This window comes from Gilliamella sp. wkB72 (assembly GCF_001693745.1).
GTDB classification, from domain to species: Bacteria; Pseudomonadota; Gammaproteobacteria; order Enterobacterales; family Orbaceae; genus Gilliamella; species Gilliamella apicola_E.
This window is the reverse complement of record NZ_LZEI01000006.1, coordinates 57,672-173,014: the sequence shown is the minus strand read 5'-3', so window position 1 is coordinate 173,014 and position 115,343 is coordinate 57,672. Positions and strand designations below refer to the sequence as shown.

The window sequence follows — 115,343 nt, the reverse complement described above, 5'->3', positions numbered from 1 at the left end:
GGCACCAGCACTACAAATAACCAATAGATCACTTTGTTCAACGGACAACTCTCGTTGATAAGCTAACACATCGCTAGATTCGCAGATTGGTCCAACGATATTGTAACATTCTTTTTTATCAGAACTTTTTGGTTCTCTGACTGGTAAAACTCGCATCCAAGCTTTATAAAGAGCTGGTCGAATTAAATCATTCATTCCCGCATCAACAATAGCAAAATGGTTACCATCTTGATGTTTAGTGTATTCAACTTTAGTAATTAATAAACCAGCATTAGCCACAATTGAGCGGCCTGGTTCAAAAATAATTTCAAGATCAGCATAATTGGTTAATTTCGCAAGTAACTCTGAAGCAAGTGTGGATGCAGAAATAGGTGTTTCATTTTCATAACAGACCCCTAATCCACCACCTAAATCAATATGTTCAAGGTGAATATTTTCTGCTTTGAGTTTATCAACCAATATTAAAATCCTATCAGCAGCATCTAAAAATGGCGATAATTCTGTTAATTGAGAACCAATATGGCAATCAATACCAACTATCTTAATATGATTTAAGCTAGCCGCTTTGCGGTATACATCAAGGGCTAATTGATAACTTATGCCGAATTTATTTTCACGCAATCCTGTTGAGATATAGGGATGGGTTTTGGCATCCACATCAGGATTAATTCTTAATGAAATTGTTGCAATTTTACCTAATTGTTGAGCAATTTCGTTGATACGATATAATTCCGCCTCCGACTCAACGTTGAAACATTTAATACCAACTTCAAGCGCACGTTTGATTTCTTCAATAGATTTTGCGACACCAGAAAAAACTATCTTTCTAGGTTCAGCACCTGCTTTTAGCACCCTTTCCAATTCACCCTGCGAGACAATATCAAAACCGGCACCAAGTTTAGCCAACAAATTTAAAACCGATAAATTACTGTTAGCCTTAACTGCATAACAAATTAGATGTTTCTTATCTTGAAGAATTTGCTGATAAGCAAGAAATTGTTTTGTCATATGAGCAGCAGAATAGACATATAACGGAGTTCCATATTGCTTTGCTAGATCAGAGATAGCGACGTCATCTGCCAATAACTGACCATTACAATAATGTAAAAATTTCATTGAATTATTCCTTTAAGCTATGTTACTCACATCATTAGATTGAACAAATGTCCTTGACTGCTCATTGGGATAATATAGTGGGCCTTTTAAACCACAACCAACTAATGTCCAGATGGCTAATAATATGGAGAATAATTTGATCATTGATTTCATATAATATTCGCAATTCTTTCATTTTGTTATAATGGCCATTATATTACACGATAGGCCAATTGGTGGAAAGAATAAATAAAAATCTCTTAATATTAATATGTTGCTATAAAAGAGTTTAATAATGATCTTAAGCTTAAAAATAACATGTCATTCTGATGCGTTCTGATGGCTATTTTTTAATTCGACTGAATAGATAAAGCCCAAATAAGACATTAATTGAGCTTTATATCATTTTTATTACAAATAAATTAGGAGAATAGTGCATATCCTGCTTGGGATGCCATAGCATTTAGGCTTTGTTGAGCAGTAATAATATTTTGCTTCCAATTATCATCTTTAGCCCACATTTCAATCACAAAAGGAGCACAATAATCCATTAATTTTAATGTATTAAAAATGGCCGGAAAATCAACTTCGCCTTCACCAATAACTAAATCTCGAAATTGCCCAGAATAATTAGATTTAACTTTTTTGGTATCTTTAAGATGAATTTGCACAATATGATCACGACTTAATAATAGTTCGGTGCATACATCATAATTCCAACCAGAAATATTACCAACATCCGGATAAGCCATAAAGTATGAAGACGGTATTTCCCTTTTCAGAATCTCGAATTTACTTAGTGAATTAAGATAGTCAGTATCCATTATTTCTACAGCTAACATAATACCTGCTTTTTCTGCTTGTTTGGCACTCCACTTCATACCTTCAATAAAGCGTTGATGGGTTTGATTACTTGCTGGTTCATAATAGACATCATATCCTGCAAGCTGAATGACTCTGACACCTAATTTATAAGCAAGTACTATTGCCTTGTTCATTATGTTTTTTGCTTGTGCACGAATATATTCATCATTGGAACCGAATGGATATTTTCGATGAGCACTTAAACAAATAGAGTGCAAAGCTATGCCCATTTGTTCTGACAAATGACGTAATGAATAAATTTGATCATCAGACCAATCCAGCCTTGCTCGACGTTCGTCTGACTCATCAATGGATAATTCAATAAAATCGAATCCTAATGCTTTTGCTTCATTAAATTTTTGTTGCCACGTTAAATCATTTGGTAATGCTTTTTCATAAATACCAATACGAGGCGTGGTTTTTTTGATATTTATTGCTCTTTTTGTCATAATCTAAACCTAATAAAAATGGAACAATATGCATTGCAGTTGAATTGACAACTGCAACATACCAATTACCAATATTTAGCTATCTGCTCTCTTAAAGCTTGTGCAGTTTGTTGACCATTTTGGTTAGCAAGAGCACGACCAGCAATAAAGGCTTTCGTTTTGATTCCTGCAAAAAGATGAATATCTTCAGGTACAATACCGCCCGTGATAGAGAGCTCAAGGCCTAAGTCGGAAAGTTGACGCATTTTAACTAAGTCTTCTTCACCCCATCCTAATCCAGCTAATTCTGCATCACGAGAACGATGATAAATAGCTTGTTTTATACCTAACTTTCGCCAGGCTTTGGCATCATCTAGAGTCCAATGACCATATAACTCTATTTGAATTTCTCCATTAAATTCATCAGCAACTTTTTTGCAGGCTTCAATAGTTGCAATATGTGCAGCCGCTGAAACAGTTAACCAATTAGCACCTGCTGAAAAAGCCATTTTGGCTAAAATCGCGCCACCGTCGGTAGTTTTTAAATCACAAACCAAGATATGGTTAGGGTATTTTTCTCTTAACGTTTTAACGCCACCAATACCTGCTCCAAAAGCAAGAATTGTTCCCACTTCGATAATATCCACAAAACCAGCAACATTTTTTGCAACTTCTAAAGCTGGTTGTAATTCTGTTTGATCTAATGCGATTTGTAGTTTAGGTTTTGTCATTTTATTTGCCCTCTTGCATTCTATTTTTGACCATAATAAGCATTCGCACCATGTTTACGAAAATAGTGCTTGTCCGATAAAGCTTGTTGAATTTTTATTGTTTGATTAAGTTGACGTGTAGAAATAGCCATCATTGCGACTTCTTCCAATACGACTGCATTATGCACAGCATCTAAAGCATTTTTACCCCAGCAAAATGGAGCATGACCAGAAATAACTGCGCCCGGCATCGCTTTAGGATCGAGCCCACGTCGTTTAAACTCTTCAATAATCACCAGTCCAGTATTTTTTTCATAATCATTTGCTATTTCGCTATCGGTTAATCGACGCGTACATGGCACATCACCATAAAAATAGTCAGCATGGGTTGTTCCTAAGGCAGGTACATCGAGTTCTGCTTGCGCCCAAATAGTCGCATAACGAGAATGCGTATGAACAATACCACCAATATCTTTAAATGCTTTATAAAGCTCAAGATGAGTAGCGGTATCACTTGATGGATTGAGATGACCTTCGATAATGTCACCATTTAGTGCAACCACTACAATATCATCAACTTTCATATTGTGATACTCGACACCTGATGGCTTAATAGCAATAACACCTTTATCACGATCAATCTCGGACACATTGCCCCATGTAAATGTCACCAAATGATATTGAGGCAATGTTAAATTAGCTGCTAATACTCTTTCTTTTAATGCTTGATACATAAATTAGCCTCCATTTAATGCCTTATCGATGACCGCATAAACATCTTCTTTGTTTTTGCAAGCTCTTAACTTATCAAGATTGACTCCGGTTTCACTGGTTTCATCATCTAACACTTGGGTAACCTCCATTAATCCTTCCATGTGTTGATCTGATGTACTTCCTGCTAAAGTAACAAGCACATCAACAGGTTCTTCTTCGCCATCGAAATAAACTGGTTGATTAAGGGTTACTAAAGCAAAAGCAGTACGATTGACTCCATCTTCTGGTCTGGCATGAGGCATGGCAAAATTAGGTGCAATAATAATATAAGGCCCCATTGTTTTAACGCAGTGGATAATTGCGTCATAATAAGAAGGTTTAATTGCATTTGAAGCGACTAACATATCGGTACCTAATTTGACAGCTTCTTGCCAATTAGCAGCATTTGCTTTTAATAATATTGAATTATTTTCAATTAATGATTCTTTCAAAGCCATCGTTGTACTCCTTTCTTCTCTTTATATTTAATCGATTATTGAGCAAGTACTTTTTTAATAATCTCAATAAGCTCATCACCGAATGTGTTTGGATTAAGCATATTTTGTACACCTAAAGCATGTTGTCCTTCATTAACTTCGATTTCGTGAATCAAGTGTTTTGAAGCAACAATAATGTCAACATTGGGTAAACGCGATTTGTAATCAGTTACCGCGCATGAATCCATCACATTTGCAATACCTTTCTTATCTAGATAATTAGCTATTTTCATTTTCATCATCATTGAAGAACCTTGCCCACTTCCGCATACCGCAAGGATACGTATCGGACGACCTTCAGCCACGGCTACTTCATCCATTTTATCTACCACAGCTTCATTAACATCTTGTTGATTATCGTTAAATTCTGGATGATCTTTTTGCATTGCTTCTTCTTGTTTAAGCTGTTTTGCAGCAAAAAACATATAAACTAAAGCTAATGCAATTAATAAATAGATGAATAAATGAGAGAATGATAAGCCTTGTAAAATTGGTGGGAATAAAATTGCCCAATCAGCCATACCCATCCAAGCGTCAATAGGAGTACCATTTTGAGCAAAAATGTGAATTACCCAAGCTGAACCAAATACTTCAATCATGCCCATAACAAAACAGAGTTTCATCACCGCTTTCCAACCACCAAAATGGTTTGCAAAAACACCAATTGTCGCATTAGAGAAGAACATTGGAATAAAACCAGGAATAATCATAATCGGTGATTTGAAAATAAGTAATAAAGCAATCGCTAAAAATTGTCCTAATGCCCCCCAAATAAAACCAAATACCATAGCATTAGGTGAGAATGCATAAATCGCAGCACAATCTATTGCTAATACTGCATTAGGGATCAATTTTTCCGAAATACCTTTAAATGCCTCAGATAATTCAGCTACAAACATTCTTACCCCACCAACGATAACTTGTATGGCAACAGCAAATTTCAATCCTGTTTCAAGAATATAAATAGTCCAATGAGTAGAGCCAGCCATAGTTTGCAAATTATCCAAACCAAATGAGAGCAAAATAATGCCAAAAAAGAATGTCATAACAATTGCTGTAGCAGCGATACTGTCATGAAAGATATGTAACCATTTAGGTAATTTAAGGTTATCAACAGAATTGGCTTTATCGCCTAATTTTGGTGCCAATTTAACAGCAATCCAAGAACCAAGTTGTTGCTGGTGTCCAATTGAAAAACCAGCACCACCAGTCACCGCTTCGGTAGGCTTAAACATCATATTGGAAAATATTCCCCAATATAACGCTGTAATGATTGCTGAATAGATTATTGTTTCCCACATGCCATAACCGAAAAGGAAATAGAATAAAGTAATCAACCCTACTTGTTGGAACATGATATGGCCTGTTAACATTATGGTACGAATACCGGTAATACGACGAAAAATGACTAAAACAATATTAATTGCTAGTGCTAATAAAACCGCATATCCTACCCACGAATACTGATCACCCATACCGTTTTCAACAGCAACCATTGATGCATAAGTGTCAATGATAGATCCTTTAATACCATGATATTCAGCTAATTTGGCAATAACCGGCTTAAAGGTCGAAACCAACACATTTGAACCCACTTGTAACAACATAAACCCAACAATGGTTTTAATTGTTCCTTTTAAAATTGTGGTTATGTCTTTGCGTAAAAGACAATAACCAAGCATTGTCACCAAGCCTAATAACAAAGGTGCTTTCGTCATGACTTGACTATAAAAAATGTAGAAAATGTTATAGATTACTTCCATATGCCCCTCTCATTGGTTATTGGACACTGTTTGCATTACAAATCCTTATTAACTTTTCAATGCAGGATAATTAACGCTATCCAGATGCCACTTATATGGTTGTTTAGTGTGAGGTTAGTTTTTTTCTTAAAACTTAACTCAGTTAATCAATCGTGATTCATTAACTGATATTCATCTTCCATAATCACAATTAATCATTCAATGATTATTTATGATTATTTTGACGTAGATCACTTTTCTATAACAATCAACTGTAAAACTGTGATGGATATCACATTATCGCTAAAAAAAACACCATGCAAATCAAATTATAGCTATATTAATCAATACATTAAATTATTTTATCTTTAATGAGACATGATCAGCGATTGACAATAAATCCAATGATAATTATTATCACAAATAATCAAATTAGCTCATGATGTTATAAGAGGTTATCAATGAATGAAATTGTGCGACACAACGAAATTGTTGCTTTAGTCAATGAAAAAGGTGAGTTAAAAGTCACCGAATTAATTGAAATTTTCTCCATTTCTCCGGCTACAGCTAGAAGAGATATAACTAAACTTGCTTTAGATGGGCGAGTGCGAAAAGTACGTAATGGTATTTTACGGTTAGAAGAACAAAAACCTATATGGGCACCAATAGATATCAATAATACCGATCACTATCATGAAAAAGCACGCATCGCGATACGTGCAGCTAAACTATGCGAAAGTGATGAAAACGTTGTGATTAATTGCGGTTCAACAGCATTTTTATTAGGGCGTGAATTGTGTGGTAAAAATGTCTCAATTATTACCAATTACTTTCCATTAGCCTGTTATTTAATTGAACACGATCATGAAAACGTCATCATTATGGGAGGGTTATATAACAAAACACAAAATATCATACTCAACCCTATTGCCAGCTTTACTGATTCTTATGCAGCAAAATGGATGTTTACTAGTGGCAAAACATTAACACCAACTGGTCTTTATAAAAATGAGATCTTAGGTGCAGTTGCAGAACAACAAATTTTAGAAAAAGCTGAAAAATTAGTTGTGGTGGTAGATAGCTCCAAAATCGATACTAAAGCCAACTCCGGCATGCTTTTTTGTCCTGTAAATAAAATCGATATTTTAATTACAGGTAAACAAGCGAATAAAGAAGTAATCGATTGCATAAAAGAGCAAGGCGTAGAAGTAATATTAGTTTAACTATTAAATGAAGAAAAGGAACATAGTATGAGTAAAGTGAATGAAATTACCCGTGACTCTTGGATTTTAAACACTTTTCCTGAGTGGGGAACTTGGCTTAATGAAGAGATAGAAAATACGGAAGTTAAACCTAATACGTTTACCATGTGGTGGCTTGCTTGTACGGGAATTTGGTTGAAATCAGCTGGTAACACCAATATTTCTGTCGATTTCTGGTGTGGTACAGGTAAAAAAACCCACGCCAATCCTTTAATGAACAAACAACACCAGATGATGCGCATGGGAGGTGTACGTGAATTACAACCTAATTTAAGAACCAGCCCATTTGTTTTAGATCCATTTGCTATTAAACAAATTGATGCCGTCATGGCGACACATGATCATGCGGACCATATTGATGTCAATGTTGCAGCTGCAGTTATTCAAAATTGCTCACCAGAAGTAAAATTTATTGGTCCTAAAGCTTGTGTCGAATTATGGAAAAGTTGGGGTGTACCGGAAGAACGCTGTATTGTTGCAAAAGTAGGTGAAACCTTACATGTTGGTGATATTACGATTCATGTTTTAGATTCATTTGATAGAACATCACTTGTAACTTTACCTAAAGGTGTTTCATCAACAGATAAATCCATTTTAGATGGGATGAATGATCGTGCAGTCAATTATTTATTCGAAACAACCGGTGGTTCACTCTACCATTCAGGGGATTCTCACTATTCAAACTATTACGCAAAACACGGTAATGATTATAAAATTGATGTTGCTCTTTTATCTTATGGCGAAAATCCACGTGGTGTAACCGATAAAATGACTTCGTCAGATATTTTACGCGCAGCAGAATCTCTCAACACTAAAGTGGTCATTCCATTCCACCATGATATTTGGTCTAATTTCCAAAGTGATCCTCGTGAAATAGAAGTATTATGGGATATGAAAAAAGACCGCCTAGAATATCAATTTAGACCATTTTTCTGGCAAGTTGGTGGTAAATATACATATCCTACTGATAAAAATAAAATGCATTATCAGCACTATCGAGGATTCAGAGATATCTTTACCGATGAGCCGGAATTACCATACCGTTCATTCTTATAAATAAAATTAACACTAATATTTATGGACTTATAGATATCGCTATAAGTCCTTTTTTATGAATAACCATCTGCTTTTATTGAATATTATATAAAAAAACTATTGTAGTTCTCAACTACTATCATAATTTAAGCATTAATGTACTTTTCTCGATCAGGTAGCCAACATTCAATTAGCTGATTAGCACTTTCGGGATAATTTTTCTGTAAATAATAAGAGGCTTTTTGTACTTCATTAATTAGATGTTGATCACGGATTAAATCAACTACTTTAAAGTTAGCTACCCCTATTTGCCTTGTACCTAGAATTTCGCCACTACCACGAATCTCTAGATCTTTTTGGGCAATAACAAAACCGTCATTACTTTCTCGCATCACCTTCATACGTGCTTGAGCTATTTTACTTAAAGGTGCTTGATACATAAGAACACAATGAGATATTGCAGTACCTCTCCCCACTCGCCCACGTAATTGGTGCAGTTGTGCTAAGCCTAAACGTTCAGCATTTTCAATAATCATCAAGCTGGCATTAGGCACATCGACACCGACTTCAATAACCGTTGTGGCAACTAATAATTGAATTTTACCGTCTTTAAAATCCTGCATGACAGATTGTTTTTGATCTGATTTCATTTTGCCATGCACTAAAGCAATAATAAGATGCGGTAAGCGTTCTTGTAATTCTGCAACTAACATTTCTGCAGCTTGAGCATCAAGCGTTTCAGATTCTTCAACTAAAGTACAAACCCAATAGACTTGGCGATTATCAATACAAGCTTGATTGACACGTTCAATAATTTCATCACGACGAGAATTTGGTATCACTATCGTCGATATTGGCGTTCGTCCTGGAGGTAATTCATCTATGATTGATACATCTAAATCTGCATAAACTGTCATCGCCAGGGTTCTTGGAATTGGCGTTGCTGTCATTATTAATTGATGAGGATGACACTCATCTTTAATACCTTTTTCCCAAAGACTTAATCGCTGGTTTACACCAAAGCGATGTTGTTCATCAATAATCACCAATCCTAATTGGAAAAACTTAACTTTCTCAACAAATACGGCATGAGTACCAATTAACATTGAAATTTCGCCTAATTCAATATCATCATATCGTCGTTTTTTATTTTTTGCGGTCAATCGCCCAGTTAACAACTCAACCTTTATTCCTAGTGGCTCAAACCATCGACAAAAATTATGAAAATGTTGTTCGGCTAATATTTCGGTCGGCGCCATTAAAACAACTTGCTTATTATTTTCAATAGCATTTAGAGCGGCTAAAGCTGCCACTAACGTTTTACCTGAACCCACATCTCCCTGAACTAATCGCATCATTGGAACTGACTTAGCCATATCTTGATAAATATCCTTTACGACTCTTTTTTGCGCATTTGTCGGTTCAAATGGCAAAGAAGCAAGGAAAGGCTGAGAATAACGCTTATTACTATGCATTGGATAAGAATGTTGTTTTTGATTATCAACCTTAATAAACAACATACTTAAATGATAAGCAAGCAACTCTTCAAAAACAAAACGCTTTATTGCTGGATGTTCTCCATCAATAAGCTGATCTACATTCGTTGTTAATGATGGATTATGAATAATATCTAATGATTCAACAACAGATAAATAACCATTGCTTATTGAAACCGGTAAGATTTCAGCTGGTGGGTTTCGTTTTAACAATATTAATGCCGATTGTATTGCTTTACGGATGACATTCTGAGTTAACCCATAGGTAGTTGAATAAATCGGCGTAAATCGCTCTTCGTTTGGTTCAGAAAAACTAGGCGACTCCTCTTTTTTTGATTGAATATTAAATTGTGGGTGAATCATTTCTGGATAATGGCTCCCCCTCTTTATTTCTCCGTAAGCCCTCACCCATTTACCGGATGCCATGGCTGTCTTCATACCCATGTTGAAATTGAGAAAACGTAAAATAGCGATACCAGAATCATCCTGAATATAGCAGAGCAACATTTTACGTTTAGTTGTAATTATTTCACTTTTGATAATTTGACCTAAAATTGTGGTCGTTTCACCAATAGCAACATCACTAATTGCTGTAGATGTCGAACGATCTTCATAACGTAAAGGGAAATGTAATAAGAGATCTTGAACAGATTTAATACCAAGTGCAAAGAATTTTTTTTCTAAACTAGGCCCAATACCAGCTAATTTTGCAAGCGGTATTCGGTTTAGCAAACGATCAACCATAATAACTAATTAATATTACGTGTCACACTCACTACATCTTGTTGTAGTGATAATTTTCGGATTAAATCATTAAGTTGTTGAGTATTCTTAACTTCAATTTGCAAAATAATTGTATAGATTTGCCTATCTTTTTCTTCCGTGTTTAACCATTGAATATGTGCTTTCTCATCATTAATGATAGAAAGAACATGACCTAAAGAACCCTGATTATTAATAATATCTACCCAAATTTCAGCTACAAAAAACTGCTCAATATCTGGTGCCCATTTAAGCGAAATATATTTATCGGGATTATTCTGATAACCACTAACATTGCGACAAGATTCATGATGCACAGTTAAACCTTTTTCAGGGCTAACATGACCGACAATAGGATCATTAGGAATAGGATGACAACATTTTGAAAAAGTAACTAATACCCCTTCACTTCCTGTTATAACTAATGTTTTATTTTCTTCAGATTGATTAAATAAAAGCGCTTTATGTTCAAGACCTTTGACAATAAAATGGCTCATAATATTGCCTAGCCCTATTTCAGCTAATACATCCTCAAACGAAGTCAACTTAGTCAAACTAACAATACGATCTTTCTGCTTATCAGTTAGCGAGTCGATTCCACCCGATTTAATAAGCGCTAAATTAAGCAATTTACGACCTAATAAAATAGCATCTTCGCACTTCAAGGTTTTCAATGCTTGTCGAATGCGAGATCTTGCTTTAGCACTAACGACAAAATTAAGCCAGCTTGCATTAGGACGACTTTCTGGAGACGTAATAATTTCAACAGTTTGACCATTGCTTAAAGGTTGAGAAAGCGGGTAAGGTTTACGATCAACTAAAGCCCCAATACACTGGAAACCGATATCAGAATGCACAGCATATGCTAAATCAACTGCTGTTGAACCTTCAGGTAATTGAACAATTCGACCTTTGGGTGTAAAAACATAAATTTCTTTTGGAAAAAGGTCAGATTTAACATTTTCAATAAACTCAAATGAATTACCAACACTTTGTTGAAGTTCCAACAAGCTCTGCATCCAACGCTGGGCTTTAATCTGAGTAGTAGTGTTATTTAACTCATCATTTTCATTATAAATCCAATGCGCAGCCACACCCATTTCTGCCATTTGATCCATATCTTCGGTTCGAATTTGCACTTCCACAGGCGTACCATGTGGGCCAATCAATGATGAATGCAACGATTGATAACCATTCGCTTTTGGAATAGCAATATAATCTTTAAAACGATTAAGTCGAGGTTTATATAAGTTATGGACTAAACCAAGTGCACGATAACAAGTATCAACATCATCAACTACAATTCGGAAAACATAAATATCCATAATTGAATGGAAATGCTGTTCACGAAGTTGCATCTTTTGATAAATAGCATAAATGTTCTTTTCAAGCGCTTCCACTTGGGCATTGATATTCGCTTCAGCTAAACGCCCTTTAATTTCTGATAGAATTTGCTGAATAAGCTCTTTTCTGGTGCCACGAGCAATCTTAACAACTTTTTCAAGAACTTTAGCGCGATTAGGATGCATCGCCGTAAAACCAAGTATTTCAAGCTCAGTTTTAATATGATGAATACCTAAACGATGAGCCAAAGGAGCATAAATCTCTAATGTTTCTTTAGCAATACGTCGACGTTTATCCGGTCTTAATGCCCCAAGAGTACGCATATTATGCGTTCTATCAGCTAACTTAATTAGAATCACTCGGACATCTTCGGTCATGGCTAAAACCATTTTGCGAAAATTTTCAGCTTGAGCTTCTTGTCGGTTTCTAAATTTTAACTTATCAAGTTTCGAAACACCTTCAACTAACACGGCAACATGTTTGCCAAATTTTTGTGTTATATCTTGAAAGGTGACTTGGGTATCTTCGATGGTGTCATGCAAAAGTGCAGCGATGATGGTCTCATAATCCAGCCGCATATCGGCTAAAATGGTTGCTACAGCAACCGGATGAGTAATATAGGGTTCACCGCTACAACGGAATTGTCCTTCATGCGCTTGTTTCGCAAAAAAGTAGGCATTTTGAATTAATTCAACTTGTTTAGCTGGAAGATAAAATGCAACAACCTCTTTTAAGCTTTCAAAATATTGCATGGACAATTCTCAGCAATGTTTATTCGTATGAGGGAGTATTTTCTAAAAGTACCGTTTCATGAAGAGCATTACGCACTTCTGATTCTTCATCTTGACGAGCTTGGAATTCAGCAGTATCAAGAATTTGTTTATTTACAAGCCCATCTTCAATTTCGCGTAAAGCAACTACAGTTTCTTTATCGTTTTCTTCTGGAATTAGTGGCGTTTTGTTTTCAACTTGTAATTGACGAGCACGTCTTGCTGCAACTAAAACGAGATCAAAGCGATTACCAATTTTTTCTACTGCATCTTGGACAGTTACACGAGCCATTTTTACCTCTAATATATTAACTTATATGCTTCAATTGAAAGATCCGCTATTCTACTTAATTTTGTAGGGAATTGTCCATAACTAATATTACTAACAAATGAAAAACCCCTGTAAAATCGTTCTAAAAGCGGAAGCAATATTATAAAACTATTTGTTAAAACTATACGATAAAACTATACCAATAACTCTAACCAAACGTTAGGCCCAATGATAGGCAGATTTAAAAGATAACGACGCAAACCATCTAAAGCAATCGCAGATAAAATTTGTTGTTGGATCTTATTATTTTGAACTCTACCAGTATACTTCAATTTAAAATGCAATTCTTGATTTTTAGTGACAATAACTAAAGTAAATTCCGTATTCTTTTCTTGAAAATTGACTACCCCTAGCGCAATATCGGCTTTTTGATTTTGCAATACTTGTGAAAAGTAATTAAGTGGTTCTTCCATCACAAAAGGTACCACTTCTGATTTCACCACGGGGGCATTGGCTTTTAATAGGTGATAACCAATTACTCCAGCTGATTGTTGTTCAATGACCACAATAGATTGATTCGTTTCATTTAACAATCTTGATACAACCTGAGCTAAACCTGATACACCTTGATTAACACCTTCACAAAGTAAATTATCTGCAACAATAGACTTTATTTTGTGCCATGCGCTATCCATTTCACTTTTTTTACTTTCTGGCCCAGTTAATTTCAATTCAATAATAGGCATTGCTGCACGATAACCAACTGTAATAAAATCAGGAATATCTAATGAAGTCTCGATCTCCATTCCTAAATCACTTTCTGTTCGTCCCATGGTGGTTAATCGATAACAGAGTTTACGTTCGGTTATAGGATAGATCATCTTAATGTCAGGCAAAATTGAAGTTCTAATCATTTCTTTAAATTCAGAAGGAACGCCTGGCGTAAAGAATAATAGACAATTATTTATCACCATCTTAAAGCCACATGCCGTTCCGATTGGATTATCAATTAACGTTGCACTTTGAGGTAACATTGCTTGTTTGATATTGCTTGATGGCATTTTTCTACCGCGATTCAGGAAGTAGCGTTCAAGTACTTTAAGCCACTCATCGTGTAAAACCAAAGACTCATTATTAGCCTGTGCAGCTGCTTGTGCACTTAGATCATCACTTGTTGGTCCTAACCCTCCATTCACAATTAAAATATCATTGTGCAAGCTACGCTCTTGCAGAGTATCAACCAATGTCAACAAATCATCCCCTACTGTATGGCGCGAAGTGATAGAAATGCCTTCTTCAAATAAAAAATCAGATAACCAAGCTGCATTAGTATCAACAATTTGACCATATAAAACCTCATCACCAGTACTAAGCATCTCAATTTTGAGTGGATCTTTTATCTGATTCATAATTATCCCTAGCTAATTAAAAAATGATTAAAAATTTAATTATTTATATCCTCGTCGTTTTTGCTTTCCATATGTTCTTTACTCTGAACTGACCTAACAGCAAAATAAAGATCATAAGCAAACTCAATATAATCAGTATCTAATTTAATATTCATCTGCTTAAACCAATTCTTCAATGTTTTACGTCGGCCAGATAAAATCAGTACCACATTTCTAACCTTCAACGATTTAACCAACTCGTCAATACCGGTCAAAACACTAACATCTTTATAGGTAAAGCAAGGAATAGCATCAACAATCACATAATTAATTGCCTCAGGAGATTCATCTATATAATTAATAATCCTACGTTTAAAGTATGCAATATTGAAATAAGTTAATGGAGAATTAAAGCGATAAATCATAGTATTACTTAATGGACTAACATCCGAACCAATTGAATGAATTCGTCCACTTTCATCAACACCTAATAATTGATCATTCGGCCTAAACACACGACGTAAAAATAAAAACAGCCCTAATAAAACGGCCAACGCCATACCGGGAATAATACCAATAACTAACACCGAAATTAACGTAGTTAAGCTTAAATAAAACGCATCACGATCGAATTTAAAAAATCGGATAATAGTTTGGAAATTGATAAGAGATAAAGAAGAATATATTAAAATCACCGCCAACACACAAGTTGGAATATATTGTAGTGGTGACAAAAAGAACAATACGACAAAGCCAATCAAAACAGCCGCAATAATTGATACTAATTGCGTTTTACCACCATTGGCATCATTAACCGCGGTACGTGATGAGGTACCGCTGACTACAAAGCCTTGCGATAAACCTGCAACAATATTAGCCATACCTAATGCTTTAAATTCAACATCGGCATTAGTCTCATAATTATTTTTAGAGGCAAAGCTTCGTACCGTAATCATCATACTTACAAAACAAATAACGGCGATATTGAGCGAAGGAACGACTAAATTACGCATCAAGCCCTTATCAAAATCAATCCATGACTCAGCAGGAATAAAATCACTCGTTACTCCACCAATGATTCGAACATTATAATGTTCAAAATTAAACAGCCAAGAGAGAAACGTCATAATAATTACAGCAAACAAAGGGGCTGGATAACGTGGCTTAAATTTTTTCAATACAACCAAAATCGCAAGTGTACAAAAAGATATAAATGCCGTTAACACATGAATTTCAGATATTTTAAAAGGTAGATAAGCAATGCGTTCAATCAAATAAGAATAATCATACTTAAAGCCAAACATCTTAGCTAACTGATCGACCATAATAGTAATTGAAATCCCATTAAGTAGGCCAATCAAAATTGGCTGACTTAATAAATCCGCCAAAGCACCTAAATGGAGTTTACCGGCAATCAAGCACCAAATACCGATCATAATGGTCAACAGCACCACCAATTGCCAACGTAAAACAGGATCATTAGCTGCTAAAGGAAATACCACAGCAGCAACCACAGCACAGGTAGCTGTATCGGGACCGACAATCAATTGCCTGGATGAACCAAAAAGCGCATAGACAATAAGCGGCAAGATAGTTGAATATAATCCCGCAATCGCACCAACGCCTGTAAGCTCTGCATAAGCGATAGAAACAGGCAAAGAAACTGCTGCCACTGATAATCCCGCTTTAATATCAAAACTAAGATATTCGCGCTTATATCGCAATAAACTCATCAGGCCTGGCATCCAAAAAATAATTTTTTGGAATAATGCGCTACTGGTAAACTTTCCCATGTTTGATTATTTCCCTGCTACACTCATATTTTCTACTAATATTGATCCTGTTTGAATATTACTTCTTGTCTCAATATCACTGCCTATTGCCACAATATTTTGGTAAATATCCTTAAGGTTCCCCGCGACGGTAATTTCATTGATTGGATACTGTATTTTACCATTTTCCACCCAAAAACCAGAGGCGCCACGCGAATAATCACCCGTAACATTATTAACACCTTGTCCCATTAATGACGTAATAACAACACCTTTATCTAATTTTCTTAGCATTGTATCAAAATCAGCATCAGTTTGACTTGGTGAAACTAACCAATTATGTATACCACCAGCATGTCCTGTCGATTTTAGCCCTAATTTTCTAGCTGAATAGTTACTTAACAAATAAGTTTGTAGAATACCGTCTTCAATAATATTGCGCTTAAATGTTTTGGTTCCTTCACTATCAAAAGGTGATGACCCAACTCCTTTTAAAATATAAGGATCTTCTAAAATTGTCAGCCAAGATGGAAAAATCGCATTACCCACACTATCTAATAAAAAAGAGGATTTTCGGTAAATAGCACCACCACTAATGGCTCCAACTAAATGGCGAATCAACCCAACAGCAACTTCTGCACAAAAAAGAACTGGAACTTGCATGGTTTTAATTTGTTTAGCACCTAAATGAGCAACCGCCTTTTCAGCAGCATGATTACCAACCCAATCAGGTGATTTTAATTGGTTAGCAACACGGGATGACGTATAATCATAATTACGCTCCATTTGCCCATTTTGTTCAGCAATAACAGAGCAAGAAAGTGAATGCGAACTTGCACAGTAACCTTGTAACATCCCTAAACTATTACCATAAACATAAACACCATAACGACTATTAAAATAACCACCGTCACAGCTTATCAAAGAAGACCTTGCCAACGCACTTAGTTCAGCCTGTTTTGCCTGTTCAATTGCATTATCAACATTCAAATCACTTGGATAAAACAGATCTAAATCTGGCGCATCAAAAGCCATTAAATCGGGATCGCCAAGACCAGAACAAGGATCTGCTGACGTATATTGCATAATATTAATAGCCATATCCACAGTTTGACTGATTGCCTGTGGCGACAAATCACTGGTTGACGCACTACCCTTACGCTGATTTTGATAAACAGTAATACCTAACGCACCATCACTATTAAACTCAACATTCTCAGCCTCACCATCTCGTGTACTAACACTAATACCTGTTGATTGATTAATCGATACCTCAACCGCATCAACTCGAGCTTTTGCCTGGTTAATAGCATCGGCAACAATTGCTGACAAATGTTGCTTTTGGCTTAACGCGTCTTTTTTAATTTGTTCAATACTCATTTTATTATTTTCTACAATTCTGCTAGTGATACGTTATAATATGCCAGAATTCAATTTTAGTTAACAAAAGAAATAGCATGAATAACAATCAAGAGCCAAATTTAGAACCTGACTTCAACATTGATCCTCAAGACGATGACATTATTTACGTCAGTAAAAGTGAAATCAAACGTGATGCTGAAGCACTTAAAAAGTTAGGTGTCGAACTTGTCAACTTAAGCAAAAATGAAATTGCTAAAATTCCCCTTGATGAAGATCTACTTTATGCGATTGAATTAGCGCAAAAAATAAAAAAAGAAGGCTATCGTAGGCAAATCCAATACATTGGTAAACTACTTCGAAGTCGTGATATTGAACCTATAACATTAGCTTTGGATAAACTTAAAAATCGCCATAACCAACAAGTCGCCCTATTTCATCGATTAGAAAAATTGCGTGACGAACTTATAGAAACGGGTGATGCAGAATCAATAATGGGGCTTTTCCCTTCCGCAGATAGACAGCAACTACGCACACTAGCGCGTTTAGCCAAAAAAGAACTCTCTGCAAACAAAACCCCAAAAACAGCCAGACAAATTTTTCAATATTTAAAAGATTTGAGCGAAACAGAGTAAATTTTTATAATGTTCGCTTTATATTTATCATTAAACACTATTAACAAATAAAAGATAGAGGACACAAAAATGGGACTATTAAATGTACCAGCAGGTAAAGAATTACCAGACGACATCTATGTTGTAATCGAAATCCCAGCGAATGCTGACCCAATTAAATATGAAGTTGATAAAGACACTGGTGCAGTATTTGTCGATCGTTTTATGGCTACAGCCATGTTCTATCCATGTAACTATGGTTATATCAACCACACTTTATCACTAGATGGCGATCCTGTTGACGTATTAGTCCCAACACCATACCCATTACAACCAGGTTCAGTAATTCGTTGCCGTCCAGTTGGTGTATTAAAAATGACTGATGAGGCGGGTTCTGATGCTAAATTAGTTGCAGTACCACACACTAAACTATCAAAAGAATACGATCATATTAAAGATGTAGATGACTTACCTGAGTTATTAAAATCTCAAATCAAACACTTCTTTGAACAATACAAAGCCCTTGAAAAAGGTAAATGGGTAAAAGTTGAAGGTTGGGATAACGCAGAAGCAGCTCGAAAAGAAATTATCGAATCATTTGAACGTGCAAAATAACCCCTTCTTTACAAAAAAGTAATCGCTTTACCGAGTCATAAAGAAAAATTTTTATGACTCGCATTTTTAGACTTTTTTTGACTTTCGAAATAACTTCAAATAGTTATAATATCAGTAATTTGCTATAGATCAAAAAACGATCAATTACCAAAAAATCATATAAAAAACTTCATCCTAAGATGAAAAAAATGTCATGAAACTCTTGCTTTCGATTATGATTTATGAGGTAATAGTCGTGGGTGAACAAAAGAAGCATTTTTATGGAAACGATTAACTTTTTAATTTAGTGGTAAACTGGTTAGATTAGTTTTTGAGTTGATGTAAACAATGTTTTGTTAAGCCTAAACAGCCGATAAGGCAAATTATTAATTATTGTTAGGATGTCTAGTAAATGAATAAAAAAACAGGCCAAGTAAAATGGTTCAATGAAAGTAAAGGTTTTGGTTTTATTACCCCAGCCGATGGAAGCAAAGATGTATTTGTTCACTTCTCTGCAATCTCAGGCGACGGCTTTAAAACCTTAGCTGAAGGACAACAAGTCGAATTTGCGATCCAAGATAGCCCACGTGGACCAGCAGCGGCTGAAGTTGTTGTTATCTAATTAAATTTTAATTAAATAATAAAAGTAAAACGCCTATTTGAAAAAATAGGCGTTTTTTATGCTTACGAATAATCATTCTTAGCAGAAATAAAAAAAGCGACTCAAGGTCGCTTTTTTTATCAATGACAATGCTTCTTATTTTTTAGAAACAACTGCGATTAAGTCTAATACTTTGTTTGAATAACCAACTTCATTATCGTACCAAGATACTAATTTAACAAAGTTATCGCTTAATTGGATACCTGCTTTAGCATCAAATACAGAAGTACAAACTTCACCTAAGAAATCTGTAGACACAACGTCATCTTCAGTATAACCAAGAACGCCTTTCATAGGACCTTCAGCCGCTGCTTTGATAACTTTACAGATATCTTCGTATTTAGCTGGTTTAGCTAAACGTGCAGTTAAGTCAACAACAGAAACGTCTGGAGTTGGAACGCGGAAAGCCATACCAGTTAATTTACCATTTAATTCAGGGATAACTTTACCTACAGCTTTAGCAGCACCAGTTGATGAAGGGATGATGTTTTGAGCAGCACCACGACCACCACGCCAGTCTTTATGAGAAGGACCATCAACAGTTTTTTGAGTTGCTGTAGTTGCGTGAACTGTAGTCATTAACGCTTCAACGATACCAAAGTTATCATTAACTACTTTAGCTAAAGGCGCTAAACAGTTAGTAGTACAAGATGCGTTAGAAACGATATCTTGACCAGCATAATCTTTATCATTAACACCCATTACAAACATTGGTGTGCTATCTTTTGAAGGACCAGTTAAAACAACTTTTTTAGCACCAGCTTGGATATGTTTACGAGCAGTTTCATCAGTTAAGAATAAACCAGTTGCTTCAGCTACAACATCAACACCTACTTCATTCCATTTTAAGTTCGCAGGATCTCTTTCAGCAGTAACGCGGATTGTTTTACCATTAACGATTAATTTACCGTCTTTAACTTCAACAGTACCGTCAAAACGACCGTGAGTTGAATCATATTTAAGCATATAAGCCATATAATCAACGTCTAATAAATCGTTGATTGCAACAATTTCGATGTCAGAACGTTTTTGTGCAGCACGGAAAACAATACGACCGATACGGCCAAAACCATTAATACCTACTTTGATTGTCATAACAATTACCTTCTTTATTTGTGTTAAATGATAAAATAATTGGCAATAAACTACCAAATTTTTGTGGTTTATTCAAGCTGAATTAAAATAATTGGTAAGAATAAATTTAACAGAAAACCACCTTAATTATCATCCGATGATAGCCAGCCTAAATAGGCATATTATAAATCAAAAAACTAATTTTATTTTCAATATAAACTTATTTTAAATCAAGGATAATAAAGCACTAACACTTATTTTATTGACAATGACTTAAACTCACTTAAACCTCAAAAGCTATAATATCGATTAACTTAAAAAAGTTGATAGAAGAAATATAATCATCCCTTTAAACCCTAAATTATTCATCGTTTTTTATTATTTACAACCAATCAGCTCATTTTCATTACATCATATAAAATGATACAATCACCCAAAAATATACAATATCGAATAGAATAATAAGTTGAACCAATTTTTAGCATTTTAAAAACAGGGTTACTTAAAGAGCAAAATCGAAGATTGTACAAAATACAAGCAAGGTTAGAGATAATAATCGCCAGAGTTTTAGATAAAAAAGAATTAATAATATGACCGAATACGACAACCTCACCGACCACACACCAATGATGCGACAATACCTAAAATTGAAAGCTGAAAATCCGGATATTTTACTGTTTTATCGAATGGGTGATTTTTATGAGATGTTTTATGATGATGCCAAACGTGGTTCGCAACTCTTAGATATATCGCTGACTAAACGAGGCTCATCAAATGGACAGCCAATTCCTATGGCTGGCGTGCCTTATCATGCAGTTGAAAGCTACTTAGCTAAACTTATATCGCTTGGCGAATCAGTAGCAATTTGTGAGCAAATAGGTGATCCTGCAACCAGCAAAGGCCCCGTTGAACGTAAAATTGTTCGAATTGTTACACCAGGCACAGTGAGTGATGAATCACTATTAGAAGATCGTAAAGACAACTTACTCGCGTGCATATGGCAACAAAAAGAGCACTTTGGTTACGCCACTTTAGACATAAGTTCAGGCCGTTTTTTTGTATTTGAATGCGATAATCCAGAAGCTATCCAAGCAGAATTACAGCGAACTAACCCAGTTGAGTTACTCTACCCAGAAGATTTTCAATCAATGAACCTAATTGAAAACCGTCATGGATTAAGACGGCGACCAATTTGGGACTTCGATCTCGAAACCGCCAAACAACAACTCAATTTACAATTTGGAACGAATGATTTAATTGGATATGGGGTAGAAGAGTGCCATTATGCATTATGTGCAGCAGGCTGTTTATTACAATACGTAAAAGATACCCAACGCACAGCCATGCCACATATTCGCTCAATAGTTAAAGAATCGCCAGTTGATTTTGTCGTACTCGATGCATCCACTCGCAGAAACTTAGAAATTACCGAAAACCTATCAGGTGGAACAGAACATACTGTAGCTGATATCTTAGATAAAACCCAAACTGCAATGGGTAGCCGAATGCTTAAACGGTGGCTGCATTCGCCAATCCGTAATCTAGCAATATTACAAAACCGACAGCTAGCAATTCAAGAACTGCAAAACCATATCACCGACCTACAACCGCTATTAAAGCAGATTGGTGATCTTGAACGAATTTTAGCAAGATTAGCATTGAGAAGTGCTCGCCCGCGAGATTTCGCTCGCCTACGCGATGCCTATAACCTATTGCCAACGCTTCAACAACAGCTATCCGAATTCAACGCGCCATCACTAATTGCATTACGCGCTAAAATTAACCAGTTTGATCAAATTGCTGATATCTTAAATCGAGCAATAGTCGAAGCCCCACCCGTTATTATTCGAGACGGAGGCGTAATTGCTGCTGGTTATCATCAAGAATTAGATGAACTACGCAATTTAGCAGATGGTGCAACTAACTACTTAGAACAACTTGAAATTCGAGAACGTGAAACCTTAGGAATTGACACCTTAAAAGTAGGCTTTAATGCGGTACATGGTTACTACATCCAAATTAGCCGAGGTCAAAGCCACCTAGCGCCAATACACTACACACGAAGACAAACACTTAAAAATGTTGAACGCTACATCATTCCTGAGTTAAAAGAGTACGAAGACAAAGTCTTAACGTCTAAAGGTCGTGCATTAGCACTAGAGAAACAGCTTTATGAACAGCTGTTCGACCTACTTATGCCAGAATTAGCTAACATGCAAACCAGCGCTGATGCGATTGCCGAGCTTGATGTACTGACGAATCTTGCTGAACGAGCCCTAACGCTCAACTACCAATGCCCAACATTAACCAACAAAACCGGGATTGAAATCAAAGATGGACGGCACGTTGTGATCGAGCAAGTATTACAAAAGCCATTTATCGCCAACTCACTCTCACTATCATCAGATAGAAGAATGCTAATTATCACTGGTCCTAATATGGGCGGAAAAAGCACCTACATGCGCCAAGCAGCGTTGATCGTCTTACTTGCTTACATTGGTAGCTTTGTCCCAGCTTCGAAAGCAATAATAGGCCCTGTTGATCGTATCTTTACCCGTATTGGCGCATCTGACGATTTAGCATCTGGGCGTTCGACATTTATGGTTGAAATGACCGAAACCGCCAACATTATGCATAACGCTACACCAAATAGCTTAGTTTTAATGGACGAAATTGGCCGAGGAACATCAACCTATGATGGTCTCTCATTAGCTTGGGCGTGTGCTGAAAATTTGGCTAACGAAATCAAAGCAATGACACTATTTGCAACCCACTATTTTGAACTAACCCAACTACCTCAACAGATACAAGGTGTCTACAACATCCATTTTGACGCGATTGAACACGACAATACTGTCGCTTTCATTCATGAAGTATCCGAAGGTGCAGCGAGCAAAAGTTTTGGTATAGCTGTGGCAGGATTAGCCGGTGTGCCTAAAACGATATTAAAACGAGCCAAACAGAAGCTAAAAGAGCTAGAAGTTCTCTCAACAGCTGACAGCCATATTGAAAGCTCACAACTGACCTTGATCAGTGATACTGAACCATCAGAAGTCGAGCTAGCTCTACAACAGCTCGATCCAGATGCATTAACGCCAAAACAAGCGTTAGAAGCAATCTATCAACTAAAAAAATTACTCTAAATAAAAAAACCGCCATTAATTCAATAATGGCGGTTTTAATGTTCAGTTTAGTTTCTAAATCATTTCCAAAATTTCTTTTTAGATGTTTTACCAATACCCGGATTAAAGCTATTAGTTGGATCTAACTCGTGATAGAAATTTTTCAAATCAGAATTAGCATGATACAAATGACCAACATTATGTTCGGCCGGATATTGTGCTCCACGCTGATCGAGTATCGCCAACATCTCCTCTTTCATCTTAGTACAGTCAGTCCCTTTTTTAGCCAAATAGTCTTGATGGAACACTGAACAGAAAAAGTGGCCATAATAAAGCTTATGAATAAAATGCTGACTAATACTTTCTGGTAACGTTTCGAACCACTCCTTATCATTACGACGCAAAGCAATATCTAGAGCGACCAAATCCTCAACAGTCTTAGTATGAACATTACGATAAACCGTAGCAGCACCCGCTGTTGCAAAGCGGTGTAACATAGCGGCCTCAGCTTCCTTATCATCACAACGGAAATAACTACCACTACGTTTCTCACTATCTGCAAAATACTCCTTCAAAAATGCCTCAGCTTCGGCAATGCCGTCATCAGACATTTTCAAAATGAGATGATGCTCATAGCGATCACGATAATCACGCATCGATTTTGGCAAATGCTTAGGTAACAACTTACACACATTCACCGCAAACCAATCAGAAAAACTGTTAGGGAAGAAAGGAATTTTTCTCACAATACGATCGACAACATTCTTAAATGCATACAAACGAGGGATCGTATCGGTACCCAATTTCTGAATAGCTAAAAATAGATGTTTGCCATATACCGCTGCAATATCAAACGCATCACGATGAATATATTCACCTGAAATTGGCAGATGCTTAAAAGTTCCTAAAATATGACGACGAATATCATCCAGTTCGTTGGTATCATTAGTTCCAATATAAAATACCGCGGTCTTTTCTTCTAAAGGAAAAGTATCTAACCGCACCGCAAAAACCATCAATCGACCAGCACTACCTGACGCTTCATAATGACGACTTGGATCGGCATTATATCGAGCAGGTGTATCAGCATCGATTTGTCGAACATGATCACAATAATGGTGATCATGGCCTAAACCTGCATTAGGGTTAACATCGTTATCGGTATAAGCACGTTTTTGTAAATTTTCTAAAATTGCTTCTGGCGTATCACCTAATTCAATCCCTAAATGGTTGACTAAATGTAGCTGACCTTGCTCATCTAACTGGGCAAATACCGCCATTTGCGTATAAGCAGGACCACGTTGAATCAAAGCACCGCCGGAATTGTTGCAAACACCACCTAAAACCGAAGCACCTATACAAGACGAGCCAATCACAGAATGAGGACCACGGTGATATTTTTTTAACTCTTTTTCTAAATGGAATAACGTACTACCCGGTAAACAGACCACCTGATCACCATTTTCAATCACTTGAATCCCATCTAATCGACGAGTACTAACAATGACTATTGGCCGGTCATAATCATTACCATCAGGAGTAGAACCACCAGTTAACCCCGTATTGGCAGACTGTGTAATGACAATCACATCCGCCTCAACACAAGCTTTTAAAACTTCCCACTGTTCTAAAAGTGTGCCGGGAATAACGACAGCTAATGCATCCCCCACCCCAAAACGTGCACCTTGGCGATAAGGTAAAGTCCGATTTGGATCAGTTAAGGTATATTTATCACCAACAATATTTTTTAATTTTGCAACCAGATCTGATGTACTATTTGCAACCATTTTATGTTCCCTTCCTTGAATTATTATAAGTAAACTCAACCAATTTTGGATATATTATAACCAATATAATCTATTGAAAAGAGGGGAGTAAACTTTATAGCGCTAAATATCAAAACTGACACAAAAAGCTAAAAATAATCAAAAAAAAGCAAAAAATAGTTAACCTATTTTGCTGACGAAGAAGTTACTGTTTTTATATTAAAATTTAACAAAACGCTTAGGAAAATACGATGAATAGGCAGTTAAAATAAACTTGTTTAGTATAAAAAATTATATCAAATAACCACAGATTGATATTAGAAAAGATATAAAAATGAGCGATGTTAATATTCCAAAAACCCCACTCCTCAACTTTTTTTTCTAAAAAAATCCTTTATCCGATAAAAACAATTCCACATAAAACTAAATTTGCGACATTTACTCTTTTTTAATTTTTTAAATTCTTGTACAGACTTAATTAATGGAACATCGGTTTTGAATATTTTTTTCGGCGTCTTTCGCTTTTGGCTTTCTCTTTTTTTTAAATAGGCATCAAAAGTATTGAGTATATTAATCATTATAAAAAACAATACGAAGATTAATTCCACAATCCTTAAATAAATAAATTGCTCAAAAGTGACTTTAAACATTCCTTTGCCGTTACTAAGTAAAAAAACCGATCCAGTATAAAATATAATTTTATATTAAACAATTTTAGCCAATAGTGAGTAAAACGTTGGGCGCTTGATAGCTTTAGCCCCCTTTCCTCAACTTTTATAAACGAATTTTAAGCGATGGAAAAAGTTAACTAATCCAATTTAGGATGTTGATCGACAAGTTCTTGTCGCTTATTTTGTAGCTCCTCGAGCTGCTCATCAATATCTTCAACTTCCTCTTCAATGGAATCAAAGTGTTCAGATAGAAGTGATTGCGCTTCGTCTCGATTGGCTGCGGTTGGATTAGTGCCGTGTAAAGGTTTATTTGCAGTTTCATGCATAGCAAGCCCAGTAATCACACCAATGAATCCTGCTAACATTAAATTGTAAGCGGGCATATATAAATTACCAGTTGATTCAACAAGCCATGCCACAAATGTTGGTGTTACCCCGGCAATAATAATGGCAACATTGAAAATGCTTGCAATAGCGCTATAGCGAATATTAGTTGGAAACATTGCTGGTAATATTGAGGTAATGATCCCAGTAAAACAGTTGATAAACAGGGCCAAAATGAATACGCCCAAAAAAACCAAAGGTATTTGCTGGCTATTAATTAACATAAATGCAGGATAAGATAATAGCAATAAACCAATACTTCCGATCAAAATAAAAGGTCTACGACCCACCTTATCACTTAATAACCCAATAATAGGTTGTATAATTAACATGCCAACCATAATCGCAATTATAATAAGCAAACCTTGTTCAGTATTATAATTCAAATTATGCGCTAAATAGCTAGGCATATACGTTAGCAATAGATAAAACGAGACATTTGTTACAATAACCAACCCTGCACAAATTAAAATATGCTGCCAATATTTACCGACCACTTTTTTTAGTGTTGATTCAGCCTTCTCTTGCGATTCTCTGGCTTCAAGGTGTTGTTGGAAAGTTGGCGTCTCTTCTGAAATATGATGTAGGATAAAGCTAATGATCCCAAGCGGTAAAGCAATTAAAAACGGAATTCGCCAGCCCCAACTAAATAGCGCCGATTGACTGAGTAACATTGATAAAAACACCACTAGCCCTGCACCAATTATAAAACCCACCATTGAACCAAAATCAAGCCAACCACCAATAAAACCACGTTTACGATCGGGCGAATATTCGGCAACTACCGTTGCTGAGCCAGAGTATTCCCCACCGATTGAAAACCCTTGGGCTAATTTAACAATCAACAGCAATACAGGCGAAGTAATACCAATCGTTTCATAAGTTGGAATCAACCCAATGCAAAATGTGCTTAACGACATTATCACTAAAGTGATAGATAGCACTTTTTGGCGACCAATATTGTCACCAATTAAACCAAAAATAATCCCACCTAAAGGGCGAACAAAAAAAGGAATAGAAAAAGTCGATAATGCAGCAATAATCTGCACGCTAGGCGAAACATGAGGAAAAAACACCTGCCCAATAATATACGCCAAAAAACTGTACACCCCAAAATCATACCATTCAATAGCATTACTAAACGCCGATGCCCAAGTGGCTTTTTTTAACTGATTGTCATTAATGATAGGGATATCATCAATCTCCAAAGGTTTTTTATTCGATTGCGCCATGAAGTACCGCCTTTAAAATTCATTAATATAAAAATAAATAACCGGGCTACCATGCCAAAGATAAACTAAATCAAATTATGCGAGTCAGATGAGGTTTTAAATTTAATCACACCAATTTTACTGATTCAATTGATGCAATATTAGGTAAGAATTATATACCTAAAAAAAGCAAAAATAACCCATTTATCACATCCTCTTGTTATGATAACTAGTGCTAGTAACCTCATCTATTATCCTTTAGAATGATGTTACCAAAACTGATGAGGTATTCCCTATGAGATGGAGAGACCAAAGAGAGAGTGATAACATTGAAGATCACCGCTCACAATCAGGAAGTGATATTGGGACACGCATCCCAATTGGTGGTAAAGGTAAAATTGTTTTATTTGTTGTTGTCTTAGTGGCAGGCTACTATGGCGTTGATTTAACTGGTTTGCTCGACAGCAATGTGATTGATTTGGATGATTCCACATCAACAAGCCAGATTGACAACACCCTACCTAACGACGCAGATAAATTTACTTCAGTAATATTAGCAAGTACCGAAGATTTCTGGCGCGAACAATTCCAAAAATTAGGCAAAACCTATATTCCCCCTAAACTTGTACTCTATAACGGAGCAACCCAAACCATGTGTGGCACCGGGCAAGCTATGATGGGACCATTCTATTGCAATCTCGATAAAACGGTTTATCTGGACTTATCATTTTATCAAGAGATGAAAAGACGCCTAGGTGGCGGAGGTGACTTTGCACAAGGTTATGTGATTGCACACGAAGTTGGGCACCATGTACAAAATTTACTTGGCACATTTAATAAAGTTGAACAATTATCGCAAAATCAATCTGCACTAATCCGTAACCAACTCTCGGTCAAACTTGAATTACAAGCTGACTGTTATGCGGGATTATGGGGCAATGGCGTGAAAAATATTTTAGACAGGGGCGATATTGAGCAAGCCCTAAATACTGTGCAAGCAATTGGCGATGATCGCCTACAACAAGAAAATAATGGTTATATTGTTCCTGATAGCTTTACTCATGGTACATCAAAACAACGCTATACATGGTTTAAACGTGGTTATGACAGTGGGTCGATGGATCAGTGCAATACATTTATTCAATAAGGAAATATAAAAAAGGAACCAACATGTCAAAAAAATTAGTCAACCGAGTACTTTTAGTCAATGATGATGGCATTGATGCGCCTGGAATTCAGATTTTAAAAAGCGTGGCTGAAAACATAGCCAACGAAGTTTGGGTTGTCGCACCTGTTGTTGATCAAAGTGGGGTTTCTTGTTCAGTTAGTTTAAAGTCGCCATTTCGCGTTCAAAAGCGGAGCAATACAGAATACGCAGTCTACGGCACCCCTGCTGACTGCTCACTATTTGCTATAAAATCGGTAATGGCCAATCAACTCCCCGATCTCGTTCTGTCAGGGATTAATAATGGATCTAATTTGGGATTTGAAACAATATTATCGGGCACAGTGGGGGCAGCAATGATGGCAATGACGCTAGGCGTGCCGGCCATGGCGCTAAGTCAAGTCAGCAGTGAAGATAACATACCAACCAATTGGCACTGTTCAACTCATCTTGCTGAATCGATAATCAGACAACTCTATCCCCTTTCAGATAAGACTTGCTTCAATATCAACTTCCCTAATTGCCAAGCCGATCAAATAAAAGGGATAAAAATCACAAAACAGGGCGAGCCTGATATAAGCCAATTTGTTTTAGCAGAAACTCAAGATCCAGAAGGTCATGACTACTTTTGGTTTAGAGCTAAACGTAACCAAAGTGTAAGGGATGATATCGACAAAGAGCTTGATGCGGCTAATGATGGTTATATTGCTATTACACCGTTAAATTATGAACGTACTAATTACGCGTTATATCAACAAATAAAAGCAACGTTTAAAGTATAAAACTTAGATATTGTCTATACGTCTTCCTAAATCACTGAGGAAGACGTAAATAAATTATTTCTTCACTAAAGCACAGAATAAAAACGAAATCGTCACCATCACTAAACCAATCCAATAAATCACTTCATGCCCATAAGCTTGTGAAACAAAACCTTGAATAATGCCAGCTAAAATGACACTACAAATAATACCATTATTAAATAAAGTTGAAGCCACGCCCATACGAGTTGGTAACAAATCTTGGAAATAGATAATACCAATATTAGCAACAATCCCAATAAACAGCCCGTTAAAAAGTTGCAACACATATAACATGGTTGAATCTTTAAACAGAATCATCCCAATATAAAATAAAATTCCGCAAATTATAGCGATAAAAAATAGATTGCGCTTACCAAACACAGGGACCAAATAACCCGCAATAATCATAATAGGAATTTCAATCCCTGCCGCTAACCCCATCAAACCACCAGGTAATGAATCAGATAAGTGCAGAACCGTTTCTACATAGATTGGCATATCAATGATATACATCATATTAGCAGTCCACATAAAAATGGTAGAAATTAGCAAACACATGACATTACGATTAGTAAAAATCGATTGGTTTGCCACCGCTAACTCATTAGCAGTAAACGAACTGATAACCTTTTTTTCAATGGGTGGTAAATAGATTGCTACCACAATCATCGAAATAATAAACATCGACATAGCACACAAATACATGATGGTAAAACCGTATTTGATCGCCAACGCAAAAGATAATGGTGGTCCAATCACCCACGCTAATGATAACTGTGCACGAATAAGGGAATTAAAGGCAACCGCATTACGTCCACTCTTTTCTGCATACTCACGCGCCATAGCAAAAATCTGTGGCATCGCGGCGGACGCTAACGCAGCAAAAAATACGCCTAACGTAATTAAGACATAATAGTTGCGTGAAAAAGCAAAAGTCAGACTATTTGCCAGCCCCATCAAACAACAAAAAATAACAATCTTACGCCTATCACCCTTATTGTCTGAATACTTAGCTAACAGATAACTACCAATAATACTGGCTAACGCATTAATCGAATAAAACGCCCCTACTAAGCGAGGGTCAGCACCAACTTCAAACGATAAAAAACGACTTAAAGTAGGTGATTGCAAAGCACCAGCTACCCCAATAATAAAGGTCGCCACTAAAAAAGCACCAAAAACAACACCCGATTTTCGAAGGAATGAAGAAGTCATAAAAGCCGATTTACCATGAAATTAAGTGCATCAATTATACCCCTAAAATTAGTGGGAATATAGGCGTATTTAAATAAAGGCTTTTTAAACAATCCACCAACATTAATACTAAAAATGTAATAATAAATGGTAGATTTAAGGCTTAAAAAACCCCGCTCCTCAACTTTTTTTGCGAAAAAACCTCAAAAATAAACCCGCCTAGGCGGGTGTAATTCAAACGTCGCTAAGTCACAAAATCGCTTTCTATCACTTAGCAACGTTGACTCGTAGCTTACTGTTAGTAACTTAATATTATCTTTCCCCTTGCGACCCTAAGAATTAAGGACGTAGAATATATGCTAAGGATAGACGCAAACCACGTCGTTGTAGCTGTTGTAGGGGCTCCAATTTATACCACCGGAGTCCGACAAAATAGTGAAATGGCTACTATATTTTAGGTCACTAGTCCAGTACCAATAGCTATGAAAGTTAACGCCTGAATACTGATCGATACGACCCCACTCCGTGAAAAAGCCCGCACCTATATGACGCATGTAATAACGACCAGGTGAAGAAGGAGTAGCGCCGACTGAACCGCTACAGTCTTCATAGTTTACGCTGCTTGTCGGACAAGATGTATTAGTCAAATCCTTTACCTTAACAAGACGATAACCAATATTATTACACCAAGATAAGGCTGGAGAATAATTGTCCTGCCTAGAACCACGGTGTACGAACCACTTCTTTAAAGTAAAACCATATTTAACAACAATATTACCTCGACTATCCCGACCGACCAACTCGAAGGTCTGAGGCAAAGAAGGAGTGGAAACACGACTAGGATAGGATGAATCCCGTTGGTTGTAATCAGCGTAAGGGCCAGTTAAAGTAACACGTACGCTTGTAGCGGTAGAATTAGACATTGTAGCTGTAATACCACCGCGAGATACCGGAGACCAAAACAATGGCTGATTATTATCAGAAATGAGTAAATCAAAGTACAATCTATGAAGACCGGTAGTAGGAAAGTTCGAACCATAACGTGATGGGGAAGTTGACTGAGGGATAAAACCATTATCCGGGTCCCACATTGAAGCCGGGCCAGCATGTAGACCTGTACCGTAAGTCAAATTAGGTCTGGCAAATTTAACTCTAGCACAAACTGAAGTACCAGGCTTAGGATTAACGTAATAAGTCACATGGCTTGCACTGAAATTACTACTATTAGGAACCCCGTAACGAGTAGTTAATGTGCCGTTAGTACTGGATAATGTAACACGATAAGGTGCAGAATCATTACATGTCGTTAACACTGTATCACGTGACACTGGTTGATTGTTATTATCAACGATAGATAAACTTAAACTACCTGTAGCAGTAACACCAGAATCACCATCATCATCTCCCCAATAATTATTAGGAGGACCGATAAGAGAACTTAAAGCGACTGAATTAGTATCAGTAGGAACCAACATGCCTATATCTGCAAAACTCTGACCTGTAACAGGCAAGACGATAGGTCTTGAATAAGATGAAGTATTGGTTGAAGGCGTGTATTTAGTCCCGTTAGATAAAGTAATCCCAAGCAGACCGTTAGCATCAACTGCACGAGTACGACCACCGTCGAAAGTCAGATAAGGTGCACTACCTTGTATCGCATTCCTAGTTGTCTTTGATGTCAATGCGTGACACGAAAAAGCAAGAAAAAATGCCACAAAAAAAACAACCTGCCGGGATAATTGGGGAAAGGATCGAAAATAGGATCTGAAAAAGGATCGCGGAAGCGATCGCGCGAAAATTCGCAGAATTTCACTTGATTGCGTGGAAAAATAAGTTTCAGTGAAAAATTTAAGCTGGTAGCTGGACTTAGACGAATTTAAAAGATAGGTTTGGCAGGTTGGCTGTTGGCTGTTGGCTGTTGAAAATTATATTGCATTTTAGACTATCCTGTCAAGTAATTTTTTGATTAATTTACAATTTTATGCTTTTATGTCAAATTTTAGCCTATTAGCTAAAACCGTGTAAAAAGTATAGTGATTGGAAAAACACGATGCAACACTTTTTTTCACTCAATTATGTAAACCTACGTAAAGATGATCTAAAAAGGATCTAAGCGCCAAATTATTACGTATTGTTTTAATTAAATATATTTAAATTACAAATCTTTAAAAATGTAATTAATGATCCTATTAATTTATTCTGGTTTTTAAAATTAGCGATTTGGATCATTTAATAAAGTTTAAACGTAATTTATAACCTCAAAAACCCCGCTCCTCAACTTTTTTTAGAAAAGTGGGTTAAAAATATTTCTTTTTGTTTTTTTGAGCGTACAATAAAAATCATCCACAAATAGAGGTAACGTTATGTTATATAATAACAAATCTACGCAATCCCATCACGATAATCACGACCATTGTCATGGAGATTGTCATAATATTGCACATAATCATATGCATGATTCTCATAACGAAAGTCCAACAGTATCTTGTGATGGACATAATCATGGACATGGACATGAGATTGAAGATCCTCCCGAAGAGCCTGAGCGGAGTTGTCAAGGCGTTAAATTAACTTGGAAAATTCAAGGTATGGATTGCGCACATTGCGCAAGTAAAATCGAAAACGGTGTTAAGACACTGCCCAATATTAATCAAACCAAAATTATTTTTTCAACCGAAAAGTTAATCGTTTTTGTTCCAAAGCATGATGATGCGGTAATAAAGATGATTGAAGATAAAGTCGTAGAATTAGGTTATACCCCGATTTTTGAGGCTTCACCTAACCACTCTCATCACCACGAACATTCACATAAATTTGATAAAAAAGCATTTATTCCCTTAGCCGTTTTAGGTACTTTAATTGTAGTAAGTTATCTTATTTTGTTGGTGAATCAGACTGCTGGCGAATATGCCTTTATTGTGACTGCTATTGTTGGAATTATCCCCATTTTGAAGGAGGCGATTGTTTTAACCCGTAGTGGCACTCCATTTGCAATTGAGTCGTTAATGAGTATATCCGCTCTTGGTGCGCTGTTTATTGGAGCAGCTGAAGAAGCTACCATGGTGATCTTTTTATTTATGATCGGTGAGATGCTCGAGGGCTTTGCAACGAGTAAGGCGAAAAAGGGAATTTCGTCATTAGTAGAGTTGATGCCTGATGAAACGGTAATTATTATTGATGGTAAAAGAAAAACAGTTGCCAGCCATACGTTAAAACCTAATGATATTATCGAAATTTCATCTGGTGGACGTTTACCTGCTGATGTTATTTTGGTTAGCGAACAAGCCAGCATTGATGAAAGCGCATTAACCGGGGAGTCGATTCCAGTTAATTATTTAAGTGGCGACAAAATTTTAGCTGGGTCATTAGTGGTGGATAATACCATTCAACTCAAGGTGATTTCGGAATCAGGACAAAATGCCGTTGATCGTATTTTGCAATTGATTGAAGATGCCGAAGATCGTAAAGCACCTATTGAGCGTTTTATTGATAAGTTTAGTCGTTATTATACGCCTGCAATTACGCTATTTGCGTTTTTGGTGGTGGTAATTCCACCATTGTTGACGGGTGCCGATTGGTATACTTGGATTTATCGAGGATTGACGTTGTTGTTAATTGGTTGTCCTTGTGCATTAGTGATATCTACCCCCGCTGTAATTACGTCGGCTTTGTCAACCGCAGCCAAACATGGTGTGTTGATTAAGGGCGGAGCGGCACTTGAACATATTGGTTCAATTAAGATGGTGGCGTTTGATAAGACAGGCACATTAACTGAAGGTAAGCCACAGGTAACTGATGTCATTAATCTTCATTGTTCTTGCGAGGAGTTGTTAGCGATTGTTGCCTCGATTGAAAGTGGATCACACCATCCTTTAGCTAAGGCTTTAGTTGATTATGTTAAGCAAAAACAGATCCATTTTGAGGAAGCCCAAAATCGTAAGGCGATTGCTGGCGTTGGGATTCAAGGTGAATTAGCTCAACAAATTTACTTTATTGTATCTCCTAATAAGATTGAAACCGTATCAACGGCTATAAGTGCTAAAGATGCTGAAACTATCACTCAACTTGAAAATGGTGGTAAGACCGTTGTGGTGGTTACAACTAGCCAGCAGTTGTTGGGGATTATTGCTTTGCAAGATGTGCTACGAAGTGATGCTTTAGCTGCTATAACTGAGCTTAAGCAACTTGGTTTGCAAACATTGATGTTAACCGGCGACAATCAACGTGCAGCAAAAGCAATTGCAGGACAATTAGGTATAGATTATCGTGCTGAGTTGTTGCCAGCAGATAAACTAGCAGAAATCGAAAAAATAGGTCAACATACATCTATTGCGATGATTGGTGATGGAATTAATGATTCCCCTGCTATGAAGGCTGCAACTGTCGGTATTGCTATGGGTAGTGGAACGGATGTTGCACTTGAAACAGCCGATGCCGCTTTAACCAAAAATAGTTTATTAAGTTTACCTAAACTAATACGGTTAACTCGCTTTGCTAATCGTAATATCAAACAAAATATTACAATTGCTTTAGGGATTAAGTTGGTATTTTTAATTACTAGTTTATTTGGTATTACGGGGCTTTGGCTTGCAGTACTAGCTGATTCGGGTACCACAGCGATTGTTACAGCCAATGCTTTAAGATTGCTTAAGGTTAAAAAATAAGGGGGAACAGCTAATTTTAACTGTTTTTTAAAGGATAAGTTATCGAACTTTTTATAATCGCGTAATCTATCTTTTATTCTTAAACCTATCAAAGAAGGGATGCTGTACGCAATCCCTTCTGGTAAATCCTTATTTTAATGGAACGCTTTGAAGTTAACCACAGCGATTCATATACAAACCGTTTATCAATGTATTGGTAGATTTTCACGATTACCAAAATAGTAAAAAAGCTAACTCACCCGCTTTTTATTTTTCTATCTCAATTTCCTTCTATCCTCATCCTTTTTTGTTTATATGCAAAACGTTTATCGCTACTTATAGAGAATACTCGTCTAGTTTTTTGCTTGCTAGCTCGATCGATGCATTGCACCTCAATTTTTAGTTTTAGCGATGTAATTTCTTCCGCCATAATTTTTCAAGATATCAAATTTTCTTGAATGAGAGAAATGAAAAAATAAATCTTATATTTTAATTAAAAATACTTATAAGTCTTATATTATGCTTATATTAAAATTGATTAGAAAAGCAAAATGAATAAAATTGCTTTTCAAATCAAGGCATTGAAGCAGTTACGGAAAATACCTAACAACAATCTAATTCATAATAAGATTAATGATTTAGCTGATATGCCAAATTGTATTAATGTAAAAGCATTGACTGGCCATGAATATCAATACAGGTTAAGAGTTGGTAATTATCGAGTGTTTTTAATTTTAATGGCTAGATTTATATTGTTTCTATTGAAGAGGTGAAAAAACGAGATGACCGAACTTACTAATATACAATTTATTAATAACGAACAAGGGCAACCGCAATTTGTGGTTTTACCATACAATCAATATTTAGAGTTATCTAAATCCAAGACAATTGACATTGAATCTGGTGTACCAAGCGATGTTGTGAACATGGTTTTTGATAATAACTATTCGCCAGCTCAGGCGTGGCGTGAATATTTGAATTTATCTCAAGTTGAAGTGGCAAATAGAATCGGTATTAGCCAGTCAGCATATTCTCAATATGAAAAAAGCCAAAAGTTAAGAAAAACAACGCGGATTAAAATTGCTGAAGCACTACATATTAAGCCTGAACTACTAGATTTATAATAAAAACCCTCTATGAGGGTTTGATTAAATTGCTTTGGTAGTCAATAAGTATGTAATTTTTATAGTTTCACTCGTTCGCAAACATATTCGGTCTTTGTTTTATTATTTTCACTGCTATCGCTATCATTAGTATAAATATCCTCCATGACATCAATAACTTTATATTTATCAGGAGAAATGTATGTTATAGATTTTTTCGATTTTATCTTATGGTTATCTAGTTGATTAATAATTTCTGATTGGTCATAATAGGAATTTAGCTTAAATGGATAAGACGTCGGAAGCCCAAAATTAAAATACAGAACATTATCTTTCATAAAATATTTTATTGGACCTTTATCTCTTTCTATCTCACCGTACTCCTGAAAAGCGCCATCTTTCCACTTAGCAACTTGCTGTGCAAAATCGCACTCCCAATCCCCAATAAGCATCTCCTCAGTTACTTTTTTTTCTTCGCACCCAAATAAAGCTATACTAACTAGACTCATTAATATTAACTTTTTCATACTATTCTCCTTAATTTTTAGACAATGGTATGTTATTTAAAAGGTTGAGGCAATAAAAAACCCGCATAAGCGGGTTTTGTAATTTTATATAATAACTATTCACTAATAATCGAAAAGTTGTTTTTGTCGAACAAATAAGTTAACTTTTCCCAAAAACTAAATTTATTTAACTCGGGTGGGTTGATTGATTTTGGGAACAATATAAGCAAATCAGCGCCAACATGTCTTTCATGACCAATAGTTAAAGCATCTAATCTAGGTGAATAAAAACCATAATTCTTTGCATGAATCACGGAAAATTCACATAAAGCATAATTTTCCAATTTAACGTCAAAAGAGTTTTTCGCACTGTATTTTATAAGCGTATAAAAATTATATAAACTCAATTTACCCTGCTCATAATCCAATTTAAACAAATTATAATTTTTCTTTGGTATTCTTTCCTTTAATTCATCATCCGACCCTTTTTTATATATCACATTAATTTCTTGTACTTGATAAGATGCGGGTGATTTCATGTCTTGCTGAATTAACGATGAACAAAATTGAGATGATTTATAAAATAGAACTTCATTGTCACTGATTCTAATAGAAACATGATTATAAACTATAATCGCTATGATAATTGCTATTATTGAAATCAAAATAGAGCCAACCAGTAAAATCTTTTTCATACCATCTCCTATAAATAATTTGGTCTCATAGTATGAAATTTATGAAATTTTCACAATAAAAACCACCCTTAGGTGGTTATTTTGATTTATTCATTAATTTCAGCGCTTCCCCTTCCATGACTTGCAGATCATTAAAAACTCGCTCATTTTCATAGATATTACAGATAATCAAAAAGCGAATGATGAAAATAAATATGAAGAATTAGAATATATTGAAAAAAATAAACGAGCAAAGTTGCATTTAAAAATAATATCTGATTTACTTCGTTTAGCTGTAAATGAATTTTTAGTAAAACTACTATAAAAAATTAATCTAATATTAACCAATTATTGCAAGGATTTTATATGAAAAAGATATTAATATTAATTACTGCTTTGTTTTTATTTGGATGTAATGAAAAGACCTATACTGTAGAAGATTTTAAAAATGATAAAGAACTACTAGATAAATATCGTAAAAAATGTGAGAACGGTGAAATTGATGGTGATAGCTTAAATTGTCAAAACTCTCACAAAGCAGTGGTCTCAAAAAATAGAGTTGGTAACGCAAGCTGGAATTAATAGCTTTATAAGCTACTCATGTTGGCTTTAAATTTCAATCCATGATAAGCTTATAGCATTAATTTTATTATTAATCACAAGCTTACCATCTTGCTTTATAATCTTAACTTCTTTTTCGGCTTTATTTTAATTTAAACAATTGATTAATCTACTTCGAACAAATCTCTTTTTGCTATCCTTGTTATCAATTAATTTAGCAAATGCTGTTTGCTTACCGTTTATTTGAAATTGATAATTGGGTTCTTTCACAATATCACTTTGTTTCTCTGTTGCAATTGAGAATGTAGCTTAAATAACTGTAAATATTAGATTAATTGCAAACTGCGACTTAACTTTTTAGCAATCTGAAATCTACCAATACGCTGGTTTATCCCTATGCATATAGGGAACACTATCTTTTAGCGGTTTAGCTACACCTGTAAATCGGTTTATCCCTATACATATAGGGAACACCCTAATTATAACCTATTGTTTATTAATTAAAATACCAAAATGAAAAATTCCACCAATTTTTTTTGGTGCTTTTTTAAACAACTGGTTTAAGGTGAGATTATCAATATAATTTGAAATTTATTAAATGGTTAAGTCAAGATAAAAAGGGATTTAGAGCTGCATTATTTTTTGCCGCTTACCTATTGTACCGATTTATTCCCGATCACAAGATGTACTTTTCGGTAATTCATGTTAATCAATTACCGATAGATATTTCACTCATCACTTCGTAATGAGATTTCGCCACCAATAAATGCGTTCGTTTTGCCATTTTGTTCTAAGAGTAATGCACCCTGTTCATTGATACCTTTGGCTACGCCACGGATCACATCGTCACCAATTAATAATTTAACAGGACGCCCTACAAAATTGTCGAGCCGTTGCCAATCGTTAAGAAACGGTGTTAGTCCATGTTGTTCGAAGTCTCGAAGTTTTACTTTTAGATTTTTCGCGACTTTTGCTACTAATAAATTGCGATCAACTTTACCTAAATTAGCCCACTTTTGGTTGACGATAGTTGTATCGGGATTATTCATCATTAGGTTGACTCCAACACCAATAACAACATGTGCACAGTCTCCCGTTTTGCCTGCAAGTTCAACTAATATGCCTGCAAGTTTTTGGTCATTAAGATAGAGGTCATTTGGCCATTTTACTTTAATATCTTGCCCCGAGATTTCTCGTAAAGTATCGGCTATCACAACACCAACCACTAAGCTTAGCCCCATGGCTGCTGCGATGCCCTGTTCAAGTCGCCAATACATTGAGAAATAGAGATTACTGCCAAATGGTGCAAACCATTGTCGCCCACGCCTGCCTCGTGCTTTTGATTGAAACTCGGCAACACAGCTGTCACCAGTTTGTAATTTCTCAATATTATCTAATAAATATTGGTTGGTTGATTCAATGATAGGCAGTACGTCCACATGACTATCAGCGCCATAGTCATTGTCGATTTTGACTTTATCAAGTAGATCTATTGGTGATGCTAAGCAGTAACCTTTACCTTGTACAGACGATAAGGTGATCCCCCATTCCCGTAGCACTTTGATATATTTGTTGATGCCAGCTCGCGTTATTCCAAATTGGTTGGCAAGTTCTTCACCAGAGTGAAACTGTCCATCAGCTAATATATTGATTAATTTCAATGGATTTTGGTTACTGCGCATTAAACCCTCACTTTTTGAGTGATAATAAAACAATAAAGTAAAGCGAAATTATAGCAAAACTAATAAATAAATAGGTATTGTTAAATGTGTCCATTATAAAGGCAATTACCGCTGGCGCAACTAGGCTACCAAGTGTATTGGTTAATAACATAGCTTGATTCATTGATACAATTTCTTGTTTGCGAACACACGAGCAAGCCCACGCCATTGAGATAGGGTAGATAGTGTAAATGGTCGCACCAAGTAAAATGATGGCTAATACGCCATAGAGGTTAAATATCAGTAAACAACAAGCTATCATCATTAAGATTGATTCAACCAACAAAACAATACGACGACCAAACCTATCTGCGCACCAGTTGGCAGGCATTTGCGCGATTACCCCAGAAAGTATTAGTAAAACCATCCAATTTGCGACTTGGTTATCTGTATAACCTAGATGTGAGTAGTATGCTGGCATTAGAGAGTATAGCGATCCAATTAACATACCAGCAATCGCACAACCAATTAAACCAACTCGAGAAGGTTTATACAATATCATGGGGATGATGTTAAAACTGCTTTTTTTCTTTTTAGGTAATTTGTAATGGGTTAGTAATATAAATAAGATGGCTAACCCCATTAGCACTGCTATTACTAGGCCAAAATAGAGTACGTTTTGCGGAAAATATTGGAGCAATGCTTGCCCTAAAACAGTACCTAAGTAGTAGGTGGTTAGATAAACCGCCAGCATTTTTCCGCGAGTACGAACAGTACCCGTAACTAAGATACAGCTTTCAATGACCACCCAAGTAACCGCACAGGCTATTCCAATAAAAAATCGCCATATCGCCCAACTATAGAAATCCATTGAAAAGCTTAATCCTATAGTTGCAATCGCAAAGATAATACAACTATAGGTGTAAGTGAATCTGGCGTTAAATCGGCTAATAAACCAATTTGCCATAATCGTTCCCACTAAGTTACCTGTAAAGTAGCTTGAGCCGACTAAACCTATTTGTCCTAGTGAAAAATGTTCACGCACTAGCCAAAGTGGCACTTGGGTATTAAGTGCCGATAAGGCGATGGTTACAAATAATAAACTTGTTAATAAAATAGGAAATGAATACGAATGTTTCATAATTTTGTTGTATATAAGCTGTTTTATTGTCTAATAAACGTTATTTACGTTATAGAAATTTATCCACGTCAATCTCACCAGTTGCGCCCATAAATCGAATTTCAGGCGAGAGGTGCACCGAGAACTTTTGTAATACTGCATTTATGATATAACGCGCTAACGCAACGACATCTTGCGCTGTCGCATTATCTTTATTGACTAATACAAGAGCTTGTTGTTGATGCACTGCTGCACCACCAATTTGATAGCCTTTTAGACCACACTGATCAATTAACCAGCCAGCAGCTAATTTTATTTGATCATTTGTTTGTGGATATATTGGCATTGTTGGATATTTTTCAAGTAGTTTATCAGCAAATTTTTTGTCTACTACTGGGTTTTTAAAAAAGCTTCCACCATTTCCTAATACATTAGGATCAGGCAGTTTGCTACGACGGATTTCGCACACTTTGTCGAAGATCATTTTTGGGGTGACACGTTCTGTATCAAAATTCCTTAATTCACCATAAGTTAACACAGGGCTCCATTGTTTTGGTAATGTGATGCCAACATATACAACCGCATAACCATTAGCATATTTTTGTTTGAAGATGCTTTCACGATAGCCATATTGACCATCAGTTATGCGAATAATTTTACCCGTTGCAAATTCAAGTAATTCGACATAATCGGCCACTTTTTGAAATTCAATGCCATAAGCGCCAATATTTTGAATTGGTGCAGATCCCACACATCCTGGTATTAGACCTAAGTTTTCAAGGCCGGGAATGTTTTGATTAATGGTGTTAGCAACTAGATCATGCCAATATTCACCCGCACCCACTTTTAAATGCCAGTGTGTTGGGGTTTCGGTTATAGTTAATCCTTTAATTCGATTAACAATGATTGTACCAGCAAAATTTTCAGTAAATAGTGTATTACTACCTTGTCCAATAATCATAATTGGTTGACTATCGGTATTAGTTTTCCAAACTTGCATTAGCTGTTCCACAGTTTCGACTGTTTCTACTTGGTTGGCATAGACATCTAAAGCAAATGTGTTAGGAATTTTTTGGTTCATTAATAACTACCTTTTATTAGAAATACTTTTAAATTCAATTAAATTAGTTTTATTCGGCATTTTTTATGCCTTTTATTATTTAAAAGTATTAAATCAATGCCTTTATCTATTTTGATAAAGCAATTTATTCTATTGTGTCGATTGTTTATTTATTTGCTATATTATCACAACGCAAAACGATCTTTTATGCATTAAAATTTTTTTTAATGATCTTAACTACTTTTAGGTTGATATATGTGTCAAAAGATTAGACAAATAGTCTACAAATTGGACACTTTCCCTTTTTTGTTTTTTTTTATCATGTATTATAGCTACCCAAACGATCTTTTTTATAAATTTAGTTAAAATCTATTTTACTCAACCTTGTGGTAGACGTTATTATTAATGAAATTTAAAAAATAAGTTATCGATCACGGTTTTATATAACTTTATGTTTTAAGATTGTTGCAATATTTAGTGGTAGTTGTGATTTAGAGGAAATTATGAAAAGAGTTTTTATTATGATCCTCGATTCCTTTGGGATCGGCGGTGCTGAAGATGCAAAAAAATATGGTGATGAAGGTTCTGATACCTTAGGCCATATTGCCGAAGCTTGTGCTTCAGGTAATGCAGATCATGGTCGTCAAGGCCCATTAAAATTACCTAATTTAGGAAAGTTAGGTTTGATAGAAGCCGCTTATGAATCAACTGGTTCATACCCTAAAGGAATGGCTACCGAAGGTGAAGTTATTGGTGCTTATGGCTTTGCCAGTGAGATTTCGTCGGGTAAAGATACGCCTTCAGGTCACTGGGAAATCGCGGGTGTTCCCGTTCTGTTTGATTGGGGCTATTTTACCAATACTACCAATAGTTTTCCTAAAGAATTATTAGATAATATTGTTAAACGTGCTAACTTGCCTGGTTATCTTGGTGATTGTCATTCATCAGGTACAGTGATTCTTGATGAGCTTGGGCTTGAGCATATGGCTTCTGGTAAACCTATTTTTTATACCTCTGCTGATTCTGTTTTTCAAATTGCCTGCCATGAAGAGACTTTCGGTCTTGATAAACTTTATGAGGTTTGTGAGATAGCTCGTGATGAGCTTAATAAAGGCGATTATAATATCGGCCGCGTTATTGCTCGTCCATTTTTAGGTAATAAGCCTGGTGAATTTGTGCGTACTGGTAATCGTCATGATTTAGCCGTTGAACCACCAGCTCCGACAATGATTAAAAAGCTAGTTGAAGAAAAACAAGGTACTGTTGTATCAATTGGTAAAATTGCCGATATTTATGCCGAAGTAGGTATCACTAAGAAAGTTAAAGCTACAGGTATTGAGGCTTTATTCAATGCTACGCTAGAAGAAATCAAACAAGCGAAAGATAACACGATTGTGTTTACCAATTTCGTTGATTTTGACTCATCTTATGGTCATCGACGTGATGTTGCAGGCTACGCTGCGGCTTTAGAATATTTTGACCGCCGTTTACCTGAGATGTTAGCCCTTATTGAACCAGGCGATCTTTTAATTATTAGTGCCGATCATGGTTGTGATCCAACGTGGCCTGGTACGGATCATACTCGTGAGCATATTCCAGTTTTAGTTTATGGTGATAGTGTTCCAGCTGGATCATTAGGTCATCGTGAAACATTTGCTGACATTGGTCAAAGTGTTGCTGATTATTTTGATTTGTCACCAATGGATTATGGCAAGTCATTTATTCGTAAATAGCAATTGTTTAGGACGTTTTTTAGTAATAAATCAGGAGAGTTAAATGCCTACCCCTCATATCAACGCCGCCGATGGTGCTTTTGCTCAAACGGTATTAATGCCCGGCGATCCATTACGAGCTAAGTTTATTGCCGAAACTTTTTTAGATAATGCTAAAGAAGTAACGAATGTAAGAGGAATGCTCGGTTTTACTGGTCAGTATAAAGGTAAACAAGTTTCTGTTATGGGGCATGGAATGGGTATCCCATCTTGTTCTATTTATACAACCGAATTGATTAAGTTTTATGGTGTCAAAAACATTATTCGTATCGGTTCATGCGGTGCAATTAGCCCAAATGTTAATCTTGGTGATGTTGTTATTGGTATGGGCGCTTGTACGGATTCTAAAGTGAATCGTTTGCGTTTTAAAGATCATGATTTTGCTGCCATCGCTGACTTTGATCTTGTTTGTAATGCAGTTAATGCAGCTAAAGATTTAAATGTTAATGTGAAGGTTGGTAATATTTTCTCAGCTGATCTGTTTTATAGCGTTGAGCCTGATCTTTTCGATATCATGGAAAAATACAATATTTTAGGGGTCGAAATGGAAGCTGCTGGTATTTATGGTGTGGCGGCTGAATATGGCGCAAAAGCGTTGGCGATTTGTACGGTATCAGATCATATTCGAAAAGGCGAAGCGATGTCTTCTGAAGAACGCCAGCTAGGCTTCAAAGAGATGATTACTGTTGCGTTAGAGTCGGTATTACTCAATTCAGATTAAATTAATGGCAGAATTTCTGCCATTTTTTTTGTTTAAGAAATAAAAGTTTTACATTGACTGTCATTAATCAATTTTATCAGTAAATGTGTTTAACGTTATAACTAACGCATCGATAGTAATAACAATTTTTATTTATTCATTAATTTTATCTAATAGGTTAGAAGAGAACTCATTTAATAAGGAAACGAAATGAATATTAAGTTCAAACTTAAAGTTATATTTTTCTTGCAATTTTTTATCTGGGGTAGCTGGCTTATAACTTTAGGCTCTTACATGATGGAGACCTTGCATTTTACTGGAACAACAGTAGGTACAGTTTATGGTACTATGGGCATAGCATCCTTATTTATGCCAGGTCTGCTTGGTGTTGTGGCAGATAGATGGATTCCTGCTAATCGTTTATTCATGCTTTGTCACTTATTTGGGGCAATAACCCTTTTTATTGCCGCTTCAGTCACAACACCATTTATGATGGTCGTGGTAATTTTAATTCATTGTTTAGCATTTATGCCAACTATCGCGATTTCTAACTCAATTTCTTATTCTTGTTTAGAATCAGAAGGTCTTGATGTTATATCGCAATTCCCTAGTATACGAATTTTTGGTACTATCGGCTTCATTGTTGCTATGTGGCTTGTTAGTTTCTTAAAAGTTGGATTAAGCAATGTACAGCTCTATATTGCAGCTGGCGGTTCGATTTTACTCAGCCTATATTCATTAACATTGCCATTAATTGTCATTGCTAAAGATGAGTCAAAAAGAAAGTCGCTTGTAAGTTCTTTAGGTTTAGACGCATTTGTATTATTTAAACAACCTAGAATTGCTATCTTTTTTGTCTTTGCAGTCTTCCTTGGTGGTATTTTACAAATTACCAATACTTTTGGTAATCCGTTCTTACTTTCATTTAAAAGTATTCCGGAATATGCTGATAGTTTAGTTGTGCAATATCCGTCAGTATTGCTATCTATTTCACAAATGTCAGAAGTTGTATTTATTTTATTTGTACCATTTTTTATGAAAAGATTTGGTATCAAGTATGTCATGTTAATCAGTATGTTGGCATGGGTTGCTCGGTTTGGATTATTTGCTTTTGGCGATCCATCACCTGTAGGTTTCACGTTACTTCTTCTGTCAATGATTGTTTATGGTTGTGCATTTGATTTCTATAATATTTCAGGTTCTATGTACGTTGATAAAACAGTTTCACCAGATATCCGTAATAGTGCACAAGGTTTATTTATGATTATGACCAATGGTATTGGGGCTTATTTAGGTTCAACTATCAGTGGTGTTGTTGTGGATCTTTACACTGTAAATGGTGTCATTGACTGGCGTACAATTTGGTTAATTTTTGCAGGATATTCTTTATTACTTGCTATTATTTTTGTCTTTATTTTCAAGAATGATACTCTTGAGAACAGAAATTAATACCAAACTCATGGCAAGGTTAATATTAAATAGATAGACTAAATTAACCAATTTGGCCACATCAATAGACAGGCATCTAATTTGTTGCCTGTCTATTGTTGCCACTTGATTTCAAAGAAATTGATAAGTCACACAAAATGTATGGAAAATAATTGTTTTATCAAGGTAGAATAAAATGCTTGTAAAAGTTGTATCACTTTAGTCTGATGAATAATTTACAAGTGCCCTATAAGCATATACTTAAACAGATTAGAACTAGATGAATAAGCAAATAATCCCAAAAGTTATACTTCATGAGCATGTGGAAGGTAGTATTACACCATTTATGGCAAAAAAACTAGCCGATAAGAATCATCTGACTTTTCCTGATTCATTGTGCTATCAACCCGGTGAATATGATGCAACCGATTATAAAAATGGTCGATATAATTATGATGAATCCGATTTTGTTTCATTTATCCAAACTTATGATACTGTCTCTAATTTTGTTAAACATCCCGACGATTATTACCTAATTACTTACGATTTTTTAAGCAGAAATGCCAAGCAGGGGTTAATCTATTGCGAGCTATTTTTATCTCCCTATCATATTTGTGCCATGGAAAGCGAAGGTAAAATAGTTTGGGATCAAGAAAGATTTAAACAAACGCTTAATCAAATGGATAAAGCAATTATTGATGTTCAAAAAGAACATAATATTACTGTAAGATACCATGTGATTGGCGTGCGCCATCTGGGTGCCGATGTGGTATACGATACACTGCAATTTATTGAGAATAACCCCCACCCATTTATTACCGGATTTAATATCGCAGGTAATGAGAAAGCAGGTCATTTTGATGATTTTGAAAAAGCCCATCAACTTGCTTCTAAATTGAATTTAAAAAAATCTTATCATGCTGGTGAAATTGATTCTGCTGAAAGTATTATCCAAGCGCTTAAACATGGCGCGAATCGTATTGGACATGGTATCGCCGCCATTGAAGATGATAAGTTGATTGAGAATTTAATTGATAACAAGATCACTTTAGAAATAGCGCTTACTAGTAATCGTATTTTAGTCAATAAGTTAAATGGTGATATTCTTAATCACCCAATTCGACAACTTTATGATAGAGGGGTCAGAATAACGCTTAATACCGATGACGCAGGCATATTTGGCACCGATATAGAGAAAGAATATCAGCTCGCTGAGCATTTTTTTCATTTTTCTCGATTGGAACTGTTTGATATTACACTTTGTGGAATTGATGCTGCTTTTATTGAACCAACCGAAAAATCACGTTTGTTTAATGACGTTTTAGCCTTTTTTACGATTAATGATAAGCAATGTCTACAACAGGCAATCAACGATCAGCTGTATCACCCTGCTATTATTGAACGATTTAAGAATTATCTCGTTTTATTATATGTTAATGATTAACAACATCAGAGAAATAGGAGATTGATATGAATAAAACCCGATTAAGCCTACTAACCCTATTAATATCTGGTTCACTTCAAGCAGCAACAGTAGATTTAAGAATTATCGAAACTACCGATTTGCACGGTAATATGATGAATTATGACTATTTCAAAGATCAGTACATTGATACTTTTGGTTTAGCTAAAACAGCCAATTTAATTCATCAAGCACGAAAAGAGGTAAAAAACAGTGTTTTAGTTGATAACGGCGATTTGATTCAAGGCAGTCCAATGGCTGATTATGCTTTGAATAAAGGTCTAAACAAAGGTGAGACTCATCCTGTTTATAAAGCACTTAATACGCTAGATTATGTAGTTGGTAACATCGGTAATCATGAGTTTAATTTTGGTTTAGATTTTTTACAAAAAAGTCTAGCTGGTGCTAATTTTCCTTATGTTAATGCTAATGTTTTTGATGCGAAAACAAATAAACCTTACTTTAGGCAATATATTATTTTAGATAAACCGGTCGTTGATAGAGAAGGTAAACAACACACTATTAAAATCGGTTATATTGGTTTTGTGCCACCACAAATTATGCAGTGGGATAAACTTAATTTGGAAGGTAAGGTAATTGTTAAAGATATCACTGAAACCGCGAAACAATTAGTGCCTGAAATGAAAAAGCAAGGTGCAAATATCATTGTTGCAATTCCGCATTCAGGTGTTTCTGCCGAACCATATAAGGCTTTAGCTGAAAATTCAGTCTATTATTTAAGCCAAGTTGAAGGTATTAATGCTATTATGTTTGGTCATTCTCATGGGGTCTTTCCTAGCGAGGATTTTAAATCATTGCCTAATACCGATATTAGTACCGGAAATATCAATCATGTGCCCGCGGTAATGCCTGGACAATGGGGAAGTCATTTAGGTGTAGTTGATTTAGTTATTGAAGGTGATAAAGCTAATTGGAAAGTCATTTCTGGTAAATCAGAAGCTCGCCCGATCTTTGATATTAAAAATAAAAAAGCATTAGTTGAATCAGATAAAAATATTACGAATGCGTTAAGAGACGACCACGAAGGTACCCGTGAATTTGTTGGTAAACCAATTGGCAAGGTTTCAACCGATATCAATAGTTATTTAGCATTAGTCGAAGATACTTCTGCTTTGCAAATTATTAGTGATGCGCAAATTGATTATGTGAAACAGTTTGTTCAAGGTGATCCAGATCTGGATGGATTACCCATTTTATCGGCAATTGCACCGTTTAAAGCTGGTGGTCGTAAAAACGATCCTTCAGCTTATGTTGATGTCAAAAAAGGTGATTTAACTTTTAGAAATGCAGCTGATATCTATCTTTATCCTAATATTTTATCTGCGGTAAAAATAACGGGTAAAGATGTTAAAGAGTGGTTGGAATGCTCAGCAGGTGTTTATAATCAAATTGATATCAATTCGCCACAACCACAATATTTGATTAATTGGGATAAATTTAGAACTTATAATTTTGATACCATTGATGGTGTGAGTTATCAAATTGATATCACTAAACCTGCACGTTATGATGGTAATTGTCAGTTAATTAATCCTGATTCAGAACGTATCGTAAACTTAACTTATCAACAAAAACCTATTGCTTCCAATCAAGCATTTTTAATTGCCACCAATAACTATCGTGCTTATACCGGAACATTCCCTGGTACTGGTGGTAAAAATGTTAAATTTAATTCTCCGGATGATTTAAGGGTCATTCTTTCAGCCTATATTACTAATCACACTAAAAAACAAGGTGAAGTGAATGTAAAGGTTGATAATAACTGGCGAATTGCGCCAATTACCAGCAAAATTAATTTGGATATTCGCTTTGAATCTTCTCCAACTGAAGAAGCCAAAGCATATATTGAAAAACATTCATTGTACCCAATTAAGTTTATTGAAAAAGATAATTTAGGCTTTGGTGTATATCAACTTAATTTACAAGCACCAACAAAATCGCAAAATTAACAATCTATTGATGATAACAAGGATTATGAATATGAAGATTGAAAAACTAATTGAACTGGCTAAAACAGCACGCTCAAAAGCTTATGTACCCTATTCTAAATTTCAAGTAGGTGCAGTATTAATTACCGAAGATGACGAAGCTATTTTAGGATGCAATATTGAAAATGCCTCATATGGCCTAGCCAACTGTGCTGAACGAACTGCGATTTTTAAGGCGGTATCCGAAGGTAAAACAAAATTTAAGAAATTAGTTGTGATTGGGGATACTGATGGACCAATTTCACCTTGTGGAGCTTGTCGCCAAGTCATTAGTGAGTTTTGCGCCAAAGATATGCCCGTTATTTTGACAAATATGCATGGTAAAATCCAAGAAACCACTGTCGGTGAATTGTTGCCTTGGTCTTTTTCACCTAGTGATTTAGATTAGTATTATTTCTGAATAAGAAAATTTTAACTATCAAAAAAATTGATAGAAAATAATAAAAGAGAGTGATGAAGCTAAGATCAGAATTATCATCAATCCATATAATGGATGAAAAAATATAATCCTAATTTGATTTATTGATATTAAGAGAGAAGTGTAATGAGATTTGTAGATATTATTGAAAAAAAACGTGATGGACATGCCTTAACTACCGAAGAAATTCAATTTTTTATTACCAATTATACCAATGGTACGATTCCTGACTACCAAGTAAGTGCTTTACTAATGGCAATTTATTATCAAGGTATGACTTCAAAAGAATGCGCTGATTTGACTAGTGCCATGATGTATTCTGGTGAAACGATTGATCTATCATCAATTAAAGGTATCAAAGTCGATAAACATTCAACTGGTGGTGTGGGTGATACAACCACTTTAGTATTAGCACCATTAGTTGCTGCTTTAGATATTCCTGTTGCCAAGATGTCAGGTCGAGGATTAGGCCATACTGGTGGAACAACCGATAAATTTGAAACTATTCCCGGCTTTAAAATCGAATTAGGTAAGCAAGAGTTTATCGATCAGGTTAACCAAAAAGGTGTTGCGGTTATTGGTCAATCAGGTAACTTAACCCCAGCTGATAAAAAACTTTATTCATTACGTGATGTAACCGGTACGGTTAACTCTATTCCGCTGATTGCCAGTTCAATCATGAGTAAAAAACTGGCTGCGGGTGCTGATGCTATTGTGTTGGATGTCAAAACCGGTGACGGTGCTTTAATGAAAACGATGGAAGACTCTGAGAAATTAGCACATGAAATGGTTAATATTGGTAATCAAATTGGCCGTAGAACCATGGCGATTATCTCAGATATGTCTCAACCTTTAGGTTATGCTATTGGTAATGCCTTAGAAGTTAAAGAAGCCATTGATACATTAAATGGTCATGGTCCTGCTGATTTAACTGAGTTAGTTTTAACGCTTGGTAGTCAAATGGTTGTATTAGCCAATAAAGCTAAGACATTAGAGGAAGCAAGAGAAAAACTACAAGAAGTCATTAAAAATGGTAAAGCGATAGAGAAATTTAAAACGTTAATTGAAGCTCAAGGTGGTGATAGCTCTGTTGTTGATCATCCTGAAAAATTAGCCAACGCCCCTTACCAAATCGATTTACCTGCACAAAAATCAGGTTATGTATCACGCATTATTGCCGACCAAATTGGTATTGCGGCAATGCAATTAGGTGCTGGACGAGCAACTAAAGAAGACGTTATTGATCCAGCAGTTGGTATTGTTTTACATAAAAAAGTGGGTGATAAAGTTGAAGTGGGTGAACCATTATTAACTATTCATTCAAGTAGCGATAAGATTGATGCAATTAAACAAAAATTGTATGACAATATTACTATCAGTGATAGTGCTAAACAACCACAATTGATTTTCAAAGTAATTACGGAATAGCTCTAATAAGGATTTGGGAGATGCCATGTATTGTTTTAAATTTAAACTGTCACTAGTTATTATTTTAGGTCTGTTCTCAGTTAATTCATTCGCAGCAGTTGCAACCAAGCAATCTACTGCTCCTACTTGGGAAAAAGATAAGCCCTATTCTTTTACTATTTTGCATACTAATGACCATCATGGCCATTTTTGGCAAAATGACATTGGTGAATATGGTTTAGCTGCTCAAAAAACTGTAGTTGACCAAATTAGAAAAGAAGTATCCGAAAAAGGTGGGAAATTACTTCTGCTATCTGGCGGTGACATTAATACAGGCGTTCCTGAATCCGATGTTTTACAAGCTAAACCCGATTTTATGGGTATGAACAGTATTGGTTATGATGCAATGGCTGTTGGTAACCATGAGTTTGATCATCCTTTAGCAGTTATTCGTGAACAACAAAAATGGGCTCACTTTCCATTTTTATCAGCAAATACTTACTTCAAAAATACTGATAATCGCGTTTTCGATGCTTATAAAATGTTTGATTTAAATGGCATTAGAGTTGCGGTATTTGGTTTAACTACTGATGATACAATTTTCCTTGCTTCACCTAAAAATACTGACGGTGTTGAGTTTCGCAAAACCTTGCCTGAAGCAGAGAAAGTGATAAGTCAAATTAAAAATAATGAGCGCCCAGATATGATTATTGCAGTTACTCATATGGGACATTATGAAAATGGTGAACATGGTTCAATGGCACCGGGTGATGTTGAGTTAGCACGGGGATTGAAACCAGGTGATTTAAATATGATTGTAGGCGGTCACTCTCAAAACCCTGTATGTATGGCTAGCCCTAACAAACGTATTACTGAGTATGTTCCTGGCACACCATGTGCACCCGATCAACAAAATGGAACTTGGATTGTTCAAGCTCATGAATGGGGTAAATATGTTGGTCGTGCCGACTTTGTCTTTTTAAACGGTAAAATAACACTGGAAAATTATCAGTTAATTCCTATCAACTTGAAAAAAGAAGTCGACAATGGCAACGATACTAAACGTCTTGAATACTACACTAGTGAAATTGAACAAGATAAAAAATTGTTAGAAACACTTAAACCTTATCAAGATCAAGGTAAACAGCAATTACTCACTAAAACAGGTGAATTAATCGGTCGTTTAGAAGGTGATCGTAGTGTAGTAAGATATCAACAAAGCAATATGGGACAGCTGTTACTCAGTGCCTTTATTGAAAAAACGAATGCTGATGTTGGCATTATGGCTGGCGGTATGATTCGTGATTCACTTATTGAAGGAAATATTACTTATCGTGATATTTTGAAAGTTGAGCCTTTTGGTAATACAGTTGTTTACTTTGAGTTAACCGGACGTGAATTGGTGGAATATCTTAAAGTTGCATTAAGTAAAAAACAAGGTTCTGGTGGTTATACTCACTTAAAAAATATCACGCTAGCTGGCAATACGATTAGCGATATTAAAATTAATAATGAGCCAATTGATTTGCAAAAATCTTATCGTATTACCACGTTAGATTATTTAGCGGCTGGTGGAGATGGTTATCCTGTTACCAACACTTCACCAACTTATGTCGATACAGGTTACCGAGACGCGGATGTGATAAGAGAATATATTGAAGCGCACTCACCAATTAATGCGGCAGATTATGAACCTTTGAATTTTATTATAGAACAGTAGCAGGTTTGAATAAAAAAAAGAATATAACTATCAATGATAATGGTAATTTTCAGTGATATTAATTAGTCATTAAAATTTAATTTTGCACCCAACATATAGGTAATATAGAGGTATTTATGAACATGACAGAATTTCAAAAAAATTGTTACGATATTGTGACCGATCCCAACCTGTCACCTAAACAAAAAGCGAACCTTCTCGCTTTAGCTGCGGAAAATAATTTACCTTATGTTGATTTGGATAGTGAAACTAAACAAGCCTTAGATGAGCGTGTAATTTGTGACATGTACGAAGGTCATGCACCGTATAAACCTCGTTATGTGTTACCAGATTATGCAAAATTCCTTAAACAAGGATCTGAGTATTTAGAGCTTGAGCCTGCAAAAAATTTTGATGATGCCATAAATATGCTGACAATTGCTTATCATCATGTTCCTTCGGTCACTGGTATGCCCGTTTATTTAGGTTGTTTGGATAAAGTGTTACTACCTTATGTTGGCAATTTAACAGAAGAAGAGCTTTATCAGCGATTAAAACGTTTTTGGATTATGCTTGATCGCAATCTTCCTGATGCATTTATGCACGCCAATATTGGTCCAACTGACAATGTGATCTGTCGAGTAATTTTACGTGTTGATCGTGAACTCAAACAAGTTGCGCCTAATTTAACGTTTATTTATGATGAAGATATCACCCCAGAATCTTTACTAAATACAGCAATTGAGAATATCTGCCAAACAGCAAAACCACATATCGCTAATAATATGATGATCAAAAAAGATTTTGATGATCAAGGCTATGGTGTTGTGAGTTGTTATAACTCTCTCCCTGTTGCGGGTGGTGGTAGCACTTTATCAAGAATCAATTTAAAAGAAGTCGCATTAAAAAGTAACAGTATTACCGACTTTTTACAAAATACCCTGCCTTATTATTGCCAATTGCAATTGAACTTAATCAAAGCGAGATCGGAATTTCTTTATGAAAAATCGAATTTCTTTCAAAATAGTTTTTTAGTCAAAGAAGGACTAATTGACGCAACTCGATTTGCACCAATGTTTGGTATTTATGCTATGGCTGAAGCGGTTAATATTCTACAAGAAAAATCTAACTTATCTGGTCGCTATGGTGTTGATGAAGATGCTAATGAACTAGCTACCACAATTTCTAAGCAATTAGCCGACTTTATTGATAATCATAAAATTAAACATGCATGGCAAGGTAAAGCGATGTTACATGCGCAGTCAGGTATCAGTACAGACCGCGGTGCAACACCTGGTTTACGTATCCCTTATGGACATGAACCAGATCCTGTTACCCATATAATGGCATTATTTAAACACCATAAATATTATACATCTGGCATTAGTGATATTTTAACTATTGATGAAACGATTAAAAATAATCCATTAGCCTTAGTACAAATTTGTAAAGCAGCATTTAAATTTGGTTTCCGTGAATTTACGGCTAATATCAGTGGTAATGATCTGGTACGTGTAACTGGTTATATGGTGAGATTATCAGATATCAAAAAATATAAAGAAGAAGGTTCGCGGATTAATACCACATTTTTAGGTAGTGAAGCAGCCGAAGATACAGTGAACAATAGTTACTTATGCAGGACCCCTAGGGTAATAAGCCATGAACAAGTCATGGGCAATCGTTAATAAAATTTTACCCTTTTCTTGTGTTGATGGACCGGGAAACCGGTTAGTCATCTTTTTACAAGGCTGCAATTTTAAATGTTTAAATTGCCACAATCCTTATACTATTTCACGGTGTAAGGAGTGTGGTGAATGTGTTGCTACCTGCCCCCATCAATCATTATCATTTATCAACAACAAAGTCATTTGGCAAAGTTCAACTTGCCAGCAGTGCGATACTTGTATAAACACTTGTAACTATCAGTCAACACCGATGACTTATCGATACAGTATCGAAGATATTTTAAAACTTATCCGAAAGTATCTCCCTTTTTTGAATGGAATAACCCTAAGCGGTGGAGAGGCAACACTGCAACTGGCGTTTATTGAACAGCTTTTTAGTGCGATTAAACAAGCTCAGGATTTAAAACACCTAAGCTGTTTTGTTGACAGTAATGGATATTTACCTCAATTGGGTTGGCAAAAAATAGTCAACGTAATGGATGGGGCAATGATTGATCTTAAAGCATGGGATAATCAAGTATATGAAGCATTAACCAGCAAGGGAAATTTAAGAGTTAAAAAGTCAATTGAATATCTTGCAAAAATGAATAAATTATATGAAGTCAGATTTCTAATTATTCCTAAGCATACCGATTTACAACAAAACGCTGAACAGTTAGCTAATTTTTTAAAGCAATTTGATGCAAATATAAAAATTAGAATCAATGCATTTCATAATCATGGTGTGAGAGGTGAAGCCAAAACATGGCAGAGCGCCTCAAAACAACATATCGAAAATTTTGCTATGGAATTAAAACAATTTGGTCTGAAAAATATTGTTTTACCAACTGTTTATTTATCATAATAGCGTTTTTTTAATAAGTGTGTGCCTAATTAGCCATTAACAGGCTTATTATAAAAATTCCAAAATAATGGCTTAAATTTTTTACCCCATGAGATTATTGAAATAAAAATGAGCAGGTTGAAAACCTGCTCATTTGATTAACAGCAAAATCAAAGATTAATATAAATCATTAATATCTGTTAAGATTTTTTAAAAAATAGCTAATTGTATATCAACGTTAATATTTAACACATAAGGTATATGCTATATCTGGTTCAACAATAATATTACCTTCTACCATCCCTACACTGTAATATCGATAATTACCTAATCCATCTTTTACCGATGATGGTTCACTGGTAAAATAGAAATCATAATTGATTAAACTTCTTAAATTTGGCGCACCAGACATCATATCTCGCCCAATATAATCAAGTGGCGAATAAAAGTAGACTTTACCCCATTCTGGCAATAATCCTTCACCGATTGCTCTTCTATATCCATTATTTTTTACATAATAGAAATCATTATTTGTTGAAACGGTAGCAAAAGGAGAATTGGATAACTCAGCTCGTATTGGTAATCTATCATTATTATTTTGACAATATGTATTTGCGCTTTGCCAATTGCCAGCCAAGTTATTTGTAAAATATAACCAATGTTTTATAGAGAAAGTGTAATAAAACTGTGCTAACGTTCGATTATTGGTAACTAATATTACAAATTTATCATCTTTAGCTGGTACATTTTCGGTAAATTTAAATTCACTTTTAGAATCAGCGCTTGAATCACGAGAAGCACTAATTAGTGAATTATTCGGATTTTTAACCAAGGTATAACTATAATCTGAAATTGGATTTACCGGCACAATTCTAAAACGTGCATCCGGGAAACCATATGTTGGGAAGTAATTGCCGTTTTGATCTTTAACAGAGGCCTTAAAACCTTTATGCATAGTAAATTGGTCTACGTTATAAGGAACATCAAGATCTATCGTATCAGCACCATAAGGAGCATAGTTATCCCCTTCATCCCATCCATTGTGCATAATCAGAGCCAATACACCAGGCCTAATATAACAGATACCATCATCAGCACTGACTTGAAATGTTTTAGAGACTTCTCTTGGTTCTGACTGATCAGGAGCACCGTACTGGGTTTTAGCAACAAATTGAATCGTTACTTTTACTGATGATTTTGCATTAGCCGTCGATGAATTACACACATCACTACCAAGTTGGGAAGTAGAATCAGAAGGAATTATGTTATTGTTTGAGTCCCGCCATTCAGTATTAATAGACTGAATGATAAAACTGCCGGTAGTAGCCACTTTGTCACCATCTACATCATTTATATCACTATCATTCAAACTTGAAGTATCTACCCCAAATGAATAAATACTTGGTGAAGTGTTGTAAGCAACAGAAATCTTATTATCAGTACCAGGCAAAACAATCACAGGATCAATACCATCAATATTTAATTTAAATTGAATTCCATTTAAGATTTTTGTATCAGCAGATTCTAGAATTTCAGGCGGATTACCGTGAATATATTGCGTAGTGGTTGCAGCAAATGATAATGCGGCTAGAGATGTATGGCAAAAAAGGCAAAAAAAAGAAATAGCTGTAATATTAAATATTAATTGCATCAAATGAAATTTTGGGGAAACAAACATTTTACTATTCATGCTAATTCCTCTACTCATAAACTTTCCTGCAAATTAGAATAAAGTTATTGATTTAAAGTTTTAATAAACTACAGAATTATCAAATGATTGATAAAAATTGTTACCTATTTCAAATTTTAAAAACGCGTATAAGCAATAGAAACCATTAGAAAGTTATTAAATTGCATCCATGTAACGGTATATTTTTATTTAATATCTAGAGCAAAAACGACTATGTCGCTATCGAAAAAGTGTAATATTCAAATGTTGTTAATAAACTAATTTAAGAATATCAAAATAAGAAATGCTATTAAAAAGATCAGCGCAAAGTAGTTTAACTTTACTAACAGGCTGATTAAATAAGATAATTAATTGTATATGTTAAAAATAATCTACACAATTGTGCATAGTATATAATAATATATACAATATGGAATAGCTAAATATCAATTTATTGATATTTAATGGTTCTCAAATGAATATTTATTAAAATAATAATTCTAAATAAAGTGATTGAGCTCCTGATTTGATTTTTAATCACTGGATTTATCATCAATAATTTTATTAAAATATTTTGAAATTAGCGTTAAATAAAAAAGGAGGCATTAACCTCCCTTTACAAATAAAATATAACTGAATTTATTTTCCTTTTTTAAAAGCTGCAGCAAAAGCATTACCCATTGCACTATTTGTAATAGGCGCTGACTGTCCACTTTTAGAAGTACCGGTTGATTTATTCGTTCGAGCTTTGGCCCCTTCTACTTTTGGCGTTGTTGGATCATCAAGTCGCATCGATAAAGCAATACGTTTGCGGGCAATATCCACTTCAATCACTTTAACTTTAACAATATCACCAGCTTTAACTACCGTTCGTGGATCTTCAACAAATTTATCAGATAATGCTGATATATGAACTAAACCATCTTGATGTACACCAATATCAACAAAAGCACCAAAATTGGTAACATTGGTTACCGCACCTTCCATAATCATGCCTATTTTTAAATCTTCCATTGTTTCGATGTTATCAGCAAACTGGGCCGTTTTAAATTCGGGCCTTGGATCTCGTCCGGGTTTATCAAGTTCTTTAATAATATCAGTGACAGTTGGAACACCAAAATGGTCATCAACGTAATCAACCGCTTTTAATGATTTCAGATAATGAGTATCACCTAAAATTTCTTTTAAAGATTTATGATTTTTCTCTAAAATTCGTTCGACAACCGGATAGGCTTCAGGGTGAACAGCCGATGCATCAAGTGGATTTTTACCCTCCATTATGCGTAAAAAACCAGCACATTGTTCAAACGCTTTAGGGCCTAAACGACTAACTTTTAACAACTGTTTGCGATCGGTAAATTGACCATTTTCATTACGCCAATCTACAATATTTTGGGCAATAACTTTATTCAATCCAGCAATACGGGCAAGTAACATCATTGATGCAGTGTTTAAATTTACCCCTACCGCATTTACTCCATCTTCAACCACCGCATCAAGTTTTTTAGCTAATTGGGTCTGACTAACATCATGCTGATATTGCCCCACCCCAATGGATTTTGGATCGATTTTTACTAGCTCAGCTAAAGGATCTTGTAAACGACGAGCAATGGATACCGCACCACGAATTGATACATCCAGATCAGGGAACTCTTGAGCAGCAAGCTCTGATGCAGAATAAACAGAAGCCCCAGCTTCGCTGACAATAACTTTTTGCCCTTTTACTTCCGGATACTTTTTCTGAACATCAAGATAAAAACGTTCAGTTTCACGAGATGCCGTGCCATTACCAATTGCAACTAATTCCACTTGATGTTTGATACAAAGTGCAGCAACAATCATTGCTGCTTTATCAGCTTGTCCTGTATGAGGATAAATCGTTTCGGTCGCAATAAGTTTACCTGTAGAATCCACAACAGCAATTTTTACACCTGTTCGTAAGCCTGGGTCCATTCCCATAGTGACTTTCATACCTGCAGGTGCAGCCATCAACATATCGTGTAAATTTGCTGCAAATACGTTAATTGCTTCCTCTTCAGCACGTTCACGCAAAGTGGTCATAAGCTCGGTTTCCATGTGCATTAAAATCTTAATTCGCCATGTCCAATTAATAACTGCTTTACGCCATTTATCTGCAGGTTGATCATTAAAATGAATCCCTAAATGCTCTGTAATAATTTGCTCGCAATAGCTCTCTTTTGGCGTTTCTTCAAATTGTGGATCGGCATTGAGTGAAAGTTGTAAAAATCCTTCATTTCGCCCTCTAAACATCGCTAAAGCACGATGAGAAGGCACTTTTGAAATAAGTTCACTTTGTGCAAAGTAGTCTCTAAATTTAGCACCTTCTTCCTCTTTACCAGTAATAACTTGAGATACAAGATGCGCGTTATTCCAAAGATAATGACGAACTTTAGCAAGTAAAGCGGCATCTTCAGCAAAACGCTCCATTAAAATATAACGGGCACCATCTAAGGCAGATTTAGTATCAGCAATGCCTTTATCTGCATTGATATATTTTTCAGCTTCAGTTTCTGGATTGAGATCGGGATTTTGCCATAAATCGTCAGCGAGAGATTCAAGCCCTGCCTCGATTGCTATTTGACCGCGGGTACGGCGTTTTGGTTTATAAGGAAGATAAAGATCTTCTAATTCCGTTTTACTAAGCGTATCAGTAATTTTTTGGCTTAATTCTGGGGTTAATTTACCCTGTTCCTCAATTGATTTTAAAATTGTTTGTTTACGATCTTCTAGTTCTCGCAAATAACTTAAACGGCTATCTAAGGTACGTAATTGGGTATCATCCAGACCTCCGGTCACCTCTTTACGATATCGAGCAATAAAGGGAACGGTACTACCATCATCTAATAACTGAATGGCAGCTAAAACTTGTTCTGGTTTTACGGTTAATTCACCCGCTATAATATGGCTAATTTGATTATTTATCATGATATCTCTGTATATCTCGTCGATTAACGGAATTTATATTCATTATGCAAAAAGCTAATTATATAACAAGAGAGGGCTACTTGGCACTCGATCGTGAATTGAAATATTTATGGAAAGAAGAAAGGCCTCGTGTTACTCAAGCTGTTTCTGATGCTGCAGCCCTTGGCGACCGTAGTGAAAATGCGGAATATATTTATGGAAAAAGACGTCTTCGCGAGATTGACAGACGTGTTCGCTTTTTAACCAAACGTTTAGAAATATTAACGATTGTCGATCCTGATCCAAGACAGGAAGGAAAAGTATTTTTTGGGGCTTGGGTCAAATTGGAAGATGATTCAGGAAAATTACATATCTACCGTATTGTTGGCAGTGATGAATTCGATCCCAAAAGAAATTGGATATCGATTAATAGCCCTGTTGCCAGAGCTTTAATTGGTCATAAAATTGATGATGAAATAGCAGTCATCACACCAAACGGTAAAACGTTTTATTATATTATTGATATCAGTTACCAAGAATTTGTTTAGATATTATTTTAATAATTACCTAAATAATAGGTTCTCAAATTCAATTTTATTATCAACATTGATTAAATTATCGAGCCGATTGTCTTCTTCTAACCATTCTATGAGTTCTGACATCGCATCAATATGCTTATTATTGTCTGACGCAGCTAACATAATAAGCAAGGATATTTTTTCACCGTCAGGAAAAATAACAGGATGAGTGCATTTCAGTAAAGAAAATTTTGTTTCTTCACATATTACACCATTTTCTGAGCGAGAATGCGGTAAGGCAAAACCATCTGCTATAATAAAGTACGCACCAATTTGATTAACATTATCAATTATAGATGTTATATATCTTTGTTCGATAATATTATTTTCGATTAATGAATTTCCAACTAATTGAATCGCACTTTTCCAATCCAAATTTTCTTCATTAAACTGCCAATATCTTTCAAAAATAGGATGTATGGACATATTTATTACTCTTTTATTACTCATTATTAATTTTTTATATCGATGATTAATATGGTTACAAGCTACCACTTGCAACCATCATCTATTTTAAGATACAACTTTCAAAAATTGGTCACAAATATTTTGACCACTAATTCCGTATTTATCTTTTAGTTGACCACTTTTTCCTGATTCAGTAAATGTATCAGATACACCTATCCTTATCAGTGGTTTTAAAATACCATTTTGCATACTTTGTTCAGCAATTAATCCACCAATACCACCATTGATACTGTGATTTTCAACGGTTATAAGAACATTGACATGTTGGCATAAAGATTTAAATTTTTCTTGATTGAATGGTTTGATACAAGCTAAATGTATAAGCTTTCCTTTATGACCAAGTGAGGTTAATTTTTGATAACCGTCATTAGCTTGTTCATAACTTGCTCCTTCGAAAATAATAGCAAAATCATTTCCTTCATTGATCACAGCATCAATGTCATTAACTCGAGGAACCTTGTTTTTATCACGGATTGGCATTGGCTCACGAGCCACTCTAATATAAACAGGGCCTTTAATTTTGGCTGCTTGTTCAAATGCTTCGTAAACTTCATCTGCATCAGCTGGTGATAAAACGGTTAAATTTGGCAAGACTCTCGTTAATGCAATATCTTCTAACGCATGATGAGAGGCACCATCAAATCCACCATCCACACCTGGATGAGTACCAACTATTTTAATGTTTGCATTTGCATAACAAGATTGTCTGAGCTGCGTCCATACCGTTCCTGTTGCAAAAATAGCAAAATCGATAAAAAATGGAATTAATCCTTCAAATGATTGTCCAGCTGCAAAGCTTAATGCTGATGCTTCAGCTATGCCCATCTCAAAAAAACGTTGTGGGTAAGCTTGTGCGAACTGATCAGCACGAGTTGAACTAGCTAAATCACAATCAATAACAGTGATCGGGAAGTTATTTTCTGCTAATTGAATTAATGCTTTACCAATTGCATCCCGAGGTGCTTTCATTTCTATCATTGTAAATCCTCCATAGCTTGTTTGTACTCGGCATCAGTTGGTGTTTTAGAATGCCAATCACCATTATTTTCCATAAAACTAACCCCTTTTCCTTTGATGGTATGAGCTAAGATAGCAATTGGTTTACCTTTATAATGGCGAGCTAATGCAAAGCCATCCACTATTTGTTCCATATCATTACCATCGGTTAATTCAATTACGTTCCATCCAAAAACTCGTAATTTGTCAGCCAATGGTTCTAATCTACATACTGAATTAACCTCATCATGAGAAGACAATTTGTTATAATCTATAACCGCAACTAAATTATCCATTTTCATGTGAGCGGCTTGCTGAAGTGCTTCCCAAATTTGTCCTTCATGCATTTCACCATCACCAATAATTGCATAGACTTTATTTGGATCATTATTGAGTTTTTTGGCAGCGGCCATTCCTAATGCAATTGATAAACCTTGTCCTAATAACCCTGTATTAGCATCAAGTTGTGGAACTGTTTTAATATTAGGATGTCCCTGTAAACGAGAATTTAAATTACGAAAAGTAATCATTTCTTCATCTTTAATAAAACCTAATTGGTTAAGTAGTGCGTACTGAATTGCAACCGCATGCCCTTTACTCATGACAAGACGAGCTCTAGGACTTTGATTAAAATTAATTTCGTTTTGATAAATATAGGTCATGATATCAGCTATTGATAATGCCCCACCTGGGTGACCAGCTCCAGAACGATATATCATTGAGACAATATCACGTCTTGCTTGTTTAGCTGATTTTTTTAACTGTTCAATATTCATTATTTCCTCACTTATTCTAATCCTTTATTAAACTCAACATTTAATAAGCACTTTGAGTTTGCCATCGAGGTTTCCTGATATAGCTTGTTGAAAGGCTTTATCTGCATCTTCTAATGGAAAGACTTTTTCATAGATTATTTTTGATAAGTCAGTTTGAACTTCCTTTCGACTTAACAATTTTGCCGTATTAATAAGATCTTCTGGTGTATACATATGGCTAGAAATAACAGTTATTTCCGATGATTGTAATTCATGAAGATTAACGCTATTTCCTTTAGCATATTGCGCAATAAGCACTAAATATTCTGGCTTTCTTTGTGAGTCAATAATTTCATCAAGTACATTTCGCACTCCTGAGCATTCAAAAATAATCGGTCTGATTTTTGAATCTAAAATATGAACTTCACAGATACTATTATTTACTGTAAATCCAAGTTCATTAAGTAATTTAACTCTAATTTGATTTGTTTCAATAATAATTGGCTTTAAGTTATAAAGATGCTTTAAAACCAATCCGGTCACAACGCCTATAGTGCCACCACCAGTAATAATGATCGGATAATTATTTATATTTATATTCTCTAGAAGTTTAACAGCATGATAACCAACCGCTAAAGGCTCAAATGTGGCAGCTATTTTAAGATCAATGTTGTTATCTAACTTAACCAAATGATCGAGATCTACAGTTATGTATTGAGCTAAAGTTCCATCTAATCTAAATCCCATTACACGACGATTTACTCGGCAGATATTGGGATAGCCATTAATACAATTAACACATTCTCCACACCCAACAAGTGGATTTATTGCAACATGATCACCGATTGAAAATCCTTTATTATTAGAGTTTACTTTAGTGATCACCCCAACCGCTTCATGGCCTTGAATAAAGTTTGTTGGTGGCTTCAATGAAGGGTGCATTCCCAGGTAAAAATGGGTATCTGAACCACAGATACCACCATATTCAATTTTAACAACAGCATTTCCTTCCTTGAGTAACGGTTCAGGAAGTTCAACAATGTCTGTTTTTTTTATATCAGTTATTTTCACTGCTTTCATATTTTGTCTCTGTTAAAAAAATTATAAAAATTCTTACTTCAATAAGACCGTACAATATTAAGATAAGGCTTCTTTTATCTTGTTGATTAATTCATCTAATTTAGGATCACCAATATAGTTTTTAATACTTACTATTGGCTGTTTTACCTTATGGCTAGCTCTTTCAACTAATCGTTCTTGAATAACAACAAGATCAGCTTCTTGCGGTACATTTTCGATGGAAAAATGTTTTACAATAATGTCTTTATCAACACCGTTTTCCTTTAGTTGTTTTTTGAATCTTGATGCACCTAGTGCACTTGAACCAGCTCCAGCGTCACAAGCAAAAGCAATGAATTGAATATTTTTTAGATCAATTTCTTGATCATCTTGTTGAGATTGATTTGATAACTGAATGTCAGCTTTGGCTTTCAAATAAGCTTTATTGCTTCCTTCTAATTTTGTATCAAGGACTTCTTGTTTTGAATTAGAGAAATCTTCATCTTTTTCAGTAATTGGACTGATTTTAAGTAAAAAACTACAACCAATAAATGAAACTATCGCAGCGGCGCCTATACCACATATTGTTGCAAGATGTTTTCCAGGAGGTGTAAGAGCTAAAAAGGCAAAAATTGATCCTGGAGTAGCACCTGCAACCAATCCGGCATTCATTAGTGAAAAGACAATAATCCCAGCTGCCGAGCCTAACATGAGAGGAAAAATCATTAGTGGTCGCATATAAACATATGGAAAATACATTTCATGAATACCGCCAAAGAAATGAATAATAGTTGCTGCCGGTGCAGATTTTTTACTCATACCTTTACCGAAGAAACAGAATGCTAATAGTAGACCTAATCCTGGACCAGGACTGGCAAATACCATGAAGTAAACCGATGATCCATTAACTAAAGCATCTTTCATTCCTAACTGATAAAATATTGCCTGATCAATAGCATTATTGAGGAAAAGTACCCTAGTAGGCTCAATTAATAAGGCGAGAGAAGCTAGATAACCCGTTTGTAATAATCCATCTATTGCTGCAGCGATAATATTAGTGATGGATAGCATAAATGGGCCAATAAAATAATAGCCTAAAATTGCTAATCCCATTCCTAAGAAACCTAATGCAAAATTTTGAATAATATTTTCAAAACCATTAGGTAAACGATTTTCTAATAATTTATCAAGCTGTTTACTACAATAACCACCCAATGGGCCCATAGCCATTGCACCTAATAACATAGGTATGTCTGAACCAACTACAATCCCCATTGTACCTACTGTGCCAATTATTGCTCCGCGTTTACCTCCAATCATGTCACCGCCGGTATATCCAACAAGCATTGGTAACATATAAGTAATCATAGGGCTAACTAGACTGCCTAGTTGTTCATTCGGCAACCATCCTGCTGGAATAAAAAGAGCGGTAATAAATCCCCAAGCCATAAAAGCACCAATATTTGGTATGACCATTGCTGTGAGGAATCCACCAAAACTTTGAATTTTAGCTCTAATTGATATTTTTTTATCCATAGTAAAATTCCTTAAAATTTAAAATACATACGCATATTTAATATGACTAGTCATTATAAATAGCAAGCAAATAATATTTTATAGAAAAATAATGTATATATAATTTTATTCAAAATGTTAAGTTAATCACATTTTAATTTTTAAGTTATTATGAATATACATATTTTAATTTGTTTACTATGATTTAGGTTTATTTAAGGCTGATATAAATAAAATTGAGTATGAATTAACTTAAGAAGGAATAAGGTTGAATGGCGTTGAACCTATTTAATATATAGTCAAAATATTGCTATCTGAGGTTATTTGAATGAAAATGATAACTAATAGAAAAATTGAGGAATCAAAATGAGTGGTAACATAACAACAAAACAATTAAAAGTTATCAATTACATTACTAATCTAATAGAAGAAAAAAACTTATCTACTGGTGAGAAAATTGATACTGAAGTTAATATTGCAAAGATTTTGGATGTAACTCGTACCACTGTTAGAGAAGCCACCAGACATTTATTAGAAGAAGGACTAATTTACCGTGTCAGAAAGTCAGGATTACATGTAGGTTCATTTGAGCGAAATATTAATCTAACTGGTAAATTTAATGTAATCTCTCATTTCGATTATCAGGCTAAAAAACAAGGTTATAGGGGAGCTAGAAAAGTTCTTTCTGCAAGTATAATTCCTGTTCCAAGTGAAGAATTGGCCAATTTACTTAAATTAAAGCGAAATGATTTTGTTTATAAAATTGTTAGATTAATGTTTTTTGATAATATTCCTGTATCAATAGAGTTTACGTTAATACCTGCAAATTTATTTCATCAGTTCGAATTTAGTCAATTAGAGATATCAAAATTTGGTTATATTGAAGAGATCACAGGAAAAAAAGTAAAAAAACGAATTCAAAACATTATGGCTGTAAATGTCGATGATGAAAAAATTGAGAATTCATTAAATATAGCTAAAAATACCGCCCTACTAAAACTTGAGGAAGTCACATATCTTGAAGATGATACCCCATGCGAACATAATACTTCTTTTATAAAAGCAGAATATCATCCTATACAAAATATCATTGAACGACGATTGTAAGATAGCTTAGGAATGAATTTATGGCACTTAAATATATAAATCCCTAATAATTAAATATATAATTTGATCAAACTAATTAAATATTTGCCGATATGATTGCCGTTAAACAACTCTTTATCTATCCGATTAAATCAATGCAAGGTATTGCATTGACGCGTGCCAAGAGTATTGATGGTGGCTTTGAATATGACCGTATCTTAATGATAAGTGAACCAGATGGAACATTTATAACTGCCAGACAATATCCAGAGCTGTTAAAACTTAAAACGGTAATAATTGACAACCAAGTGCAGGTGTCATTACCAACTAACGAATCAATCGTGATTAATTTCGATGAGTTTTCACTAAGTAATGAAGCAACCGAAGTTTGGGGAAATCACTTTACATCACATATTGCGCCAATTAAAGTTAATCAATTTTTTAGCCAATTTCTTCAAAAAGATGTGCAATTGCGTTGGATCGGCAAAAAATTGAGTCGAAGAACTAAACGTTATCCAGATGTGCCAGTTAGTTTTGCTGATGGTTATCCTTATTTGTTGTTAAATCTTGCATCATTTAACTATCTTGAACAACAGTGCCCTGAAAAATTAGATATTCGCCAATTTCGTGGCAATATTATTATTAATGGCGCACTCCCTTTTGCAGAGGATGGATGGAAAACCATTAAAATTGGTGAGTTAATATTTGATATCATCAAACCTTGTACTCGTTGTGTATTAACCACGTTCAATGTCAATTCAGCCAAAGCTTTACCTAATAATGAACCTTTAAAAACTTTAAGTTATTTTAGAACTAATTTGGATGGTAAAATTGATTTTGGTATGAATATGATTGCTCGAAATCATGGTACTGTATCGATTGGTGATAAAATTGAGGTACTTGAACGCCAACCAGCTAAAAGCTATATTAAAAACTTTCCTACAGAATCAATAAAAGACTATCAACCTTGTACAATTACTTTCCAAGATAAAAAAATTAAAGGTAATAATCAGCAAACAATTTTAGAACAACTTGAACAACATCATATTTCAATTCCTAACTCTTGTCGGGCTGGTGTATGTGGTCGTTGCTCAGTATTATTAACAAAAGGGGATGTAAAACCTTTAACTCAATCAGCGATTAAACAAAATAAACATATTCTAGCCTGTAGTTGTGTTCCAAAAGGTGATATCACTATAGAATAGAAAAATAATAATTTTTATTATAAGACAAAGAATTTAATTTATTAAAATAATGGAATAAATATTAGGCTACAGTGGATGTTAAAAAAATTATTTTTATTTACGCTTCTCGGTTCCCTTTCTACACCTGTATTTTCTTTAGATCATTATAAAATGGTTTTCGACAATATAAAGGAAAAAAAAGAAGAGAAAGTCCTTAAAGAATTAGAAGAAGACAATACAACAAATCTAACTTATCTTACTCAGCTAGGGATGAGTTATATTGAATTGGCTAATACACTTCACAACAAAAGTTGCAATAAAATTCATAACATTCATGATTTAGTATCAACTTGGAAAGACCAATTTATTTTGACTAATGATATCTATTATGGTGTGTATGGTGAAGAAGATGATCGTAATAATTACTTGTCTTATAGATGTAAAAACCTAGAAATTGACATAATAAACGTTTTCATAAAACCTAAATTAATAGATAAAGGATTATCATTAATTCGAATTGCAATAATGAATGGTGATTTAAACACCATTAAATTAGTAATGACTTTAGAAGATAGTAGAAAAAATCCTAATTACTATTATTTTCATGATTTTATTGAATATATGAAAAAAGAAAATAATCAAAAAGTAAATGGTTATGTATCTTTTTTAATTGGTCAAGCATATCTTACTGGTAAATCTATTGATAGAGCTCCTGGTAGAGCACTTTGGAGATTTTCTGAAGCTAGAGATATTGGTGAACCATCTTTACCCTACTTTATTGCTTTTGCTAAAATTGAAGCTCAAATTGATACTTTATTGAATTCTAAATATCTGTTTGATGAAAAAATTTATAAAGATGAAAACACAGAGGTTGATAAAAGTATCTTGGATGGTATGCAAGATAACGCATTTCGAGGGGATATTCCTTCCTTACTTTATTTGAGTGGCTACTATTTAAATGAAGTTAAAATGAACAAAGCTTTAATGTATTTTAAAAAGGCTTGCGCATTGTCTTCTTCTCCAGCATGTGAAATGTATAAGAATAATCTCAAATATTCATACCATAAAGAACTCTATCCGTTATTGGAAAAATTCGACAAGGATAAACCTGATCCTAAAATCGCCATAAAAATAGCTAAATGGTGTGAAAAAAATTACAAATATTTACCCGCTATTTATTTTTACTCTTATGCTGCGGATAATGATCCTAAGTTGTTTCTTCACATAATTGACTTATATTCTAAAACTAGTCTTCATGAAGATGACCAAGATAAAAAAATTATGGAAAATTATATTAAGTATTCCAATTATGTTAAAAATCCTCACATTTTAGGATACATTGCTTCGAGGTTCAGTTTTATTACAGAGATAGATAAAAAAATTTATTGGTTAAAAGAAGCAGCTAAGGCAGGGGATTGGAAAGCTAACAGTTCTTTATCTAAGCTATATATGGAAGGTTACTATGTTCCTCAAGATTTTCCTAAAGCAATTTACTGGTTCAAAAAATATTGCTTTCAAGGTGGCTATAGTACTCCAGGTTGTAGACCTTTATATGAATTACGTAAAGATCCTGAATTACAACTTGCGTTAAAAAATAATGATATGGATGCTCAATACAAAGTAGGTTTAATGTTTTTTGATGAAGAACCATTGTGGGAAGCTGGACTGGATTATATAAAAAAAGCAGCTGAACAAGGGCATGAATTCGCAAAAGAGAAGTTATTGGATCATGGTAATCGTACTAAAATGGATTACTTTATAATATATTACATGCCAGGTTGATAAGTTTTAAAAGAATCAATGAGTAGTATCATACTACTCATTTTTAATTAAGATAATTAGGAAATAGCTTTTAATTCCAACTGCTCATTAACCAACGTCATAGAGCTTTCTGTTTTTACAAACTGATTAGCTAATGCTAGTCTATCATTCATCACTTTAATCGCTTCTGAAAAACAGAAGGTTTTGTTCATAGCCACAAACGTCGGTTGAGCAACAATGCAAAGCGATGCGTTTTCACCAGCTTCAACGACCAATAAACATACCCTTTGACCGGATTCTTGTAGGTTTACTTCCACAATATCAGCAACTTTGGGATTATAAAGCATAGGTTGCTGAGAAAAATACCAGCTCTTAGGCATTTGTGGTTTCAAAAAATTTGAAGCAACAATTGCATTAATTGATAATTCAATTTTTTGAGCGTCACTCAAAATCAAAGATTGACAACTATCATAAAATAGATAATAAGCTGTTGCGTCATCGACAGAAAACGAAAACTCACTAAATACATCAGGTATTAGTGTTTTACTTGCATAATTACAACGAAATAACATTTCTGATGAAATTTCAAGCATTAAGCTGTCGTATTCATTATCAAAATACCAACGCCAGCTATCAGTTGGTCGAAAAGCCATTTTCATTGATATTTTATCCTTACAAATTGAACTAAATTTGAACAAAATATACCATAACTAATATAAAAAATAAATAAAAAGTTAAAATAAAAAATTTTTAATTATTTAATTTTTAAAAGTTTTATGAAAATTTTAGAAGGATCCGAATGATCTAAGTTGGATCCTTTTTTTGATCCTTGATCCTTTGTGATCAAATCGTAATTTTACAAAATATTAAATGCGGTTAAAGCTTGATGTTAAGATACTTTAGACATAAAAAAAGGTGCTTATTAGCACCTTTTTCATAACTGATTAAGATCAATTAACTTGCTACATTGATCCTTTTCATATCTGTCATATAGCTACGAAGTTTACGCCCAACGATCTCAATTGGATGGTGACGAATAGCTTCATTAACATCACGTAATTGTGCATTATCAACACTGCCTTCAGGTATAGCTTTACCTAAGTCACCTGCTTGTAACATTGGCATGAATTTCTCTTTTAATAATGGAACAGCTGCATTAGCAAATAGATAGTTACCATATTCAGCGGTATCAGAAATAACGACATTCATTTCATACAAACGTTTACGAGCAATTGTATTTGCAATAAGTGGTAACTCATGTAGTGATTCATAATAAGCTGATTCAGGTAAAATACCCGATTCAAGCATTGTTTCAAATGCAAGTTCAACCCCTGCTTTAACCATTGCTACCATAACAACACCTTGATCAAAATAAGCTTGTTCGTCAATCTTACCTTGATATTCGGCAGCTTTTTCGAATGCAGTTTCACCCGTTTCTTTACGCCATTTCAATAAGTTAACATCATCGTTAGCCCAATCTTTCATCATCGTTGATGAGAATTCGCCTGAAATAATATCATCCATATGTTTACGGTAAAGATCAGTCATGATCACTTTTAATTCTTTAGCTAATGCATTCGCACGTAATTTAGCAGGATTAGATAAACGATCCATCATTAACGTAATGCCACCTTGTTTTAATGCTTCAGTGATCGTTTCCCAACCAAATTGTAATAATTTACAAGCATATGCAGGATCAACGCCATCTGCGACAAGTTTATCAAAGCAAAGTAATGATCCAGTTTGCAACATACCACATAAGATCGTTTGTTCACCCATAAGATCAGATTTAACTTCAGCAACAAAAGAAGACTGTAAAACACCCGCTCTATGACCGCCTGTTGCAGCAGCCCATGCTTTAGCAATTGCTAAACCTTCACCTTTAGGATCATTTTCAGGATGGACAGCGATCAGAGTTGGTACACCAAATCCACGTTTATACTCTTCACGAACTTCTGTTCCTGGACATTTTGGCGCAACCATCACTACTGTGATATCTGGACGAATTTTTTCGCCAACTTCAACGATGTTAAAACCGTGTGAATAACCTAATGCTGCACCCTTTTTCATCAATGGTTGAACAGCTTGTACTACAGCTGAATGTTGCTTATCTGGAGTTAAGTTGATAACTAAATCAGCGGTAGGAATTAATTCCTCATAAGTTCCAACTTTAAAGCCATTTTCTGTTGCTTTTTTCCATGATGCTCTTTTTTCTGCAATAGCTTCTTTACGTAAAGCGTAAGAAATATCTAAACCAGAATCGCGCATATTTAGCCCTTGGTTAAGACCTTGAGCACCACAACCAACGATCACAATCTTTTTGCCTTTTAAAAAATTAGCTTCTGATGCAAATTCATCACGAGCCATAAAACGGCACTGACCTAGTTGTTCTAATTTTTCGCGTAAATTTAATGTATTAAAATAGTTAGACATTATTCTCTCCATGAGTTGAATTATTTTTAATCAGAGCACTATAGCGTAAAATCATAATTGCGAAAATTGATATATTTAGAACATTATATTGCATAAATTGCAATAAACTTGCCAAGTTAAACACTTTCTTTTACTCTAAGTCCCCCAAATTAATTAACCATTTATTTAATATGGATACTCGTTACAAGCAGGCTAATAAAGAAGCAAAGCTTTCATTGTTACTTACTCTTATCTATTTCGCTGCATGGGTAATTAGCGCTTATAGTTTAAAAGATCAAAAAGGTTTCATAGGTTTACCATTATGGTTTGAGCTGTCATGTATAATGGTACCATTCGGTTTTATCTTGTTATGTTATATTGTGGTAAAAAAACAATTCAAAAATATTCCATTAGAATAGGCCATTAAGCGTGCAATTAGATATTATTCTTCCTCTTATTATTTACCTTATATTTGTATTTGCGTTATCAATTTACGCTTATATAAAAAGAAAGAAAGTAAACCAATTTACTGACTATTTTATTGGTAATCGCACCATGGGCGGTTTTTTACTGGCGATGACCTTGGCTGCAACTTATATTAGTGCTAGTTCATTCATCGGTGGGCCAGGGGCTGCTTATAAATATGGACTTGGCTGGGTGCTTTTATCAATGATCCAAGTCCCTACTGTATTACTTTCACTGGGCATTTTAGGTAAAAAGTTTGCTATTTTAGCCCGTAAATACAATGCAATAACGCTTAGTGATATGCTCTATTCTCATTATAAAAGCAAAATGATTGTATGGTTTGCAAGTATCGCTTTAATTACTGCTTTTGTTGGTGCAATGACAGTACAATTTGTAGGGGGAGCCCGTTTATTAGAATCATCTGTCGGTATTCCTTATGACAATGGATTGATTATTTTTGGATTCGGCACAGTAATATATACGGCTTTTGGTGGTTTTAGAGCCAGCATTTTAAATGATGCTTTCCAAGGCTTAGTTATGATAATCGGTGCCATTTTACTTTTAGTCGCAATTATTTACGCTGGTGGTGGGATTACAAATATTATTGACCGTTTATATACAATCGATCCGGCTTTATTAACACCACAAGGACCAAATAATTTTATGGACTTCCCTTTTATGGCTTCTTTTTGGGTTTTAGTCTGCTTTGGTGTTGTTGGTTTGCCACATACTGCTGTTCGTTGCATGGCCTATAAAGATAGTAAAGCAGTTCACCAAGGTATTATTATTGGTACTATAGTTGTAACAATCATCATGTTAACTATGCATTTATCTGGAGCACTCGGTCGTGCGATAGTGAGTGATTTAACGATTCCGGATCAAATTGTACCTACATTAATTATAAAAGTTATGCCTCCTTTGGCTGCAGGAATCTTTTTGGCTGCGCCACTTTCAGCTATAATGTCCACAATTAATGCCCAATTACTACAAGTATCATCAGTAATTATTAAAGATCTATTCCTAACGATAAGACCAAATACCAAATTTAGTGATAAAATGTTAACTCGATTATCAGTTACCATTACCTATTTCTTTGGTGGATTATTGATATTAGCCGCATGGAAACCACCCGAAATGATCATCTGGCTTAATTTACTAGCATTTGGTGGGCTTGAAGCAGTATTTTTATGGCCATTAGTACTCGGATTATACTGGAAAAAAGCGAATGCAACAGGGGCACTTTGCTCAATGTTAGCTGGTGCAATAAGCTATACTCTTCTCGCTGTTTATAACATTAAGATTTATGCTTTCCATCCAATCATACCATCGTTACTGATCGGATTAGTTGTATTTATTATTGCCAACCTATTTGGCCAAACAGGAAAAAACTATGCCTTGGATTCAACTCAGAATTAACACTACTAATGAATTAGCTGAACAAATCAGCGAGCAACTAGAAGAATCGGGTGCTGTATCAGTCACTTTTCAAGACACTTATGATAACCCTGTTTTTGAACCGTTACCTGGTGAAACGAAACTTTGGGGAAACACCGACGTAGTTGGACTTTATGATGCTCAAATAGATATTGATGAATTAAAAGCGATACTAAATCTAGACCAATATTCTTATAAAATAGAACAGCTAGAAGATAAAGATTGGGAAAGAGAGTGGATGGATAACTTTCATCCAATGAAGTTTGGTAAAAGATTATGGATATGCCCTAGCTGGCGAGACATTCCTGATCCTAATGCAGTCAACGTAATGTTAGATCCTGGTCTAGCATTTGGAACGGGGACTCACCCGACAACAGCATTATGTTTAACTTGGTTAGATAGTCTAGATCTAAACAACAAGATTGTGATTGATTATGGTTGCGGTTCAGGCATTTTAGCCATTGCTGCATTAAAATTAGGGGCTAAGCGAGTCATTGGAGTAGATATTGATCCTCAAGCGATCCAAGCAAGCCGTGACAATGCTGAGCGAAATAATGTTAGTGAAAACATTGAGCTATATTTAGCAAAAGATCTTCCTAATAATTTACAAGCAGATGTTGTTGTCGCAAACATATTAGCTGGTCCTTTAAAAGAACTTGAACCACAGATCAATAACCTTGTAAAAACTAATGGAAAACTAGGATTATCAGGTATTTTAGCCACTCAATCTCAAAGTGTTTATGAAGCATATCAGACTCATTTTGAACTTGATCCTATTATTGAGCAAGAAGAGTGGTGCCGAATTACTGGTAAAAAAAAGTAAAAATGTGACATTACCCCCTTTTAACTTAGAGGAAAAATGCGTAATATAGCCGACCTTAATTTGCTTAGCATTGGCAAGGTCACATTAAAAAACAATTTAATTGCGGCCCCTATGGCAGGAATAAGCGATAAACCATTTAGAAATTTATGTCATCGCTTTGGTGCAGGAATGACTATTTCTGAAATGTTTTTAGCTAATTCAGATGTATGGCATACTGATAAATCAGCATTAAGAATGATTTCAACTGATGATGTTGGTATACGTGCAGTCCAAATTGTTGGCTCAGATCCAGATGAAATGGCTAGAGCTGCTGAATTTAATGTCAAACATGGTGCTCAATTAATTGATATTAATATGGGATGCCCTGCTAAAAAAGTAAATAAAAAATTAGCTGGTTCTGCATTAATGCAGCATCCAGATTTAGTAAAAAATATTTTGCAAAAAGTTGTTGGCTCAGTTGATGTGCCAGTAACACTAAAAACTCGGACTGGATGGGATAAAAATAATAGAAATTGCATTGAAATCGCACAAATTGCGCAGGATTGTGGCATAAAGGCTATTACTATTCATGGGCGAACTCGTGCATGCTTATTCAATGGAAAAGTCGAATATGACTCAATTAAAGCAGTGAAAGAAAAGGTAACGATTCCGGTAATTGCAAATGGTGATATTTGTACACCAGAACAAGCAAAAGATGTTTTCAAATATACGCAAGCTGATGGTATAATGATCGGCCGAGCGGCACAAGGGCGACCTTGGATATTTGAAGAAATTGCATTCTATTTAGCACACGGACAGTTAAAAAAAAATAAAACAATTGATGAAGTTGAACAAATTGTGTTAACACATCTTGAAGATCTTTATCAATTTTATGGAGAATACAAAGGATTAAGGATTGCCAGAAAGCATGTAAATTGGTATACCAAGAGTTATGCTGATAGTGATCAATTCAGGCGCTTATTTAGTGTACTTAGCAATACAAGTGAGCAAGTAAAAACACTAAAAGCATTTTTTAGTCAAATTAGAAACAAATAAAAGAGTTAAAAATACTATGTCAGAACAACGCGTTACAGCTGCAGCACTTAAATTTACAACTGTAAACTCTCAAGACCAAATAACACAAAAGCCTTTACGAGATTCAGTAAAACAGGCTTTAAAAAACTATTTATCACAATTAAATGGTGAAGATCCTACTGATCTATACGAATTAGTGTTAGCTGAAGTTGAACACCCATTCCTTGATATGGTTATGCAATATACTCGTGGCAATCAAACTCGAGCAGCAAATATGCTTGGTATCAACCGTGGTACTTTACGCAAAAAATTAAAACAATATGGAATGAGTTAGTAAAAATTTTAAACCATATTATTTAACAAATTAAAAGCGCTGCTTGATAGGGCGCTTTTTTTATTTTTTACTAACTAAAAATTTATTCAAGCCTAAGAGCACTAAACAAGTGTTGCACAAAGCTTATATAGCGATTTTTTAATTATCAATACAATTTAACGTTATATACCTATAAAAACTATTCTTTTCAAACTTTCAGCAATAAATAAGAGCAATGTTGTATATTCACATACTCAACTTTTATTGAAATGACTCTAATAAAAACTTTATTATTAACAGCATAAAAGGAATAAAGAGATTGATAATGAACTTTAGCTAAAAGTTTGTTAAAATAGCTCGATTTTTAAATTATTTAATCTGGAGAATTTTATGGCAGGTCATAGTAAATGGGCCAATACCAAACATCGCAAAGCAGCTCAAGATGCTAAGCGCGGTAAAATCTTTACCAAAATTATTCGCGAACTTGTAACAGCAGCAAAACTTGGTGGTGGCGATCCAGCGTCTAACCCTCGTCTACGAGCTGCTATGGACAAAGCATTATCTAACAACATGACTCGAGACACTATGAACAGAGCTATTGCTCGTGGTGTTGGTGGTGAAGATGATACGAATATGGAAACAATCATCTATGAAGGTTATGGACCAGCAGGTACTGCAGTAATGGTAGAATGCTTAAGTGATAATCGTAACCGCACGGTATCAGAAGTTCGTCATGCTTTTACTAAAACGGGTGGAAACCTAGGTACTGATGGTTCTGTATCTTACTTATTCACCAAAAAAGGCGTTATCTCATATCCAACTGGAACTGACGAAGATCAAGTCATGGATGCAGCGCTTGAAGCTGGTGCTGACGATGTTGTGACATATGACGATGGTGCTATTGATGTATTTACAACACCTGAATCATTCGGTGAAGTCAAAGATGCACTAGATGCAGCAGGCTTAGTCGCTGAATCCGCTGAAGTTTCAATGATTCCAGCCACTAAAGTTGATTTGGATATTGATTCTGCACCGAAACTACTGCGTCTTATTGACATGCTTGAAGATTGTGATGATGTTCAAGAAGTTTATCATAATGGAGAAGTTTCAGACGAAGTTGCAGCAGCACTCTAATGACTATCATTCTGGGGATTGACCCAGGTTCTCGTTTGACGGGTTACGGTGTAATTCGCCAAACGGGACGACAACTAACCTATCTTGGCAGTGGTTGTATCCGTACTGCAGTTGATGACTTACCAACGCGTTTAAAACGTGTCTATGCCGGAGTAAGCGAAATCATCCTCCAATTTCAACCTGACATGTTTGCTATTGAACAAGTGTTTATGGCTCATAATGCCGATTCTGCGCTAAAATTAGGTCAAGCACGAGGTTCTGCCATTGTTGCAGCGGTTAATAATGATTTACCCGTTTTTGAATATGCCGCACGATTAGTTAAGCAAAGCGTAGTTGGAACAGGAGCAGCGGATAAAAAGCAAGTACAGCACATGGTTAAGTTATTACTTAAATTACCGGCAAGCCCTCAAGCAGATGCCGCTGATGCGCTCGCAATCGCGATTACCCATGCGCATATGACCCAACACTTAGTTAAATCACATCGATAAAGTCCAATCTTTAAAAAAATCACCTCAATATCTGGTTTATATCACTCAAAAACCCCGTTCCTCAACGCAAAATTTAACTGAATACAAACTCAATTATCGTTTAAAAGATTAATCCAAAAAGCACATAAAAAAAGCACCAAGATTATTGGTGCTTTTTAACTCTAACCTATTGGTTATTTATTTTCAGAGTTGCCTGTAAAGTTAGTTGGCAATACGACTTTATTCTTATGTTTAGTAAATACTTTAGTTACAAATAAGAAGAATAGCGGAACATAGAATATCGCCAAGAATGTTGCTGTCAACATACCGCCGATTACCCCTGTACCTACCGCATTCTGGCTTACAGAACCAGCACCACTACTTGTTGCTAATGGATACACACCAAGAATGAAAGCAAACGAAGTCATTAAGATTGGACGTAAACGTAGACGACAAGCTTCTAACGTTGCATCGATTAATGATTTACCTTCTTTTTCAAGTGCATCTTTAGCAAATTCCACAATCAAAATAGCATTCTTAGCCGATAAGCCCATCGTAGTTAAAAGACCAACAATAAAGTAAATATCGTTATCAAGACCTCTAAACATCGTCGCATATACGGTACCGATAATACCTAGTGGGATCACAAATAGGATCGAAATAGGTACTGTCCAGCTTTCATATAGAGCTGCTAACGACAAGAACACCACAATGATTGAAATATAATAAAGTGTTGTAGTTTGAGAACCTGTTTGACGTTCTTGATAAGAAATATCTGTCCAGTCAAACGAGAAGCCCTTAGGCAAGTTTTTAGATAGTTCTTCCATAGTCGCCATAGCTTGACCAGAACTCAACCCAGGGGCAGCCGAACCACTAATACCCATTGCCGCTACACCATCATAACGCACAAGTGATGGTGAACCATAACTTTTCGTTGTGGTTGCAAATGCATCATAAGGAACCATTTCACCTTTTTGATTTTTCACATGCCAGAAACTAAAATCATCAGGAAGCATTCGATAAGCTGCATCAGATTGTAAATAAACCTTTTTAACACGGTTGTTATAAACAAAGTCATCAATATAAGCTGAACCTAATGCAGTTGAAAGCACGGTATTAACACTACTTACCGCAACACCAAGCGCTTGAGCCGTTTCGAAATCCACATTAATTTTATACTGTGGAACATCTAACATACTACCAGGACGAACTTGTTGTAAGTTAGGATTTTGAGAAGCTTGTCTCAATAGTTGGAAAAATGCGCCCATCAATGCATCATGTCCAAGGCCAGAGGTATCTTTTAACATATATGAGAAACCATTAGCCATACCAAGTGACGGTACTGCTGGTACATTGGTAATAATGACACGACCTTCAGTTATTGTTGAAGCAAACCCCCAACCACTACCAACTAAGGCATCAACTTTTTGGTCTGGGCGAGTACGCTCATCCCAATCTTTTAATCGAATAAAGCCAAGCCCCATATTTTGACCACGACCAACCATACTAAAACCAGCAACGGTAAATATTTCCTTCACTGAGTCAGCCTTTTTCTCCATATAGAAATTAGAGGTTTTATTCAACACCCCCATGGTTTGTTCTAATGTAGAACCGGGTGGTAATTCAACCATGACAATTAATACCCCCTGATCTTCATTTGGTAAGAAGCCAGTTGGTAAGCGATTAAATCCAAATATTAAAGCAACAACAATCAACCCATAGCAAATAAATGAAACGAGAGGATATCGAATAAATTTAATTACACCTTTTTCATAGGCATGTAAACTTTTGTTATATACATTATTAAATTTATTAAAGAACCATTTAGTACCAATTGAAAACCAGATAAATGGCGGCACACTTCCTAATTTTTCACCAATCGTAGCTTTCTTAATTTTGCTTTTTGACGGCGCTTTTAAAATTTGAGCACAAAGTGCTGGTGTTAACACAATTGCCATCACCACTGATAATGACATTGACGTTACAATAGTGATTGAAAATTGACGATAAATCCCCCCTGCTGCACCACCATAAAATGCCATTGGTACAAATACTGCTGAAAGTACCACAGCAATACCAACTAAAGCAGAAGTAATTTGTTCCATCGATTTAACGGTTGCATCATAAGGCGAAAGCCCTTCATCATGCATAATACGTTCAACGTTCTCAATAACCACAATGGCATCATCGACCAGAAGACCGATGGCAAGAACCATAGCAAACATAGATAACGTATTAATGGTAAATCCACAGATATATAGAACCGCAAACGTACCTAACAATACTACCGGTACGGTGATGGTTGGAATAAGTGTAGAACGCAGATTTTGTAAAAACACATACATAACGATAACAACCAAAATGATTGCTTCGATTAAGGTATGTACTACGTTGTTGATCGATAATTTAACAAATGGTGTTGTATCATAAGGATACGCAAATTTAATATCCTCAGGAAAAATATGAGATAACTCTTCAATTTTTTTGTCAACTTTTTCAGATGTATCAAGTTGGTTAGCACCTGTTGCTAAATAAATACCTAAACCGGCTGATGGTTTACCATCATAACGAGAAAGGAAATTATAATCAGCTGCACCAATTTCAACTTTAGCTACATCTTTTAATAAAACATTTGAACCATCTGTATTAACACGAAGTAAAATATTTTGAAATTGCTCTGGTGTTTTTAAACGTGATTGAGCAGTAATGGTGGCATTAAGTTCTTGCCCTTCAGTGGCTGGTAAAGCACCTAATTGCCCTGCAGTAACCTGTGCATTTTGCGCTTGGATAGCACTAATAATTTCTTCAATCGACAGATTAAAATAATTAAGTTTATTTGGATCTAACCAAATACGCATTGCATATTCAGAACCAAATAACTGCGTATCACCTACCCCTTGTACACGACGAATCTGATCTTGTACAGTTGAATAAATAAAGTCAGCTATATCTGCTTGTGTTTTTTGAGGATTGGTTGAGTAGAAGCCGATAACTTTTAAGAAGTTGGTGTTATTTTTAGCAACCGAAACCCCATTTTTTTGAACACTTTCTGGTAAACGAGATTTAATACTTTCTACTTTATTTAATACCTGTACCTGCGCAAAATCAGGGCTAGTACCTGGTGCAAAAGTTAACGTAGTTTGTACCACACCTTGAGCACTACTGGTTGATTTCATATAAATCAAATTATCCAAACCAGTTAAGTTTTGCTCAATTAACTGCGTAACTGTATTTTCAATTGTTTGTGCATCAGCACCTGGATAAACCGCAGAAACCGTAACAGCAGGTGGTGCAATATCAGGATACTGTTCAACAGCAAGTAACTTAATACACAAAGCACCGCCCAGCATCATCATGATAGCAATTACCCATGCAAAAACAGGTCTATCAATAAAAAACTTAGCCATAATTAAATCTACCTTATTTCACGCTGTTTTTGATGAGACTATCTAACTGCTCTTGAGTCAATTCAGCAGGCTTACCAACTGCAACCGCATTCATCGCTGTTCCTGTTTCAACCCCAGTTAAATTAAGTAGGCCTGTTGTAATAATTTCTTCACCGATATTAATTCCACTAGTTACCACCCAATAGCCACCTATACCAGTATAAATTTTAATATCTTGGCGATACTCAACCGCACCATCTGGTTTTAAAATCTTAGCTGTATATTGGCCTTTTTGGTTACTAGTAATACCTTGTTGAGGCACTAACACTGCATTTTTAATTGTACCTAATGTCATTTGTGGTTTAACAAACATACCTGGTAAAATTTTACCTTCACTATTTGAAAATTGTGAACGTAACGTAACAGTACCTGTAGTCTCATTAACTGTCATATCTGAAAATTTAATGCTACCTGATAATGCGTATTTAGAACCATCATTAAAGAACAGATCAACGTTATTGCCTTTAGCGGGTTCATAAACAATATTTTCATCTTGAAGATATTTATTATAGCGAGTCGCCGCTTCAGTCATATCAACATAAATTGGATCAAGTTGTTGAACTAGTGCAAGTGGAGCAGCTTGTCCAGCAGAAACTAGCGCACCTTCAGTCACACTTGATTTACCAATATAACCATCAATTGGCGAATAAACTTTAGTATAATCTAAATTAACTTTAGCAGCGTGTTCTGCTGCTTGAGCAACTAAAACACTTGCCTCAGCTTGTTTAGCATCCGCAGCAGCTTTATCATATTCTTGTTGGCTGATGGATTTAGTATTTAATAGCCCTGCATAACGTTTTAAAGTAAGTTGCGCAATATTAGCATTAGCTTTTGCACTTTCTACACTTGCCACCGCACTATCATAATTAGCTTGATAAATAGCGGGATCGATTTGATAAAGTGATTGCCCAGCTTTAACATTCGAACTTTCTTCAAATTCACGATTTAACACAATTCCACTAACTTGTGGGCGAATTTCAGCTATTTGCGATGCAACAACTCGTCCAGGTAAACTAATTTTAAGGGTATAATCTAAAGGTTGGACTTTAAAAACAGTTACCTTGGGTAATTGGCCATTAGCTGATTGGGATTGATTATTATCACAACCAGTTAATAACAATAGACCAGATAATGCCAGCGTAAGTAATAGCTTATTAAATCTCATATAAAAAAGACCTCGGTAACTTAATAATTATTTTTTAATAAAAAACAATGAAATCATTCAAAAGTGATCGGTGATTTTACAAAAAATATGCATTGATTGTAAGTATCTTAACACCTTAATAGCACAGAGTTCTAAAAATTTACTAAATTTAACCATATCAAAACAATAATAATAAAAAAATTATGATTGATATTATGATTATTTGGAGAAATAAAGTAATATATGCGAATTGATTTTTAGTGCTGTAATAAGTGAGTATGGATTTAGCTTACGAATAAAAAGTAAAAAAATTTAATTGTGGTATTTTTTAATCCTTTTTTTTCAATTATATTATTGAATAATTTAAATCTATATTTAATTTAATTCTGAGATGGGTATTATGGATAATTTACGTACTGTTCTAATTGTTATTGCGTCCTTAGTCATTATTGCATTATTGATTCATGGGCTCTGGATCAATAAAAAAGAACGTTCTTCTTTATTTAAGTCAGGCAAAAAAGATAAATTCACACCAAATACTCAACAATTTGAAGACATCTACGGCGAAGAAGACGATGTAATATTACTCACGCCTAAAAATAAACAGGATGAAAGTAATAACCCAGTTGAGTCGGTAGTAGTTGAAGAAGAGAACGTTAAAGAAAACGTGAAAGAAGAAGAGGAAGAACATTTACCTCTTCAAGAAGATCTATTTTCAAATAATGATGACGAAGAAATTGACGATAAGGCTGATAACGAGCCTACAATCAACTTTCAACAAGAAATTTTTGCTGAAGAACCTGAAACACCAAAGGTTAAAGAAGTCCAAAAAACGGCTCAATCAGTATCTGAAGAACAAAGCAATCAAAAACTAGATGTGGGTGAAGACAACCAAACTGAAATTATTGTCTTAAACGTAACCGGTATAAATGGCAAATCATTACAAGGTGATGTACTGTTAGCTAGCATAATGCAATCAGGATTCCAATTTGGTGATATGCAAATTTTCCATCGCCATGTTGACCCGGCCGGCAATGGCCCAATTTTATTTAGTTTAGCTAACATGATTAGCCCAGGTTATTTAGATCCTGAAACCATGCACGAATTTACCACACCGGGTGTATCAATATTTATGGTTGCGCCAACTCATGGTAACAATCAACAAAACTTCAAACTTATGTTACAAACTGCGCAACGTATCGCTGACGATGTCAATGGTGTAGTACTTGATGATGAACATCACATGATGACACCACAAAAGATTGATAGTTATAAAGAACGCATTAAAAAAGCTTGTAACGAAATTTAATCATCAGAACTCTTTTTTTAAAACTATTCCACTAATGAAAATTGGTGGAATAGTTAGTTTATGTTGGTTTACAAACTATATTTATCAACACCTATTGTACTAAATTTAGTTACGTACTATTTTATTGCTAATTCTAAAACTTTTATTTTAATTTAAGAGTTAAAAATCATGCCAAATATAACTGAAAATTCAGTAAATCATTCTGAATCTCTACAAGAGGTAACAGAACAGATAACTGCTTTACGCAATCTGATAAGACATCATGAATATTGTTATTATGTGCTTGATGCACCAGAAATTCCCGACGTAGAATATGATAAATTAATAAAACAACTCCAAAATCTAGAACACAATCACCCAGAACTCATCACATCCGACTCACCAACACAACGTGTTGGAGGGGCACCACTGTCAGAATTTGCATCGGTAAAACATGAATTACCGATGCTATCACTTGATAATGTATTTGATGAATTAAGTTTTAACGCCTTTAATAAAAGGGTAAAAGATCGCTTACATCTCACTAGTAGCCAATCAGTTGAATACTGCTGTGAGTTAAAACTTGATGGATTAGCGGTAAGTTTATTATACGAAAATGGACGATTCATTCGAGCAGCAACGCGTGGCGATGGCACCACAGGTGAAGATATAACTACGAATGTAAAAACCATAAGAACTATTCCACTGGTATTAAAAGGCGAAAACATACCTACTCGATTAGAAGTCCGTGGAGAAGTCTTTATGACACACAAAGGATTTGCCAAGCTAAATGCAGATGCGGAAAAACGCAACGAAAGAACATTCGCAAATCCTCGGAATGCCGCCGCTGGTTCATTAAGGCAATTAGATCCTAAAATCACCGCCAGAAGACCACTCTCTTTTTTCTGTTATGGAGTTGGCATTAATGAGGGCGCAACTCTACCTGATAACCACTATGACCGTCTAATGCAATTTAAAGCTTGGGGTTTACCAGTGAGCGACAAAGTCCAGATTCGCCAAGGTGTCCAAGAAGCACTTGCCTACTTTCATGAAATTGGTGAGGAAAGAATGTCACTTGATTTTGATATTGACGGTGTAGTTATCAAAGTCAACAGTATTGCACAACAACAAGAGCTTGGTTTTGTTGCCCGTGCACCTCGTTGGGCCACAGCATTCAAATTTCCTGCGCAAGAAGAAGTAACACAGCTTAAAAAAGTTGATTTCCAAGTTGGTCGTACCGGTGCCATAACACCAGTAGCAAGACTAGAGCCGGTATCGGTAGCAGGAGTTATCGTTAGTAACGCAACACTCCACAACAGTGATGAAATGGAACGTTTAGGTATTCGTGAAGGTGATTATGTCACTGTACGCCGTGCAGGTGATGTGATTCCACAAATTGTTTCAGTCATTCAAGATCGGCGCCCAGCAGACACCAAAGAAATCATCTTCCCAACCCACTGCCCTATTTGTGGCTCCCTTATTGTTCGCGATGAAGGTGAGGCGATCTCTCGTTGTGCAGGTGGATTGATTTGCCCAGCACAGCGCAAAGAAGCCCTAAAACACTTCGTATCTCGCCGAGCAATGAACGTTGATGGACTCGGCGATAGAATAATCGAACAATTAGTAGACAAAGATTATGTCAAAACACCGGCTGACCTTTACAAGCTAACCTTACCAATTCTTTGTTCATTAGACAAAGTCGGACAAAAATTAGCCAACAACCTAATTAACGCATTAAATCAATCTAAAGACACCACTTTAAATCGATTTATATTCGCCCTAGGCATACCAAATGTTGGTGAAGTCACAGCTGAAAATTTAGTTAACCAATTAGGTAACTTACCAGCGATTGAAAACGCATCATTAGAGCAATTACAAACTATAAGTGATGTTGGTGAAGTAATCGCTGAAAGTATTATCGACTTTTTTCAAGAACCTCATAATCGTGATGTCATTGACCAACTAACCAGTCCGGAAATCGGTATACATTGGCCTGATGTTGAAGTACAACCATTAACAATTGACTCACCATTCTCGGGCAAAACCATTGTATTAACCGGAACATTATCACAATTAACCCGTGACGAAGCAAAAGACAAACTAAAAAAACTCGGTGCTAAAGTTACTGGTAGTGTTTCTAAAAAAACCGACTTAGTGATTGCGGGTGAATCAGCAGGTTCAAAGCTTACTAAAGCAGAAGAGCTCGGAATAAAAGTCATTGATGAACAAGAAATGTTAGATTTATTAAATCAATGAATAAAAAAGGTGGAATAAATCGAGCTAATTAATCAAAATAGCTTGATTATAAACTAAGGAGAACATTATGCCTTTATTAGACAGTTTTAAAGTCGATCATACTAAAATGAAAGCACCTTTTGTGCGAATAGCTAAAACCATGGCAACCCCTAAAGGTGATGACATTACCGTGTTTGATCTTCGCTTTACCATTCCTAATAAAGCACTATTACCTGAAAAAGGGATTCATACATTAGAACATCTATTTGCTGGCTTTATGCGCGACCATTTAAACAGTGATAATGTCGAAATTATTGATATATCCCCAATGGGATGCCGTACTGGTTTTTATATGAGCTTAATTGGTAAACCAAACGAATCGTTGGTAGTTGATGCTTGGTTAAAATCCATGCATGATGTGCTAAATGTAAAATCACAATCAGAAATTCCAGAATTAAACGAATATCAATGTGGAACCTACACAATGCACTCATTAGATGAAGCAAAAGCGATTGCTGAAAAAATCATACAATCCGGTATTGGTATTTGCCATAATCAAGACATCGTATTAACTGATGCACAACTTGCTACCATTAATCATTAGGAGATATTTATGCCGAATGTCGTTATCGACTTCTTAGAAGGACGCACCATCGAACAAAAACGTGAAATGGCTAAACGAGTAACAGATGCAATTGTCGAAACACTTAATTGCAAACCTGAAGCAGTACAAATTATCATGCACGAAATCGCTAAAGATCAAATTGCCAACGGTGGAGTGCTTCGTTGCGATAAAGATTAATTAAACGATTAATCGCCCCAAAAAATCAACCTCAATATTAAATATTGAGGTTAAACAATTTAAAATATTAAAAAACTAATGACGATGTAAATGCAACAAATGCCCTAACTTATTGGCTTTGGTTGCTAAATAATGCTCATTATTCGGGTTTTCCCCTACTTCTAAAGGAACGCGCTCGGTAACCTTAATTCCTGCTTGTTCAAGCACTTTAATCTTTTCAGGATTATTGGTTAACAGACGAATTTTTGACACCCCTAACAGCGTCAACATATCGGCACATAAAGTAAAATCACGCTCATCTGCCGCAAACCCTAATTGCTCATTTGCTTCAACCGTGTCTAAACCTTGATCTTGAAGGGCATAGGCTCTGATCTTATTTAATAACCCAATATTACGTCCTTCTTGGCGATGATAAATTAAAATGCCTTTACCTTCTTTAGCGATTTGTTTTAACGCGGCTTCTAACTGAAAACCACAATCACAACGCAAACTAAATAACGCATCACCGGTTAAACACTCTGAATGAACTCGCGTCAAAATTGACGTTTCATCATTGATATCACCAAACACTAATGCCACATGATCCTTACCTGTTGCAATCTCTTCAAAACCAACAATGGTAAAACATCCCCATGGTGTTGGCAGTTTGGCTTGTGCAACATGTTTTAATTGCATTATTATCTCCAAATTTAGTAAACACATAGATAAGATTTTTTAAAAACAAATCGTGCTTCCATGTTAAAATAAATCAAATTTTATGCTTAATTGAGTTTTTAAATGGGGTTAGTAATAAAAAAAACAATAGCGGCATTAGTCTTATTTCTAATTATACCGTTATCTGTAATAGTCGTAAATTGGCATTGGCAACCGTCAGCACTTAATAATTCATCTGAATATTTTTTTTGGGTGACCGAAACAGCAAGTTATCCTTGGGCAATAATCACATCGGGACTATTTTTTCTTCTGTTCTGTCTGCTATTGGCCAATAAAAAAAATATCTCAGTAATATTATTAATTTTAATCAGCGCAATGTTAGGTGGACAAATCATTAAAAGTTTAATCAAACAACAAACAGCTGAATCAAGACCCTATGTTCTATGGTTAGCTAAAGAGTATCATTTTACTGACAAACAATTTTATTCCCAAACAAGAGCTGAACGAAAAGCCAACATAGAACAACTACTGACTAATTCAACTACAATACCACCTTGGTTGTCTAAACATTGGCAACAAGAAACAGGCTATGCTTTTCCATCTGGACATACATTATTTGCAACAACATGGGCTTTTTTAGCAATAACATTACTTAGTTTTAGGCGACATTTTTTAATTGTGACAGCTATTGTGATCTGGTCAACACTGATTGAAACAAGTCGGCTATTATTGGGTATGCATTCGGCTTATGACCTTATATTAGGTGTTGTTCTTGCTTGGTTAATTGCATTAATAAGCTGTTTTTATGCTAGAAAATGGAATATAGTAGTCAGATGATTTTATAAACAAATTTAAAATTTCAAATATTTAGAAATTTTTAATAAAATAAAAAGGTTAAAATTATGAAATTAGTGATATCAATTTTATTGATAATTCTTATTTTCGCCATATCGATAACAATAGGTTCAGCTAATAATCAATTAGTCACCTTCAACTATTTAATTGCTAAAACAGAAGTTAGGTTATCGGTATTACTTGCTATTTTATTTGGTTCAGGCTTTTTAGTTGGTTGGATATTAACTGGGATTTACTTCCTAAAATCAAAATTCCAACACTCATCAACAAAACGTAAACTAAATAAATTACAGAAAAAATATGATGAAAATACGCATCAAAATTTAACCAAATTAGAAAAATAGGTAATTATGTTTGAATTGTTATTTCTATTACTACCCATAGCAGCCGGATACGGCTGGTACATGGGAGATAGAAATGCCAAACAAAAATATTTAAATGAATCTAACCGACTATCTCGAGAATATGTAGATGGTCTAAACTTTCTTTTGTCAAACCAAAAAGATAAGGCTGTTGACCTCTTCCTTGACATGTTAAAAGAAGATGAAGGCACACTTGAAGCCCATCTTACCTTAGGTAACTTATTCCGTTCACGAGGCGAAGTAGACCGCGCAATACGTATTCACCAAGCATTAATGGAAAGCGCCTCATTAACCTTTGAACAAAGACTATTAGCTATTCAACAGCTTGGTCGAGATTACATGGTGGCAGGTTTTTACGATCGTGCAGAAGAGATGTTTTTACAGCTAATCGACGAAGAAGACTTTCAGCAACATGCCCTACAACAACTGCTAGTCATATATCAATCAACTAGCGAATGGAATAACGCAATTAACGCTGCCACCAGACTGGTCAAACTTGGTAATGTAAAATACAAAATCGAAATAGCCCAATTTTATTGTGAGCTTGCTGCCATCGCTATTGCTAATAATGATTTGGATCAAGCTTACACTTTACTAAAAAAATCAGCGGCTGCGGACGCTAATTGTGCACGAACATCATTAATGCTTGGGCGAGTATTTATGGCGCAAGATAAAGCTGAACAAGCAATCGAGTCTTTCCAACAAATATTAAATCAAGATAAAGCATTAATCGGTGAAGCGTTACCATTATTAAAAGCATGTTACGCAAAACTTAATCAACCTCAGTTATTTAAACAATTCCTCGAAATTTGTGTCAAACAAGATACTGGCAATGTTGCCGAATTGATGCTAGCCGACATTGTTGAAAAAGACAATGGACTCGATGCAGCGCAATATTACCTTTATCGTGAATTATTAAAACACCCAAATCTAAAAGGATTCTATCGCTTAATGGATTACCATGTTGCCGATGCTGAACAAGGAAAAGCTAAAGAGAGCTTATTACTACTTCGCAACATGGTTGGTGAACAAATAAAATCAGTTCCCAATTACCGTTGCCAAAAATGTGGATTTACGGTTAACACCCTCTATTGGCTATGTCCGAGCTGTCGCTCATGGTCAACCATAAAACCAGTTCGAGATTTCGAACATCATTCAGATAATTAAAAAGAGTAAAATATGTTTCTAATTGATTCGCACTGTCATCTAGACAGTTTGGACTATACAAACAAATCGATTGATAGCGTATTGCAAGAAGCACAAAACAACGAGGTAAAACATTGCCTAAGCGTGGCAACCACACTTTCAGGCTATGAATCGATGAAAACAATGCTCATGCCATACCAAAAACAGTGCTCATTTTCATGTGGAATTCACCCACTCAATTTGGATGATGAGCCCTACGATGCCGAACGTTTTGCTCGCCTTGCTCAAGAAGACAATGTTATCGCTTTAGGTGAAACAGGTTTGGATTATTACTACCAACAAGATAATATTGAATTGCAACAAGCCAACTTTATTGAACATATAAAATTAGGCAAGCAACTAAAAAAACCGATCATTGTTCACACTCGGAATGCCAAGCAAGACACACTAAAACTCCTAAAAGAAGAGCAAGCTTATTCCGGTGTACTACATTGCTTTACTGAAGATATTGATACGGCCAAAGCCTTATTAGATATTGGCTTTTATATCTCATTTTCTGGCATCATTACCTTTAAAAATGCCGAACCGTTACGAGAAGTAGCAAGATATGTTCCATTAGATCGCATATTGATTGAAACTGATTCGCCTTATTTAGCCCCCGTTCCTTATCGCGGGAAAGAAAACCAACCCGCTTATGTTCGGGAAGTGGCTAATTACTTGGCGGCATTAAAAGGCGTATCTCTAGAAACAATTGCAAAACAAACAACCACTAACTTTTGTCAATTATTTAATTTACAAGGGGCATTCAATGAGTAACAAATTAACTATCGATTGGGATGATTTTTTAACCAATTATTGGCAAAAAAAGCCGGTCATCTTGCGTGATGCTTTTAGCAACTTTATCGACCCAATCACCCCAGAAGAACTAGCTGGCCTTGCCATGGAAGAAGAAATTGAAAGCCGAATCGTTACCAACAAAAACGGCATATGGGACGCCGCCTACGGTCCATTTATCGATTATAGTCACCTAGGTCAAGACCATTGGAGCCTCCTTGTACAAGCAGTTGACCATTGGCATGAACAAGCAGCCACATTAGTTGAACCATTCAAATGTATTCCTCAATGGCAATTTGAAGACCTAATGATCTCCTATGCCACACAAGGTGCAGGCGTTGGACCTCATATTGATAATTATGATGTCTTTATTATCCAAGGCAAAGGTTGCCGTCGTTGGCAGGTTGGTGATCGTAATCCTAATTACAAACAGTTCAGTGCTCACAAAGCGCTACTGCATGTAGAAGATTATGAGCCAATTATTGATGAAGAAATCACTGCGGGTGATATTTTATATATTCCAATTGGCTTTCCACATAATGGTGTATCAATTGGAGAATCGCTCAGTTACTCCGTAGGATTTAGAACTCAAACGTCACAAGAACTACTCAGTGGTTTTGCTGATTATGTGATTGATAACTTACCCAATGGCATCTTCTATCAAGACCCAGACTTAAAATTACCAAATGATCCTTATCGAATCCAACCATATGAATTAGAAAAACTGCAAGGACAAATGATCGACCTGATTAAAAACCCTGACTTATTCAACGACTGGTTTGGTAAACACATCACTATTCCTATGCATGATCTCAACATCATTCCGGTTGATCCCTCATATGAGCTAGATGAATTTGAAGAAATCCTAAAATCTGGTGCTGAACTCTATCGTGTACCAAGTATACGTATTGTAAAAATAGAGGATACGGCTTATATCAACGGTAAAAAAATACCATTACCAATGGAAACCATCGATCTATTATGTGAAACCGATGTTCTTTACTACGAACAATTACAAGATGAACAAACCCTAAATGTCATGTTGAAATTTGTTAATCTTGGTTACTGGTATTTTGACGAAGAATAAATTTCACTCAAAAGCTATTGACTAAAAAAGTCATCGTAAAGACTAAAAAGTGGTGAAATTATCGACTCATTTGTCTAAAAAATTAGATATTTATAAGAATGAGTCGAATAATTTCACCAAAATAAAAATAAACAAAATAAAACCCACGAATTTCGGCTTTTCATTTGGATTTTTATCATTTTTAAGTATATACTTGCCCCCGTTTTAAATTCCCGCCTTCATTTAATAATAAATGCTTATCCACTATAAATAACTTGAGGTAAACATGAACACTAACGTAAACCAGACCGAGCAAGCTGAAAGTGAACAAACTACCCCCTATCAAAAACGTACCCTATTTGCATCTACAGTAGGTTATGCACTCGATGGCTTAGATATGATGATTTTAGGTGTCTGTTTTAGCCTAATTGCCGTCACCTTCAACCTAACTAAAGCTGACCTTGGCACCTTGACGTCAGGCACATTATTAGGGGCCGTATTAGGCGGAATCTTTTTTGGTATCCTTGCTGATAAATATGGACGAGTCAGAGTATTTTCATGGACAATCCTAATCTTCTCATTATTCACCGGTCTTTGTGCTATCTCACCTAATTATGAATGCTTCCTCATTTTTCGTTTTCTAAGTGGACTGGGGCTTGGTGGTGAATTTGGTATCGGCATGACGCTAGTTTCGGAAAGCTGGCCAAAGCACAAGCGCTCAAGGGCAACCTCAATTGTCGCACTAGGCTTCCAAGCCGGTATCATCCTTGCAACACTAACTGTCAATTTTATTGGTGAAGCACACGGATGGCGCTGGGCATTTGCGATGGGAGTATTACCAGCGCTATTTGTTGCTTGGACGCGTAAAGGCCTTAAAGAGCCTGAAATCTGGCAAAATCTAAAAGACCAAAATAAAAACAAAATTGCCATAGGCAAACTATTTAAAAACCCGAGAATCACTGCAACAACTATCGGATTAACCATTGCCTGTGCAGTACAAAATTTTGGCTTTTATGGCATAATGGTTTGGATGCCAAACATGATCGCTTCTGAATATCACTTACCTTTCAAAAATACCATGTTTTGGACTATCTCAACCACGATTGGCATGTCATTAGGGATCTTAATTTTTGGTTGGTTATGTGACAAATTTGGGCGCCGACCTTCATACATCGTATTCTTATTGGTTTCAGCCGTATCAATCTGGTTCTACTTCCAACAAAAAGAGGTTGCCATTTTAATTCTCTTTGGCTCAGTGATTGGCTTTTTCGTAAACGGTATGATGGGTGGATATGGTGCATTACTAGCTGAACACTACACAACTGATGCGCGATCGAGTGCTGAAAACATTATATTTAATGTCGGTCGAGGAATTGCTGGCGTATCGCAAGTATTGATCGCTTACTTAGCAACCATCTACTCAATCAGCTATGCATTAGCATTACTGTCAGGCGCTTACCTATTATCTGCAGCAGCCTTTATATTCTTAATTCCAGAAACCAAAGGCAAAGTATTAGAATAGCGAGATAAAAAAAGGGCTTAAAAAGCCCTTTCTAAATCATGTTTACCTCAAATTAATTAATATGCATACCGCCAGTAACACCATAAACTTCACCAGTGGTATAGCTTGACTCTTCCGATGCCAAATGCACATAAACACCCGCAAGTTCAACCGGTTGTCCTGCACGTTGTAATGGTGTCTGTTTACCAAATTCAGGAATCGCCTCACTTGGCTGACCACCACAAATTTGTAATGGCGTCCAAACCGGACCAGGTGCCACACTATTTACCCGAATGCCTTTACTACCTAATTGAGCAGATAAGCCACGAGTAAATGCAATAATCGCCGTCTTGGTTGAAGCATAATCCAACAAATTACCACTTGGTTGATAAGCTTGTACAGAAGAAGTAGTAATAATCGTTGAGCCAGATTTTAAATAACCTAATGCTGCTTTGGTTACCCAAAATAGTGAAAAGACATTAATTTCAAACGTTTTTTTGATTTGCTCAGTAGACAAATGCATAATATCTTCTACCGCAGTTTGCTTACCAGCCACCAAGGTTAAATTATCAAGTCCACCTAATTTTTTATGTGCTTCTTCAACTAATTTTTTACAAAATGACTCATCGCTTAAATCACCAGGAATAAGCACAGCCTTTCGACCCGCAGATTCAATGATTTTAGCCACATCTTCCGCATCTTTTTGTTCTGCTGGTAAATAATTAATTGCAACATCCGCACCTTCTCGTGCATACGCAATAGCTGCAGCACGTCCAATACCTGAATCACCACCGGTCACCAACATTTTTAGGCCTTCTAAACGTTGATGACCTTGATAACTCTCCTCACCACAATCGGGCACTGGTTTCATCTCACATTGTAAACCAGGGGGATTTTGTTTTTGTTTAGGAAATTTTTCATGATAATATTTATGCTTACTCATATAATATTCTCCTAAGTTAAACATGCATTTAAATTCAAATTTAACATAATAGAATCAATTAATAATCACAAAATCCTATTGTCGAGTATATTTTATATCTTTAAAATACTTAATTAATTCAATTAATTATACTGTGAAAAATAAAAATCATTGATAACGAGAAAAATAACTTACTTGGATGGTTTAGCGAGGACAAAAACAACAAATGCTAAAACCATTATGGGTGAAAAATTAAACACCAAACACAGTGTAACAAATAAATATACATTAAGCTAGTAATGCAGAATTAATGATAGCTATTTTTTGAAAGAACAATCAGTCGTAACATCCACAATAAGAATCCTTTTACCATCAATGTAATACGTATATTTAGCCCCCTCATTAAAATATTTCTTCATTTTACGTATTTGAGGTGAATCGGAACAATAAGATTCAACAATTGCCTTTTTAACCAATTCCCTATTATCGGGTAAAAGAAATTCGTCTGGAGTGATCCCATTAATTTCATATTGATAAACGACAACATTACCTTCAGCGTTAACATCGGATAAAGTTGTGTATTCATCTAAAGTGATGGGTAAGATTTTTTTAACTACGCTGATGGCTGCCTCTCTATAATAATCGGACTCATCAGTCTTATTATCGAAATCTAGGTCCTTTTTATCAGGATATTCATCGATGAGTTGTATTAATCTTTGGGTTTTTTCAGTACCAATAGTGTCCACAAGCTTATCAATCCCATCATTGCTATACTGTGAATACTCAAAACATAATTGCAGCAATAAAAAAATAATTTTTATCATTCTTTACTCATCCATAACCAATAGAAGCTATTGCCGACTACCTTTTGTCTGACAATCGGCTGGCGTTAATTCAACCACAACAATCTCTTTATTATCAATAAAATAATGATAGTATGCCCCATCCGGGAACGCCGTTTTCAATTGTTGCATATCCTCCGTATTTTCACAATAAGCAGTAAAAAGTGCTTGGCGAATCGTATCAAGCGTACTGGGTAACAACATCGTATGCTCTGGCGTATTTTTAACATCATATTGATAATTGATGATATTACGATCCTTATCCTTCTCAACGCCAACCAAAGTCGTTAACTCATCAACCTCAATAGGTAAGGCTTTTTTCATCGGCTCAATCATCGAATTTTGTATTGCTGCAAGGGAATCATTTTCAACTGGGGTATTTTTTTTAGCATTATCACAACTTAACAGCAAAAAACTCACTACAAAAAACGCTAGCAATTTAAATATTTTCATAATGATATCTCACATAACGTAATAAATAGTAATTATGAATAAAGAGTTAAAAAATGCTCAAAGCAATTTAGGGAAGATGAAGAATAGTTATACACCAACCTTCATTAAAAAGCCAAAACAATCCTATCTAAATCATCAAAAACCCCACTCCTCAACTTTTTTTAACGAACATATAAATGAATTGATGATGCTTTTAAAAAAAACAACAAAAAAATTGTTGCACTTTTTTTTAAAACGAGTATTTTGGATAAATATTTTTAAAAAATTAACGAAATAATTACAAATGAACTTTTCACTCATCGTCGTCCTCATTAACATTAGCGTGGTCATTATTCCAACGCGGGGGCGTCTTTTGAGTTAAATATATGGTCATCATATTTCAAAACCCCCGCCACAAAAAAGCGGGGGTTTTTTTTTGAACAAATGGCTAAGCAAAAAGTGAGGAATGAATGTTAGGAACACAGTGGATTGTAAAAACCTTAAAAGAAAAAGGCATTACTACCGTTTTTGGATATCCTGGTGGTCAAATTATGCCTCTATACGATGCGCTTTATGATGGCGGAATTGAACACGTACTTTGCCGTCACGAACAAGGCGCAGCCATGGCAGCCATTGGTTATGCCCGTGCCACCGGCAAAATTGGCGTTTGCATTGCCACATCAGGCCCCGGTGCAACCAATATAATTACCGGCCTTGCCGATGCATTAATTGATTCTGTACCAATTATCGCACTAACCGGCCAAGTTCCAACGACACTTATAGGCACTGATGCCTTCCAAGAAGTTGACGTTTTAGGATTATCTTTAGCGTGCACCAAACATAGTTATTTAATAGATGATGCCACCCAATTGCCAAATACCTTACAAGAGGCCTTCAACTTAGCCAATTCGGGCAGGCCGGGACCAATATTAATTGACATCCCGAAAGATATCCAGCTTGCCGACCATGATTACCAAACCTATTTAACGCCAACATCCATAAAAACGCCTTCTGATAATGCTCAACTCTACCCAATCTCACCTGATGAGATAAAACAAGCCAAACAAATGATTAGCCAAGCCAAAAAACCGATGCTCTATATTGGTGGCGGTGTTGGGCTTTCTGGTGCTATCAATGAACTACGCGAATTTATGACGCTAACCCAAATCCCTAGCGTATCGACCTTAAAAGGGCTTGGCGTTGCTGACCTTAACAACCCTTATTACTTAGGACTTATCGGGATGCACGGCGCCAAAGCGGCTAACTTAGCCGTACAAGAGTGTGACTTACTGATCGCTTTAGGGGTTAGATTTGACGACCGCGTTACTGGCAAACTTAACGAATTTGCTAAACATGCAAAAGTGATCCATGTCGATATTGATCAGTCCGAAATCAACAAACTACGCCAAACCCATTTAGGTTTACAAGGTGATATTAAACACGTATTACCGATGCTTAACCAAACGGTCTCAATTGATGACTGGCATAACAAAATAAAACAACTGAAAGCCCAGCATCCAACACGTTATGATCATCCGGGTGACGCCATTTATGCACCAGCACTGCTCAAACGCATTTCTGAGCGCAAACCAGCTAACACCGTCATCACCACCGACGTAGGTCAGCACCAAATGTGGACAGCGCAACACATGTCCTTTACCCACCCACAAAACTTTATTACCTCAAGTGGGCTTGGCACTATGGGCTTTGGATTACCAGCGGCAGTTGGCGCACAAATGTCTAGACCAAACGACATGGTAATTTGCGTATCGGGTGACGGCTCATTCATGATGAATGTACAAGAATTAACAACGATTAAACGCAAAAAATTACCCGTTAAAATCGTTCTTATTGATAACCAACGCCTAGGCATGGTAAGGCAATGGCAAGAGCTATTTTTTAATGAAAGATATAGCGAAACCAACTTATCAGATAACCCCGACTTTTTAATGCTAACCAAAGCCTTTGATATACCAGGGCAAACCATCAGCAAAAAATCGGAAATCGAAGGCGCACTCGATAACCTATTCAATTCGAAAGGTGCTTATCTACTGCACGTATGTATCGATGAGCTAGAAAACGTATGGCCACTGGTACCACCGGGCGCGGCAAACGAAAACATGTTAGATAAAAGTAACAAGGAGTAAGTGATGAATCAAAAAGCGACACATCAATTTACCATAACTGCCAATGATAAATTGGGTTCACTTGAACGCATATTACGCGTTGTTCGCCACCGTGGAGGCCATATCGAACAGATGCAAATGCAATCAATTGACAATCAATTATTCACCTTGACACTGACATTAACAACCGAACGAACGCTATCGTCACTGCAAAACCAAATTACCAAATTGGAGGATGTGATAACGGTAGCGTAGTAAAGAACAAATAGATTCTTTTGTAAAAAAGACAAATTAAATTAATAAACTATAGCAGTTAAACAAAGTTATGTATAATGCACAAATTAATAAAAGCAAAATACATGCTTAATAAAAGTAAATTTAAGAGGAAAACAAAAAATGGGTACTACAGCAAAATCTGATTATATTTGGCTAAATGGCGAAATGGTTCCATGGGCTGATGCAAAAATACACGTAATGTCACACGCCCTACACTATGGAACTTCAGTATTTGAAGGTGTTCGTTGTTATGAAACTCACAACGGCCCAGCAATTTTTCGCCATAAAGAACACGCACAACGCTTACTAAACTCAGCCAAAATTTATCGTTTTCCTGTCCCTTATTCTCTTGAAGAGATCATGGAAGCAACTCGCCAAGTCATCAAAAAAAATAACCTAAAAAGTGCATACATTCGCCCATTAGTCTTTATTGGTGATGTGGGTATGGGCGTCATTCCTCCTGCTGGTTACAAAACTGATGTTATGATTGCAGCATTCCCATGGGGAGCCTACCTTGGTGAAGATGCGTTAGAACAAGGTATTGACGCAATGGTATCATCATGGAACCGTTTTGCACCAAACACTATCCCAGCAGCAGCTAAAGCGGGTGGTAACTACTTATCATCACTTCTTATCGGATCAGAAGCGCGAGCTAATGGCTTCCAAGAAGGCATCGCATTAGACGTAAACGGTCAGCTTTCTGAAGGTTCTGGCGAAAACTTATTTATCGTCAAAGATGGCATATTATTTACCCCATTACTATCATCATCAGCACTACCAGGCATCACACGTGATGCAATCATCAAGCTTGCACATGATCTAGGCATTGAAGTACGTGAACAAACTCTATCACGTGAATCACTCTATCTAGCTGATGAAGTATTTATGACTGGTACCGCTGCCGAAATCACACCAGTACGTAGTGTTGACCGAATCCAAGTTGGTATTGGTCGTTGTGGCCCAATCACGAAGAAAATCCAACAAACATTCTTCGGATTATTCAATGGCAAAACTGAAGACAAATACGGTTGGTTAGATCCAATTAAATAAAATAAATACACCGCAGCAAAAACTGCGGTGTCGTCATTATTTAACGATTTATTAATCATAGAAATACGTACCGAAAGAAATCGGTCGCTTGCATAAAAAAAATTGGGAGCAACAAATGCCTAGATATCGTTCAGCAACCTCGGTTGAAGGTCGCAACATGGCGGGCGCCCGCGCTTTATGGCGTGCAACAGGCGTAAAAAATGAAGACTTTGGTAAACCCATTATCGCGGTGGTTAACTCATTCACACAATTTGTACCGGGTCATGTTCACTTAAAAGATATTGGCCAACTGGTAGCAAAAGAAATTGAAGCATGTGGTGGCATTGCCAAAGAATTTAACACAATTGCTGTCGATGACGGTATCGCCATGGGGCATGGCGGTATGCTTTACTCACTACCCTCACGAGAACTAATTGCCGATTCCGTTGAATACATGGTTAACGCTCATTGCGCCGATGCCATGATCTGCATATCAAACTGTGACAAAATCACCCCCGGCATGTTAATGGCGTCACTACGTCTAAACATCCCAACTATATTTGTATCAGGCGGACCGATGGAAGCGGGTAAAACCAAACTATCTGACAAAATCATCAAACTCGACTTGGTTGATGCCATGATCCAAAGTGCCAATCCAAATGTTAGTGATGCTGATAGTGAAGCAATTGAACAATCGGCTTGTCCAACTTGCGGATCATGCTCAGGCATGTTTACTGCGAACTCAATGAACTGCTTAACCGAAGCATTAGGTTTATCATTGCCGGGGAATGGTTCACTGGTTGCGACACACAAACAACGTGAAAAACTCTTCTTAAATGCCGCTAAACGCATTGTTGAAATCACCAAAAGTTATTACGAACAGGATGATGATTCGTACTTACCGAGATCAATAGCCACCAAAGCGGCCTACGAAAATGCCATGTCGCTCGATATTGCCATGGGGGGGTCAACCAATACCGTATTACACTTACTTGCCACTGCACAAGAAGGTGAAATCGACTTCACCATGTCAGACATTGACCGACTATCACGCAAAGTCCCTCACCTATGTAAAGTAGCGCCGAGTACTGCTATTTATCATATGGAAGATGTGCATCGCGCTGGTGGGGTTGTCTCAATATTATCAGAGCTGGACAAAGCCGGATTACTTAACCGCAATGTCCACAACGTGCTTGGTCTAAACTTACAAGAAACGTTTGCAAAATACGACATCACCCAAACCACTGACGAAGAAGTCAAAAAAATGTATCGCAGTGGTCCGGCAGGTATTCGCACTACCAAAGCTTTCTCACAAGATTGTTACTGGGATACGCTTGATGACGATCGCCAAAATGGCTGTATCCGCGACAAAGCACATGCCTATAGCCAAGATGGCGGACTAGCAACCCTATACGGTAACGTAGCCGAAGACGGCGCAATCGTAAAAACGGCAAGTGTTGCTGCTGAAAACTTAGTCTTCCGTGGCCCAGCTAAAGTCTATGAAAGCCAAGAAGATGCGGTTGATGCAATCTTAGGTGGACGAGTCGTTGAAGGTGATGTAGTCGTCATCATCTATGAAGGACCAAAAGGTGGACCAGGGATGCAAGAGATGCTCTACCCAACCAGCTACCTAAAATCAATGGGTCTTGGCAAAGCTTGTGCATTAATTACCGATGGTCGATTCTCTGGTGGTTCATCAGGCTTATCCATTGGTCACATATCGCCAGAAGCCGCCAACGGTGGCGTGATTGGTTTAGTTCGAGATGGTGATATTGTTGATATTGATATCCCAAATCGAAAATTAAACATCCTCGTACCTGAAGATGAATTAGAACGTCGTCGCGTAGCTGAACTTACTCGCGGTGATAAAGCCTTTACACCTCATAATCGTAACCGTTATGTCTCATACGCACTAAAAGCTTATGCAAGCTTAGCAACCAGTGCTGACAAAGGTGCGGTGCGTGATAAAAGTAAATTAGGTGGTTAACGTGAATAATAACAAACTAACCGGCGCTGATTATCTAAAAGCCACGCTATGTAGTGCGGTATACGATGTCGCTCAAGTGACACCACTAGAACATATGGAAAAACTCTCCTCTCGCCTAAAAAACCAAGTGTTTGTTAAGCGAGAAGATCGCCAACTCGTTCACAGCTTCAAAATACGGGGCGCGCAAGCCATGATTGCCAGCCTAACGCCGGAAGAACGTAAATGTGGCGTAATTGCTGCATCAGCCGGCAACCATGCGCAAGGTGTCGCGTTTTCAGCTACAAAATTAGGCATCAATTCCCTCATTGTCATGCCATTAACAACAGCAGATATCAAAGTCGAAGCGGTAAAAGGATTTGGTGGAGAAGTGCTACTTTATGGAGCCAACTTTGATGAAGCCAAAGCCAAAGCGATGGAATTAGCCAAAGAACAAAACCGTATATTTATTCCCCCTTTCGACCATCCCCTTGTCATAGCAGGGCAAGGCAGTATCGCCATGGAACTACTGCAACAAAATGCCAAACTTGACCGCATCTTTGTCCCAGTTGGGGGTGGAGGGCTTGCAGCCGGTATTGCCGTATTAATCAAACAAATCATGCCATCAATTAAAGTCATTGCGGTTGAACCTGAAGACGATGCTTGCCTAAAAGCAGCACTCATTGCTGGTCATCCCGTTGACCTTGATCGCGTGGGCTTATTTGCTGAAGGCGTCGCAGTTAAACGAATTGGTGACGAAACATTTAGACTTTGTCAGCAATATATCGACGACATAATCACTGTCGATAGTGACGAAATTTGTGCCGCCGTTAAAGATCTATTTGACGATGTGCGCGCTATTGCTGAACCGTCTGGCGCGGTGGCGTTAGCGGGAATGAAAAAATATGTTGAACAAAACAACATCTGTGGCGAAAACTTAGCCCATATTCTATCCGGCGCTAACTTAAACTTCCACAACCTACGCTACGTATCAGAACGTTGCGAGCTAGGCGAAAAACGCGAAGTCCTGTTAGCGGTCACGATTCCAGAACAAAAAGGCAGCTTCCTCAAATTCTGCCAACTGCTCGGTGGTCGTGCTGTGACCGAATTCAACTACCGCTATCATGACGACCAATCAGCTTGCGTGTTTGTTGGCGTTAAAATTGCCAAAAGCAACGAAAAAGACGAAATCATGCAAGAACTGACCGCAGCCGGTTATCAAGTTGTTGATCTAACCGATGACGAAATGGCAAAACTGCATATCCGTTACATGATTGGAGGCAAACCGTGCCAACCGATTAATGAACAAGTCTACAGCTTTGAATTCCCTGAATCACAAGGCGCACTACTCAAATTCTTACAAACCTTGGGTACCAATTGGAATATCTCAATGTTCCATTACCGTAGCCACGGCACCGATTATGGTCGCGTGCTAGCCGCCTTTGAAATCGACAACGCCAGCCATAGCACCTTTACCAAACATTTAACTGAATTGGATTACGGTTTTAATAACGAAACAGAAAATCCTTCACTTAAACTATTCTTAACCGGTAAATAATTCAACCGCCCCCAATCAGGGGCGGATTTTGTCTCAACACATTATTGATTAACGATTAACTAATTATTAACCATGCTATTTTAGTATTGATAAAAAGATTAGATTAATTTTAGCCATATCAATAAAAACCCCGCTCCTCAACTTTTTTCTTTAATACGTCTAGAAATTAATCCTCATATCAAGTAGTTCAAACATCTCGACAAAATCGCATTTCATCATTAACTCTACAAGTAAACTACACTTTTAACGCTAGAGTTCCTCCCCCTATTTCCTCTTTCAAGAAATAAAAAAGGCTAAGGCGAGACACAGAGCGTGGGATTAGAATACTCAATGGGAAAAAGATTTATCGAACCATTTCTCGGATTAACGACATATTTACGGTTATGAGTAGGAGTTATTGATGATTTACGGCCTATTAAAGAAGGCATTGTTCCATCACTAGTCCAGTAGTCACTAAGGTAAAAACCGGTGTCATATTGGTGCATTGAGCCCCACTCACTAAAGAATCCTGCGCCAATTACACGCTGAAAGTAATTATTAGGTGATGAGGGTATTGCGCCAACTGCACCTTGACACTTACTATGAGAATTTATCCCATTACAAGAAGCATTAGTTAAATCTTTAACCGCAGCTAAACGTAAACGCTGGTCACTACAGATAGATGATGCTTTATCATAAGTAGTAGCTTGTTTAGAAAGATAAAACCACTGCTTTAATACAAAACCATATTTAATGATAGCTTTACCACTATTATCGCGACCGACTAACTCGAATGTTTGTGGCAAAGTAGGCGGCTTATTAGGACCCACAACAGCAAAATTGCTAGAATTCGGTCCGAATTTAGTTAAAACCGGCCCAGTTAAAGTGACGCGTACGCCTGTCGCTGTAGAACTAGTCATAGTAGCAGTGATGCCATCATGCGAAACAGGAGCCCAAAATAAAGCCTGATTACTACCAGCAATGTCTAAGTCAAAATACAAATTGTGAGCACCAGTAGTCGGAAAATTTAAACCATAGGATGACGGCGTAATTGATTGAAGTAAAAAGCCCTTAGCAGGGTTCCAAATAGAAGCAGGACCAGATACGTGATTAAAATAATGATATTCATTCTCAATCATTAAATACCTTAAATTAGGCCTAGCAAAACAAACCACAGCCCTTGCTTGTGGATTGATATAATAAGTAACATTACTTGCACTGAAACTACGACTACTTGGAACGCCATAACGAGTACTCAATGTACCGTCAGTGCTGGTTAATTTAACCTGATAAGGCGCCTTACAAATATCTGGAACAGTATGACGTGTGACAGGCTGATTATATTTATCAACGATAGATAAACTTAAACTACCTGTAGCGGTAACGTCAGTATCGCCATCATCATCTCCCCAATAATTATAAGGTGGACCGATAAGCGAACTTAAAGCGACTGAATTAGTATAAGTAGGAACCAACATACCAATATCAGCAAAACTTTGCCCCGCAACCGGCAAGACGATTGGTGCTGAAGAAGATGAAGGATTGGTCGAAGGCATAAATTGTGTACCATCAGATAGTGTAATCCCAAGCAGACCGTTAGTATCAACAACACGAGTACGACCACCGTCGAAAGTCAAATAAGGTGCAGTACCCTGTATCGCATTCCTAGTTGTCTGTGATGTCAATGCGTGACCCGAAAAAGGAAGAAAAAAAGCCACAAAAAAAATAATCTGCCGAGATAATTTGAGAAAATGAAAGGATCGAAAACAGGATCCGAAAAAGGATCGCGAAAGCGATCGCGCGAAAATTCGCAGAATTTCACGCGTAGAAAAATAAGTCTTGGTGTAAAATAAACGTTGGAAGCTGAACTTAGACGAATTTAAATTATAGGTTGGCCATGTTGCCTGTTGCCTGTTGCCTGTTGGAAATTATAAAACATTTGCGACAATCCTGTCAAGTAATTTTATGATTTATTTGTAATTTTATACTTTTCTATTAAATTTTAGCCTCGTAGCTAAAACCGTGTAAAAAGTATAGTGATTGGAAAAACACGATGCAACACTTTTTTTCGCTCAATTTCGTTAACTTTCGTAAATAGGATCTAAAAAGGATCTAAATTTTAATTGATTAACTAATGTTTTAATTAAATATATTGTCATTACACATCGTTAAAAATATGATTAATGATCCTGAAAGTTTTATCTTTATGCTTAAAATTAGTGATTTTGTTAATTTAATAGCTTTTAAGCAGAATTTAGAACCCCAAAAACCCCGCTCCTCAATTTTTTTTCGATAAAAAACTAAAAAACCACCCTAGTTGGGGCGGATGATTTATCTTCGACATCAAGCTCTGCGTGAAAAATGCTGACCTTATTTATAGCCTTTTTTCTATCAGCGGATTTGATAAATCCTATCCGATAGCGCCATCAGGCACAGTGTGCGCTGCTATTAATGCAATTCACTAAAATAATTCTTTAATTCCTGAATAAACGCACTATCTACCATAGCAGGATATTTATTTGCCTGCCATGATTGTAAAAATAATAGATGCTGAACCGTTAAGGATTTATTCATATCGTGGAATTCGTTTAACTGTTCGTTTACCTCTTGAGATGTTGTGAGAAGGGATTGTGGTGTTTTTTGCTTCGGTATTTGGCAATGCTTTTGATACCATAGCTCATAGCCACTTAAATCATAATCACCCAATAACTCATACCCCGTTAAATTAGGGCTGGCATTAGGGTAGCGTTTAGTAATAGAACGGGTAGGAAATCCACCGCAAATAATAATTTCATCAATTTTTTTTATATACTTTGCCGTTACCTTTAAGTTAAAACCCAATAATTGCTCAACCACATATAATGATTGATTATAAAGCTTTAAAAAATTACCTTCAGCAATAAACTGAACCGGCCTTTTACTTAACGCTATTTTGTCTTCAATATTCATTTTATATTACTCCTTTAATATCAATATTTTTAACCACCACCTCGGTGCCCAGCATTTTTGCCGCTTAGCCGCAAAATCGCTTTTTTTATGGCTAAACGACGTTGACTCCTTGAGTCAGCTTACTTTTAATCACCTAATACTATTTTTTATCACCCCCGCCCCCGCCCTAAGGATTAAGGACGAAGGAATAAAAACTAAGGATGGGAGCAAAGGCCGTAGTTGTTGTAAGAGTAGTCCCAATTCACGTAACCGTAGTGTGTGTTCACGAGAAACTGGTAACTACCATTCGGGTCACTAGTCCAGCACCAATTGTAGTCGAAGCCAACGCCTGAGTAATCATACATACGACCCCACTCAGTGAAAAAGCCAGAACCAATTCTACGTTGGTAATGATTACTAGGTGAGGGAGGGGTGGCGCCGATGGATATAGGGTTACCATTCCAATCACGAGATGCATTAGTTAAATCCTTTACGCGAGGCATTCGATAACCAATACTATTACACCAAGATAAGGTATTAGGATAATCTTTATACCCAGAACCTCGGTTGACGAACCACTGCTTCAAAGTAAAACCATATTTAACGACTGGATTACCTTGAGCGTCACGACCAACCAACTCGAATGTCTGAGGTAAAGAAGGCTTAGCAATAAAACCAGGATTGCTAGAATTCCATTGGGATGTGGTAGCGTAAGGACCAGCTAAAGTAACGCGTACGCTTGTAGCAGTAGGATTAGACATTGTGACTGTGATACCTCCCTGAGAAACAGGAGACCAAGACAATGGTTGACTACTACCACTAATGAGTAAATCAAAGTACAGTTTGTTAGCACCAGTTGTAGGAAAGTTTCTACCGTAAGATGATGGGCCAGTTGACTGAGGGATAAAACCCTTAGCAGGGTCCCACATTGAAGCGGGGCCAGCATATATACCTGTACCCAAAGTCAAATTAGGCCTTGCAAAACAAACCACAGGCCCAGCCTTAGGATTGACGTAATAAGTCTCACTACGAGCACTGAAAGTACTACGATTAGGAAATCCGTAACGAGTTGATAATGTACCGTTAGTACTAGATAACGTAACCTTATAAGGTGCCTTACAAATCTCTAGCTCTGTACTACGTGATACCGATTGACCTCTGTTATCGACGATAGATAAACTCAAAGAACCTGTAGCAGTAACGCCAGAATCACCATCATCATCTCCCCAATAATTATTAGGAGGACCGATAAGAGAACTTAAAGCGACTGAATTAGTATCAGTAGGAACGAACATACGAATATCAGCAAAACTCTGACCCGCAACCGGCAAGACGATTGGGGTTGTAGATGATGAATTGTTAGAAGGCGTGTAATTAGCTCCGTTAGATAGTGTAATCCCAAGCAGACCATTAGTATCAACTGCACGAGTACGACCACCGTCGAAAGTCAGATAAGGTGCACTACCCTGTATCGCATTCCTAGTTGTCTGTGATGTCAATGCGTGACCCGAAAAAGGAAGGAAAAAGACCACGAAAAAAACAATCTGCCGGGATAATTTGGAAAAGGATCGAAAACCGGATCTGAAAGAGGATCCGGAAAACGATCGGAAAAAGGATCGGAAAAAAGATCGAGAAGAGGATCGCGGAAGCGATCGCGCGAAAATTCGCAGAATTTCACTTGATTGAGTAGAAAAATAAGCTTTAGTGAAAAATTTAAACTGGGTGCTGGACTTAGACGAATTTAAATTATAGGTTGGCCAAGTTGCCTGTTGCCTGTTGCCTGTTGAAAATTATAATGCATATGTGACAATCCTGTCAAGTAATTTTTTGATTAATTTACAATTTTATTCTTTTTCTGTCAAATTTCAGCCTATTAGCTAAAACCGTGTAAAAAGTATAGTGATTGGAAAAACACGATGCAACACTTTTTTTCGCTCATTTACGTTAACTTTTGTAAATAGGATCTGAAAAGGATTTAAATTATAATTATTTAACTATTGTTTTAATTGAATATATTGTAGTTACAAATCTTTAAAATTAGAACGATTGATCCTCAAAAATTTTATTTTAAGGCTTTGAATTAGAAATTTAGTGATTTGGATCATTTAGTAATTTTTAAGTGACATTTAAAACCTCAAAAACCCCGCTCCTCAACTTTTTTGATGGAAAAATAGAACTACTAAAAAGCGCCACAGTTAAAGCGGAATTATTTACTTGAGGCAACATTGCAAAACAGGATTTTGAACCCCAAAAACCCGGTTCCTCAACTTTTTTTGAGATAAAATACAAAAAAAATAAACCCGCCTAGGCGGGTAATTGAAGCGTCGCTAAGCCACAAAATCGCTTTTTTTATGGCTAAACGACGTTGACTAGTAGCTTACTTTTAATCACTTAATACTATTTTTATCACTCCCACCCCCGCCCTAAGGATTAAGGACGAAGAAATAAAAACTAAGGATGGGAGCAAAGTACGTAGATCTCGTAGTAGAACCAACCCACATCACCGTCGTTAGTGTCCACGACATACTGGTCACTACCATTCGGGTCACTAGTCCAGACCCAACCGTAGCCGAAGCCAACGCCTGAATAATCATCCATTTTGCCCCACTCCGTGAAAAAACCTGAACCTATATGACGCATGTAATACTTACTAGGTGAGGAAGGGGTGGTGCCTAAATTATTATAATTTGAATTTGTTAAATCCCTTACGCGAGGCATTCGATAACCAATACTATTACACCAAGATAAAGCACGAGAATAATTGGACTCAGTCACATTACCACTGTTGACGAACCACTGCTTCAAAGTAAAACCATATTTAATAACTGGATTACCATTATTGTCTCGACCGACCAACTCGAAGGTCTGAGGCAAAGTAGGTTTAGAAATAGGATTAGGACTGGATGAACTTTGCTGGGATGTGGTAGCGTAAGGACCCGTTAAAGTAACACGAACACTTGTAGCAGTAGGATTAGACATAGTAGCAGTGATACCTCCCTGAGAAACAGGAGACCAAGACAATGGCTGACTACTACCACTAATATCTAAATCAAAGTACAATCCATTAGCGCCAGTTGTAGGAAAGTTTTGACCGTAATAGAGAGGGTCTGTTTTTTGAGTGAGAAAACCCTTAGCAGGGTCCCACATCGAAGACGGACCAGCATAATTACCTGTACCGTAATCCAAATTAGGTCTGACAAAACAAACCACAGGCGCCCCCTTAGGATTGACGTAATAAGTCACATTACTAGCACGGAAATCACTACGATTAGGAATACCGTAACGAGTCGATAATGTACCGTCAGTACTGGATAACATAACACGATAAGGTGCGTTACAAATCTCTGGCACTGTACTACGTGATACCGTTTGACCGCTTTTATCGACGATAGATAAACTCAAAGAACCTGTGGCAGTAACATCACTATCACCATCATCATCTCCCCAATAATTATTAGGAGGACCAATAAGAGAATTTAAATCGACTGAATTAGTATTAGTTGGGACGAACATACTTATATCAGCAAAACTCTGACCCGCAACAGGCAAGGAGATTGGGGTTGTAGATGAAGAATTGGTAGAAGGCGTATAATGTGTACCATCAGATAGTGTAATCCCAAGCAAACCTTCATTATTAACCGCACGAGTACGGCCGCCATCGTAAGTTAAATATGGCTCACTTCCGTGAATAGAATTCGAGGTATTAACGGTTAATGCATGGCTAAAAGAAGGAAGTAATAGTACGACAAAGATCAGCCGAAATAATTTGGATCGATGAAAAGATCGCGCCAAAATTCGTAGAATTTTGCTTGAACAGATGAAAAAATGAAGTTCTCGGAAAAATGAAAATTGGGAGCTTAACTTAGACGAATTTAAAGTATAGGTTGACCAAGGTGCATGGTGCATGGTGCATGGTGAAAATTATAATGCATAACGACAATCCTGTCAAGTAAATTTTGAATTTAATTAATGCTTTGCAGTTAAATTCTCAAAGCTAGAACAGTTAAAGATTATAGTGACAGCAAAAATACGTTGCAATAGATCTCATTAGACTTAATTGCTAACATTCGTAAAGAGAATCACGAAATATCTAAAAAATGATCGGTTAACTATTGTGCTAATTAAAAATATCGACTTTACATACCTTTAAAAATTGGTCATTTTATCGCCATAGAAATTTGTAATTTTTTTTAATTTTAGACTCTCCCCAAAAAACGCCCTTCAAATTTCTATGAAGCACCTAAAAAATAAATGTGTTAAGGGATGTATGCAGAGTTGTAAAAACGTGATTTTACCCCCCCTAAAAACCCCGCTCCTCAACTTTTTTTTGCTTTAAAAAAACTCAAATTAAACTACCTCAGTCGAGGTGTGCGAATCTATGCTATAAAATCGCTTTTTATAGGACACCCCCGTTGACTCTTTGAATCAGCTACCCTTTTTGACGCTATTTTTACTATCCCAAAAGCTCCAGTCATAAGGATTTAGAAGTAAGGACTAAGGGTAGGTACAAATTCCATAGATGCTATGGGTAGTGTCGATCCTATCGATACTACCACTACCTGAGGCCACGTAAAACTGACCAAGAGTATTGAGGATATCTAAGTCAGTCGTCAAGTCATTAGCCCAGTACCCATAAAGGTAAAACCCAGCTCCCGAGTAGTAATCCATTGCGCCCCACTCCGTAAAAAGACCAGCACCGATTTGACGCTGGTATAAATTATTAGGTGACGACGGTGTAGCGCCGACTGAATCTTTACACCAAGAACCGTGATTAGTCCCACGGCAAGATGCATTTGTTAGATCACTAATTTTAGTAGGTCGATAACCAATACTCTTACACCAAGATAATGTATCTAAATAAGTGCTAATACCTTGATGGATAAACCACTGCTTTAACTCAAATCCATACTTGACGACAGGGTTACCACTACTATCGCGACCGATTAACTCAAATGTTTGGGGCAAAGTAGGCTTAGAAATAAGACCAGGGTTGCTAGAATTCGATTGTGATTCAGTTGCAACAGGACCGGTTAAGGTTACGCGTACACTTGTAGCTGTAGAATTGGTCATGGTAGCGGTTATACCACCATGAGAAACCGGTGACCAAGACAACGGCTTATTACTACCTTCAATGAGTAAATCAAAGTACAAACCATGAGCACCAGTAGTAGGGAAGTTTAAGTTGTAAGATGATTGAGTGAGAAAACCTTTATCAGGATTCCACACTGAAGCCGGACCACGGTAGTCGTGAGAAAGACCTTTCTCATTAAGTTTACCTAATCTTAAATTAGGCCTAGCGAAACATACTGCTGATGATTCGTTAGGAGTAATATAATATGTCACATTACTGGCACTGAAATTACAACTAGTAGACTCGCCATTATTGAACGAACCAGCTGTACTGCTTAATTTAACCTGATAAGGTGCCTTACAAATATCTAACACGGTATTGCGTGATACTGCTTGGTTATTTTTATCGACGATAGATACATTTAAAGTGGTGTTCACATCATCCCCCGAATGAGTATACTTCGAACCGATAAAGGTACTTAATGCGACTGAGTTGATATTAGTTGGGACTAACATACTAATATCGGCAAAACTCCGACCAGGCAGCTTGATTGGGTTGTTAATTGATGAGTTATTGGTTGAAGGCGTGTATCGTGTTCCATCTGATAAAGATATTTCGAGCAGGTTGTCGATATTAACGGTACAGGTACGATTACCATTGAAGGTTAAATACGGCTTGCTATCGTTAATAACATTTGTCTGTTTAGGTTTTAGTGCGTGGCTGTAAAAAGAGAGAGAAAATAAAAGCGCAAAAAAAATCTGCTGGAATAAATTGGATCGACAAAAGAAGTACGCAAAAGTTAGCTGAATGGTGCTTAAGTATGAGAAAAAATAAGCTTTCTTGAAAAATAAATATTTTGAGCTTTGCTTTGACGAATTTAAGTTATCGGTTACCGGTTGAAAATTATCACACATGTTCGACCACCCTATCAATTGTCCTTTAAATTTATTGATATTATTTATTGATTTAATTTTAGTCATCTAAATAAAACAATGTAAAAAGTATAGTGACTAAAAAAATTAAGGACAATATATTTTTTTAACAACCAGTCATCGTAAAGAAAAGCGTTTACAAAAAATAACACGCGATTGATATTAGTTTTTTTGTGAATTTAAGGAACGGAATCTTCGGACTTCAAAAAACCGTTCCTCAAATTTTGGAGGGGAAAACTGCCTACTCGGCATAAATCTTAGAGAGCGAAAACAGTACATTAGATTTAATTTTCTAAACTACCTACTCGGCATAAATCTAGAACACTGCATACTATAAACATTATTTGCACAAAGGCAAAAGACATTTTGGAAATTAAAAACCCTTTTTTAATAGATTTACAATCATATGATTTTTAATGATTTTATTTTTTAATAGAAAAAAGGGTTATTAAGCTATTTATTTTGGAATTAAAAAACCCCGCTCCTCAACTTTTTTTGGTTATAAAAAACGCAAGAAATCCTTTCAGTTTGTTTAAATTGGCGAAACATTCAATCAGACTAATATGCTTTACGTGATAAAGTATGCGTTAACTTTATACTAATAATTTGATTTTTAACCATAAAATTTATTATTTTGGGATATTAAAATACGTGAATTTTAGTCGCAAAAAAGTCAAAAAAATTTTTCATGCCCCTATTGTTTTTCTCAATTATTGAGAGCATATTAATTGCATATTTATCAGACAAGTTTTTGCCTTGTTGATGGATGATGATAAATAATTAAGGAGTTCATCTTTTACCCCCGTCGTTTTCTACCATTACTCATTAAACAACGTCAAGTTAAACTGAGAAATTTAATCAATAGTAAGATTAATATTAAGTATAAGGATTATTCATGATAAAGATAAATGGTGCTAAAAAATTTTATTTATGGCTTGTTGCCACAATTTTATTAATCAGCGGGCTGTTTTTGACCATTAACGGTGTGCGACTTGTTGCCGTTGGTGGTAGTTGGTATTTTTTATTAATGGGGTTGGTGCAAATCGTTTCCTCATTTCTTTTATTTAAGCAAAACACTAAAGGTGCATGGCTTTATGCTTTAGCTTATGCCTTAACAATTGTTTGGGCATTATATGAAGTTGGTTTGCAGTTCTGGCCGTTATTTTCTCGTTTAATGGTATTTGGTGGTTTTGCAATGCTTATTGCATTTGCTTATCCAACATTAAAGAAAACAGGCGATAATAAAGCTGGCAAAGGTGGGTATGCTGTCGGTATTTTTATTTTTGTTGCGCTTTGTGTTTCGCTCGGATTTATGTTCCAGGAACATAATGTGATTAAAAATGCAGTACCTTTAGCCAATAATCAATTGAAACCTACAGACAATCTGCTTGATTGGAAGCAATATGCGAATACTACTAAAGGGACGCGTTTTTCAGGTGCGGATCAAATTAACAAAGAGAATGTAAAAGATCTTCAAGTCGCATGGACTTATCGTACCGGTTATGTGCCTTATAACAGCGGTTCAGGTCCGGAAGATCAAAATACGCCATTACAAATTGGCCAAAATGTTTATCTCTGCACCCCAACAAATATTGTGATTGCTTTAGATGCAGATTCAGGTCAACAAAAATGGCGTTATGATCCTAAAGCTTCAACCCCAAACTGGGAGCGTTGTCGAGGCTTAGCTTATTATGAAGATAGTTTAGATAATGTTAGCAATAGTAATGCGACTTGTTCAGCTAGAATCATTATGAACACTATTGATGCCCGTTTAATGGCAATCGATGCCAATACCGGTAAATTATGTGAAGATTTTGGTGATAAAGGCGTTGTGGATCTTAAGAAAAATATGGGTGATATTCCGCCTGGCTATTATGAACCAACTGCTGCACCATTAGTAGCCAAAGATGTTATTGTTGTTGGTGGACGGGTTGCTGATAACTTTTCAATCAATGAACCTGGCGGGGTAGTTCGAGCTTTTGATGTTCATTCCGGTAATTTGGTTTGGGCGTGGGATCCGGGTAATCCAAATATTACCGATGTACCACCTGCAAATGAAACCTATACTCGCGGTACCGTTAACGTTTGGGCAACAACAGCTTACGATCCAGAGCTCGATCTTGTTTATGCTCCAACCGGTAATGCAACCCCAGACTTTTTTGGTGGTGGTCGAACTCATTATGATGATGATTTTAATTCGTCTATTGTGGCTTTAGAACGTAAAACAGGACAAATTCGTTGGACATTTAGAACGGCTCATCATGATTTATGGGATTATGATTTACCTTCACAACCATTACTTTATGATATTCCAAATGAAAATGGTGGCGTGACAAAAGTCATTGTGCAAACCACAAAATCCGGTCAAATTTTTATGCTTGATCGCGTAACGGGTAAACCTGTTGCAGAAGTCCAAGAAAAACCTGTTCCGCAAGGTAATGTTCCGGGTGAATATTATTCTCCGACTCAACCATTCTCAGTGGGGATGCCTTCAATTGGTAATGAAACCTTAACTGAGTTCGATATGTGGGGAGCAACACCATATGATCAGCTTCTTTGTCGTATTGACTTTGTTGGTTCTGAATATCATGGTCTGTTCACTCCGCCGGGTATGACTAAAACGTTACAATATCCAGGATCGTTGGGTGGTATGAACTGGGGTAGCGTGGCAGTTGATCCTCAAAACAATTTGATGTTTGTTAATGATATGCGTATTGGCTTGAAAAATTGGATGATTCCTCAAGACCAAATTCCGAAAAATTCAAGCGGGATTGAGATGGGTATTGTTCCACAAAAAGGAACACCTTTTGGTGCAATGCGTTTAAGATTTACCTCACCTCTTGGCGTGCCATGTCAAAAACCACCGTATGGCACAATGACAGCTATTGATCTTAAATCACGTCAAGTGGTTTGGCAAAAACCTTTAGGCACTGTTATGGATACGGGGATTTTAGGTATACCTATGCATTTACCTGCTCCAATCGGTATGCCGACCATTGGTGGACCAATGGCGACTAAGTCAGGTTTATTATTCTTTGCTGCTACGCAAGATTTTTACCTAAGAGCCTTTGATTCGGTTACAGGTGAAGAAGTTTGGAAAGCGAGATTACCGGTGGGTAGTCAAGGTACTCCAATAACATATATCTCACCAAAAACAGGTAAACAATATATTGTGATTTCCGCTAGTGGCGCAAGACAATCTCCTGTGCGTGGCGATTATGTTATTGCTTATGCATTGCCAGATAAAAAATAGTTTTTGGCAAAATAGATAAGATAAGCTTAATCTAGAAATGCCATTATATCGTTTAGTTTTAACGATATAATGGCAAATAAAATACAATCTAGTCAGTTTAATTTAACTATTCTATTCAACTAAACCTGATACCTTTCTTAAATTCATTGGCGAAATTGCTGCTATCACAACACCACTTTCCATTATTTCTATAATTTCCAATAATTATCCCATTACTAAATGCTTTAGTCTCAACAATCAGATAAATCTGGATTTTTGGTTAATAGTAATGCCATAATTTATCTACATGATTAAATAGTTATGAAGATGTAATATTACAGAAAGAAAAACTTATTTCATGAGATATAATGACTGCAAAAATTGTAACTATCTAGTAATAAAAGGGATTTTATAGGAAAATGAAAAAAATAGTTTCTACTTTATGTTTAGCGATATTTTTTACTCTGTTTAACACTCATGTAGTGTTTGCCAATGATAACTCATTTAATCATAGAAAGCATTTTGATTCCTTCGATGACTTCTATCAAAGTTTACCTGTTTTATCCATGCCTATTGATAGCAATAATACCGCCAATGGAATATATGTTGATAGCAAATTTTTTCATTTCGATGATGATGATTATAGTTATTATGATAAGCCTATTGTTGAAACCGACAACTATTTTACGCTAAAAAATCTAAAAGCTATTGGTCGCTTTGAAATGGGTGATATCAAATTTATACTCTATGATTTTACTTTTGATAGTATAGGCGAAGGTTTCAACGAAGATATCAAATTAATTAATGCTTTTGACAAAAATGGAAAATATCTAGATGAATTAATGGTAGCGGGAAAAACTGGACATGAAGATCACATATTTTACTTTTCATCCACGATTAAAGATCAACTATTTCATATTAAACTAGACGCTGTTTATGAACTCGGCTATGTAGCGGAGGTAAAAGACGATATCTATCAATATAAAAAAGCTATTGATTTAACTTATCAGTTTCATGACAATCAGTTTTGGTTACAAGCCTCTCCGGTAAACTGTCAAACTAAAAATTTAAAGCAATATTTGAATAAACTTACCAAGCAACAGTTTGCCGATATTGATGATATC

92 protein-coding genes and 1 pseudogene (2 of these 93 cut by a window edge) are annotated in these 115,343 nt (G+C 36.0%); 50 read left to right on the top strand and 43 right to left on the bottom strand.

The features are described from left to right. The 7 genes from lysA to A9G07_RS02105 all read right to left on the bottom strand — a co-directional run. Positions 1–1,116, bottom strand: the 5' portion of a protein-coding gene (lysA, locus tag A9G07_RS02130; RefSeq protein WP_065733836.1) for a diaminopimelate decarboxylase. Its footprint begins 138 nt before the window's first position; 1,116 of the gene's 1,254 nt are visible here — the first part of the coding sequence; its start codon is at positions 1,114–1,116; its stop codon lies beyond the left edge, outside the window. Positions 1,117–1,128: 12 nt separating this feature from the next. Next, entirely contained in the window at positions 1,129–1,269 is a 141-nt protein-coding gene (lptM, locus tag A9G07_RS11940) for an LPS translocon maturation chaperone LptM (protein WP_141677451.1), read from the bottom strand. A gap of 248 nt (positions 1,270–1,517) precedes the next feature. Further along, complete coding sequence (locus tag A9G07_RS02125; protein ID WP_065733835.1) at positions 1,518–2,408, bottom strand: L-ribulose-5-phosphate 3-epimerase; 891 nt, start codon at positions 2,406–2,408, stop codon at positions 1,518–1,520. Between the two features lie 65 nt (positions 2,409–2,473). Beyond that, the gene (locus A9G07_RS02120; protein WP_065733834.1) at positions 2,474–3,118 is read right to left on the bottom strand and encodes a 3-keto-L-gulonate-6-phosphate decarboxylase UlaD; all 645 of its coding nucleotides are present in this window, start codon (positions 3,116–3,118) and stop codon (positions 2,474–2,476) included. A 20-nt stretch (positions 3,119–3,138) separates the two neighbouring features. Continuing rightward, entirely contained in the window at positions 3,139–3,831 is a 693-nt protein-coding gene (locus A9G07_RS02115) for an L-ribulose-5-phosphate 4-epimerase (protein ID WP_065733833.1), read from the bottom strand. A 3-nt stretch (positions 3,832–3,834) separates the two neighbouring features. Further along, complete coding sequence (locus A9G07_RS02110; RefSeq protein ID WP_065563137.1) at positions 3,835–4,308, bottom strand: PTS sugar transporter subunit IIA; 474 nt, start codon at positions 4,306–4,308, stop codon at positions 3,835–3,837. A gap of 35 nt (positions 4,309–4,343) precedes the next feature. Then, on the bottom strand, positions 4,344–6,110 hold the full coding sequence (locus A9G07_RS02105) for a PTS ascorbate-specific subunit IIBC (RefSeq protein WP_065733832.1): 1,767 nt from the start codon (positions 6,108–6,110) through the stop codon (positions 4,344–4,346). A gap of 440 nt (positions 6,111–6,550) precedes the next feature. On the opposite strand from A9G07_RS02105, the gene ulaR reads away from it, so the two are divergent. Beyond that, entirely contained in the window at positions 6,551–7,312 is a 762-nt protein-coding gene (gene ulaR / locus A9G07_RS02100) for an HTH-type transcriptional regulator UlaR (protein ID WP_065563139.1), read from the top strand. 27 nt (positions 7,313–7,339) lie between these two features. Continuing rightward, complete coding sequence (ulaG, locus tag A9G07_RS02095; RefSeq protein ID WP_065733831.1) at positions 7,340–8,407, top strand: L-ascorbate 6-phosphate lactonase; 1,068 nt, start codon at positions 7,340–7,342, stop codon at positions 8,405–8,407. 125 nt (positions 8,408–8,532) lie between these two features. Here the strand turns inward: ulaG and recG are convergent, their stop codons facing one another. From recG to pmbA, 6 genes are all read right to left on the bottom strand, one after another. Continuing rightward, entirely contained in the window at positions 8,533–10,626 is a 2,094-nt protein-coding gene (recG, locus tag A9G07_RS02090) for an ATP-dependent DNA helicase RecG (RefSeq protein WP_065733830.1), read from the bottom strand. 5 nt (positions 10,627–10,631) lie between these two features. Beyond that, positions 10,632–12,740, bottom strand: a complete 2,109-nt coding sequence (gene spoT, locus A9G07_RS02085; protein WP_065733829.1) for a bifunctional GTP diphosphokinase/guanosine-3',5'-bis pyrophosphate 3'-pyrophosphohydrolase — start codon at positions 12,738–12,740, stop codon at positions 10,632–10,634. Positions 12,741–12,759: 19 nt separating this feature from the next. Beyond that, complete coding sequence (gene rpoZ / locus A9G07_RS02080; RefSeq protein ID WP_065563143.1) at positions 12,760–13,050, bottom strand: DNA-directed RNA polymerase subunit omega; 291 nt, start codon at positions 13,048–13,050, stop codon at positions 12,760–12,762. A gap of 173 nt (positions 13,051–13,223) precedes the next feature. Further along, complete coding sequence (locus tag A9G07_RS02075) at positions 13,224–14,438, bottom strand: CinA family nicotinamide mononucleotide deamidase-related protein (RefSeq protein WP_065733828.1); 1,215 nt, start codon at positions 14,436–14,438, stop codon at positions 13,224–13,226. A gap of 35 nt (positions 14,439–14,473) precedes the next feature. Further along, positions 14,474–16,210: a SulP family inorganic anion transporter gene (locus A9G07_RS02070; RefSeq protein WP_218059979.1), complete on the bottom strand. Its 1,737-nt coding sequence runs from the start codon at positions 16,208–16,210 to the stop codon at positions 14,474–14,476. Positions 16,211–16,216: 6 nt separating this feature from the next. Continuing rightward, the gene (gene pmbA, locus A9G07_RS02065) at positions 16,217–17,569 is read right to left on the bottom strand and encodes a metalloprotease PmbA (RefSeq protein WP_065733827.1); all 1,353 of its coding nucleotides are present in this window, start codon (positions 17,567–17,569) and stop codon (positions 16,217–16,219) included. 77 nt (positions 17,570–17,646) lie between these two features. On the opposite strand from pmbA, the gene yjgA reads away from it, so the two are divergent. The 3 genes from yjgA to cspE all read left to right on the top strand — a co-directional run bounded on the left by yjgA (position 17,647) and on the right by cspE (position 19,378). Next, on the top strand, positions 17,647–18,183 hold the full coding sequence (gene yjgA, locus A9G07_RS02060) for a ribosome biogenesis factor YjgA (protein ID WP_065563146.1): 537 nt from the start codon (positions 17,647–17,649) through the stop codon (positions 18,181–18,183). A 69-nt stretch (positions 18,184–18,252) separates the two neighbouring features. Next, positions 18,253–18,777 (top strand): inorganic diphosphatase, encoded by a 525-nt coding sequence (gene ppa, locus A9G07_RS02055; RefSeq protein WP_065563147.1) that lies wholly within the window; start codon positions 18,253–18,255, stop codon positions 18,775–18,777. A gap of 391 nt (positions 18,778–19,168) precedes the next feature. Beyond that, a complete protein-coding gene (cspE, locus tag A9G07_RS02050; RefSeq protein WP_025315032.1) occupies positions 19,169–19,378 on the top strand; it encodes a transcription antiterminator/RNA stability regulator CspE in 210 nt (69 codons plus the stop codon). Positions 19,379–19,513: 135 nt separating this feature from the next. Here the strand turns inward: cspE and gapA are convergent, their stop codons facing one another. Further along, complete coding sequence (gapA, locus tag A9G07_RS02045) at positions 19,514–20,512, bottom strand: glyceraldehyde-3-phosphate dehydrogenase (RefSeq protein ID WP_065563148.1); 999 nt, start codon at positions 20,510–20,512, stop codon at positions 19,514–19,516. Positions 20,513–21,081: 569 nt separating this feature from the next. Between gapA and mutS the strand changes: the two genes are divergently transcribed. After that, the gene (gene mutS, locus A9G07_RS02040) at positions 21,082–23,634 is read left to right on the top strand and encodes a DNA mismatch repair protein MutS (RefSeq protein WP_065733826.1); all 2,553 of its coding nucleotides are present in this window, start codon (positions 21,082–21,084) and stop codon (positions 23,632–23,634) included. Positions 23,635–23,693: 59 nt separating this feature from the next. On the opposite strand, the gene dld is transcribed toward mutS, so the two are convergent. Both dld and proP read right to left on the bottom strand, forming a co-directional pair. Further along, positions 23,694–25,400, bottom strand: a complete 1,707-nt coding sequence (dld, locus tag A9G07_RS02035) for a D-lactate dehydrogenase (RefSeq protein WP_065733825.1) — start codon at positions 25,398–25,400, stop codon at positions 23,694–23,696. 787 nt (positions 25,401–26,187) lie between these two features. Beyond that, a complete protein-coding gene (proP, locus tag A9G07_RS02025; protein ID WP_065733823.1) occupies positions 26,188–27,666 on the bottom strand; it encodes a glycine betaine/L-proline transporter ProP in 1,479 nt (492 codons plus the stop codon). Between the two features lie 274 nt (positions 27,667–27,940). On the opposite strand from proP, the gene ypfJ reads away from it, so the two are divergent. Further along, a complete protein-coding gene (ypfJ, locus tag A9G07_RS02020; RefSeq protein ID WP_065733822.1) occupies positions 27,941–28,792 on the top strand; it encodes a KPN_02809 family neutral zinc metallopeptidase in 852 nt (283 codons plus the stop codon). A 23-nt stretch (positions 28,793–28,815) separates the two neighbouring features. After that, positions 28,816–29,592, top strand: a complete 777-nt coding sequence (gene surE, locus A9G07_RS02015; protein WP_065733821.1) for a 5'/3'-nucleotidase SurE — start codon at positions 28,816–28,818, stop codon at positions 29,590–29,592. A 54-nt stretch (positions 29,593–29,646) separates the two neighbouring features. On the opposite strand, the gene A9G07_RS02010 is transcribed toward surE, so the two are convergent. Beyond that, entirely contained in the window at positions 29,647–30,828 is a 1,182-nt protein-coding gene (locus A9G07_RS02010) for an MFS transporter (protein WP_065733820.1), read from the bottom strand. 338 nt (positions 30,829–31,166) lie between these two features. Then, positions 31,167–32,522 carry a hypothetical protein gene (locus A9G07_RS02005; protein WP_141677450.1) on the bottom strand — a complete coding sequence of 452 codons (1,356 nt, stop codon included), beginning with the start codon at positions 32,520–32,522 and terminating at the stop codon, positions 31,167–31,169. 648 nt (positions 32,523–33,170) lie between these two features. Between A9G07_RS02005 and A9G07_RS02000 the strand changes: the two genes are divergently transcribed. Continuing rightward, complete coding sequence (locus A9G07_RS02000) at positions 33,171–35,471, top strand: zinc/cadmium/mercury/lead-transporting ATPase (protein WP_065733818.1); 2,301 nt, start codon at positions 33,171–33,173, stop codon at positions 35,469–35,471. A 761-nt stretch (positions 35,472–36,232) separates the two neighbouring features. After that, positions 36,233–36,574 (top strand): helix-turn-helix domain-containing protein, encoded by a 342-nt coding sequence (locus tag A9G07_RS01990; RefSeq protein ID WP_065733817.1) that lies wholly within the window; start codon positions 36,233–36,235, stop codon positions 36,572–36,574. Between the two features lie 59 nt (positions 36,575–36,633). Here the strand turns inward: A9G07_RS01990 and A9G07_RS01985 are convergent, their stop codons facing one another. Continuing rightward, positions 36,634–37,080, bottom strand: a complete 447-nt coding sequence (locus tag A9G07_RS01985; RefSeq protein ID WP_065733816.1) for a hypothetical protein — start codon at positions 37,078–37,080, stop codon at positions 36,634–36,636. A 95-nt stretch (positions 37,081–37,175) separates the two neighbouring features. After that, entirely contained in the window at positions 37,176–37,754 is a 579-nt protein-coding gene (locus A9G07_RS01980) for a hypothetical protein (RefSeq protein ID WP_065733815.1), read from the bottom strand. 345 nt (positions 37,755–38,099) lie between these two features. On the opposite strand from A9G07_RS01980, the gene A9G07_RS01975 reads away from it, so the two are divergent. Next, the gene (locus A9G07_RS01975) at positions 38,100–38,315 is read left to right on the top strand and encodes an EexN family lipoprotein (protein ID WP_065733814.1); all 216 of its coding nucleotides are present in this window, start codon (positions 38,100–38,102) and stop codon (positions 38,313–38,315) included. 707 nt (positions 38,316–39,022) lie between these two features. On the opposite strand, the gene birA is transcribed toward A9G07_RS01975, so the two are convergent. The 3 genes from birA to murB are packed head-to-tail and all read right to left on the bottom strand — an operon-like array spanning position 39,023 to position 42,156. Continuing rightward, complete coding sequence (gene birA / locus A9G07_RS01970; RefSeq protein WP_065733813.1) at positions 39,023–39,976, bottom strand: bifunctional biotin--[acetyl-CoA-carboxylase] ligase/biotin operon repressor BirA; 954 nt, start codon at positions 39,974–39,976, stop codon at positions 39,023–39,025. A gap of 7 nt (positions 39,977–39,983) precedes the next feature. After that, positions 39,984–41,096: an MFS transporter gene (locus tag A9G07_RS01965; RefSeq protein ID WP_065563160.1), complete on the bottom strand. Its 1,113-nt coding sequence runs from the start codon at positions 41,094–41,096 to the stop codon at positions 39,984–39,986. A 49-nt stretch (positions 41,097–41,145) separates the two neighbouring features. After that, complete coding sequence (gene murB / locus A9G07_RS01960; RefSeq protein ID WP_065733812.1) at positions 41,146–42,156, bottom strand: UDP-N-acetylmuramate dehydrogenase; 1,011 nt, start codon at positions 42,154–42,156, stop codon at positions 41,146–41,148. Positions 42,157–42,638: 482 nt separating this feature from the next. Here murB and A9G07_RS01955 point away from each other — a divergent pair, with 482 nt between their 5' ends. From A9G07_RS01955 to A9G07_RS01910, 10 genes are all read left to right on the top strand, one after another. Then, positions 42,639–43,868, top strand: a complete 1,230-nt coding sequence (locus A9G07_RS01955) for a phosphopentomutase (RefSeq protein WP_065563162.1) — start codon at positions 42,639–42,641, stop codon at positions 43,866–43,868. Positions 43,869–43,911: 43 nt separating this feature from the next. Continuing rightward, positions 43,912–44,628: a purine-nucleoside phosphorylase gene (gene deoD / locus A9G07_RS01950; protein WP_065733811.1), complete on the top strand. Its 717-nt coding sequence runs from the start codon at positions 43,912–43,914 to the stop codon at positions 44,626–44,628. A gap of 189 nt (positions 44,629–44,817) precedes the next feature. Further along, positions 44,818–46,056 carry a nucleoside permease gene (locus A9G07_RS01945; protein WP_065733810.1) on the top strand — a complete coding sequence of 413 codons (1,239 nt, stop codon included), beginning with the start codon at positions 44,818–44,820 and terminating at the stop codon, positions 46,054–46,056. 259 nt (positions 46,057–46,315) lie between these two features. Then, positions 46,316–47,479 (top strand): adenosine deaminase, encoded by a 1,164-nt coding sequence (add, locus tag A9G07_RS01940; RefSeq protein ID WP_065733809.1) that lies wholly within the window; start codon positions 46,316–46,318, stop codon positions 47,477–47,479. 26 nt (positions 47,480–47,505) lie between these two features. Then, positions 47,506–49,467: a bifunctional 2',3'-cyclic-nucleotide 2'-phosphodiesterase/3'-nucleotidase gene (locus A9G07_RS01935; RefSeq protein ID WP_065733808.1), complete on the top strand. Its 1,962-nt coding sequence runs from the start codon at positions 47,506–47,508 to the stop codon at positions 49,465–49,467. A 25-nt stretch (positions 49,468–49,492) separates the two neighbouring features. Beyond that, on the top strand, positions 49,493–49,894 hold the full coding sequence (locus A9G07_RS01930; protein WP_176713943.1) for a cytidine deaminase: 402 nt from the start codon (positions 49,493–49,495) through the stop codon (positions 49,892–49,894). 156 nt (positions 49,895–50,050) lie between these two features. Then, positions 50,051–51,352 carry a pyrimidine-nucleoside phosphorylase gene (locus A9G07_RS01925; protein ID WP_065733807.1) on the top strand — a complete coding sequence of 434 codons (1,302 nt, stop codon included), beginning with the start codon at positions 50,051–50,053 and terminating at the stop codon, positions 51,350–51,352. Positions 51,353–51,377: 25 nt separating this feature from the next. After that, the gene (ushA, locus tag A9G07_RS01920) at positions 51,378–53,051 is read left to right on the top strand and encodes a bifunctional UDP-sugar hydrolase/5'-nucleotidase UshA (protein WP_065733806.1); all 1,674 of its coding nucleotides are present in this window, start codon (positions 51,378–51,380) and stop codon (positions 53,049–53,051) included. Between the two features lie 116 nt (positions 53,052–53,167). Continuing rightward, positions 53,168–54,715 (top strand): YjjI family glycine radical enzyme, encoded by a 1,548-nt coding sequence (locus tag A9G07_RS01915; RefSeq protein WP_442903351.1) that lies wholly within the window; start codon positions 53,168–53,170, stop codon positions 54,713–54,715. Further along, complete coding sequence (locus A9G07_RS01910; protein ID WP_065733804.1) at positions 54,690–55,559, top strand: YjjW family glycine radical enzyme activase; 870 nt, start codon at positions 54,690–54,692, stop codon at positions 55,557–55,559. Before A9G07_RS01915 ends, A9G07_RS01910 begins: the two co-directional genes overlap by 26 nt. 217 nt (positions 55,560–55,776) lie before the next feature. Here A9G07_RS01910 and A9G07_RS01905 read toward each other — a convergent pair whose 3' ends face one another. Then, positions 55,777–57,228, bottom strand: coding sequence for a hypothetical protein (locus A9G07_RS01905; RefSeq protein WP_065733803.1), 1,452 nt, complete (start codon positions 57,226–57,228; stop codon positions 55,777–55,779). Between the two features lie 756 nt (positions 57,229–57,984). Continuing rightward, positions 57,985–60,153 (bottom strand): annotated as a pseudogene (locus A9G07_RS01900) (Tex family protein); the annotation flags it as partial. Positions 60,154–60,197: 44 nt separating this feature from the next. On the opposite strand from A9G07_RS01900, the gene greB reads away from it, so the two are divergent. Next, positions 60,198–60,680 carry a transcription elongation factor GreB gene (greB, locus tag A9G07_RS01895; RefSeq protein ID WP_065733801.1) on the top strand — a complete coding sequence of 161 codons (483 nt, stop codon included), beginning with the start codon at positions 60,198–60,200 and terminating at the stop codon, positions 60,678–60,680. Positions 60,681–60,695: 15 nt separating this feature from the next. Here greB and A9G07_RS01890 read toward each other — a convergent pair whose 3' ends face one another. The 5 genes from A9G07_RS01890 to A9G07_RS01870 all read right to left on the bottom strand — a co-directional run bounded on the left by A9G07_RS01890 (position 60,696) and on the right by A9G07_RS01870 (position 65,524). Beyond that, positions 60,696–61,136, bottom strand: coding sequence for a PTS sugar transporter subunit IIA (locus tag A9G07_RS01890; RefSeq protein WP_065733800.1), 441 nt, complete (start codon positions 61,134–61,136; stop codon positions 60,696–60,698). An 87-nt stretch (positions 61,137–61,223) separates the two neighbouring features. After that, a complete protein-coding gene (locus A9G07_RS01885) occupies positions 61,224–62,147 on the bottom strand; it encodes a transketolase family protein (RefSeq protein ID WP_065734160.1) in 924 nt (307 codons plus the stop codon). A gap of 5 nt (positions 62,148–62,152) precedes the next feature. Further along, positions 62,153–62,950: a transketolase gene (locus A9G07_RS01880; RefSeq protein ID WP_065733799.1), complete on the bottom strand. Its 798-nt coding sequence runs from the start codon at positions 62,948–62,950 to the stop codon at positions 62,153–62,155. A gap of 33 nt (positions 62,951–62,983) precedes the next feature. Then, positions 62,984–64,009: a zinc-dependent alcohol dehydrogenase gene (locus A9G07_RS01875; protein WP_065733798.1), complete on the bottom strand. Its 1,026-nt coding sequence runs from the start codon at positions 64,007–64,009 to the stop codon at positions 62,984–62,986. Positions 64,010–64,066: 57 nt separating this feature from the next. Beyond that, positions 64,067–65,524, bottom strand: coding sequence for a PTS mannitol transporter subunit IICB (locus tag A9G07_RS01870; protein WP_065733797.1), 1,458 nt, complete (start codon positions 65,522–65,524; stop codon positions 64,067–64,069). 345 nt (positions 65,525–65,869) lie between these two features. On the opposite strand from A9G07_RS01870, the gene A9G07_RS01865 reads away from it, so the two are divergent. The 3 genes from A9G07_RS01865 to A9G07_RS01855 all read left to right on the top strand — a co-directional run bounded on the left by A9G07_RS01865 (position 65,870) and on the right by A9G07_RS01855 (position 69,555). Continuing rightward, a complete protein-coding gene (locus tag A9G07_RS01865; RefSeq protein WP_065733796.1) occupies positions 65,870–66,610 on the top strand; it encodes a GntR family transcriptional regulator in 741 nt (246 codons plus the stop codon). 92 nt (positions 66,611–66,702) lie between these two features. Beyond that, entirely contained in the window at positions 66,703–67,794 is a 1,092-nt protein-coding gene (locus A9G07_RS01860) for a YcbX family protein (protein WP_065733795.1), read from the top strand. Positions 67,795–67,869: 75 nt separating this feature from the next. Then, positions 67,870–69,555, top strand: a complete 1,686-nt coding sequence (locus tag A9G07_RS01855; RefSeq protein ID WP_065733794.1) for a tetratricopeptide repeat protein — start codon at positions 67,870–67,872, stop codon at positions 69,553–69,555. A 56-nt stretch (positions 69,556–69,611) separates the two neighbouring features. On the opposite strand, the gene A9G07_RS01850 is transcribed toward A9G07_RS01855, so the two are convergent. Both A9G07_RS01850 and ilvC read right to left on the bottom strand, forming a co-directional pair. Beyond that, on the bottom strand, positions 69,612–70,193 hold the full coding sequence (locus tag A9G07_RS01850) for a cell division protein ZapC (RefSeq protein WP_141677448.1): 582 nt from the start codon (positions 70,191–70,193) through the stop codon (positions 69,612–69,614). A 295-nt stretch (positions 70,194–70,488) separates the two neighbouring features. Next, positions 70,489–71,967 carry a ketol-acid reductoisomerase gene (ilvC, locus tag A9G07_RS01845; RefSeq protein WP_065733793.1) on the bottom strand — a complete coding sequence of 493 codons (1,479 nt, stop codon included), beginning with the start codon at positions 71,965–71,967 and terminating at the stop codon, positions 70,489–70,491. Between the two features lie 170 nt (positions 71,968–72,137). Between ilvC and A9G07_RS01840 the strand changes: the two genes are divergently transcribed. The 7 genes from A9G07_RS01840 (at position 72,138) to ruvC (ending at position 77,617) form a co-directional block, all read left to right on the top strand. Then, the gene (locus A9G07_RS01840; RefSeq protein WP_065563416.1) at positions 72,138–72,365 is read left to right on the top strand and encodes a YhdT family protein; all 228 of its coding nucleotides are present in this window, start codon (positions 72,138–72,140) and stop codon (positions 72,363–72,365) included. Positions 72,366–72,375: 10 nt separating this feature from the next. Continuing rightward, positions 72,376–73,827: a sodium/pantothenate symporter gene (gene panF, locus A9G07_RS01835; protein WP_065563415.1), complete on the top strand. Its 1,452-nt coding sequence runs from the start codon at positions 72,376–72,378 to the stop codon at positions 73,825–73,827. Next, entirely contained in the window at positions 73,802–74,668 is an 867-nt protein-coding gene (prmA, locus tag A9G07_RS01830; RefSeq protein ID WP_065733792.1) for a 50S ribosomal protein L11 methyltransferase, read from the top strand. Before panF ends, prmA begins: the two co-directional genes overlap by 26 nt. Positions 74,669–74,704: 36 nt before the next feature. Next, complete coding sequence (dusB, locus tag A9G07_RS01825; RefSeq protein ID WP_065733791.1) at positions 74,705–75,703, top strand: tRNA dihydrouridine synthase DusB; 999 nt, start codon at positions 74,705–74,707, stop codon at positions 75,701–75,703. 16 nt (positions 75,704–75,719) lie between these two features. Beyond that, on the top strand, positions 75,720–76,016 hold the full coding sequence (fis, locus tag A9G07_RS01820; RefSeq protein WP_034883623.1) for a DNA-binding transcriptional regulator Fis: 297 nt from the start codon (positions 75,720–75,722) through the stop codon (positions 76,014–76,016). Between the two features lie 369 nt (positions 76,017–76,385). Beyond that, positions 76,386–77,129, top strand: a complete 744-nt coding sequence (locus A9G07_RS01815; RefSeq protein ID WP_034883630.1) for a YebC/PmpR family DNA-binding transcriptional regulator — start codon at positions 76,386–76,388, stop codon at positions 77,127–77,129. Then, positions 77,129–77,617 (top strand): crossover junction endodeoxyribonuclease RuvC, encoded by a 489-nt coding sequence (gene ruvC / locus A9G07_RS01810; protein ID WP_065563411.1) that lies wholly within the window; start codon positions 77,129–77,131, stop codon positions 77,615–77,617. Before A9G07_RS01815 ends, ruvC begins: the two co-directional genes overlap by 1 nt. A 173-nt stretch (positions 77,618–77,790) precedes the next feature. Here ruvC and A9G07_RS01805 read toward each other — a convergent pair whose 3' ends face one another. Both A9G07_RS01805 and A9G07_RS01800 read right to left on the bottom strand, forming a co-directional pair. After that, on the bottom strand, positions 77,791–81,003 hold the full coding sequence (locus A9G07_RS01805) for an efflux RND transporter permease subunit (protein ID WP_065733790.1): 3,213 nt from the start codon (positions 81,001–81,003) through the stop codon (positions 77,791–77,793). A 13-nt stretch (positions 81,004–81,016) separates the two neighbouring features. Then, positions 81,017–82,207 (bottom strand): efflux RND transporter periplasmic adaptor subunit, encoded by a 1,191-nt coding sequence (locus A9G07_RS01800; protein WP_065733789.1) that lies wholly within the window; start codon positions 82,205–82,207, stop codon positions 81,017–81,019. Between the two features lie 376 nt (positions 82,208–82,583). Here A9G07_RS01800 and zipA point away from each other — a divergent pair, with 376 nt between their 5' ends. The 4 genes from zipA (at position 82,584) to A9G07_RS01780 (ending at position 86,511) form a co-directional block, all read left to right on the top strand. Continuing rightward, positions 82,584–83,495 (top strand): cell division protein ZipA, encoded by a 912-nt coding sequence (gene zipA / locus A9G07_RS01795; protein WP_065734158.1) that lies wholly within the window; start codon positions 82,584–82,586, stop codon positions 83,493–83,495. A gap of 168 nt (positions 83,496–83,663) precedes the next feature. Continuing rightward, positions 83,664–85,730 (top strand): NAD-dependent DNA ligase LigA, encoded by a 2,067-nt coding sequence (ligA, locus tag A9G07_RS01790; protein WP_065733788.1) that lies wholly within the window; start codon positions 83,664–83,666, stop codon positions 85,728–85,730. A 67-nt stretch (positions 85,731–85,797) separates the two neighbouring features. After that, a complete protein-coding gene (luxS, locus tag A9G07_RS01785; protein ID WP_065733787.1) occupies positions 85,798–86,313 on the top strand; it encodes an S-ribosylhomocysteine lyase in 516 nt (171 codons plus the stop codon). Between the two features lie 9 nt (positions 86,314–86,322). Continuing rightward, on the top strand, positions 86,323–86,511 hold the full coding sequence (locus A9G07_RS01780; RefSeq protein WP_065733786.1) for a 2-hydroxymuconate tautomerase: 189 nt from the start codon (positions 86,323–86,325) through the stop codon (positions 86,509–86,511). Positions 86,512–86,586: 75 nt separating this feature from the next. On the opposite strand, the gene ribA is transcribed toward A9G07_RS01780, so the two are convergent. After that, complete coding sequence (gene ribA, locus A9G07_RS01775; RefSeq protein ID WP_065733785.1) at positions 86,587–87,186, bottom strand: GTP cyclohydrolase II; 600 nt, start codon at positions 87,184–87,186, stop codon at positions 86,587–86,589. A 102-nt stretch (positions 87,187–87,288) separates the two neighbouring features. Between ribA and A9G07_RS01770 the strand changes: the two genes are divergently transcribed. From A9G07_RS01770 to A9G07_RS01745, 6 genes are all read left to right on the top strand, one after another. Continuing rightward, entirely contained in the window at positions 87,289–88,002 is a 714-nt protein-coding gene (locus tag A9G07_RS01770; protein ID WP_065733784.1) for a phosphatase PAP2 family protein, read from the top strand. 65 nt (positions 88,003–88,067) lie between these two features. Further along, on the top strand, positions 88,068–88,364 hold the full coding sequence (locus A9G07_RS01765; protein WP_065563404.1) for a LapA family protein: 297 nt from the start codon (positions 88,068–88,070) through the stop codon (positions 88,362–88,364). A 6-nt stretch (positions 88,365–88,370) separates the two neighbouring features. Then, positions 88,371–89,549, top strand: a complete 1,179-nt coding sequence (gene lapB / locus A9G07_RS01760; protein WP_065733783.1) for a lipopolysaccharide assembly protein LapB — start codon at positions 88,371–88,373, stop codon at positions 89,547–89,549. 12 nt (positions 89,550–89,561) lie between these two features. Next, positions 89,562–90,344 (top strand): YchF/TatD family DNA exonuclease, encoded by a 783-nt coding sequence (locus A9G07_RS01755; RefSeq protein ID WP_065733782.1) that lies wholly within the window; start codon positions 89,562–89,564, stop codon positions 90,342–90,344. Continuing rightward, entirely contained in the window at positions 90,337–91,449 is a 1,113-nt protein-coding gene (locus A9G07_RS01750; protein ID WP_065563401.1) for a ribosomal protein uL16 3-hydroxylase, read from the top strand. The genes A9G07_RS01755 and A9G07_RS01750 overlap by 8 nt, the downstream gene beginning before the upstream one ends. A 265-nt stretch (positions 91,450–91,714) precedes the next feature. Further along, on the top strand, positions 91,715–92,950 hold the full coding sequence (locus tag A9G07_RS01745; protein WP_065733781.1) for an MFS transporter: 1,236 nt from the start codon (positions 91,715–91,717) through the stop codon (positions 92,948–92,950). Positions 92,951–93,002: 52 nt separating this feature from the next. Here A9G07_RS01745 and A9G07_RS01740 read toward each other — a convergent pair whose 3' ends face one another. The 3 genes from A9G07_RS01740 to A9G07_RS01730 all read right to left on the bottom strand — a co-directional run bounded on the left by A9G07_RS01740 (position 93,003) and on the right by A9G07_RS01730 (position 95,146). Further along, on the bottom strand, positions 93,003–93,872 hold the full coding sequence (locus tag A9G07_RS01740; RefSeq protein WP_065733780.1) for an SDR family oxidoreductase: 870 nt from the start codon (positions 93,870–93,872) through the stop codon (positions 93,003–93,005). A 296-nt stretch (positions 93,873–94,168) separates the two neighbouring features. Further along, the gene (locus A9G07_RS01735) at positions 94,169–94,675 is read right to left on the bottom strand and encodes a hypothetical protein (RefSeq protein ID WP_065733779.1); all 507 of its coding nucleotides are present in this window, start codon (positions 94,673–94,675) and stop codon (positions 94,169–94,171) included. A gap of 27 nt (positions 94,676–94,702) precedes the next feature. Then, positions 94,703–95,146, bottom strand: coding sequence for a hypothetical protein (locus A9G07_RS01730; RefSeq protein WP_065733778.1), 444 nt, complete (start codon positions 95,144–95,146; stop codon positions 94,703–94,705). A 34-nt stretch (positions 95,147–95,180) separates the two neighbouring features. On the opposite strand from A9G07_RS01730, the gene A9G07_RS01725 reads away from it, so the two are divergent. The 6 genes from A9G07_RS01725 (at position 95,181) to ilvA (ending at position 102,077) form a co-directional block, all read left to right on the top strand. Beyond that, a complete protein-coding gene (locus A9G07_RS01725) occupies positions 95,181–95,423 on the top strand; it encodes a hypothetical protein (protein WP_065733777.1) in 243 nt (80 codons plus the stop codon). A 172-nt stretch (positions 95,424–95,595) separates the two neighbouring features. Beyond that, positions 95,596–97,272: an acetolactate synthase 2 catalytic subunit gene (gene ilvG / locus A9G07_RS01720; RefSeq protein ID WP_065733776.1), complete on the top strand. Its 1,677-nt coding sequence runs from the start codon at positions 95,596–95,598 to the stop codon at positions 97,270–97,272. Between the two features lie 3 nt (positions 97,273–97,275). Beyond that, complete coding sequence (gene ilvM / locus A9G07_RS01715) at positions 97,276–97,506, top strand: acetolactate synthase 2 small subunit (protein WP_065563395.1); 231 nt, start codon at positions 97,276–97,278, stop codon at positions 97,504–97,506. 141 nt (positions 97,507–97,647) lie between these two features. After that, a complete protein-coding gene (locus A9G07_RS01710) occupies positions 97,648–98,577 on the top strand; it encodes a branched-chain amino acid transaminase (RefSeq protein WP_065733775.1) in 930 nt (309 codons plus the stop codon). 115 nt (positions 98,578–98,692) lie between these two features. Then, positions 98,693–100,543, top strand: a complete 1,851-nt coding sequence (gene ilvD / locus A9G07_RS01705) for a dihydroxy-acid dehydratase (RefSeq protein WP_065733774.1) — start codon at positions 98,693–98,695, stop codon at positions 100,541–100,543. Beyond that, positions 100,536–102,077 carry a threonine ammonia-lyase, biosynthetic gene (ilvA, locus tag A9G07_RS01700; RefSeq protein ID WP_065733773.1) on the top strand — a complete coding sequence of 514 codons (1,542 nt, stop codon included), beginning with the start codon at positions 100,536–100,538 and terminating at the stop codon, positions 102,075–102,077. Before ilvD ends, ilvA begins: the two co-directional genes overlap by 8 nt. A 293-nt stretch (positions 102,078–102,370) precedes the next feature. Here the strand turns inward: ilvA and A9G07_RS01695 are convergent, their stop codons facing one another. The 5 genes from A9G07_RS01695 to A9G07_RS01675 form a co-directional block, all read right to left on the bottom strand. Beyond that, positions 102,371–103,774: a hypothetical protein gene (locus A9G07_RS01695; protein ID WP_141677447.1), complete on the bottom strand. Its 1,404-nt coding sequence runs from the start codon at positions 103,772–103,774 to the stop codon at positions 102,371–102,373. Positions 103,775–104,504: 730 nt separating this feature from the next. Continuing rightward, a complete protein-coding gene (locus A9G07_RS01690; protein ID WP_065733771.1) occupies positions 104,505–105,005 on the bottom strand; it encodes a hypothetical protein in 501 nt (166 codons plus the stop codon). A 194-nt stretch (positions 105,006–105,199) separates the two neighbouring features. Next, the gene (locus A9G07_RS01685; protein WP_065733770.1) at positions 105,200–106,516 is read right to left on the bottom strand and encodes a hypothetical protein; all 1,317 of its coding nucleotides are present in this window, start codon (positions 106,514–106,516) and stop codon (positions 105,200–105,202) included. 919 nt (positions 106,517–107,435) lie between these two features. Further along, a complete protein-coding gene (locus A9G07_RS01680) occupies positions 107,436–108,776 on the bottom strand; it encodes a hypothetical protein (RefSeq protein WP_141677446.1) in 1,341 nt (446 codons plus the stop codon). Between the two features lie 702 nt (positions 108,777–109,478). Beyond that, complete coding sequence (locus A9G07_RS01675) at positions 109,479–110,969, bottom strand: hypothetical protein (RefSeq protein ID WP_065733768.1); 1,491 nt, start codon at positions 110,967–110,969, stop codon at positions 109,479–109,481. Between the two features lie 913 nt (positions 110,970–111,882). On the opposite strand from A9G07_RS01675, the gene A9G07_RS01670 reads away from it, so the two are divergent. Then, the gene (locus tag A9G07_RS01670) at positions 111,883–114,240 is read left to right on the top strand and encodes a membrane-bound PQQ-dependent dehydrogenase, glucose/quinate/shikimate family (protein WP_065733767.1); all 2,358 of its coding nucleotides are present in this window, start codon (positions 111,883–111,885) and stop codon (positions 114,238–114,240) included. Positions 114,241–114,638: 398 nt separating this feature from the next. Further along, a protein-coding gene (locus A9G07_RS01665) for a hypothetical protein (protein ID WP_065733766.1) crosses the window boundary here: on the top strand, positions 114,639–115,343 show its 5' portion. 156 nt of this gene lie beyond the right edge of the window; 705 of the gene's 861 nt are visible here — the first part of the coding sequence; it begins with the start codon at positions 114,639–114,641; the stop codon falls past the right edge of the window.

Coding starts and splice junctions, on each gene's coding strand:
- A9G07_RS01930 (WP_176713943.1), top strand. CDS start 49,493: ATGAATATGAAGATTGAAAAACTAATTGAACTGGCTAAAACAGCACGC.
- A9G07_RS01725 (WP_065733777.1), top strand. CDS start 95,181: ATGAATAAAGAGTTAAAAAATGCTCAAAGCAATTTAGGGAAGATGAAG.
- A9G07_RS01675 (WP_065733768.1), bottom strand. CDS start 110,969: ATGTGTGATAATTTTCAACCGGTAACCGATAACTTAAATTCGTCAAAG.
- A9G07_RS01710 (WP_065733775.1), top strand. CDS start 97,648: ATGGGTACTACAGCAAAATCTGATTATATTTGGCTAAATGGCGAAATG.
- A9G07_RS01990 (WP_065733817.1), top strand. CDS start 36,233: ATGACCGAACTTACTAATATACAATTTATTAATAACGAACAAGGGCAA.
- A9G07_RS01890 (WP_065733800.1), bottom strand. CDS start 61,136: ATGTCCATACATCCTATTTTTGAAAGATATTGGCAGTTTAATGAAGAA.
- ilvC (WP_065733793.1), bottom strand. CDS start 71,967: ATGTCTAACTATTTTAATACATTAAATTTACGCGAAAAATTAGAACAA.
- A9G07_RS01905 (WP_065733803.1), bottom strand. CDS start 57,228: ATGAATAGTAAAATGTTTGTTTCCCCAAAATTTCATTTGATGCAATTA.
- A9G07_RS02000 (WP_065733818.1), top strand. CDS start 33,171: ATGTTATATAATAACAAATCTACGCAATCCCATCACGATAATCACGAC.
- A9G07_RS01915 (WP_442903351.1), top strand. CDS start 53,168: ATGAACATGACAGAATTTCAAAAAAATTGTTACGATATTGTGACCGAT.
- A9G07_RS01860 (WP_065733795.1), top strand. CDS start 66,703: ATGATTGCCGTTAAACAACTCTTTATCTATCCGATTAAATCAATGCAA.
- A9G07_RS01800 (WP_065733789.1), bottom strand. CDS start 82,207: ATGAGATTTAATAAGCTATTACTTACGCTGGCATTATCTGGTCTATTG.
- murB (WP_065733812.1), bottom strand. CDS start 42,156: ATGAACCAAAAAATTCCTAACACATTTGCTTTAGATGTCTATGCCAAC.
- A9G07_RS01875 (WP_065733798.1), bottom strand. CDS start 64,009: ATGAAAGCAGTGAAAATAACTGATATAAAAAAAACAGACATTGTTGAA.
- A9G07_RS01740 (WP_065733780.1), bottom strand. CDS start 93,872: ATGAGTAAGCATAAATATTATCATGAAAAATTTCCTAAACAAAAACAA.
- A9G07_RS01980 (WP_065733815.1), bottom strand. CDS start 37,754: ATGAAAAAGATTTTACTGGTTGGCTCTATTTTGATTTCAATAATAGCA.
- ligA (WP_065733788.1), top strand. CDS start 83,664: ATGCCAAATATAACTGAAAATTCAGTAAATCATTCTGAATCTCTACAA.
- A9G07_RS01935 (WP_065733808.1), top strand. CDS start 47,506: ATGAATAAAACCCGATTAAGCCTACTAACCCTATTAATATCTGGTTCA.
- ribA (WP_065733785.1), bottom strand. CDS start 87,186: ATGCAATTAAAACATGTTGCACAAGCCAAACTGCCAACACCATGGGGA.
- A9G07_RS02105 (WP_065733832.1), bottom strand. CDS start 6,110: ATGGAAGTAATCTATAACATTTTCTACATTTTTTATAGTCAAGTCATG.
- ilvM (WP_065563395.1), top strand. CDS start 97,276: ATGAATCAAAAAGCGACACATCAATTTACCATAACTGCCAATGATAAA.
- A9G07_RS02070 (WP_218059979.1), bottom strand. CDS start 16,210: ATGGGAAAGTTTACCAGTAGCGCATTATTCCAAAAAATTATTTTTTGG.
- A9G07_RS02110 (WP_065563137.1), bottom strand. CDS start 4,308: ATGGCTTTGAAAGAATCATTAATTGAAAATAATTCAATATTATTAAAA.
- ypfJ (WP_065733822.1), top strand. CDS start 27,941: ATGAGATGGAGAGACCAAAGAGAGAGTGATAACATTGAAGATCACCGC.
- A9G07_RS02120 (WP_065733834.1), bottom strand. CDS start 3,118: ATGACAAAACCTAAACTACAAATCGCATTAGATCAAACAGAATTACAA.
- ulaR (WP_065563139.1), top strand. CDS start 6,551: ATGAATGAAATTGTGCGACACAACGAAATTGTTGCTTTAGTCAATGAA.
- mutS (WP_065733826.1), top strand. CDS start 21,082: ATGACCGAATACGACAACCTCACCGACCACACACCAATGATGCGACAA.
- A9G07_RS01670 (WP_065733767.1), top strand. CDS start 111,883: ATGATAAAGATAAATGGTGCTAAAAAATTTTATTTATGGCTTGTTGCC.
- A9G07_RS01885 (WP_065734160.1), bottom strand. CDS start 62,147: ATGAAAGCACCTCGGGATGCAATTGGTAAAGCATTAATTCAATTAGCA.
- A9G07_RS01780 (WP_065733786.1), top strand. CDS start 86,323: ATGCCGAATGTCGTTATCGACTTCTTAGAAGGACGCACCATCGAACAA.
- A9G07_RS01865 (WP_065733796.1), top strand. CDS start 65,870: ATGAGTGGTAACATAACAACAAAACAATTAAAAGTTATCAATTACATT.
- A9G07_RS01690 (WP_065733771.1), bottom strand. CDS start 105,005: ATGAATATTGAAGACAAAATAGCGTTAAGTAAAAGGCCGGTTCAGTTT.
- A9G07_RS01765 (WP_065563404.1), top strand. CDS start 88,068: ATGAAATTAGTGATATCAATTTTATTGATAATTCTTATTTTCGCCATA.
- recG (WP_065733830.1), bottom strand. CDS start 10,626: ATGGTTGATCGTTTGCTAAACCGAATACCGCTTGCAAAATTAGCTGGT.
- deoD (WP_065733811.1), top strand. CDS start 43,912: ATGCCTACCCCTCATATCAACGCCGCCGATGGTGCTTTTGCTCAAACG.
- gapA (WP_065563148.1), bottom strand. CDS start 20,512: ATGACAATCAAAGTAGGTATTAATGGTTTTGGCCGTATCGGTCGTATT.
- fis (WP_034883623.1), top strand. CDS start 75,720: ATGTCAGAACAACGCGTTACAGCTGCAGCACTTAAATTTACAACTGTA.
- pmbA (WP_065733827.1), bottom strand. CDS start 17,569: ATGAGTATTGAACAAATTAAAAAAGACGCGTTAAGCCAAAAGCAACAT.
- A9G07_RS01975 (WP_065733814.1), top strand. CDS start 38,100: ATGAAAAAGATATTAATATTAATTACTGCTTTGTTTTTATTTGGATGT.
- dld (WP_065733825.1), bottom strand. CDS start 25,400: ATGGTTGCAAATAGTACATCAGATCTGGTTGCAAAATTAAAAAATATT.
- A9G07_RS02075 (WP_065733828.1), bottom strand. CDS start 14,438: ATGAATCAGATAAAAGATCCACTCAAAATTGAGATGCTTAGTACTGGT.
- A9G07_RS01850 (WP_141677448.1), bottom strand. CDS start 70,193: ATGAAAATGGCTTTTCGACCAACTGATAGCTGGCGTTGGTATTTTGAT.
- A9G07_RS01870 (WP_065733797.1), bottom strand. CDS start 65,524: ATGGATAAAAAAATATCAATTAGAGCTAAAATTCAAAGTTTTGGTGGA.
- lptM (WP_141677451.1), bottom strand. CDS start 1,269: ATGAAATCAATGATCAAATTATTCTCCATATTATTAGCCATCTGGACA.
- A9G07_RS01945 (WP_065733810.1), top strand. CDS start 44,818: ATGAATATTAAGTTCAAACTTAAAGTTATATTTTTCTTGCAATTTTTT.
- A9G07_RS01880 (WP_065733799.1), bottom strand. CDS start 62,950: ATGAATATTGAACAGTTAAAAAAATCAGCTAAACAAGCAAGACGTGAT.
- A9G07_RS02010 (WP_065733820.1), bottom strand. CDS start 30,828: ATGACTTCTTCATTCCTTCGAAAATCGGGTGTTGTTTTTGGTGCTTTT.
- A9G07_RS01855 (WP_065733794.1), top strand. CDS start 67,870: ATGTTAAAAAAATTATTTTTATTTACGCTTCTCGGTTCCCTTTCTACA.
- rpoZ (WP_065563143.1), bottom strand. CDS start 13,050: ATGGCTCGTGTAACTGTCCAAGATGCAGTAGAAAAAATTGGTAATCGC.
- spoT (WP_065733829.1), bottom strand. CDS start 12,740: ATGCAATATTTTGAAAGCTTAAAAGAGGTTGTTGCATTTTATCTTCCA.
- A9G07_RS01805 (WP_065733790.1), bottom strand. CDS start 81,003: ATGGCTAAGTTTTTTATTGATAGACCTGTTTTTGCATGGGTAATTGCT.
- proP (WP_065733823.1), bottom strand. CDS start 27,666: ATGGCGCAATCGAATAAAAAACCTTTGGAGATTGATGATATCCCTATC.
- A9G07_RS01910 (WP_065733804.1), top strand. CDS start 54,690: ATGAACAAGTCATGGGCAATCGTTAATAAAATTTTACCCTTTTCTTGT.
- A9G07_RS01770 (WP_065733784.1), top strand. CDS start 87,289: ATGGGGTTAGTAATAAAAAAAACAATAGCGGCATTAGTCTTATTTCTA.
- luxS (WP_065733787.1), top strand. CDS start 85,798: ATGCCTTTATTAGACAGTTTTAAAGTCGATCATACTAAAATGAAAGCA.
- ppa (WP_065563147.1), top strand. CDS start 18,253: ATGGGACTATTAAATGTACCAGCAGGTAAAGAATTACCAGACGACATC.
- A9G07_RS01925 (WP_065733807.1), top strand. CDS start 50,051: ATGAGATTTGTAGATATTATTGAAAAAAAACGTGATGGACATGCCTTA.
- A9G07_RS02125 (WP_065733835.1), bottom strand. CDS start 2,408: ATGACAAAAAGAGCAATAAATATCAAAAAAACCACGCCTCGTATTGGT.
- prmA (WP_065733792.1), top strand. CDS start 73,802: ATGCCTTGGATTCAACTCAGAATTAACACTACTAATGAATTAGCTGAA.
- yjgA (WP_065563146.1), top strand. CDS start 17,647: ATGAATAACAATCAAGAGCCAAATTTAGAACCTGACTTCAACATTGAT.
- A9G07_RS01815 (WP_034883630.1), top strand. CDS start 76,386: ATGGCAGGTCATAGTAAATGGGCCAATACCAAACATCGCAAAGCAGCT.
- add (WP_065733809.1), top strand. CDS start 46,316: ATGAATAAGCAAATAATCCCAAAAGTTATACTTCATGAGCATGTGGAA.
- ilvD (WP_065733774.1), top strand. CDS start 98,693: ATGCCTAGATATCGTTCAGCAACCTCGGTTGAAGGTCGCAACATGGCG.
- ruvC (WP_065563411.1), top strand. CDS start 77,129: ATGACTATCATTCTGGGGATTGACCCAGGTTCTCGTTTGACGGGTTAC.
- lapB (WP_065733783.1), top strand. CDS start 88,371: ATGTTTGAATTGTTATTTCTATTACTACCCATAGCAGCCGGATACGGC.
- greB (WP_065733801.1), top strand. CDS start 60,198: ATGCAAAAAGCTAATTATATAACAAGAGAGGGCTACTTGGCACTCGAT.
- dusB (WP_065733791.1), top strand. CDS start 74,705: ATGCGTAATATAGCCGACCTTAATTTGCTTAGCATTGGCAAGGTCACA.
- A9G07_RS01755 (WP_065733782.1), top strand. CDS start 89,562: ATGTTTCTAATTGATTCGCACTGTCATCTAGACAGTTTGGACTATACA.
- birA (WP_065733813.1), bottom strand. CDS start 39,976: ATGCGCAGTAACCAAAATCCATTGAAATTAATCAATATATTAGCTGAT.
- A9G07_RS01735 (WP_065733779.1), bottom strand. CDS start 94,675: ATGATAAAAATTATTTTTTTATTGCTGCAATTATGTTTTGAGTATTCA.
- A9G07_RS01955 (WP_065563162.1), top strand. CDS start 42,639: ATGAAAAGAGTTTTTATTATGATCCTCGATTCCTTTGGGATCGGCGGT.
- ulaG (WP_065733831.1), top strand. CDS start 7,340: ATGAGTAAAGTGAATGAAATTACCCGTGACTCTTGGATTTTAAACACT.
- A9G07_RS01750 (WP_065563401.1), top strand. CDS start 90,337: ATGAGTAACAAATTAACTATCGATTGGGATGATTTTTTAACCAATTAT.
- cspE (WP_025315032.1), top strand. CDS start 19,169: ATGAATAAAAAAACAGGCCAAGTAAAATGGTTCAATGAAAGTAAAGGT.
- A9G07_RS01985 (WP_065733816.1), bottom strand. CDS start 37,080: ATGAAAAAGTTAATATTAATGAGTCTAGTTAGTATAGCTTTATTTGGG.
- ilvG (WP_065733776.1), top strand. CDS start 95,596: ATGTTAGGAACACAGTGGATTGTAAAAACCTTAAAAGAAAAAGGCATT.
- surE (WP_065733821.1), top strand. CDS start 28,816: ATGTCAAAAAAATTAGTCAACCGAGTACTTTTAGTCAATGATGATGGC.
- A9G07_RS01745 (WP_065733781.1), top strand. CDS start 91,715: ATGAACACTAACGTAAACCAGACCGAGCAAGCTGAAAGTGAACAAACT.
- ushA (WP_065733806.1), top strand. CDS start 51,378: ATGTATTGTTTTAAATTTAAACTGTCACTAGTTATTATTTTAGGTCTG.
- A9G07_RS01965 (WP_065563160.1), bottom strand. CDS start 41,096: ATGAAACATTCGTATTCATTTCCTATTTTATTAACAAGTTTATTATTT.
- A9G07_RS02115 (WP_065733833.1), bottom strand. CDS start 3,831: ATGTATCAAGCATTAAAAGAAAGAGTATTAGCAGCTAATTTAACATTG.
- A9G07_RS01840 (WP_065563416.1), top strand. CDS start 72,138: ATGGATACTCGTTACAAGCAGGCTAATAAAGAAGCAAAGCTTTCATTG.
- A9G07_RS01730 (WP_065733778.1), bottom strand. CDS start 95,146: ATGAAAATATTTAAATTGCTAGCGTTTTTTGTAGTGAGTTTTTTGCTG.